The 115,343-nt window shown below is 71.9% G+C and carries 98 protein-coding genes (2 of these 98 running past the window's edge); 36 read left to right on the top strand and 62 right to left on the bottom strand.

Annotation, left to right across the window (positions count from 1 at the left end; all coding sequences use genetic code 11):
* Positions 1–725 carry the 3' portion of an SAM-dependent methyltransferase gene (locus ACQPZZ_RS07710; RefSeq protein WP_432930228.1) on the top strand. The gene continues 82 nt to the left of window position 1, outside the view, so 725 of the gene's 807 nt are visible here — the last part of the coding sequence; its start codon lies beyond the left edge, outside the window; it ends in the stop codon at positions 723–725.
* Between the two features lie 71 nt (positions 726–796).
* Here ACQPZZ_RS07710 and ACQPZZ_RS07705 read toward each other — a convergent pair whose 3' ends face one another.
* The 8 genes from ACQPZZ_RS07705 to ACQPZZ_RS07670 all read right to left on the bottom strand — a co-directional run bounded on the left by ACQPZZ_RS07705 (position 797) and on the right by ACQPZZ_RS07670 (position 10,059).
* Positions 797–1,924: a glycosyltransferase family 4 protein gene (locus tag ACQPZZ_RS07705; RefSeq protein WP_432930226.1), complete on the bottom strand. Its 1,128-nt coding sequence runs from the start codon at positions 1,922–1,924 to the stop codon at positions 797–799.
* 228 nt (positions 1,925–2,152) lie between these two features.
* On the bottom strand, positions 2,153–3,079 hold the full coding sequence (locus ACQPZZ_RS07700) for a lysylphosphatidylglycerol synthase domain-containing protein (protein WP_432930224.1): 927 nt from the start codon (positions 3,077–3,079) through the stop codon (positions 2,153–2,155).
* Positions 3,076–3,930 (bottom strand): methyltransferase domain-containing protein, encoded by an 855-nt coding sequence (locus ACQPZZ_RS07695; protein WP_432930222.1) that lies wholly within the window; start codon positions 3,928–3,930, stop codon positions 3,076–3,078. Before ACQPZZ_RS07695 ends, ACQPZZ_RS07700 begins: the two co-directional genes overlap by 4 nt.
* Positions 3,931–4,015: 85 nt before the next feature.
* Positions 4,016–5,086, bottom strand: a complete 1,071-nt coding sequence (locus ACQPZZ_RS07690) for a glycosyltransferase family 4 protein (protein ID WP_432930220.1) — start codon at positions 5,084–5,086, stop codon at positions 4,016–4,018.
* Positions 5,083–6,015, bottom strand: a complete 933-nt coding sequence (locus tag ACQPZZ_RS07685; protein ID WP_432930218.1) for a glycosyltransferase family 2 protein — start codon at positions 6,013–6,015, stop codon at positions 5,083–5,085. The genes ACQPZZ_RS07690 and ACQPZZ_RS07685 overlap by 4 nt, the downstream gene beginning before the upstream one ends.
* A gap of 57 nt (positions 6,016–6,072) precedes the next feature.
* On the bottom strand, positions 6,073–6,801 hold the full coding sequence (locus tag ACQPZZ_RS07680) for a permease-like cell division protein FtsX (RefSeq protein ID WP_432930216.1): 729 nt from the start codon (positions 6,799–6,801) through the stop codon (positions 6,073–6,075).
* 194 nt (positions 6,802–6,995) lie between these two features.
* Complete coding sequence (locus ACQPZZ_RS07675; RefSeq protein ID WP_357325023.1) at positions 6,996–7,916, bottom strand: permease-like cell division protein FtsX; 921 nt, start codon at positions 7,914–7,916, stop codon at positions 6,996–6,998.
* Positions 7,917–7,935: 19 nt separating this feature from the next.
* Positions 7,936–10,059, bottom strand: coding sequence for an ArnT family glycosyltransferase (locus ACQPZZ_RS07670; RefSeq protein ID WP_432930213.1), 2,124 nt, complete (start codon positions 10,057–10,059; stop codon positions 7,936–7,938).
* A 175-nt stretch (positions 10,060–10,234) separates the two neighbouring features.
* Here ACQPZZ_RS07670 and ACQPZZ_RS07665 point away from each other — a divergent pair, with 175 nt between their 5' ends.
* The 4 genes from ACQPZZ_RS07665 to ACQPZZ_RS07650 all read left to right on the top strand — a co-directional run bounded on the left by ACQPZZ_RS07665 (position 10,235) and on the right by ACQPZZ_RS07650 (position 18,177).
* The gene (locus ACQPZZ_RS07665; RefSeq protein ID WP_432930211.1) at positions 10,235–11,944 is read left to right on the top strand and encodes a hypothetical protein; all 1,710 of its coding nucleotides are present in this window, start codon (positions 10,235–10,237) and stop codon (positions 11,942–11,944) included.
* A 315-nt stretch (positions 11,945–12,259) separates the two neighbouring features.
* Entirely contained in the window at positions 12,260–14,206 is a 1,947-nt protein-coding gene (locus ACQPZZ_RS07660) for an LCP family protein (protein ID WP_432930209.1), read from the top strand.
* A gap of 301 nt (positions 14,207–14,507) precedes the next feature.
* Positions 14,508–16,973: an acyltransferase family protein gene (locus ACQPZZ_RS07655; protein ID WP_432930207.1), complete on the top strand. Its 2,466-nt coding sequence runs from the start codon at positions 14,508–14,510 to the stop codon at positions 16,971–16,973.
* 67 nt (positions 16,974–17,040) lie between these two features.
* Positions 17,041–18,177: a glycosyltransferase family 4 protein gene (locus tag ACQPZZ_RS07650; RefSeq protein WP_363639757.1), complete on the top strand. Its 1,137-nt coding sequence runs from the start codon at positions 17,041–17,043 to the stop codon at positions 18,175–18,177.
* A gap of 7 nt (positions 18,178–18,184) precedes the next feature.
* On the opposite strand, the gene ACQPZZ_RS07645 is transcribed toward ACQPZZ_RS07650, so the two are convergent.
* Together ACQPZZ_RS07645 and ACQPZZ_RS07640 are read right to left on the bottom strand one after the other, a co-directional pair.
* A complete protein-coding gene (locus ACQPZZ_RS07645; protein ID WP_432930205.1) occupies positions 18,185–18,850 on the bottom strand; it encodes a hypothetical protein in 666 nt (221 codons plus the stop codon).
* Positions 18,851–18,874: 24 nt separating this feature from the next.
* Positions 18,875–19,225 (bottom strand): hypothetical protein, encoded by a 351-nt coding sequence (locus ACQPZZ_RS07640; RefSeq protein WP_432930203.1) that lies wholly within the window; start codon positions 19,223–19,225, stop codon positions 18,875–18,877.
* 138 nt (positions 19,226–19,363) lie between these two features.
* Here ACQPZZ_RS07640 and ACQPZZ_RS07635 point away from each other — a divergent pair, with 138 nt between their 5' ends.
* Entirely contained in the window at positions 19,364–21,355 is a 1,992-nt protein-coding gene (locus tag ACQPZZ_RS07635) for a histidine kinase (RefSeq protein WP_432930201.1), read from the top strand.
* On the top strand, positions 21,343–21,987 hold the full coding sequence (locus ACQPZZ_RS07630; RefSeq protein WP_432930199.1) for a response regulator: 645 nt from the start codon (positions 21,343–21,345) through the stop codon (positions 21,985–21,987). The genes ACQPZZ_RS07635 and ACQPZZ_RS07630 overlap by 13 nt, the downstream gene beginning before the upstream one ends.
* On the opposite strand, the gene ACQPZZ_RS07625 is transcribed toward ACQPZZ_RS07630, so the two are convergent.
* Entirely contained in the window at positions 21,966–23,207 is a 1,242-nt protein-coding gene (locus tag ACQPZZ_RS07625; RefSeq protein ID WP_432930197.1) for an RNA polymerase sigma factor, read from the bottom strand. The genes ACQPZZ_RS07630 and ACQPZZ_RS07625 overlap by 22 nt on opposite strands.
* On the bottom strand, positions 23,191–23,559 hold the full coding sequence (locus ACQPZZ_RS07620) for a YciI family protein (protein WP_432930195.1): 369 nt from the start codon (positions 23,557–23,559) through the stop codon (positions 23,191–23,193). The genes ACQPZZ_RS07625 and ACQPZZ_RS07620 overlap by 17 nt, the downstream gene beginning before the upstream one ends.
* Before the next feature lie 149 nt (positions 23,560–23,708).
* Between ACQPZZ_RS07620 and ACQPZZ_RS07615 the strand changes: the two genes are divergently transcribed.
* The 3 genes from ACQPZZ_RS07615 (at position 23,709) to ACQPZZ_RS07605 (ending at position 29,449) form a co-directional block, all read left to right on the top strand.
* Positions 23,709–24,458 carry an acetoacetate decarboxylase family protein gene (locus tag ACQPZZ_RS07615; protein WP_432930193.1) on the top strand — a complete coding sequence of 250 codons (750 nt, stop codon included), beginning with the start codon at positions 23,709–23,711 and terminating at the stop codon, positions 24,456–24,458.
* A gap of 131 nt (positions 24,459–24,589) precedes the next feature.
* Positions 24,590–27,808, top strand: coding sequence for a BTAD domain-containing putative transcriptional regulator (locus ACQPZZ_RS07610; protein WP_432930191.1), 3,219 nt, complete (start codon positions 24,590–24,592; stop codon positions 27,806–27,808).
* A 441-nt stretch (positions 27,809–28,249) separates the two neighbouring features.
* Positions 28,250–29,449 carry a cytochrome P450 gene (locus ACQPZZ_RS07605; RefSeq protein ID WP_432930189.1) on the top strand — a complete coding sequence of 400 codons (1,200 nt, stop codon included), beginning with the start codon at positions 28,250–28,252 and terminating at the stop codon, positions 29,447–29,449.
* Between the two features lie 45 nt (positions 29,450–29,494).
* Here ACQPZZ_RS07605 and ACQPZZ_RS07600 read toward each other — a convergent pair whose 3' ends face one another.
* The 7 genes from ACQPZZ_RS07600 to ACQPZZ_RS07570 form a co-directional block, all read right to left on the bottom strand.
* The gene (locus ACQPZZ_RS07600) at positions 29,495–30,376 is read right to left on the bottom strand and encodes an ion transporter (protein WP_432930187.1); all 882 of its coding nucleotides are present in this window, start codon (positions 30,374–30,376) and stop codon (positions 29,495–29,497) included.
* A 96-nt stretch (positions 30,377–30,472) separates the two neighbouring features.
* Positions 30,473–31,354, bottom strand: a complete 882-nt coding sequence (locus ACQPZZ_RS07595) for a glycosyltransferase family 2 protein (RefSeq protein ID WP_363639731.1) — start codon at positions 31,352–31,354, stop codon at positions 30,473–30,475.
* A gap of 180 nt (positions 31,355–31,534) precedes the next feature.
* Positions 31,535–32,293, bottom strand: a complete 759-nt coding sequence (locus tag ACQPZZ_RS07590) for a CDP-alcohol phosphatidyltransferase family protein (protein ID WP_432930184.1) — start codon at positions 32,291–32,293, stop codon at positions 31,535–31,537.
* Positions 32,271–33,311, bottom strand: a complete 1,041-nt coding sequence (locus ACQPZZ_RS07585) for an iron-containing alcohol dehydrogenase family protein (RefSeq protein ID WP_432934310.1) — start codon at positions 33,309–33,311, stop codon at positions 32,271–32,273. Before ACQPZZ_RS07585 ends, ACQPZZ_RS07590 begins: the two co-directional genes overlap by 23 nt.
* 44 nt (positions 33,312–33,355) lie before the next feature.
* Complete coding sequence (locus ACQPZZ_RS07580) at positions 33,356–34,087, bottom strand: sugar phosphate nucleotidyltransferase (protein WP_142561593.1); 732 nt, start codon at positions 34,085–34,087, stop codon at positions 33,356–33,358.
* Positions 34,088–34,180: 93 nt separating this feature from the next.
* Positions 34,181–34,846, bottom strand: coding sequence for a DUF5941 domain-containing protein (locus ACQPZZ_RS07575; RefSeq protein ID WP_432930181.1), 666 nt, complete (start codon positions 34,844–34,846; stop codon positions 34,181–34,183).
* Between the two features lie 150 nt (positions 34,847–34,996).
* Positions 34,997–36,508: a CDP-alcohol phosphatidyltransferase family protein gene (locus ACQPZZ_RS07570; RefSeq protein WP_432930179.1), complete on the bottom strand. Its 1,512-nt coding sequence runs from the start codon at positions 36,506–36,508 to the stop codon at positions 34,997–34,999.
* Between the two features lie 169 nt (positions 36,509–36,677).
* Between ACQPZZ_RS07570 and ACQPZZ_RS07565 the strand changes: the two genes are divergently transcribed.
* Genes ACQPZZ_RS07565 through ACQPZZ_RS07555 form a run of 3 tightly spaced genes read left to right on the top strand, consistent with a single transcriptional unit; the run spans position 36,678 to position 40,628 of the window.
* Entirely contained in the window at positions 36,678–38,084 is a 1,407-nt protein-coding gene (locus ACQPZZ_RS07565; RefSeq protein WP_432930177.1) for an SDR family NAD(P)-dependent oxidoreductase, read from the top strand.
* A gap of 34 nt (positions 38,085–38,118) precedes the next feature.
* Positions 38,119–39,996: a CDP-glycerol glycerophosphotransferase family protein gene (locus tag ACQPZZ_RS07560; protein WP_432930175.1), complete on the top strand. Its 1,878-nt coding sequence runs from the start codon at positions 38,119–38,121 to the stop codon at positions 39,994–39,996.
* Between the two features lie 20 nt (positions 39,997–40,016).
* Positions 40,017–40,628, top strand: coding sequence for a Uma2 family endonuclease (locus ACQPZZ_RS07555; RefSeq protein WP_432930173.1), 612 nt, complete (start codon positions 40,017–40,019; stop codon positions 40,626–40,628).
* Here the strand turns inward: ACQPZZ_RS07555 and ACQPZZ_RS07550 are convergent.
* A complete protein-coding gene (locus tag ACQPZZ_RS07550; RefSeq protein ID WP_363639843.1) occupies positions 40,605–41,663 on the bottom strand; it encodes a glycosyltransferase family 2 protein in 1,059 nt (352 codons plus the stop codon). The two genes, ACQPZZ_RS07555 and ACQPZZ_RS07550, sit on opposite strands and share 24 nt — an antisense overlap.
* A 195-nt stretch (positions 41,664–41,858) precedes the next feature.
* Between ACQPZZ_RS07550 and ACQPZZ_RS07545 the strand changes: the two genes are divergently transcribed.
* Positions 41,859–43,244, top strand: a complete 1,386-nt coding sequence (locus ACQPZZ_RS07545; protein WP_432930171.1) for an LCP family protein — start codon at positions 41,859–41,861, stop codon at positions 43,242–43,244.
* 53 nt (positions 43,245–43,297) lie between these two features.
* On the opposite strand, the gene ACQPZZ_RS07540 is transcribed toward ACQPZZ_RS07545, so the two are convergent.
* The 4 genes from ACQPZZ_RS07540 to ACQPZZ_RS07525 all read right to left on the bottom strand — a co-directional run bounded on the left by ACQPZZ_RS07540 (position 43,298) and on the right by ACQPZZ_RS07525 (position 46,554).
* The gene (locus ACQPZZ_RS07540) at positions 43,298–43,612 is read right to left on the bottom strand and encodes a hypothetical protein (RefSeq protein WP_432930169.1); all 315 of its coding nucleotides are present in this window, start codon (positions 43,610–43,612) and stop codon (positions 43,298–43,300) included.
* A gap of 93 nt (positions 43,613–43,705) precedes the next feature.
* A complete protein-coding gene (locus ACQPZZ_RS07535) occupies positions 43,706–44,890 on the bottom strand; it encodes a serine hydrolase domain-containing protein (protein WP_432930167.1) in 1,185 nt (394 codons plus the stop codon).
* A gap of 40 nt (positions 44,891–44,930) precedes the next feature.
* Positions 44,931–45,308 (bottom strand): hypothetical protein, encoded by a 378-nt coding sequence (locus ACQPZZ_RS07530; RefSeq protein ID WP_363639708.1) that lies wholly within the window; start codon positions 45,306–45,308, stop codon positions 44,931–44,933.
* A gap of 424 nt (positions 45,309–45,732) precedes the next feature.
* Positions 45,733–46,554 (bottom strand): response regulator, encoded by an 822-nt coding sequence (locus ACQPZZ_RS07525; protein WP_432930165.1) that lies wholly within the window; start codon positions 46,552–46,554, stop codon positions 45,733–45,735.
* A gap of 371 nt (positions 46,555–46,925) precedes the next feature.
* On the opposite strand from ACQPZZ_RS07525, the gene ACQPZZ_RS07520 reads away from it, so the two are divergent.
* A complete protein-coding gene (locus ACQPZZ_RS07520) occupies positions 46,926–48,182 on the top strand; it encodes a hypothetical protein (protein WP_432930163.1) in 1,257 nt (418 codons plus the stop codon).
* A gap of 173 nt (positions 48,183–48,355) precedes the next feature.
* Here the strand turns inward: ACQPZZ_RS07520 and ACQPZZ_RS07515 are convergent, their stop codons facing one another.
* Complete coding sequence (locus ACQPZZ_RS07515) at positions 48,356–49,453, bottom strand: FUSC family protein (protein WP_432930161.1); 1,098 nt, start codon at positions 49,451–49,453, stop codon at positions 48,356–48,358.
* A gap of 731 nt (positions 49,454–50,184) precedes the next feature.
* Here ACQPZZ_RS07515 and ACQPZZ_RS07510 point away from each other — a divergent pair.
* Entirely contained in the window at positions 50,185–51,792 is a 1,608-nt protein-coding gene (locus ACQPZZ_RS07510) for an ABC-F family ATP-binding cassette domain-containing protein (protein ID WP_432930159.1), read from the top strand.
* A 184-nt stretch (positions 51,793–51,976) separates the two neighbouring features.
* Here the strand turns inward: ACQPZZ_RS07510 and ACQPZZ_RS07505 are convergent, their stop codons facing one another.
* A complete protein-coding gene (locus ACQPZZ_RS07505) occupies positions 51,977–53,632 on the bottom strand; it encodes a glycoside hydrolase family 44 protein (RefSeq protein ID WP_432930157.1) in 1,656 nt (551 codons plus the stop codon).
* Between the two features lie 351 nt (positions 53,633–53,983).
* Positions 53,984–55,147 (bottom strand): acyl-CoA dehydrogenase family protein, encoded by a 1,164-nt coding sequence (locus ACQPZZ_RS07500; protein ID WP_363639691.1) that lies wholly within the window; start codon positions 55,145–55,147, stop codon positions 53,984–53,986.
* 225 nt (positions 55,148–55,372) lie between these two features.
* Here ACQPZZ_RS07500 and ACQPZZ_RS07495 point away from each other — a divergent pair, with 225 nt between their 5' ends.
* Positions 55,373–56,686, top strand: a complete 1,314-nt coding sequence (locus ACQPZZ_RS07495) for a UDP-glucose dehydrogenase family protein (protein WP_432930155.1) — start codon at positions 55,373–55,375, stop codon at positions 56,684–56,686.
* Between the two features lie 31 nt (positions 56,687–56,717).
* On the opposite strand, the gene purE is transcribed toward ACQPZZ_RS07495, so the two are convergent.
* Genes purE through ACQPZZ_RS07480 form a run of 3 tightly spaced genes read right to left on the bottom strand, consistent with a single transcriptional unit; the run spans position 56,718 to position 59,451 of the window.
* Complete coding sequence (gene purE, locus ACQPZZ_RS07490) at positions 56,718–57,233, bottom strand: 5-(carboxyamino)imidazole ribonucleotide mutase (protein ID WP_363639687.1); 516 nt, start codon at positions 57,231–57,233, stop codon at positions 56,718–56,720.
* A complete protein-coding gene (locus tag ACQPZZ_RS07485) occupies positions 57,226–58,392 on the bottom strand; it encodes a 5-(carboxyamino)imidazole ribonucleotide synthase (protein ID WP_432930152.1) in 1,167 nt (388 codons plus the stop codon). The genes purE and ACQPZZ_RS07485 overlap by 8 nt, the downstream gene beginning before the upstream one ends.
* 36 nt (positions 58,393–58,428) lie before the next feature.
* Positions 58,429–59,451 (bottom strand): hypothetical protein, encoded by a 1,023-nt coding sequence (locus ACQPZZ_RS07480; RefSeq protein ID WP_432930150.1) that lies wholly within the window; start codon positions 59,449–59,451, stop codon positions 58,429–58,431.
* Positions 59,452–59,693: 242 nt separating this feature from the next.
* Here ACQPZZ_RS07480 and ACQPZZ_RS07475 point away from each other — a divergent pair, with 242 nt between their 5' ends.
* Entirely contained in the window at positions 59,694–60,200 is a 507-nt protein-coding gene (locus ACQPZZ_RS07475) for a GtrA family protein (RefSeq protein ID WP_363639681.1), read from the top strand.
* 11 nt (positions 60,201–60,211) lie between these two features.
* Here ACQPZZ_RS07475 and ACQPZZ_RS07470 read toward each other — a convergent pair whose 3' ends face one another.
* From ACQPZZ_RS07470 to ACQPZZ_RS07435, 8 genes are all read right to left on the bottom strand, one after another.
* Positions 60,212–61,480 carry an ATP-binding protein gene (locus tag ACQPZZ_RS07470; RefSeq protein WP_363639679.1) on the bottom strand — a complete coding sequence of 423 codons (1,269 nt, stop codon included), beginning with the start codon at positions 61,478–61,480 and terminating at the stop codon, positions 60,212–60,214.
* A gap of 35 nt (positions 61,481–61,515) precedes the next feature.
* Entirely contained in the window at positions 61,516–62,184 is a 669-nt protein-coding gene (locus tag ACQPZZ_RS07465; RefSeq protein ID WP_030451323.1) for a response regulator transcription factor, read from the bottom strand.
* Positions 62,185–62,454: 270 nt separating this feature from the next.
* Positions 62,455–62,937, bottom strand: a complete 483-nt coding sequence (bfr, locus tag ACQPZZ_RS07460) for a bacterioferritin (RefSeq protein ID WP_363639677.1) — start codon at positions 62,935–62,937, stop codon at positions 62,455–62,457.
* Positions 62,938–62,950: 13 nt separating this feature from the next.
* Entirely contained in the window at positions 62,951–63,130 is a 180-nt protein-coding gene (locus ACQPZZ_RS07455; protein ID WP_030509437.1) for a (2Fe-2S)-binding protein, read from the bottom strand.
* 143 nt (positions 63,131–63,273) lie between these two features.
* Positions 63,274–64,359, bottom strand: a complete 1,086-nt coding sequence (locus ACQPZZ_RS07450) for an S-(hydroxymethyl)mycothiol dehydrogenase (protein ID WP_432930146.1) — start codon at positions 64,357–64,359, stop codon at positions 63,274–63,276.
* 10 nt (positions 64,360–64,369) lie between these two features.
* Complete coding sequence (locus tag ACQPZZ_RS07445; RefSeq protein WP_432930144.1) at positions 64,370–65,371, bottom strand: adenylate/guanylate cyclase domain-containing protein; 1,002 nt, start codon at positions 65,369–65,371, stop codon at positions 64,370–64,372.
* Between the two features lie 75 nt (positions 65,372–65,446).
* Positions 65,447–65,959 carry a PH domain-containing protein gene (locus tag ACQPZZ_RS07440; RefSeq protein WP_432930142.1) on the bottom strand — a complete coding sequence of 171 codons (513 nt, stop codon included), beginning with the start codon at positions 65,957–65,959 and terminating at the stop codon, positions 65,447–65,449.
* A gap of 139 nt (positions 65,960–66,098) precedes the next feature.
* On the bottom strand, positions 66,099–66,944 hold the full coding sequence (locus tag ACQPZZ_RS07435; RefSeq protein WP_432930139.1) for a biotin--[acetyl-CoA-carboxylase] ligase: 846 nt from the start codon (positions 66,942–66,944) through the stop codon (positions 66,099–66,101).
* Positions 66,945–67,052: 108 nt separating this feature from the next.
* Here ACQPZZ_RS07435 and ACQPZZ_RS07430 point away from each other — a divergent pair, with 108 nt between their 5' ends.
* Together ACQPZZ_RS07430 and ACQPZZ_RS07425 are read left to right on the top strand one after the other, a co-directional pair.
* A complete protein-coding gene (locus ACQPZZ_RS07430) occupies positions 67,053–67,661 on the top strand; it encodes a DUF2975 domain-containing protein (protein ID WP_432930137.1) in 609 nt (202 codons plus the stop codon).
* Positions 67,661–67,870: a helix-turn-helix domain-containing protein gene (locus tag ACQPZZ_RS07425; RefSeq protein WP_432930135.1), complete on the top strand. Its 210-nt coding sequence runs from the start codon at positions 67,661–67,663 to the stop codon at positions 67,868–67,870. The genes ACQPZZ_RS07430 and ACQPZZ_RS07425 overlap by 1 nt, the downstream gene beginning before the upstream one ends.
* 16 nt (positions 67,871–67,886) lie before the next feature.
* On the opposite strand, the gene ACQPZZ_RS07420 is transcribed toward ACQPZZ_RS07425, so the two are convergent.
* Positions 67,887–69,089 carry a glycosyltransferase family 9 protein gene (locus ACQPZZ_RS07420; RefSeq protein ID WP_432930133.1) on the bottom strand — a complete coding sequence of 401 codons (1,203 nt, stop codon included), beginning with the start codon at positions 69,087–69,089 and terminating at the stop codon, positions 67,887–67,889.
* Positions 69,090–69,335: 246 nt separating this feature from the next.
* Here ACQPZZ_RS07420 and ACQPZZ_RS07415 point away from each other — a divergent pair, with 246 nt between their 5' ends.
* The 3 genes from ACQPZZ_RS07415 (at position 69,336) to fdhD (ending at position 72,635) form a co-directional block, all read left to right on the top strand.
* A complete protein-coding gene (locus tag ACQPZZ_RS07415; protein WP_432930131.1) occupies positions 69,336–70,541 on the top strand; it encodes a glycosyltransferase family 4 protein in 1,206 nt (401 codons plus the stop codon).
* Positions 70,534–71,673: a glycosyltransferase family 9 protein gene (locus ACQPZZ_RS07410; protein WP_432930129.1), complete on the top strand. Its 1,140-nt coding sequence runs from the start codon at positions 70,534–70,536 to the stop codon at positions 71,671–71,673. The genes ACQPZZ_RS07415 and ACQPZZ_RS07410 overlap by 8 nt, the downstream gene beginning before the upstream one ends.
* Positions 71,674–71,735: 62 nt before the next feature.
* Positions 71,736–72,635, top strand: coding sequence for a formate dehydrogenase accessory sulfurtransferase FdhD (fdhD, locus tag ACQPZZ_RS07405; RefSeq protein ID WP_432930127.1), 900 nt, complete (start codon positions 71,736–71,738; stop codon positions 72,633–72,635).
* 136 nt (positions 72,636–72,771) lie between these two features.
* Here fdhD and ACQPZZ_RS07400 read toward each other — a convergent pair whose 3' ends face one another.
* The 5 genes from ACQPZZ_RS07400 to ACQPZZ_RS07380 form a co-directional block, all read right to left on the bottom strand.
* On the bottom strand, positions 72,772–75,408 hold the full coding sequence (locus ACQPZZ_RS07400; RefSeq protein ID WP_432930125.1) for a phosphoenolpyruvate carboxylase: 2,637 nt from the start codon (positions 75,406–75,408) through the stop codon (positions 72,772–72,774).
* Positions 75,409–75,522: 114 nt separating this feature from the next.
* Positions 75,523–75,996 (bottom strand): hypothetical protein, encoded by a 474-nt coding sequence (locus ACQPZZ_RS07395; protein ID WP_432930123.1) that lies wholly within the window; start codon positions 75,994–75,996, stop codon positions 75,523–75,525.
* A gap of 97 nt (positions 75,997–76,093) precedes the next feature.
* On the bottom strand, positions 76,094–76,588 hold the full coding sequence (locus ACQPZZ_RS07390; RefSeq protein WP_432930121.1) for a nuclear transport factor 2 family protein: 495 nt from the start codon (positions 76,586–76,588) through the stop codon (positions 76,094–76,096).
* Between the two features lie 70 nt (positions 76,589–76,658).
* Positions 76,659–78,242, bottom strand: coding sequence for a hypothetical protein (locus ACQPZZ_RS07385; protein ID WP_432930120.1), 1,584 nt, complete (start codon positions 78,240–78,242; stop codon positions 76,659–76,661).
* The gene (locus ACQPZZ_RS07380) at positions 78,221–78,982 is read right to left on the bottom strand and encodes an ABC transporter ATP-binding protein (protein ID WP_432930118.1); all 762 of its coding nucleotides are present in this window, start codon (positions 78,980–78,982) and stop codon (positions 78,221–78,223) included. Before ACQPZZ_RS07380 ends, ACQPZZ_RS07385 begins: the two co-directional genes overlap by 22 nt.
* A 252-nt stretch (positions 78,983–79,234) precedes the next feature.
* Here ACQPZZ_RS07380 and ACQPZZ_RS07375 point away from each other — a divergent pair, with 252 nt between their 5' ends.
* From ACQPZZ_RS07375 to ACQPZZ_RS07355, 5 genes are all read left to right on the top strand, one after another.
* Complete coding sequence (locus ACQPZZ_RS07375) at positions 79,235–80,824, top strand: acyl-CoA carboxylase subunit beta (protein WP_363639648.1); 1,590 nt, start codon at positions 79,235–79,237, stop codon at positions 80,822–80,824.
* Complete coding sequence (locus tag ACQPZZ_RS07370; protein ID WP_432930116.1) at positions 80,821–81,045, top strand: acyl-CoA carboxylase subunit epsilon; 225 nt, start codon at positions 80,821–80,823, stop codon at positions 81,043–81,045. Before ACQPZZ_RS07375 ends, ACQPZZ_RS07370 begins: the two co-directional genes overlap by 4 nt.
* 185 nt (positions 81,046–81,230) lie before the next feature.
* Complete coding sequence (locus ACQPZZ_RS07365) at positions 81,231–82,112, top strand: NYN domain-containing protein (RefSeq protein ID WP_363639644.1); 882 nt, start codon at positions 81,231–81,233, stop codon at positions 82,110–82,112.
* A 159-nt stretch (positions 82,113–82,271) separates the two neighbouring features.
* Positions 82,272–83,735 (top strand): Ada metal-binding domain-containing protein, encoded by a 1,464-nt coding sequence (locus tag ACQPZZ_RS07360; RefSeq protein ID WP_432930113.1) that lies wholly within the window; start codon positions 82,272–82,274, stop codon positions 83,733–83,735.
* Between the two features lie 88 nt (positions 83,736–83,823).
* Entirely contained in the window at positions 83,824–84,318 is a 495-nt protein-coding gene (locus tag ACQPZZ_RS07355; protein WP_363639640.1) for a methylated-DNA--[protein]-cysteine S-methyltransferase, read from the top strand.
* Between the two features lie 27 nt (positions 84,319–84,345).
* On the opposite strand, the gene ACQPZZ_RS07350 is transcribed toward ACQPZZ_RS07355, so the two are convergent.
* From ACQPZZ_RS07350 to ACQPZZ_RS07295, 12 genes are all read right to left on the bottom strand, one after another.
* Positions 84,346–85,428 carry a hypothetical protein gene (locus tag ACQPZZ_RS07350; protein ID WP_432930110.1) on the bottom strand — a complete coding sequence of 361 codons (1,083 nt, stop codon included), beginning with the start codon at positions 85,426–85,428 and terminating at the stop codon, positions 84,346–84,348.
* Positions 85,425–86,024: a hypothetical protein gene (locus tag ACQPZZ_RS07345; protein WP_432930108.1), complete on the bottom strand. Its 600-nt coding sequence runs from the start codon at positions 86,022–86,024 to the stop codon at positions 85,425–85,427. Before ACQPZZ_RS07345 ends, ACQPZZ_RS07350 begins: the two co-directional genes overlap by 4 nt.
* A 188-nt stretch (positions 86,025–86,212) precedes the next feature.
* Positions 86,213–89,551 carry a hypothetical protein gene (locus tag ACQPZZ_RS07340; RefSeq protein ID WP_432930106.1) on the bottom strand — a complete coding sequence of 1,113 codons (3,339 nt, stop codon included), beginning with the start codon at positions 89,549–89,551 and terminating at the stop codon, positions 86,213–86,215.
* A gap of 227 nt (positions 89,552–89,778) precedes the next feature.
* A complete protein-coding gene (locus ACQPZZ_RS07335; protein ID WP_432930104.1) occupies positions 89,779–90,180 on the bottom strand; it encodes a pilus assembly protein TadG-related protein in 402 nt (133 codons plus the stop codon).
* A 254-nt stretch (positions 90,181–90,434) separates the two neighbouring features.
* Complete coding sequence (locus ACQPZZ_RS07330) at positions 90,435–90,800, bottom strand: TadE/TadG family type IV pilus assembly protein (RefSeq protein WP_363639630.1); 366 nt, start codon at positions 90,798–90,800, stop codon at positions 90,435–90,437.
* A gap of 35 nt (positions 90,801–90,835) precedes the next feature.
* Positions 90,836–91,558, bottom strand: a complete 723-nt coding sequence (locus ACQPZZ_RS07325) for a TadE/TadG family type IV pilus assembly protein (protein WP_432930102.1) — start codon at positions 91,556–91,558, stop codon at positions 90,836–90,838.
* A complete protein-coding gene (locus ACQPZZ_RS07320; RefSeq protein WP_432930100.1) occupies positions 91,491–91,751 on the bottom strand; it encodes a hypothetical protein in 261 nt (86 codons plus the stop codon). The genes ACQPZZ_RS07325 and ACQPZZ_RS07320 overlap by 68 nt, the downstream gene beginning before the upstream one ends.
* Complete coding sequence (locus ACQPZZ_RS07315; protein ID WP_432930098.1) at positions 91,751–92,806, bottom strand: type II secretion system protein; 1,056 nt, start codon at positions 92,804–92,806, stop codon at positions 91,751–91,753. Before ACQPZZ_RS07315 ends, ACQPZZ_RS07320 begins: the two co-directional genes overlap by 1 nt.
* 129 nt (positions 92,807–92,935) lie before the next feature.
* On the bottom strand, positions 92,936–93,904 hold the full coding sequence (locus tag ACQPZZ_RS07310) for a type II secretion system F family protein (RefSeq protein ID WP_432930096.1): 969 nt from the start codon (positions 93,902–93,904) through the stop codon (positions 92,936–92,938).
* The gene (locus ACQPZZ_RS07305; RefSeq protein ID WP_363639620.1) at positions 93,901–95,220 is read right to left on the bottom strand and encodes a CpaF family protein; all 1,320 of its coding nucleotides are present in this window, start codon (positions 95,218–95,220) and stop codon (positions 93,901–93,903) included. Before ACQPZZ_RS07305 ends, ACQPZZ_RS07310 begins: the two co-directional genes overlap by 4 nt.
* On the bottom strand, positions 95,217–96,005 hold the full coding sequence (locus ACQPZZ_RS07300; protein ID WP_432930094.1) for a MinD/ParA family ATP-binding protein: 789 nt from the start codon (positions 96,003–96,005) through the stop codon (positions 95,217–95,219). Before ACQPZZ_RS07300 ends, ACQPZZ_RS07305 begins: the two co-directional genes overlap by 4 nt.
* 1 nt (position 96,006) lies before the next feature.
* Positions 96,007–96,690: a hypothetical protein gene (locus ACQPZZ_RS07295; protein ID WP_432930092.1), complete on the bottom strand. Its 684-nt coding sequence runs from the start codon at positions 96,688–96,690 to the stop codon at positions 96,007–96,009.
* 507 nt (positions 96,691–97,197) lie between these two features.
* Between ACQPZZ_RS07295 and ACQPZZ_RS07290 the strand changes: the two genes are divergently transcribed.
* The 3 genes from ACQPZZ_RS07290 (at position 97,198) to ACQPZZ_RS07280 (ending at position 104,679) form a co-directional block, all read left to right on the top strand.
* Positions 97,198–98,406: an RNA-guided endonuclease InsQ/TnpB family protein gene (locus ACQPZZ_RS07290; RefSeq protein ID WP_432930089.1), complete on the top strand. Its 1,209-nt coding sequence runs from the start codon at positions 97,198–97,200 to the stop codon at positions 98,404–98,406.
* Positions 98,407–98,583: 177 nt separating this feature from the next.
* Positions 98,584–103,389 carry an FtsK/SpoIIIE domain-containing protein gene (locus tag ACQPZZ_RS07285; protein WP_432930087.1) on the top strand — a complete coding sequence of 1,602 codons (4,806 nt, stop codon included), beginning with the start codon at positions 98,584–98,586 and terminating at the stop codon, positions 103,387–103,389.
* Between the two features lie 36 nt (positions 103,390–103,425).
* Positions 103,426–104,679: a hypothetical protein gene (locus tag ACQPZZ_RS07280; RefSeq protein WP_432930085.1), complete on the top strand. Its 1,254-nt coding sequence runs from the start codon at positions 103,426–103,428 to the stop codon at positions 104,677–104,679.
* Positions 104,680–104,878: 199 nt separating this feature from the next.
* Here the strand turns inward: ACQPZZ_RS07280 and ACQPZZ_RS07275 are convergent, their stop codons facing one another.
* The gene (locus tag ACQPZZ_RS07275; RefSeq protein WP_169986113.1) at positions 104,879–105,151 is read right to left on the bottom strand and encodes a WXG100 family type VII secretion target; all 273 of its coding nucleotides are present in this window, start codon (positions 105,149–105,151) and stop codon (positions 104,879–104,881) included.
* A 155-nt stretch (positions 105,152–105,306) separates the two neighbouring features.
* On the bottom strand, positions 105,307–106,848 hold the full coding sequence (locus tag ACQPZZ_RS07270) for an FAD-dependent oxidoreductase (protein WP_432930082.1): 1,542 nt from the start codon (positions 106,846–106,848) through the stop codon (positions 105,307–105,309).
* Positions 106,849–107,002: 154 nt separating this feature from the next.
* Between ACQPZZ_RS07270 and ACQPZZ_RS07265 the strand changes: the two genes are divergently transcribed.
* From ACQPZZ_RS07265 to ACQPZZ_RS07250, 4 genes are all read left to right on the top strand, one after another.
* A complete protein-coding gene (locus tag ACQPZZ_RS07265) occupies positions 107,003–107,653 on the top strand; it encodes a TetR/AcrR family transcriptional regulator (RefSeq protein ID WP_432930081.1) in 651 nt (216 codons plus the stop codon).
* A gap of 33 nt (positions 107,654–107,686) precedes the next feature.
* Complete coding sequence (locus ACQPZZ_RS07260) at positions 107,687–108,124, top strand: Rrf2 family transcriptional regulator (RefSeq protein WP_363639607.1); 438 nt, start codon at positions 107,687–107,689, stop codon at positions 108,122–108,124.
* A 133-nt stretch (positions 108,125–108,257) separates the two neighbouring features.
* The gene (locus ACQPZZ_RS07255) at positions 108,258–108,848 is read left to right on the top strand and encodes a TetR/AcrR family transcriptional regulator (RefSeq protein ID WP_432930080.1); all 591 of its coding nucleotides are present in this window, start codon (positions 108,258–108,260) and stop codon (positions 108,846–108,848) included.
* 41 nt (positions 108,849–108,889) lie between these two features.
* Positions 108,890–109,840, top strand: a complete 951-nt coding sequence (locus tag ACQPZZ_RS07250; protein WP_432930079.1) for an SDR family NAD(P)-dependent oxidoreductase — start codon at positions 108,890–108,892, stop codon at positions 109,838–109,840.
* A gap of 135 nt (positions 109,841–109,975) precedes the next feature.
* Here the strand turns inward: ACQPZZ_RS07250 and ACQPZZ_RS07245 are convergent, their stop codons facing one another.
* Positions 109,976–110,725: an SDR family oxidoreductase gene (locus tag ACQPZZ_RS07245; protein WP_432930078.1), complete on the bottom strand. Its 750-nt coding sequence runs from the start codon at positions 110,723–110,725 to the stop codon at positions 109,976–109,978.
* Positions 110,726–110,905: 180 nt separating this feature from the next.
* Here ACQPZZ_RS07245 and eccB point away from each other — a divergent pair, with 180 nt between their 5' ends.
* Entirely contained in the window at positions 110,906–112,318 is a 1,413-nt protein-coding gene (gene eccB / locus ACQPZZ_RS07240; protein ID WP_432930076.1) for a type VII secretion protein EccB, read from the top strand.
* A 22-nt stretch (positions 112,319–112,340) separates the two neighbouring features.
* On the opposite strand, the gene ACQPZZ_RS07235 is transcribed toward eccB, so the two are convergent.
* The 3 genes in view from ACQPZZ_RS07235 to ACQPZZ_RS07225 are tightly spaced (at most 10 nt apart) and all read right to left on the bottom strand, a layout consistent with a single transcriptional unit that may run on beyond the window.
* The gene (locus ACQPZZ_RS07235) at positions 112,341–112,874 is read right to left on the bottom strand and encodes a hypothetical protein (RefSeq protein WP_363639601.1); all 534 of its coding nucleotides are present in this window, start codon (positions 112,872–112,874) and stop codon (positions 112,341–112,343) included.
* 10 nt (positions 112,875–112,884) lie between these two features.
* Positions 112,885–113,415, bottom strand: a complete 531-nt coding sequence (locus ACQPZZ_RS07230) for a hypothetical protein (protein WP_432930073.1) — start codon at positions 113,413–113,415, stop codon at positions 112,885–112,887.
* On the bottom strand, positions 113,415–115,343 hold the 3' end of the coding sequence (locus ACQPZZ_RS07225) for a hypothetical protein (RefSeq protein ID WP_432930071.1). 7,851 nt of this gene lie beyond the right edge of the window; 1,929 of the gene's 9,780 nt are visible here — the last part of the coding sequence; its start codon lies off the right edge, out of view; it ends in the stop codon at positions 113,415–113,417. Before ACQPZZ_RS07225 ends, ACQPZZ_RS07230 begins: the two co-directional genes overlap by 1 nt.

Raw genomic sequence — 115,343 nt, 5'->3', positions numbered from 1 at the left:
GGCTGGGCGGCAAGGACAACTTCGCCCCCGACCGCGCGGTAGGGGACGAGATCGTGAAGGTCATGCCGGACCTGCCGGTCAACGCGCGGGCCGAACGGGAGTTCATCGGCCGCGTCGTGCGCCATCTGGCCGGCGAGGCCGGGATCGACCAGTTCCTGGACGTGGGCACCGGCATCCCCACGGCGGAAAACACCCATGAGGTGGCGCAACGCGTCAACCCCAGGGCACGCATCGTCTATGTGGACAACGACCCCATCGTGCTGGTTCACGCTCACGCGCTGCTGCGCAGCACGCCCGAGGGGGCCACCGCCTACCTCGACGCCGACCTGCGCGAACCCGCGCCCATCCTGCGGGAGGCCGCGCGGACGCTGGATTTCTCTCGCCCGATCGCGTTGATGCTCATGGGCGTGCTGGAGTTCGTACCCGACACCGTTCAGGCGCACAGGGCGGTGAGCACGTTGCTGGGAGCGCTGCCCCCGGGCAGCTACCTCGCGATCGCGCACAGCGTCCGCAGCCCCTCGATGGACGAGGCCGCCGCCAGATGGAACGCCAGCAACGCCAGCCCCCTCACTCTGCGCACGCCGAAGGAACTGGAGGAGTTCTTCGACGGGCTGGAGTTTCTGCCGCCGGGTTTGGTGTCACTGCCGAAGTGGCGGCCCGAAGCCACCACGAGCTTCCGTCACCGCGAGGTGTACCAGTACGGCGGCGTGGGCCGCAAACCGTAGGCCGCCCGCGAAGCACACCACCGGCAGGAATGGCGTACGCCTCCTCAGGTCGTGCCTGACGAATCATGGCCCTAGCCTTCGATGGCGCGCTGATAGGCGAGGAGGTGGGCCTCGGCCGAGTGCCGCCAGGTGAACTCGCGCGACCGGGTGACCCCCGCCTGTGCCAGCGACTCGCGCCGCTCCGGCGACTCCAGCAGGGCGCGCAGCGCCCGCGCGACGCTGTCGGCGTCGGGCTCGGTGTAGGCCACCGCGTCGCCGCCCACCTCGGGCAGGGAGGCGCGGTGGGTGGTCAGCACGGGCGCCCCGCAGGCCATCGCCTCCAGCACCGGCAGCCCGAACCCCTCACATCGCGACGGGGAGGCGACCACGAGCGCCCCGCCGAGGAAGCCCGGCAGGTCGGCGAAGGGCAGGAAACCGGGACGCACGACCTTCACCCGGGGCGGCAGCGCGGCGACGGCGGCGTCGACCTCCTCGTCCCACGCCGGGCCGCCCGCCAGCACCAACGCGGGCGGCACGGACAGGTCGGCGACCGCGCGCCCGAACCCGGTCACCAGGTTCGGCACGTTCTTGCGCGGCTCCAGCGCCCCGAGATAGGCGACGTACGGCCGCCCGTGCAGGCCCATGCGCCCGGCCACCCGGCGCACGTCCTCAAGCGTGGGCGGGTGGAACAACGTGGGGTCTACTCCGTGATAGGCGACGTCGATCCGGGTGGGATCGGCGGCCAGCACCCGGACCAGCTCGTCCATGGTGGCCTTCGAGGGCACGATCACCCGGTTCGCGTGGCGTACGGCGGTGCGGGTGGCCGACCGGAAGAACGAGGCCCTGACGGGGTCGTGCTGGTCGGGGTCGGTGAACGAGGTGACGTCGTGGACGGTGGCCACCGTGGGCAGGCCCGAGCCCAGCGGGATCGAATAGTAGGGAGCGTGGATCACCTGGGCGCCGGCGTGCCGGGCCAGGACCGGCAGGCCGGTCTGCTCCCAGGCCAGCCGCTTGTTGCGGTTGGTGATCGCGGGCGGTCCGGAGAGGATCCGCGCCGAGGGGGCCAGCGCCGCGTACCGCTCGGCGTCCGCGCGCTGGCAGACCACCGCGATGTCCGCGCCCGCCTCGTGCAGGGCCGCGACCAGTCCATCGACATACCTGATCAGGGCGCCGCGATCGGCGGGGACCGCGGCGGCGTCGACGAGCACCCGGGGTGTCAAGTGAATCGCTCCCCTCACTGGGCCCGCGCCGAGCCGGGAGGATCACTCCCCGCCCGCGCGGTCCCGCTGGTTCCGGCGGTGTTCCGGCAGGGGCCAGGGGCCCACGCCATGAACTGACGCCTTCCCCCGCATCCCTCCCTGTCACTCTATTTCCGGCGTCCCCCGAAACGTGAGCGATATCACATGAGGGTCGTCCCTGGCTGTGCCACCCGCGCCGATTCCACGGGTTCAGGCCGGGACTACGGGTTCCTTCCGCGTACGGACCGAGCGCCGGGAGGCCAGCCCGGCGGCGCCGGCGCACACGAGGTCGCCGACGGACACGATGAGCCGGGAGCACAGCACCGCGGCGGTGGCCTTGGGCCCGTCGAGCACCGGGGCGAGCGCGGCCACCATCGCGAACTCCCGCACGCCCACGCCGGCCGGGGCGATCACGAACACGAACCCCAGGCACCAGGCGAGCGCGAACGCGCCGAAGCTGAGGATCACGGCCGAGGGCCCGCTCGCCCCGAGGCCGTGCACGATCAGCGCCAGGTGCACGCCGTAGGCCGCCCAGCCCGCCAGGGCCCAGCCGCACGCGACGAGCACGCCGCGCCGGGTGAGCGGCCGTTCGAGCGGCGGGCGGCGCAGCTTGCGCAGCCCGAACGCGATGACGCCGTTGACCACCTTCGGATGCAGGGCGGCGGCGACCACGGGCACGAGCAGCAGCAGCCAGGCATATCGGGCGACCGACTGCCCGGCGAGCACCGGCAGCGTCACGACGGCCACCAGCAGGCCGGTGCCGAGGTAGATCGGATACGTCAGGAAGAAGGCGGCCGCGCTGCGCGGCCGGGGGATGCCGTGGTCGCGGCCCATCTCCATCTGCGCGAGCACCGGCCACACCGACCCGGGGATGTACTTGCCGAGCTGCCCCACGAAGAAGATCTTGGACGCGTCGGTGAACGCCAGCGGGGAACCCAGGTCGGTCAGCAGCGCCCGCCACATGAGCATCCCCGACAGCAGCGCGCCGAGCACCGCCACCAGGGAGCCGGCGAGCTCCGCCCACGACAGCCGGGCGAACCCGTCCGCCACGTCGGTCCACTTGCCCGCCACCGCCCAGACGCCGAATCCCAGCGCCACGAGCAGGAACAGCGCGCGCAGGAGTTTGCGGCGGCTCATCGGGACGTACGGACCGGCTCGGGCGGCTGCGGGAGCGGCGCGCCGAGGGGACGGCGGGGCGTCTTGGTCGCGACCCACAGGTAGGTGGGGACGACCGGCAGCAGCGCCCGCAGGGCCGGGCGCGGGGTCCGCTCCAGCGTGGCCTTGGCGGCGCGGCCGGCCGCGCCGGGGAACAGCTCGCCCCCGGCGAACCGCTCGGGCGCGGCCAGCACCGGGAACGTGTAGTCCCACACGTGGAAGCCCGCCAGCATCCGCCGCAGCCCCGGACGGGTGCGGAAGCGCTCGTAGTAATGGTCGGCGCGGCCGAACGCCCGCACGTACCGGTCGGCCGCGGCGGGCGGCAGGTAGGACAGGAAAGGCAGCTTGTAGTGCGGCTCCATGACGCCGAGCCGGTTGCCCAGGCCCAGGTAGAGCACGCCGTCGTCGGACAGCACCCGGTGCATGTCGGCGATCACGGCGTAGGGGTCCACCACGTGCTCGTAGATGTGGTTGAAGACCAGCACGTCGATCGAGCCGTCCGGGAACGGCAGGCGGGAGCCGTCGGCGCAGACGAAGCCCACTCGTCCGCCGAAGCGGTCGGACGCCTTGCGCAGGCCGGGGACGTCGATGTCGAGCCCGAGCGTGTGCCGCGCGCCCGCGGCGGCGAGCTCGTCGGCGATGAACCCGGCCGAGCACCCCACGTCGCCGACGGTCAGCCCCGACAGCACCTCGCCCGGCTTGGCCGTGTCCCTGCCCAGGAAGTGCGCGAGCACAGCGATGATCTTCGCGGCCTTGCGCCGGCGCTTGTCCTCGTCGAGCATCGCGGCCTGGAGCTCGGAGTATTCCAGCTGGGCCGCGCGTTCCCCGCTCACCCTCGTCTCCCGGTCGCTCTCGTCGTCACGCTGCCCTACAGTACCCGTGCCCGCCCCGCCCACGTCCCGTGATCACGGGGTTCGATCAGGCGAGCAGGGTGTCGAGGTAGGCGGCCCAGTGCGGGTCGGGGTCGACGGGCGCGACGCCCGCCCGCAACCGCTCGGGGGTCCCCGGCTCGTAGAACCGCTTGATCGCCTCCGCCAGCGCGCCGGCCGAGCCCGGCTCCACCAGCAGGCCGTCCACGCCGTCGCGTACGTTGTCGGGCAGCGCCCCGACCCGGGTGGCGATCACCGGCACACCGTGCTCGTGACCGAGCCACACGTTCTGGCTGGCGGTCGCCGACCGGTAGGGCAGCACCAGCGCGTCGGCCGCGGCGAACAGCTCCGGCACGTCCTCGGCCGCCACGTATCCCGGCCGGATCTCGACCCGCTCGGCGAGGCCCAGCCGGGCGATCAGGGCGCGGGTGTCCTCCAGGCCGCCCCAGAACTCGCCCGCGACCGTGAGCCGTACGCCGGGCACCTGCGCGAGCGCCTCGAGCAACAGGTCGAGCCCCTTGTAGGGCCGGACGATGCCGAAGAACAGCAGCCTGTCCCGCGGCTCGCGGCCCGCCGTCCCGCGCGCGCCGCGCGCGGGCAGGTGCGGCGCGAGGGCGGCCACCCGCACCGGCGCGGCGGTGAGCGCGCGGGCGAGGTCCGCCTGCTGCTCCGAGTGGGCGAGCACGCCGTCCACCCTGCGCAGCAGCGCCTTCATCAGCGGCCTGTCGTACGGCTTGGTCTCGTGCGGCAGCACGTTGTGACACAGCGCCACCACGCGGGCCCGGCGGCGCAGGCCGTACAGGATGCCGAGGTAGGCGGGCACCTGCACCGGGCTGAGCACGGCGAGGACGACGAGGTCGGCCCCGCGCAACCGCCGCCCGCAGGCCACCCAGCCGTCCGGCCGCCGCCAGTCGAGGTCGCGGCGCGTGTTCGCGTACGGCTCGCCCTCGGGGCTGTCGATCGTCTGCTGCCCGGGATACAGGAACGACGGGTACTGCGCCCGCCACGACTCGATGACCACGTCGTGGCCCCGCGCCCGCAGCCGGCGGGCCAGCTCGGTGGTGTGCTGCGCCCCGCCGCCCTTGTACGGATACGTCGGGCCGACGATCGCGATCCTCACACATCACCCCGAGATCGCACGATCAGGTCGGCCAGCAGGGCCACCGCACCGATCAGCATGCCGGATATGAAGATCACGATGGCGTTGCTCGTGAGGTAGAAGCCGTAGCGGATCACGTCGTACAGGCCCTTGACGAAACCGATGCCGACCAGCCAGAGCGCGGGCGGCATGAGCACCTTGAGCGGGTTGAAGTACATGACCATCCGCAGCACCTGCAGGATGTAGCGGTAGGCGTCGGAGACGAAGTTGAACTTCGACTTCCCGGCCCGCTTCGCATACTCGATCGGCAGGTAGTAGACGTCGTGCTGGTTCGACATGAACGCCAGCGTGATCGTCGTGACGCAGGAGAAGCCGGGGGGCAGCAGCCGCAGGTACGGCTTGGCGACCGACTTGCGGAAGGCCCGCAGGCCCGAGTTGAGGTCGGGGATCTTCTGCCCGGCCAGCCGCTCGGCCACCTTGCGGATGAACCACTTCGCCGGCACCCGCAGGACCTTGTGCGAGCCCTCCTCGGTGGTGCGCGCGCCCACGACCTGGTCGATCGTCTGGTCCTTCTCCAGGATCTGGACCAGCTCGGGGATGCGCTCGTTCGGGTAGCTCATGTCGGCGTCGGTCCACACGACGATCTCGCCGCGGGCCTCCTGGCTGCCGATCCTGCGTACGGTGCCCGAGCCGCCGTTGCGGTGGAACGCCCTGATCCGCATGTGCGGGAAGCGCGGCGCGGCCTCCTGCAGACGCGCGAGCGTCTCGTCGGTGGAGCAGTCGTCCACGGCCAGCAGTTCGTAGGTGTACCCGCTCGCGTCCATGGCCGCGCAGATGCGCTCGACCTCGTCGATGACGTGGTCCTGCTCGTTGTAACACGGCAGGACGATCGTGACGTACGGGGTTTCTGCGGGAGTCACGGCGCTTCCAGAGGTCTCGGGCGTGGTCACGTCCGGTTAGGGTACTCTGCCCCGCCAAATCGCGGTCTCACTTCGCGGACGCCGCCGTCACAGCCGCTTCTCCTTCGTGGTCGCGTCGACCGGGTCCACCAGGAACACCCCGGCCGCGCCGCGTAGCGCCCGCCTGACTTCGGACAGCACGGGCGGGATCGAGAACTTCACATAGAAGACCTCTGGAAGGTAGGCGGCGAAGTCTTCCTCCGGCACTCTCCGGCGACGCCACATCGGAGCCTGGTGGGAGCGGGCCTGGAAATAGACCTTCTCCAGCCCGGGGAGATCGCCGATGCGGTCCAGAATGGCGTTCTTCTCGGCGAGAGTGGCCAACCCTCGCCCCTCGCAGAGGCCTCCCTGCCCTTCGCTGAGGTCGGCCCGGGGGCACAGCTGGACCATGATGTCAGCCTTGCCCGGCCAGTAGTCGTCGCGGATCACGAAGGCGTTGGACACCCCCGCCGCCTTCGAGAGGCGGCGGACCAGCGCGGGCCAGTCCCCCGGGCCCACCCGGGCGGCGTAGGACGCGGACTCGTCCGCGGGGTCCGCGCCTTCCAGCAGATCGGGTCTGTCCCGCAGTGCCTCTCGCGTTCGCCTGAACTGCTCCGCCTGCGACACGAAACGGACCTTCTCGACCTCCGGCGCGGCCCCGAGCAGCGCCCGCACCTTCCGTATCTCTCCCCGCGTGGCGACTCCCCGGTCGTTACAGGCGTCGAACACGGTGGAGCGCGCGCAGAAGTACACGGCCAGTTGTCCCGTCTCCGGCCACGGGCCGTCCGGCGGCGGCATGGGCGTGAGCGCGCTCGTGCGCGGCCACGGATCATCTGGCGGCGGCCCCTCCATGGCGGTTCCGGAAGGGGACCGCGACGCGACGGGCTGAGGCCGATCCGACGGCCCGGCGCTCCCACAGGACGCCAGGAGAAGCGCCGCCGCCGCGACCGCGAGCGGCCTTCTCCACCGCGTACGCTCCTCGGAGATCGCCGTCATCTGCCGGCACCGGGAGTCACCGCGAACCGCCACTGCGGCGGCGCGGACACCTCGAGTACGGCGGCGACGCCCGGCATCCGTCCGAAGATCTCTCTTATCTCGCTCGACCTGCCCGGCCTGTCGAGCTTGAGCCAGAAGCCCTCGGGCACGACGAGCGGATCGACCTCCGTCTTCTCCCACAGGATGCGCCGCCTGTCCCGCAGCGCGTGGGCGAGATCCTCGAAGTAAACGGCCTCCACCCCGTCGATGTCCTCGATCCGGCCGAGTACGGCCGCCTTCTCCTGTTCGGAAGCCCTCGGAGTCCGCTCGCATCGCTCGTAGGCGCCGTCGCCTCTGTCCGGGCAGAACTCGATCGCGATGTCGGCCCTGCCGCGCCATCCGGTGTCCCCGACGACGATGACCTCCGAGACACCGGGCGAGCCCTCCAATCGGCGCTTGACCCCCTGCCAGTCCCCCGGACCGAGCGCGCCGTGGTAGGCCTCCGGTATGTCGGCGGGCTCGTAGGCGCCCGCGATCCCGGAGCCATCCCCGGGCGTGCCCCATTCCTGGAAGTCCTTCCACCCTTGCTGCTGAGTCCGGAAGCGGAAGATCCGGACCTCCGGCGACGCTTTGAGCGCGGCCTCAAGCCCCCGTTTGTCCTGCTCCGTCGCGGCGCCGTCATGACAGGTCGGAAGATCGGGCGTCCGGTGCAGGCACATGTAGACCGAGAAGAACCCCGCCTGCGGCACTGCCCCCGCCGGCGGGGGCAGCGGCCACCGGGACCGCTCGTGGATCCGCCATCCGGCGATCCCGAGCCCGGCGAGGAGCACGATCACCACTCCGGCGACGACCAGTGGCCTCCGGAGAAGGCCCGTCCTGGGTTCCGGTTCGCGACGATCGTCGCCGAAGGACAATTCCTCCATCTCAGGGGAATCCACACGCCGAACCCTAGATCCATCAGGTGGGTACGGTCATCCAGACGTCGATGGCGAGCGACCAGGTGCCGTTGGGCGGGTCCACCAGGGAGCGCTCGTCCTGCCGGGTGCGCAGGCTCATCACCCGGGTCGCCGGGCCGTACGCCATGAGCTGCTCGGGCTCGGCGGCGAGCAGCACGGGCACGCGGCCGGTGCGCCGGACGCCCTCGACCAGGCGCAGCACGTCGGCCGGACGCGGCACGTCGCGGCCGGGAGCGTGGACCACCCGGGCCGTCGGCACCCCGCACTGGCCACGCACGACCTGCGTCAGCCGGTCGCCCGTGACGCGCTCGGCGACGAGCACGGAGGCGTTCGCCGGGATCGCGCGGCACAGTCCCGCCACCGCGGCGACCTCCCCCCGGTTGACCGGCGTGAACGCGGTGCCGATCGAAGTGATCGCGGGCGGGACCGCCAGCAGCAGCGCCCCCGCCGCGACGGCGGCCCGCGGGCGTCCCGGACCGGCGGCGAACCAGCCCGTGCGCGCGAGCCGCCGCGAGAGCCACCGCAGGCCCCAGACGGCGAGCAGCACCAGCCCGGGGATGACGATCGGCACCAGCCTGCGGGACGCGAAGGGGTGGTCGGGGGTGATCGCGGGACGCCAGAGCGTCGTCACCGTCGTCCACCCGATCACGGCCAGCGGCAGCAGCCAGCCGAACTCCCCTCCCTTCGTCAGGCCGCCCCTGGTCAGGCGGCGCGCGAGCACGGCCGCCGCCACGGCCGCCAGCACGACGGCGGGGATCCCGACGTACCAGAAGAGCCAATTCAGGGAGTGCTCGTAGTACAACCGCGACCCGTCACCGGGCAGGCCGTTGGCGGCCTGCGTCTTCTCGATGAAGTCGGCCGTGAGCCGGTCCTCGGGCGTGACCGCGACACGGCGCACGGTCTGCACCCAGGGCCGTACGGCGAAGCCCGCCAGGACCAGCACGACCAGGGCCGCGGCGGCGTCCGGCAGCCACCGGGCTCCCGTGAGAAGCCGGCGCGCGCGGGCGGCGATCCAGGGCGCGAGAGCCGTGCCGGCGACTGTGAGCACCACGACGACGGCGCAGATCGCGAGCAGGGGCATGAGCGAGCCCGACAGATACTCCAGGTAGGGCCGGGCGAGGACGTAGCCGCCGGTGAACCCCCACAGACCGCCCACGACCAGGCCGGTCAGCAGGGGCACGCCCAGCCGCCCCTCGGGGAAGGACCTCGCGCGGGGTGTCCGCCGGAGCGCGATGAGCACCCCCGCGAAGGCGAGCACGGGGAGCACGTCGCGCAGGCCGTCGATGCGGACCAGCAGCGCCAGCCCGAACGACAGCCCCGCGAGCGCGGCGGAGGCGAAGCCCGCGCCGGGTGGTGCCGCTCCGAGCGCTGCCCGGAGCCGGGCCCGCGCGTCGAGCAGCAGGTTCATCCCGCCGAACAGCAGGATCAGCGAAGGGATCTCGCTGAACGTCGTCCGCGACGTGTAGAGGATCGGCAGGCAGACCGCGAACACGAGGGCGGCAAGAGGCGCCCAGCGCGCGCCCACGAGCCGCGCGGCGGTCCCGGCGACGGTGAGCACCGCGAGCGCGCCCAGCACGGGCGGCACGAGCAGCAGGCCGGGGACGCCGCCCAGCCAGTGGCCGATCGCGTGGATCATCGGCGGCCCGGCCATGAACTGCGGGGCGATCCCGCCGTCGACCGCGTAGAACCCCATGCTGTCGAAGCGCAGTGAGGGGTCGGGGCCGCCGAAGTCCCCCACGGGGACCGGCAGCGACCCGTGCCGGGCGAGCCACACGGCGTACTGCGCGTAGGTCGACGGATCACGCCGGATGATCAGTTGCTCGCCGTGCAGGAGTCCGTTGAACACCCCCGACCCGAGCGCCACGGCGACTGTGGCCGCCGTCGCCCACCGGTGCCGTGCGGCGCTCCCGGGCAGGCCGCGCAGGCCGTACGCGCACAGCAGGAGGGCGGCGGCGCCGCCGAGCAGCGCCATGGGCAACGGCCGGAACCACCCGAGCAGCAGCAGCGGAAGCCCCGCGAGCAGCCACCCGCTCAGCGCGAGCGCGGGCACGACGGAGACGGCCGCGAGCGTCCTGCCCGCCGCCTCCTGCTCCCACGGCAGCCGTGAGTGGCCGGATCTGTGCACTGGAATGCACCCGAGACTAGCGGTCCGTCCCGTGGCCCGGCCTTCACCGGGCGGCCCGCCCGCCGCGCGCGTCGCCCTTGTCCACAGGCATGAGGTTGTCCACAGGCGCGGCCGGGGCGCGCACGGGGCTTCCGGGGAGCCGGTAGCGTACGCCGGAAGGCAGGCAGGGGGGTACATGAGGGTGTCGGACAGCCTGGGCTCGGCGCCCTGGCCGGAGCGAGACGAGCCTCCACACGAGCCTCCGCGCGAGCCTTCATACGAGCCCCCGCACGGCCGCCCCGGGCCCGCCCGGCTCGGGCACCGGCTGCGCGGGCGTCTGGCGCCCCGCGATCCGCTGCACCCGCTGGCCTGGGCCCGTGCGGATCTCCCCGGGTGGGCGCGCCGGCATCGATGGTTCCTCGTGGTCCTCGGTCTGGGGGCGCTCCTGCGGCTGGTGACCGCTCTCGGGTACCGGCCCGCGCTGTGGTTCCCCGACTCCTACACGTACGTCGTGACGGCCATGCGGCCGAGGCCCGACCTCGTCCGCCCGGCGGGCTATTCGATGTTCCTGAGGCTGCTGGAGGCGTTTCACAGCTTCGCCCTGGTCGTGACCGTCCAGCACGTGCTGGGGCTGCTCGTCGGCGTGATGCTCTACGTGACCGTGCTGCGACGCGGCGGCCCCCGATGGGCGGCCGCCCTGGCCTGCGTCCCGGTGCTGCTCGACGCGTACCAGATCGAGCTGGAGCACCTGCTCGTCTCCGACTCGCTGTTCACGTTCCTGGTCGTGGGAGCGGTGTGCCTGGCGATGCGCCGCCCGCTGACGCCGCGCTCGGCCGCCGCGCTCGGTCTCGTGCTGGCCGCCGCCACGCTGACCAGGACCGTCGGGCTGCCGCTGATCGCGGTCTTCGCGCTCTTGCTGCTCGCGTACGGCGTGCGCCGGGCGAGCGGAGCGATGCGCCCGGGCGGGGCGGTGGCCAGGCTCACCGTGCCCTTCCTGGTGGCGGCGCTGCTGCCCGTCGCGGGCTACGCGGGCTGGTTCTACGCGACCTACCAGCGCGTCGGGCTGGTCGGCTCCAACGGTGTCTTCCTCTACGCCCGCACGATGTCGTTCGCCGACTGTTCGGTGATGAAGCCGCCGGCCGACCTCGCCGTGCTGTGCGACTCCCGGCCTCCCGCGTCCCGGCCCGCGTCCCAGGAGTACATCTGGAACGCGCAGTCCCCCCTGGTCCGGCTGCCCGGCATCACGTTCACCGAGGAGACCGACGCCCTGGCCGGGAGGTTCGCCTCTCTCGCGATCCGCAGCCAGCCGCTCGACTATCTGAGCAGCACGCTCGCCGAGCTCGGCAGGTCGTTCACACCGGGCCGGCCGGTCTACCCCGATGCCGAGACGTACGGGTACTACGAGTTTCCGGCGACCGTGCCGCCGCCGCCCGGGCGGCACCCCGCGGTGGTGGGCAAGGAGTTCGCGCAGCGTTACGAGCGTGGCTCCCTCACGGTGCGCATCTCCGAGCCGTTCGCGGGCGCGATGCGGGCCTATCAGGACGTCGCGCGACTGCCGGGCGCGCTGCTGCTGGCGATCCTCCTGGTCCCCCCGGCCGCCTGGGCCGTCAGGGCCCTGTCGGTGCGCGGGTCCCGGAGGGCACGCGCGACCCGCGCGGCGTACGCGGGTCCAGAGCCCGCGAACCGGCCCTCTCAGAACCGGCGCGCTCAGAACCGGCCCTCCTCGGGACGGGCCTCGCCGAGGTACGCCCCCGGGAGTTGGGGCATCGCCTGGGTGACGGCCTGGGCGCTGCTGCTCGTCCCGCCCGCCACGGCCCAGTTCGACTACCGCTACGTCCTGCCCGCGGTGCCGCTCGCCTGCCTGGCCGCCGCCCTGTCCGTTCGGGGGCTCCACCGACGGACCTGACGGCTACGACCTGGCCAAACGGCCCACACAACATCAAATTCAGGTAAAGGCAAACTCATTCTCATACCCAAAATGTCGGCGTTTAGTATGCTCTGCCCCTGGATCAGGGGGGCGTGGCACGGCGTGATCGCGGCCCGGATCCTCCCAATCGCGGCGCCCGCAGATGCTCCCGTGACCTACCCTCGGAGCGCGACGTGTGATCGCCAGGCAAGGAGGACAAGTGTGCGAGCGAACCAGTAATCCTTCCGGCCTCTCGCCCGCTCCTCCGGTCACCACACACCGGCGTCCGGCTGCCGGTTCCCTGGCGGGCGCGCGGTGAGCGAGCGCAGGCGCGTCGCCGCGCGTACCAGTCCTCCGCAGGCTCCGTCCGACCAGAGAGTCTGGGGTCCCCCGGACGCCGGCTCCTACGACGGGGCCTTCGAGCCCCCGCGAGGCCGCGGATCGGCCCCGGCGCCCGCCGGATACGCCGACATGCCGGTGGCCGCCGCCCCCGCCGGCTACGCCGAGATGCCGGGTAGGCGAGGCGGGCAGCGCCCGCCCCGGGACGACCACCCTCCGGAGGTCTACGACGAGGGACGCCGCCGAGGCGGGCGGCGCACCGAGCCGAGCGGTCCGCCCGAGCCCCCGTACGACCCCTCGTACGAGGAGGAGCCGCCGCGGCGTCGCGGCCGCAGGCGCGGCGGCGACGAGGAGACCGGCCGCAACCCGGTCTCCACCGCACCCACCGTCGCGAGCCGTGCGGCCGGGGGCGGCGCTCTCCCTCCGGACGGCAGGCCGCCTCGCCGGCGTGGCGGAGGCGGTGGCGGCGGCGGCCGGTCCCGCCTCGGGATCGGCGGATGGATCAGCGTCGTGCTCACGTGCGTGATGGTGATCGGCACACTGACGGCCTACAAGGTCTACCGGAGCACCATCGGCCTGTTCAACGTGGGCAAGTCCGGCGACGACCTCGACAAGAACCGCCCCGTCAACGAGACCGGCGCGATCAACGTGCTGCTCGTGGGCTCGGACACCCGTGCGGGAGACAACAAGAAGTACGGCCAGCACCTGGTCAACGACGGCGAGCGCACCGACACGATCATGCTGCTGCACGTGTCGCCCAACCGTGACGGGGCGACGCTGCTCAGCTTCCCCCGCGACTCCATGGTGATGATCCCCGCCTGTTACAACAGGAACAGGACGGTCGTCCCCGCGCATCTGGGAATGATCAACTCCGCGTTCTCCGACGGCGGGATGATCTGCACGCGACGGACCATCGAGAGCCTCACCGGGATCCGCGTCCACCACTACGTGAAGGTCGACTTCACCGGCTTCAAGAACATCGTGAACGCGCTCGGCGGCATCGAGATCTGCCTGCCGCAGGCCGTCAACGACAAGAAGTCGAAGCTCACGCTCCCCGCCGGCAAGCAGACCGTGAAGGGCGAGGCGGCGCTCGGCTATGTGCGGCTGCGTTACGGCCTCGGCGACGGCAGCGACATCTCCCGGATCAAGCGCCAGCAGGTCTTCATCTCCCAGGTCGTGAAGAAGGCGACCAGCAGCGCCCTGCTCACCGACCTCGGCAAGCTGCAGAACTTCATCGCCGCCGCGGCGAGGTCCGTCACCATGGACGACGCGCTCAACACCGAGGAGCTCCTCAAGATCGCGCAGAGCGCGCAGAAGCTCTCGGCGAAGGGCTTCAAAGCAACCACCGTGCCGTGGGAGCCGTACGTCGCCGACAAGAACCGCGTCCAGTGGAAGCAGCCGGCCGCGGGCAACCTCTTCAGGGCCATCGCGAACGACACCGAGGTGGCCCCCACCGCCTCCGCGAGCCCGGCCGCGTCCGCCGCGCCCTCGGGGCCGGTGGTCACCAAGCCGCAGCAGGTCAAGGTGCAGGTGTTCAACGGCACCAACACGAACAACCTGGCCAAAGAGGTCGCCGAGGAGCTGACCGGGCTCGGCTTCAACGTCGTCGGCGTCGGTGACGCGAGGAAGCCCGGCGGCATCGACCAGCCGAAGACCATGGTCCGCTACACCGGTCAGGGCTGGAACTACTCGAAGATCCTCGTCGGCAAGCTGGTCAACCCCGTCAGCCCGGAGACCGGCAAGGTGGCGAGCGGCGTAGTCACGCCGTTCACCCCGTCGTCGCCCCCGCCGGACGCGCCCAAGGGCAAGGTGCGCGGGCCGATCATCCAGCTCGTCATCGGCGCCGACTGGAAGGGCGTCCGCTCCCCCATCAACCTGGGCGACAACGTCGTCACCTCCGACACCAACCCCTGCGCGAGCTGACGCGCCCTGCCCACCACCCGGCCGGGGCTCCAGGCCGACCACCTTGGCGGAGGAGCCCTGGCCCGGTCCGTGTCCGGCGGCCTGACAGAGGAACACGACAGGTGTCACGTTGGTTACGTTCGGCCCCAGAGGCGACATCAGCGTTCAAGAACGTTAGGGTGAGCACCTGGCGAACGCGCCCTGTTCGCCCGTTCGGGCTGATGCGCCGGGGCGCCTTCGCTAGTGTCCGAAAGGACGCGGCGACGCACCCCAGGTCGTGGCCGTTCCCCGAGCCTCCAACAGATAGCTGAGCGTTTCTCCCGTGAGTGACCCCCGCCATCAATCCCCGGTTCCCGGTTTCCCCCAGGGCGTCGACCCCGATGCCGAAGAGGCTCCCACCGGAGTGATAGGCCGCATCACCGGAGAGTGGCCCGCCCCGGGCGGCGGCCTGCCGCAGCGGGAGCCGAAGACCGCGGACCGCCCGCAGACACACGAGCCGCATGAGCACGGGCGGCACGAGGGCGGTCTCCCGGCAGCCGGCGACGAGAGCCCGGCCGCGCCGCCGCACGGGCGCCACGAGAGCGGCGAGAGGGCCGAAGAAAGCGCGGCGGGCGCGACAGCCGCGGAAGCGTTGAGCACCGAAGGCCCGGGTGCCCCGTTCACCGGTTCCGCCCCCGCCGAGGCCGCGCCGCACGACAAGGCGTACGAGCAGCCGTACGAGAAGCCGCCCCTGCCCACGCGCAAGCCGCGGAGCGCGGGGGACCGGAGTTCGGCGTCCATCGGTTCGGCGCCTGTCGGTTCGGCGCCCGCCGGCTCCGGGACGCAGGACAAGCCGTACGAGAAGCAGCCCCTGCCCGTACGGAAGCCGCGCAAGCCGGGCGCCTCCCGCCTGGGCATGCCGCCCGCGTCCGCCCCGCAGCCGGAAGGCTTCGACTACTTCTCCGCGGGCCGGGGCCCGGACCGGCGTAACGCGGAACCGCAGGGCACCCCGCCCATGAGCGCCACCGAGGCCCCCGCGTGGCCGCAGGCGTTCCCCGACAACGGTCCCCGCAACCTCTCCGACGCCTTTCCCGGCGTCGGCCGGCGGTCGCCGGGCGGCGCACGAGACGGCTTCGGCTCCCAGGACGGCGCCGACGTTCCCACGCCTCCCTTCGGTGACTCTCCCGCCTTCCCCGCGCCGGCCTTCGGTGCCGGGCCCGAGCCGCTGGGAACCAGGTTCCCCGGCTTCCCAGAACCCCCCGGCTTCCCAGAACCCCCCGGCTTCCCAGAACCGCCCGCTTTCCCAGAACCGCCCGCTTTCCCCGAGCCTCCGGCGTCCGCGGCGTCCAGGACGGCGAACCCCTTCCTGGACACCCCCCCGTCCGGCGCGGGCCCCGCCTTCCCGCCGGACGATCCCTTCGGCGCCGTTCCGTTCCCCGATACCGCCCCCGGCCCGCGCGGCGGGCGCGGCGTGCCGGACGCCTTCCACGCAGCCGCCCCGGCGGCCTTCAGCCCCGCGCCCACGCCGGACGCACCGGCCCACGCGTGGCCCGGCCAGGACGCCGATCCCGCGCAGTGGGATCCCTGGCGACGCTCCTCCCCCGACGGCGCCGACGGCGTGAACGATCCCCGCCAGACCGGTCCGCTCGGCAGGCCGCTGCGCGCTCCGCTGCCCGCCTGGGCCGAGGCACCCGTCCGGCCGGACGACCCGTTCGCGCGAGGCACGGGACAGCGGGACGGGCTGGAGGACGAGCCCGAGCCGGAGCCCGCTCCCCGGGCCAAGAAGCCCCGCGACCCCTACCTGGACAACGTGAAGTTCGTCGGCATCGCCCTGGTGCCGATCGGGCACTCGCTGGTCCCGACGCTGGCGGCCGACTCCTCCCGGGCGGCGTATCTATTCATCTACGTCTTCCACATGCCGCTGTTCGTCATCGTCAGCGGCTACCTGTCCAGGAACTTCTGGAACTCCAACGCCAAGACCAACAAGCTGGTCGACACGTTCCTCGTGCCCTACGTGATCGTCGAGCTGGGGTACGCCCTGCTGCGCACCGCCTTCGGGCACAAGTTCAGCCTCACGATCATGGACCCGGCCTGGTTGAACTGGTATCTGCTCGCGCTGCTGTTCTGGCGGCTGTCCACACCCGTGTGGAAGCGGATGAAGTACCCGTTCGTCATCTCGATCGCCGTGTACCTGTTCGCCGGGTTCTCCGAACTGTCCGGCGACTTCAGCATGGACCGCTTCTTCGGACTGCTGCCGTTCTTCGTCCTCGGCCTCGTGCTCAAGCCGGAGGTCTTCGACTTCCTCAAGCAGCGCTGGGTGATGGTGCTGTCGGTGTTCGTGCTGGTGGGCGCCGCGGGCGTGGCGATCTTCCTGGTGAAGAACTACTCGATCAAGCTCGGCCCGATCTACTACAAGGACAGCTACAAGGACCTCCACCTGGTCTGGTGGAAGGGCATGCTGCTGCGCACCGGCCTGCTGGTGGCCGCGCTGGCCATGTCGGCGGCCGTGATGTCGCTGGTCCCCCGGCGCCAGACCTGGTTCACCGACCTCGGCACCCGCACGCTCTACTGCTACCTGCTGCACGGCGTGCCCGTGATGATCGCCAAGGAGATGGGCTGGCTCAGCTTCTCCTGGCTGTACGGCCCGCTCGGGGTGGCGGCCATCGCGTGCTCCTGCTTCGCCCTGGCCATCGTGCTGTGCCTGCCGGTGACCCGCAAGGCGTTCAAGTGGCTGCTCGAACCACGGCTGGTCTGGCTGTACAGAAGGCCGAGCGGGCAGGTGCCGCGGCCGGCGAACACCGGAAGTTAAGCCTCATTTCGGGAGGCATTCACTTCGCACATCCGGTCACTTCGGATGACGCGGTCAGCCTCCCCATATGAGGGTATGCGTCGGCACGACAGTCCATCACCCGGAGGACGCGCGGATCACCCACCGGCAGATCCGGGCGCTGCTCGACGCGGGGCACGAGGTGACCTTCGTCGCGCCGTTCACGCACTGCAACGTGACGCCGCGGCCGGGCATCCGGGCCGTCGACGTGCCGCGGGCGGTGGGCCTGCGCCGGGGAAGGGCGCTGCGGGCCGCCGCCTCCGCCCTGCGCACTGCGGCGCGGGACGCCGACCTGCTGCTCGTGCACGACATCGAGCTGCTGCTCGCGCTGCCGCGCAGGCGGCCTCCCACGGTCTGGGACGTCCACGAGGACACGATCGGCGCGCTGGGCGCCAAGACGTACCTGCCCGGGCCGTTGCGGAGCGTCCTGCCGCCGCTGATCCGCGCGGTGGAGGGCCGGGCGGAGCAGCGGCTCCACCTCATCCTCGCGGAGGAGTCCTACCGTGAGCGCTTCCCCGGCGCGCATCCCGTGGTGCCCAACCACACGTACGTACCGCCGGCGCCGCCCCCGCCGCCCGGGGACTCCCGCATCGTCTACGTGGGTCACATCTCCCTGGCGCGCGGCGCGGCCGAGATGGTGGAGATCGCCCGGCGGCTCCGGCCGTACGGCGTCCGCCTGGACCTGATCGGACCGGCGGACGCCGCGGTGCGTCCGATGCTGCGCGACGCGCAGCGCGCGGGGCTGCTCGACTGGTTCGGATACGTCCCCAACACCCACGCGCTGCGGATGGCCGAGGGCGCCCTGGCCGGGCTGTCCCTGCTGCACGATGTGCCGAACTACCGCGAGTCGACGCCCACGAAGGTCGTCGAATACATGGCCCGCGGCGTCCCCGTCGTCACGACCCCGCTGCCGAGGGCGGCGTCCCTGGTCGGCCGGGTCGACTGCGGGACGATCGTGCCCTTCGGCGACGTCGGCGCGGTGGCCGACGCGGTCGTGCAGTGCGTGCTCCGCCTGCGCGCGGACGCCGAACGGCGTGCCGCGATGGGCGTCCGGGGCTACGTCGAGGCGCTGAACCATTACCACTGGCCCGCCGTGGCCGGGGAGTTCGTCGCCCTGCTGGAGCGCTGGGCCCAGGCGCCGAACCACGTTCCGGCCCTGAGCCCCGGCCGTACGGTCCCGGCCTGACCGCCGCTCAGGGCCGGCGGGACGCGGACAGCAGGCGCAGCCCGGCGACGGCGAGGCCGGCGGCCTGGGTGAGCGCGCCCGCGACCTCGAACCACTCGGTGCCGGCCACGAGCCCGATCACGTGCAGCGGCGGCCACGCCATGATCGCGGCGGCGGCCCAGAGCGGCACCACACGGGTACGGAGCAGGGCCAGCCCGAGCAGCAGCGTGCCGGCCAGGTTGCCGAGCACGAAGAGCAGGAACACCCAGACGGCCGACGGGTCGCTCTGGGCGCCGTCGAGGACCGCCGCGTAATCCGCGAGAGGACCCCCGCGCTCGACCATGACGGTGGCGGTGATCCCCGATAGGGCGACGGCGAAGTAGCAGATGTATCCGGCCGCCATGAGGGTCGCGCCGAGGAAGCCGAGCCTGCTGCTCCGGTCTCCGATGAGCCGCCTGGCGCCGAGGACCGCCGGGACCATGAGCAGGCTGCCCAGCATCGCGGCGACGGTGGCCAGGCGCATCTCGCCGGGGTGAGCCGCCGTCAGCGCCAGCGCCTGCGCGCCGGTGGCGTCGCTTCCCCCGTGGCGTGTGGCCCAGGCGTACGCCGCGTTGGCGACGACGAAACCCCACGGCGCGGTGAACAGCGCCAACGCGAGCGGCGCATGACGAGTGTGCGGCGGAGCCGTGTCCATGGACTCTCCTTGGGCCGGGACGGGTCAGGCGTGGGAGCGCAGGGCCGGGGCGAGGAACGCGACGCAGGCGAGGGTGAGCGCGATGCCGGCCGCGGCCACCGCGATCGCCGGCGCCGGGACCCCGTCGGCGAAGAACGCCGGCACCGCGGTGAGCGCCGACAGCAGCCTGGTGACGATCACGGCCACCACCCCGGCGCGGCTGCCGCGCCAGGCCGGCACGACGCCCACCACGGTGATCAGGCCGAGTACGCCGTCGGCCAGGGCCACCGCGAACGGCGGGTGCTCGCCGTCGCCGAACGGCACGGAGATCACGTCGATGAGACCGAACAGGCCGGCGATGACCAGGCCGATGACGAGAAGGACGGAGCGTTTCATGGGCTTCTCCTGAGCTGCGGGATACCGATGTCCGCAGTGTGCGCGCGCCGGCCCCGCCGGCGGATCCGGGCCGCCCCCGGTCCGATCTCCGTGCTGGCACGTATTCACCCCGGCCGCCCCGCGGCCTACGGTGTGCTCGTGGCACTCCCCCGTCTGCTCGCCTACGCCGCCGCGATGCTGGTGTGCGCGCTGATGGGCGCCCCGGCGGTGCTCGCCGTCGCCGGCGACGGGACGGTGGCGCCGGACGGCATGGCGCTGGTGATCGGCGTCGCGCTCGCCCTGCCCTCCGTCGTGCTCGGCGTGCTGGTCGCCGCCCGGCGTCCGCGCAGTGTGGTGGGCCTGCTGCTGGTGCTGGCCGGTGCGACGACCGTGTACGTCGCGGTGGGCGAGTCGTACGCGAGCCTGGCCGTGCGGCGGGGGCTGTTCACCGAGGTCTACGCCGCGCTGTCGCAGGGCGACTGGATGTTCCTGTATGTGCCCGCGGCGCTGCTCATGCTCGTCTTTCCCGACGGACGCCTGCCGGGCCGGCGCTGGCGCTGGGCCGTCGCCGGGCTGCTGGTCGTGCCCGTGCTGTTCATGCTGATCGCGGCGTGCGTCCCCGAGGCGTATCAGCCGCCGTTCGAGAACACGCCGCACCTGCTGCGGCCTCCACCGGCGTACCTGCCGGTCCTGGAGATCGTGGGCGTAACGCTGCTGCCGGTCTTCCTCGGACTGCTGATCACGTCGGCGGCGGCGATGGTCATCCGCTACCGGCGGGCGGCCGACGAGGTGAGCCGGGCACGGGTCAAGTGGTTCGCCCTCGGCGCCGGTTTCCTGCCGCTCACGCTGCTGCTGTGCTGGGCCGGTTACCTGTTTTTCGGCGGCCCCGACCTGGCGGTGGTCGGCCTTTCGGCGACGGCCGTGGCGATTCCGGTGTCGACCGCGATCGCGGTGCTGCGTCACGACCTCTACGACGTCGACCGGGCGATCAGCGCGGCGGTCACCTACGGCCTGGTGACCGCGGTCCTGCTGGCCTTCTACATGGCCGCCTCGTTCCTCGTCGGCTTCGGCGCCGGGCGCGGCTCGCCCGTCGCGGCGGCGGCCGCCACCGCCGTCTGCGCCGCCGCGCTCTCTCCCCTGCGCGTACGGCTACAGCGCCGGGTGGACCGGCGGCTCTACCCGGCCCGGCAGGCCGTGCTGACCGCCGTCGCGCGGCTGCGTGACCGCATGCACGCCGGGCAGGCCCGGCCGGAGGAGCTGGAGGCGGCACTGCGTGACGCGCTGCGCGACCCGGAACTGCGCGTCGGCTACCGGCTGCCCGGCGCGACCGGGCTGGTCGACGCGGCCGGAGAGCCGTTCGGCCCCGGTGACGCCGGTGACGCCCAGGTCACGCCGGTGCGGCTCGGCGGCCACGAGATCGGTGCGCTCGTGCGCGGCCGAGCCGGAAGCCGGGAGCTGCTGCGCGAGGCGGCAGACGCGAGCGCGCTGCTCATCGAGGTGGTGCGGCTGCGGATCGAGGTGAGCCGGGCGCTCGACGAGGCCGAGGCCAGCCGGACCCGGCTGCTGCACGCCGGTTACGAGGAGCGGCGGCGGCTCGAACGCGACCTGCACGACGGGGCCCAGCAGCGCCTGGTGTCTCTCGGCATGGCGATCCGGCTCGCGCAGCGCCACCTCGGCGGCGGCACGGCCGGCGTCGACGCCCTGCTGGACGAGTGGGTGGCCGAGCTGGCCGCCGCGGTCACGGAGCTGCGGCAGATCGCGCACGGCCTGCGGCCGAGCAGCCTCGACGACGGTCTCGGCAACGCGCTGGTCATGCTGGCCGGGAAAGTCCCGGTGCCCGTGGCGCTCGACGTGTCGGCCGGCGACCTGCCCGACGACGTGGCGATGACCGCCTACTACGTCGCGAGTGAAGCGATGACGAACGCCGTCAAACACGCCGGTTCCGCCGCGATCGGCGTCCGCGTCAGCCGGACCGCCGACCGGGTCACCGTACGGATCAGCGACGACGGGCGGGGCGGGGCCGAGATGCGGCCGGGGGCCGGGCTGGCCGGCCTGGCCGACCGGGTACGCGCGGCGGGCGGCGCGCTGCGACTGTCCAGCCCGGAGGGCGGCGGGACGACGGTGGAGGCGGTGCTGCCGTGCGCGTCGTGATCGGCGAGGACTCCGCCCTGTTCAGGGAGGGCCTGGCCCGTCTGCTCGCCGACGCCGGGCACGAGATCGTGGCCAAGGCCCATGACGCCCCCGGGCTGGTCGCCGCCGTGGACGCCGCCGCTCCCGACCTGGTCGTCGCGGACATCCGGATGCCGCCCGACCACACCGACGACGGCGCGCGGGCGGCCCGGCGGATCCGCGACGCCCACCCCGGCCTCGGCATCGTCCTGCTCTCCCAGCACGTCGAGACCCGGCACTCCGTCGATCTGGTGTCCCGCGGCGGGTTCGGCTACCTGCTCAAGGACCGGGTCTTCGACGTGGACGACTTCCTCGACACGCTGCGCCGCGTGGCGGCGGGCGGTTCCGCGCTCGACCCCGAGGTCGTCTCGCGTCTCATCGGCGTACGCCGGGCCGCCGATCCCCTCGCGTCGCTCAGCGCGCGCGAGCGAGAGGTGCTGGCGCTCATGGCGGAGGGCCGGACGAACGTCGGCATCGCCCGGCGGCTCTACCTGACCGACCGGACGGTGGAGACCCACGTCAGCTCGATCCTCGCCAAGCTCGGCCTGCCCGGCACGGAGGAGGACCACCGCCGCGTGCTGGCCGTCCTGCTCTACCTCAATTCCCGCACCTGACGCAGGCGGCGGTCGAGGAAGGCCCGCTCGGAGGCGTTCCTGGTGCGGGCGATCGCCGCCTCGTACGCCCGCGCGGCCTCCCCGGCCCGGCCGAGCCGCCGCAGCAGGTCGGCCCTGACGGCATGGAACAGGTGGTAGCCGTCCAGGTCGAGACCGTCCACGAGGGCGAGCGCGGCCTCCGGCCCGTCCACCTCGGCCACCGCGACGGCCCGGTTCAAGGCGACGACAGGGTTCGGGGCGAGGGCGAGCAGGTGGTCGTACAGGCGCAGGATCTGCCTCCAGTCGGTGGCGGCGGCGATCGGCGCGTCGGCGTGGACCGCGTTGATCGCCGCCTGGATCTGGTAGGGCCCCGGCCGGCCGCGCCGCAGGCACGCCCGCACGATGTCCTGGCCCTCGGCGACGAGCGCGCGGTCCCACCGGCCGCGGTCCTGCTCCGGCAGCGGCACGAGGTCGCCGGACGGGGTGGTGCGGGCGTCGCGCCGCGCGTGGACGAGCAGCATGAGCGCGAGCAACCCCATCACCTCCGGCTCGTCGGGCATCAGCGCGGCCAGCAGGCGGCCGAGCCTGATGGCCTCCGCGCACAGGTCGTCGCGGGCCAGCCGGTCGCCCGCGCTCGCCGTGTGCCCCTCGGTGAAGATCAGATAGACGACGGCGAGCACGGCCCTGAGCCGCTCCGGCAGGTCGGCCTCCCGCGGGACGCGGTACGGGATCCCCGCGTCGCGGATCTTGGCTTTGGCCCGGACCAGCCGCTGGGCCATGGTCGGCTCGGGGACCAGGAACGCCCGCGCGATCTCGGCCGTGGTGAGGCCGCCGAGCAGGCGCAGCGTCAGCGCGACCCGGGCGGCCGGGGCGAGCGCGGGATGGCAGCAGGTGAAGATCAGGCGGAGCCGGTCGTCGTGCACGGCACCCTCCTCGGCCGCTTCGTCGTCGGGGTCGTCAGGGGCGTGCAGCAGGGCCGCCCGCGCGTGCCGGTCCGCACGCAGGGACTCACGCCGGTGGCGGTCGATCACCCGGTTGCGGGCGGTCGTGATGATCCAGCCGGCCGGGCTCGACGGCGTCCCGTCGCGCGGCCAGCGCCGCACCGCCTCGGCGAACGCGTCCTGGACCGCCTCCTCGGCGACGTCGATGTCGCCGAAGTGGCGGACCAGGACCGCGACGGCCCTGCCGTACTCCTCGCGGAACACCCGCTCGACGCCGGGGTCCCTACTGCCGGTCGTCATCGCCCTCCACGACCCCGGCGAACGGGCGCACCTCCACGGGGAGCGTGGTGGTGCGGGCGAGCCTGCGGCCCCACTCAAGCGCCGCGTCGAGATCGGGCGCCTTGATGATCGTCAGCCCACCGACGTGCTCCTTGCCCTCGGTGTAGGGACCGTCGGTGACGAGCTCCTCCCCGTCGCGCACCCGCACCACGGTCGCCGTGGCCGGGTCGTGCAGCCCGCCGGAGAAGACCCACGCCCCCGCGGCGCGCAGTTCCTCGTTGAGGACCGCCAGGTCCCGCATGATCGGCTCCAGGACCTCCGGCGGGGGCGTCCCGCCGTCGGGCTGCTGGATGCTGAGCAGATAGTGCCTCATGGTCTCGTCCGCCTCCTCGGCGAGGCCCGCCCGGCGCGGGCCCGTTCACCTTCTACACGAACGGCCGCCCCGGAAATCGACATCAGCACTGGCACAACCTTGCCGCCGTACGGCTGTCGCCCGGCCGCCGGGCTTGCTGTACTGGAACCATGGCAAGCCATGTCGTCCAGGGGCGCAGGGTCGAGACGCCGGTGGAGGTCCGCGACGCGTCGGTCTGCCTCGCCGCCTTCCTGGTGCGGGCCGACGCCGCCCGCGCCGTCCTCGCGTACTCCAGGATGGACGTCACCGAGGTCCTGCCGGGCAAGGCCCTGTGCTCGCTGGTGTTCGTCCGTTACCACGACTCCGACCTGGGCTCCTACAACGAGTTCGGGGTCACCTTCCTCGTACGGCCGGCCGACGCGGGCCCTCCGCCGAGACGCGGTCCGCTGGCCGGGCTGAGGGACCTGCGCGGGGCGGGGTCGGGCGCCTTCGTCCACTGGCTGCCGGTCGACCAGGCGTTCACGCTGGAGGCCGGGCGGGCCGTCTGGGGCTTCCCCAAGGAGCTGGCCGACGTGGACCTGCGGCTCGGCTCGCCGTACAAGCGGTGTCTGCTCCGCAGGGACGGCCGGATGGTCGTCGACCTGCTGATCAGGCCGGGCATCCCGGCGGCGCCCGCGCCGCTGCTCGGCGCGGCCCTTGACGCGCCGGACGCCTACGCCCACCTGGACGGCGTCACCCGCCGCATCCCCTGGACGGCCCGCGCCCGGGGCATCCGCTGGCGGCCGGGCGGCGCGCTCATCCGGCTCGGCAACCACCCGATCGCCAAGGAGCTCAGCGAGCTCGGCCTGCCCCGGCGGGCCCTGATGACGGCCACGGCCGAGCACGTGTCGATGGCGTTCGAGGAGCCGGGACCGGTGTGACGCCGCCACGGGTCCTCCCGGCGGCCCTGGATACGGCGTGGAGGGACTGCGCGGCGCCTATCCCGCACCCTGCGGGCGACGGCGGATGCGGTCCCGGCCGAACACGGGTGGTGTGCGAGACAATCACTGATGTGCGAGTCGGATTGCTCGGGCCGTTCGAGGTCCGGAACGGCGATGGCGCCGTGGTGGAGGTTCCCGGGATCCGGCTGCGCGCGCTGCTCGCCGCACTCGCCCTCGAGCCCGGCCGGATCGTCACACGTGCGAGGCTGGTGGACTGGATCTGGGGGGAACGGCCGCCCGCCGACGAAGTGAACGCCTTGCAGGCGTTGGTGTCCAGGCTGCGCAGGGTGTTGCCCGACGGTGCGATCGAGGCGGATTCCGGCGGCTATCGGCTGGCCGTGGCTCCCGATGCCGTGGACGTGTGCCGCTTCGAGCAGCTGGTCGTTCAGGCCCGTGCCGTCGAGCCCGCGGCGCGGGCCGAACTGCTGCGGTCGGCGTTGGCACTGTGGCGCGGCACGGCCATGGCGGACATCGCACTGCGGGACAGCGACGCGTTCGACGCCGTGGTCGCGCGTCTGGACGAACTCCACGTGGCCGCGCTCGGGGACCGCGTGGATGCGGACATCCGCCTCGGCCGCGGCTCGGAGCTGGTCTCCGAGCTGACCCGGGTGGTCGCCGCGTTTCCGCTACGGGAAGGGTTCGTGGCGGCCCTGATGCGGGCGCTCGCCGAAGCGGGGCGTACGGCCGAGGCGTTGACCGTGTATCAGCGGACGCGCGAGCGGCTCGCCGAGGAGCTGGGCACCGATCCGTCGGCCGAGCTCTCCGCGCTGCACACCGCGTTGCTGCGGGGCGAGCTGGGCGAGCGGGCCGACAGCCACAGGACGAACCTGCGCGCCGAGCTGACGAGTTTCGTCGGCAAGGACGACGACGTCTCCGCGGTCGCCGGTCTGGTCGTCAAGCACCGGCTGGTCACCTTGGCGGGGGCGGGCGGCTCCGGCAAGACGAGGCTGGCCACGGAGACCGCGCGGACGATGCTCGCGGAGCTGCCGGACGGGGCGTGGCTGGTCGAACTGGCCCCGGTGCGGGCGGGCGGTGAGCTGGCGCAGGCCGCCCTCACCGCGATCGGCCTGCGCGACCAGGCGCTGCTCGGCGCCGCCCGGGGTGGGGAACCGGTGGACCAGCTCATCGCCGCGGTCCGGGAGCGCGCGATCCTGCTGATCCTGGACAACTGCGAGCACGTGATCGAGGCGGCCGCGGCTTTCGCGGATCGGCTTCTGGGAGAGTGCCGGAGGCTGCGGATTCTGGCCACGAGCAGGGAACCGCTCGGTATCACCGGGGAGGTGCTGTGGCAGGTCGAGCCGCTCGCGCTGCCCGCGAAGGGAGCGGACCCCTCCGAGATCGGCTCCTCGCCCGCCGTGCGGCTGCTGCGGGACCGCGCGGGTTTGGTGCGCAAGGACATCGGCTCCGACGCGCACACCTTGTCGGCCATCGCACGGATCTGCCGGGCGCTCGACGGGATTCCGCTGGCGATCGAACTGGCCGCGGCGCGGCTGCGCACCATGTCCGTCGATCAGCTGGCACGCCGGCTCGACGACCGGTTCCTCCTGCTGACCGGCGGCAGCCGAACGGCGCTGCCCCGGCACAAGACGCTGCGCGCGGTCGTGGACTGGAGCTGGGATCTGCTGACCGAGGCCGAACGTCGTGTGCTGCGGCGGCTGTCGGTGTTCTCCGGCGGGGCGAGCCTGGAAGCGGCCGAACGGGTCTGCGGGGACGACGCGGGGGATGAGGCGTTCGCCGGCGAGCAGGTGCTCGACGTGCTGACCACGTTGATCGAGAAATCGCTGCTGCTCGCCGACGGTGAGGGCACGCCGCGCTACCGGATGCTCGGCACCATCAGGGAGTACGCGGCGCACCGGCTCGCCGAAGCCGGGGAGACCGAGCGGGCGCGCCGGGCGCACCTCGCCTACTTCGTCGAGCTGGCCGAGACGGCCGATCCGCACCTGCGCCGGGCCGAGCAGCTGGAATGGCTGGCGAGGCTCGAGGCCGAGCACGACAACATCAGCGCGGCCCTGCGCGGGGCGATCGCCGAGGGATGGGCCCAGGAGGCGATGCGGCTGGTCGGGGCCGCGGGCTGGTACTGGTTCCTCACGGGACACAGGGCCGAGGGCACCGAGTTGAGCATCGCGGCGGCTTCGCTGCCCGGTGAGGTGCCCGACGAGGTGCGGGCGATGGCGTACACCATCGTGGTGGTGTTCGTGTCCTCCAGGGTGGGCGGTGATCAGTTTCAGGCGCGGGAGTGGATCGAGGAGGCGCATCGGCTCGCCCAGCGCAGCGGGTATCGCAATCCGCTGCTCGGGTTCGTCACGCCGCTGGAGCGGATGCTGCAGGGCCCGGCGGAGTTCCTGCCCGCGTTCGAGCCGCTCATCGGCGACGACGATCCGTGGGTGCGCGCACAGGCCAGGCTCGCTCGTGGCCGGCTGCGGCTCACGCTCGGCGGCGACGAGACCGATGTGGACCTCGACGCCGAGATCGGCCTCGCCGAGTTCCGTACGCTGGGTGAGCGGATGGGGATCTCGCTGGCGCTGACCTTCCTGGCCGATCGGCTCGCCATGCGCGGTGAGTTCGCACGCGCGTGCGAACACTACGAAGAGGCGGCTGTGGCGCTGACCGAGGTGGGCGCGACCGAGGACGTGGTCGGTCTGCGGGCGCGGCAGGCTCAGCTGTACTGGCTGCTCGGCGACGAGTCGTCCAGCACCTCCGCGATGGCCGAAGCGCAGCGGTGCGCGAGCGGGATCACCTGGCCGGGCGTGCTCGGCGAGCTGGCGTTTTCCGCGGCACACCTGGCGCGCTGGCGCGGTGAGCCGGACCAGGCGCGCCGGCATCTGGCCACGGTGCGCGCGACGCCGGACAACAGGGCGATGGACCGATCCGCCCGTGCCAGGACCATGGACCTGTACGGCTACCTCACCGAGGATCTCGCAGAGGCCCGCGAGTATCGGATCGAGGCGTTCCGCGCGGTTGTGGATGTGATGTACCCGCCGATGATCGCCGAGGTGTTGATCGGGATTGCGGATCTCGCGCTGCGCCAGGGAGACCACGAGCAGGCCGCGCGACTGCTCGCGGCGAGCGACGCCGTGCGCGGCACGCCGGATCGTTCGCAGCCGGACGCTGCCAGGATCGCCGCGGATGCACGGAATCACCTCGGTGAGCCCGTGTTCACCGAGGCGACCCGTGACGGAGGGAGGCGGGATTGGCGCGAGCTGGCCGAGATCGCGCTCGCTTCTCGAACGACGCGCGCGCCCACAGGTAGCCGACCAACGCCAGCCCCGCGCACCAGGCGATCGCCGTGATGGCCGAGCCCGCCGACGGCGCGCCGGTCAGCAACCCGCGCAGGCCGGTTGATGAATCCGGTCGTCATATCGGAGTTCACCGCGATCGCGGTGGCGCCGATGCCGTAGCAGATCGTCGTCAGCATCAACCCCGGTGTCGCGTAGTCGGCGTAGTCGACGCCGACGCTGAACGCGCCGCCGAACACGTAGACCATCAGGAACATCAGAAAGACCGGCATGACGACGCCGTTGAACAGCGCCATCGGATTCCGCATCGTGTGCCGGAAGTTGCGCCGCAGCATGGTCCCGGAATCCGCGATGACGTTCATCGGGCGTTGACCTCCTTGGCTGACACGGCGACGGCCCTGTATCAGCTCGACGACGGCGCGGTGTCAGGGCGGTCGGCGATCGTGGAAACACGCACTCTCGCGAGTGAAACCCCGGCCCACAAGAGGAATGACCATGGTCCACACCGTCACCGCCCTGCCGACGGCACGTCAGCGCGGCTGCCCCTTCGACCCGCCGGCGGAGCTGATCGACGCCCGCCGGCACGGCCCCATCAGTCGCTACCCCTTCCCTGACGGGCACCAGGGCTGGCTGATCACCGGATACGACCTGGTCCGGTCGGTGCTGGCCGACTCGCGGTTCAGCTCGCGCAAGGAACTCATGATCCACCACCCGTCCATCGACTACACCGGCGTGGAGGTCCCTCCGGCGCCGCCCGGCGAGTTCCTCCTCATGGACGAGCCGCAGCACGGGCGCTATCGCAAACCGCTGGTGGGCAAGTTCACCGTACGGCGGATGCGGCAGCTCACCGAGCGCGTCGAGCAGATCACCGCCGACCACCTGGACGCCATGGAGGAGGCCGGGCCGCCGGTGGACCTGGTGACCGCGTTCGCCAAGCCCATCCCCTCCATCGTGATCTGTGAGCTGCTGGGCGTGCCGTACGAGGACCGGGGCCGCTTCCAGGACCAGATCGACACGTTCCTCGGCGGGGAGACCAGCGACGAGGACCTGATAGCGGCCTACACCGCGACCCAGCACTACCTCGCGGAGCTGGTGGCCGCCAAGCGCGCGAACCCCACCGACGACGTGCTCAGCGACCTCACCGGCAGCGATCTCACCGATGAGGAGCTGAGGGGGATGAGCCTGATCCTGCTGGCGGCCGGGTTCGACACCACCGCGAACATGCTGGCGCTGGGCACCTTCGCGCTGCTGCGCAACCCGGAGCAGCTGGCAGCGCTGCGCGCCGATCCCGCGCTCACCGACCGGGCCGTGGAGGAGCTGCTGCGTTATCTGAGCGTCGCCAAGACGTTCATCAGGACCGCGCTGGAGGACGTCGAGCTCGGCGGCCAGACCATCGAGGCCGGCACGACGGTCATCCTGTCGTACAACACCGCCAACCGTGACCCTGAGCGCTTCACCGATCCCCACGTGCTCGACCTCCGCAGGCAGGACGGCGGGCACCTGGCCTTCGGCCACGGCATCCACCAGTGCCTGGGCCAGCAGCTGGCCCGCGTCGAGATGCGGGTGGCGTTCCCCGCGCTGCTCAACCGCTTCCCCACGCTGCGCCTGGCCGTACCGGCTGAAGAGGTCGGCCTGCGTCCGGAGACCGCGGACATCCACGGGGTGAAGAGCCTCCCGGTCACCTGGGACGCGTGACCGAGAGCCACGCGAAGGCGCCCGTAGCAGGAGTGGTGCCCGGCTTCACGGGTCGTGGCGGCAGGAGCAGCGGTCCACGTGCGAGGGGGTGTCAGAGCCCGAGCGACGGGCGTCCGCGGTCACCGGCAGGCCGGCCGCCAGCCGGTCGACCTTCTCGCTCAGCGCCCTGATCTCGTTCATGACCGCGATGTGCTGCTCCAGCTCCAACGCCTGGTCGTCCTTCCACCGCTGGGCGTTGACCTCGGCCTCCATCGCGGAAACGATCACGCCGATGAGCAGGTTGAGCACGAAGAACGCCGTGATCACGATGAATGTGGCAAAGAAGATCCACGCCAGCGGCTCCTTCGCCATCACGTCCTCGGCCACCTGCGGCCAGTTCTCGACCGTGAGCACCGTGAACATGGTGAACAGCGACTTCCCGAGATCCCCGAAGTACTGCGGGGCCGCTTCGCGGAAGAGCTGTTCGCCGATCACGGACGCCGTGTAGAGCGACAGCAGCAGGAGAACCACGGCCGAGGCCAGTCCCGGAATCGCGGCGAACAGCGCCGAGACCACCCGCCGCATGCCCGGCACCACGGAGATCAGCCGCAGCACGCGCAGGAACCGGAAGAGCCGCAGGATCGACAACGACTCGGAGGCCGGCACGAGGGCCACGGCGACGATGATCAGGTCGAACCAGCTCCAGGGGTCGCGGAAGAACGCCTTGCGGTGCACGACGATCCGCAGGATGATCTCGACGACGAAAATGCCGAGGATGACCCGGTCGATCACGAGGAAGGTCGTGGCGTGGCGGTCGGCCAGCTCGGGCGACGTCTCCAGCCCGAGCGCGATCCCGTTCAGCGCGATGACGGCGATGACCGCACGTTGGAAGACCGGAGAGTCGACGAAAACGCGGAGCCGTTCGCGGTGGAAAACGGGCAATCCCACACCCCAGAAGATCAGGCAGATTAAACGCCCGAAATTGTACAGTTTGGGGTTGACCCCGGCTCCGGGGACCGTGACCGCCGACGCCCCGGCCGCGCGCTAGACGATGGGCGGGCGGCCGAGGCGGAGCATGCGCCAGGCGGTGCGCCAGGCCATGGGACGGCGCTCGCCCGCCGGCTCGCGCAGTCCTTCGAAAAAGCCGCGGAACCACGCCTTGATCGCGGGCACCGAGCGCTCGCGTACGAGCGTGAGCACGACCCAGTTGAGCAGGTAGAACAGCGCGAGGGGCCACGGCAGGTTGCGCCGGGCAAGCCACACCCGGTTGCGGGCGTTCAGCCGGTAGAAGTCCGTGTGACGGGACGGCAGCACCAGCGGGTGGTACATCACCGTGTCGGCGTCGTACTCGATGCGGTACCCCTCGCCCAGCAGGCGCCAGGCGAGGTCGGTCTCCTCGTGGGCGTAGAAGAATTTCTCCGGCAACCCACCGACCTGCAAAAACGCCGACTTTCGGATGGCGCAGGCGCCGCCGAGGAAGGTCGTCACCGGGGAGGACCGCTCGGGGTCGCCGGCCCGCAGGCGGGGAACGTGCCGCCGCTGCACCGAGCCGCCCTCGGGGTCCATCACCCGGAAGCTGATCACGGCGAGGTCGGGCTCGTGCGTGAACCGCTCACGGACGTGCGCGGCCACCTTGGGGTTGGCGTACCAGCCGTCGTCGTCGAGGAACAGGACGATGTCGCCCGAGCACTCCTGCACACCGCGGTTGCGGCCCTCGGGAATGCCGGCGTTGTGCTCCAGCCGCACCGTCTTGATAGTGGCGGCGGAGCCGGGGAGCGGCCGGACGGTCAGCTCCGGCACGTCCGCGCCGTTGCCGACGATGACGACCTCGATGTCGCCGTCGGTCTGGGTGAGCGCGGACTCCACCGCCCGGTCGAGCTCAGCGATCCTGTTGCCCATGGTGAGGATGACACAGGAGATTTTCACCGCGTCACTGCCTCGACGTTGGGCGCACTACACACGACTTCATGATCACCGAGTCTGTATGGCCGGGCAATCCGGAATCTGCCTGGTTTACCGTGGCACAAGGGTATCGGAACTGCCACCAAACCCCTACCCAACCGCGAATGTACGGCCGGTCGGCACGCCGCGCGGTAACCGGCGCGCTCATGAGAGCCGCCGGGACGCGAGGATGCTGACCAGGTGCAGCACGAGCTGGACTCCCGCGATGACAACACAGGCGACCACGAGGATCCGCGTGGCGGAGAACCAGTTGTCGAGCACCGCCGCGATCACGACGATCAGCGACAGCTCGACGGCCTGGATCACCCGGTGGAACCGCAGCACGGCCGCGGCCCTGCGGGCGAGCGCGAGCCGCGGTGAGGTGAACTGCTGCGCCGCCGCCTCGGTGGTCGCGACCAGCCCCGACCGGGCGCGGGCGACGTCGACCAGGTCGGTCTCCGACTTGATCAGAATCGCGCCGAGCGCCGCGGCCACGCCGATCACGGTGTACCAGTCGGGCAGCGTCTCCGAGGCCCGGAAACCCAGCCCGATCAGCAGCGCCGCCTCGGCGAAGTAGTGCCCGACCCGGTCGAGGTAGACCCCGGTGATCGAGGTGCGGCCGGTCCACCGGGCCAGCTCCCCGTCGGAGCAGTCGAGCAGCAGGTAGATCTGGATGAGCAGGGCCGCGCCCAGCGCCGCCCAGAAGCCCGGAAGTGCGAGCACGGCGCCCGCCGCCACCCCGCACAGGATCATCAGGCCGGTGACCTGGTTCGGCGAGATGGGGGTCTTGGCCAGCAGCCAGGTGGCGTAGATGGACAGACGCCGCATGTACAGCAGGCCGGCCCAGTGCTCGCCGCTGCGGCGATCCATCGTGGTCTGCGGCTGGGCGACCGCGCGGAGTTCAGCGACCGACGGCGCGGACATAGTCCTCAACTCTCCCCCGGACCTCGCGCTCCGACAGGCGGAGGTGCTCAAGGATGGTGTAGCGGCCGGGCCGGGTGCTGGGGGCCAGCATCACCGCGGCCGTGAACTGATCGGTCGTCAGGCCGACGTCGCCGGGCGCGACGGGCAGGCCGTGCCGTCTGAGACAGGCGGTCACCTGGCCGAGTCGGTGCGTGTCCTCCCGGAGGAAGTAACAGAACGCCGCACCGATGCCGGCCAGCTCACCGTGATTGGAGGTGCCGGGGAAAAGCTGATCCACAGCATGAAGGATCTCATGATCGCCACCACTCGCCGGACGGCTTGACCCCGCGATGACCATCGACATCCCCGACAGGATCAGCGCTTCCGCGAGCACGGTCAAGAACGCGTCCGCCTCGATCGAGTCCGGCCGGCCCAGCACGGCCTCGGCGGCGGTGCGCGACATGGAGATCGCCAGCCCGTCGATGGGCTCGCCCCGCTCGATGTTGCCGAGCTGCCAGTCCTCGATGGCCGACAGGTTACTGAGCACGTCGCCGATTCCCGACCGGACGAGCGAGGGCGGGGCGTCGTGGACGAACTCGAGGTCCACCATGATCGCCAGCGGCATGGGCACGCCGAACGAGCCCTTGCCGCCCTCGTACACCAGCGATGCCACCGGCGAGCAGATGCCGTCGTGCGAGAGGTTGGTGGCGACGGCGACCATGGGGATGCCGGCCAGCGACGCGGCGTACTTGGTGGCGTCGATCGTCTTGCCGCCGCCGACGCCGACCACCGCCTCGTAGTTGCCCTTGCGCAGGTCCGCGCCGAGTGACACGGCCGCGTCCACGCTGCCGTCCGCCACCCGGAGCACCTTGGCCTCACCCAGCGACGGCGCGATGACCTCCGCGATGCGGTCGCCCTGCCCCACGCCGACCGCGACCGCGACCCGGCCGGAGGTGGCCACCCTGCTGTCGGCGAGCAGGGTGCCGAGCTGCGCGATCGCGCCCCGCCGCACCTCCATCGTGAGTGGGGCGGGGAGCATCCTTGCCAGAATCGGCATGCGAACTCCTCAGATGGCCGCGGGGATCAGTAACGGCACGCGATCTCACGGGCCTTCGCGAGGTCGTCGTGGTTGTCCACCTCGACCCACTCGACCTTGCCGATCGGCGCGACGGCGATCTTCTCGCCGCGCTCGACCATCTCCTGGTAGCCGTCCTCGTAGTAGAGCTGGGGGTCGCGTTCGAAGGTCGCCTTCAGCGCGTCGGCGAGGCGCTCGGCCGCCCCCGGCCGGATCAGCGTGGCGCCGATGTACTCGCCGTACGCCTCGGCGGGGTCCATCAGCTTGGTGATCCGCTTCAGGCGGCCGTCCTCCAGCGTGACCTTCATCTCCTCGTCGGCCAGCGACTTCACGTCGTCGACGGCGAGCAGGATGTCGGAGGTGTCCTCGGCGGCCAGCAGGGTCCGCTCCACCGACACGGGGTGGACGGTGTCGCCGTTCACCAGCAACGCGCCCTGCGAGAAGTAGTCACGCGCGCACCACAGCGAGTAGGCGTTGTTCCACTCCTCGGCCTTGTCGTTGTGGACAAGCGTGAGCTTCACCCCGTGGCGCCGCTCCAGGTCGGCCTGCCGCTCCCGTACGGCCTGGGCCTGGTAACCGACGATCACCACGACCTCGCGGAGGTCCACGGCCGCCAGGTTACGCAGGGCGATGTCGAGGATCGTGGTCTCACCGTCGACCGGCACCAGCGCCTTGGGCAGCGTGTCGGTGTACGGCCGCAGGCGACGTCCGGCTCCGGCGGCCAGCACCATTCCGAGCAATTTCCCGCACTCCTTGAGGTCGAGCGTCAGACAGTAACCCCAAAGGTTAGTTGGCTCGGCACCCCGGTTGGGTAATCCACCGTTGGTCTGACGTTAATCGGCGGGTGCCGGTTCCACGGCCTCGTCGGGCGTGCGGGGGGCGGCGAGCCAGCAGGTCAGGCTCTCCCAGCCGAACAGGCACCACAGGTAGAGGGCGAGCAGGACGAACACGACCGGCACCAGGCCCAGCAGGCCGCCCAGGGCGACGACGAGCATCCGGCCGTCCCAGCCCAGCCCGGCCGTCGCGAGCCACGGCGGCGGATACACGTGCTGGCGCAGCCGATAGACCGTGTCGTAGTGGTGGAAGGCCATCGCGCCGAGCAGGGCGACGATGAGCACCGGAGGGACGGAGCGGGCGAACCCGGCCGAGGCGATGAAGCCGTACTCGGTCAGGCGCAGGATCGGGGGCGCCAGCCAGTCGAGCCGGCCGTCGTGGCGGTGCGCGCTGCCCGCCCCGGCCAGCAGTAGGGCCACCGCCGGGGCGAAGACCGCGAAGTCGTCGGCTCCGGCGACGCCGAGCACCAGCAGCACCGCGGTCACGAAAGCCCCCGCGACCGCGGGCGGCAGCGGCGGGAGCTGCCCGGCGACGAGCAGCCCCATCGCCTTCGCCAGCGGGCCGTCGTCGCGGTAGGCCGCCACGACGCCGCGCGGCACCGGGGTCATGTGGACGGAGATCGCGCCGCGGCCCTTCCCTCCGGCCTCGCGAGGGCGGCGGCTCATGCCATTTCCTCGCCTTCGGCTCGGAGCGGCATGCGCCAGGCACTGTGCCCACTGATTCGCTCGCTACGCTCGCTCATGCCATTTCCTCGCCTTCGGCTCGGAGCGGCATGCGCCAGGCACTGTGCCCACTGATTCGCTCGCTACGCTCGCTCACGCGAAGGACCTCGCCATCCGCCCGGCGGCCGTGTAGGCCAGCGCCACCGCGCCCCAGCCCAGCAGCGCGAGGAACGTCACCCGCGCGTCGAACAGCGCGGCCGTGACCGAGATCAGCGCCATCCGTTCTCCGATCGGCAGCACGATCATCTTCTTGGCCCAGTACGCCACGCCCCTCGCGCCGCTCAGCGCGTCGAGCCGCCGCGACAGCGCGAGCACCGATCCGGTGCCCTTCACGGCCGCCGCCGCGGGCGCCTCGTCCCACGGCACGGCCATCGAACGCGGGGCCGCCGCCCGCAGGCCCGCCGCCCTGGCCCGGTCGGTCACGGCTCCCGCGTAGGAGAAGTCGACCATGTGGCGGATCGTCTGGAGGACCATCGCGGCCACGGCCAGGGCCCAGATCTCCCATGCCTTGTCCGGCAGGGTCACGTATCCGGCCGCCAGCCCGACGTACACGAGGTATTCCTTGAGCCGGTCGCAGATCGCGTCGAGCCAGCCCCCGAGCGGGGAGAACCGGCGCGTGTAGCGGGCGAGCTGGCCGTCCAGGCAGTCGAGCACGAACGACAGGTAGAGCGCGACGGCGCCGACCACGAGCCCCGCGCGGTGGCCGTCGGAGAACCAGATCGCGGCGATGGCCGCGAACCCGACCGAGATGCCGGTCACCGTGTTGGGGGTCAGTCCGAGACGGGCGGCCGGGCGGATCAGGTGACGCGACCACGAGCTGACGCAGTAGGTGGTGAAGAAGCCGTCGCCGCTTTTGACGGCGGCGTCGAGCCTGGCCTGTGCCTCGTCGACGTCGGCCAGCTCTCGCACGGCGCGCTCGGCGGCCGGGCGCGTGCCGGCTCTCCCGCAGTGCAGGGTGCCCAGGGCGACGGCGTGCACCTGGACGCCGGCCCGCACCAGCCCGGTGAGCAGCAGTTCGGGCACCTCGCCGTCGCCGACGCGCCCGAGATGGCGGCGCTGGGCCAGATCGGCCAGGTCTTCGGCGATGTCGGCCAGCCCCGCCAGGTGGGCCTCCCCGATCTGGAGGACGCCGCGGAAGGTGCCGTTGGCCCATTCGACCTCGTGGAAGGACGTGCCCGCGGACACGACGCGACCCCACTCGGTCCGTACGGGCGGCCGCAGCGGGGCGGGGTCGCCGCTGGCGACGATCGCGCCGGTAGGGCGCGCGGGATGGTCGAGCAGCAGCGACAGCGCCTCGGTGTGCGCGACCACGTCGGCCGCCAGCACGGCGACCGGGGAGGTCGAGGCGCGGGCCGTCTTGGCGACGATCCGCAGGTCCTCGGCGAGCCCGTCGCTGACGCAGATCTGCCGCCGCGGGCCGCCGGTCTCCGCGCCCTTCTCCCACCCCCCTGCCTGGGCGTCCTGGCCGCGCACCACGATCAGCACCTCGCGGACCGGCAGGGTGAGGAGTTGTGCGGCGAGCCGCTCCAGGAGGCTGCCGTCCGACCGGGCGCCGTCGGACCAGGGCAGCCCGGCGGCCGGCGAGGTCGCGAGGACGACCGCCACCGTCTCTGTGTCCCGTGACGTACCGGGCTTGCTCGGATCCGCCCCCATATGGAAACCCGCTTCACGTCGACCGCACGTGCTCACCTCGCAAAGTAACCGAGTGATCACTAGGTGGCAATCACCTTCTCCGGCTTCCGGCACGGGTATGGTCTCCTCCGGGGAGGACAACATGATCGCCGAATCGCGTCTGCGCAGGGTGGGGGTGGTGCTGGCCGGCGGTGTCGGCCAGCGCGTGGGCCTCAACACCCCGAAACAGCTTTTGAAGATCGCCGGGAAGACGATCCTGGAGCACACCCTCGACGTGTTCGACGGCCATCCGGAGATCGACGAGGTCATCGTCCTGATGGCCCCCGGCTTCGTCTTCGAGGCCGAGGAGCTCGTCAGGAGGAACGGCTACACCAAGGTTCGCGGAGTGCTCGAAGGAGGCGCGAGCCGTACCGAGACGACCTGGCGGGCGTTGAGCGCGCTGGGCGAGCAGGAGTGCGACGTGCTGCTGCACGACGCGGTGCGGCCGCTGATCGAGCCCCGCATCATCAGCGAGTGCGTCGCCGCCCTCGAACGCTACGAGGCGGTCGAGGTGGCGATCCCGTCCTCCGACACCATCGTGGTGGCCGCGCCCGGCCCTCGTGGCGACATCATCCGCGACATCCCCGACCGTTCCCGGCTGCGCCGGGGGCAGACCCCGCAGTGCTTCCGGCTGTCGGTGATCCGGGCGGCGTACGAGCGCGCCCTGGCCGACCCCGAGTTCCCCTCGCTGCCGACGACCGACGACTGCGGCGTCGTGCTGCGTTACCTGCCCGACGTGCCGATCTACATCGTGCCCGGCAGCGAGCACAACATGAAGGTCACCCATCCCGTCGACGTCTTCATCGCCGACAAGCTCTTCCAGCTCGCCGAGAACACCGCGCCCGCGCTGGACGAGGAGGCCTACCGGGCCGGTCTCGAGGGCCGTACGCTCGTGGTCTTCGGCGGCAGCTACGGCATCGGCGCGGACATCGTCGCGCTGGCCAGGGGCTACGGCGCGAGCGTCCACTCCTTCTCGCGCAGCCAGAACGGCGTGCGCGTGGAGGACGTCGCCGCCGTCGAGGACGCGCTCGCCCGCGTGTACGCCGAGACCGGCCGGATCGACTACGTCGTCAACACGGCGGGCGTGCTGCACATGGGCAAGCTCGGCGAGTCCGGGCAGCACACCATCGAGGAGACCATCGGGGTGAACTACCTCGGACCGGTCAACATCGCCCGCGCGTCCGTGAAGTACCTGATAGAGACCCGCGGCCACCTGCTGCTCTACACCTCCTCGTCCTACACCCGCGGCCGGGCCGACTACAGCCTCTACTCCTCCACGAAGGCCGCCGTCGTCAACCTCACTCAGGCGCTCGCCGACGAGTGGGCCTGCCAGGGTGTCCGCGTCAACTGCGTCAACCCCGAGCGCACCGCCACCCCCATGCGGCTGCGCGCGTTCGGCGACGAACCCGCCGGAACGCTTCTCTCCCCCGCCGCCGTCGCCCACACCAGCCTCGATGTGCTGCTGTCCCGCCTCACGGGACAGGTCGTGGACGTACGGCTCAGCCGATGACCGCAACCATGTACGGAGGGACGGGCGCTCGCCCATGGGGGGAAACATCACGGGGCGCAGGGCCCCGAACGCACTGGTCGCGATAGCCCGGAGGCCGGCCCTGAGAAGCCTGGCCGGGGGACGCAGAGGCGCGTTCACCGCGCTCACGCTCGCGTCGTACCCGGCCCTGCTCGCGGCCGCCGTGTGGCCGCTGCCCGTGGCCTTCGCGGTGCTCGTGCCGCTGTCGTACGCCGTGGAGGCCGCGCTGCCCGGCCGGGCCGCGGCGGCGCTGAGCCGGGCCCATCTCGGGGCCACGGTCCGCTTCCTGTCACGGGAGACGGCGGCCGTCGTGCTGCTGGCGCGGCTGGCGCCGGGGCGGCCGTGGTCGTTCGCGGCGCTCGCGGCCGGGCTGTTCCTGTTCCACGGCCTGCGGGCGGTGCAGACGTGGCTCGCCGAGCACGTCGACCGCCGGCACAACCAGATGCCGGTGATGACCCGCAACATCGACCTGCCCGCGCTGCGGATCCCGCCCGCGCCGCCCGGTGTGCTGCTCACCCGGGGCGCCCGGCTGCTCCACCTCGACGCGCTCGCGGTCGTGCCCGCCGCGGTGACGGCGCCCATGAGCCCGGCTTGGACGGGCCGTGGCTGGGTGGGCGCGGGCTGGACCGGCGTCGCGGGCGCCGTCGTGGCCCTGGCCCTGGAGACCGCCGCCGTCGCCGCGCTGCTCGCCCACGCGCGGCGCGCCAGGCACCTGGGCGACCGGCGCCGGGTTCTCGCCGCCGTGGACGACTGGGTCGCGGCCTACCGGCCCGAGGTCGTCATGTACTTCTCCGGGCCGGTCACCGCGGCCTACCAGGCCAGCATGTGGCTCGGCACGCTGGAGCGGATCACGCCGAGGACGCTGGTGGTGCTGCGTGACCGGCCGCTGGCCACGGCCCTCGGCGCGACGACGCTGCCCGTCGTGTGCATCCCCTCGTCGGTCGACCTCATGAACTTCCGCGCGCTCGACGGCGTGCGGGTCGCGCTGTTTCCCGCCAACGTCGGCAACAACATCCACATGCTCCGCGTGCCGGGCGTGCGGAGCGTGTTCATCGGCCACGGCGACAGCGACAAGGAGGCGTCCTTCAACCCGTACACCAAGGTGTACGACGAGGTCTGGGTGGCCGGGCCCGCCGGGCGCGACCGCTACCTGCGCGCCCAGGTGGGTGTGCGGGACGAGGCCGTCGAGGAGGTCGGCCGCCCCCAGCTCGCCGGGGTGCTGCGCACCAGCCCGTACGCCGAGGGGGCGGCGCCGTACCGGACCGTCCTGTACGCGCCGACGTGGGAGGGCTGGAGCGACGACCTGTTCCACAGTTCGCTCGTCGCCATGGGCCCCGCGATCGTGCGCGCCCTGCTCCGCGAGCGGGTGCGGGTGATCTACAAGCCCCACCCGCTGACCGGCCACCGCTCACCGGCGGCCCGGACGGCGCACCGGAAGATCCTGGCCCTGCTGCAGGAGAGCACGGGAATGCCCCACGTCGCGGTCACCGGCCGGGAGCCGTCGCTGTACGAGTGCTTCAACGAGGCCGACGTGCTCATCTCCGACATCTCCAGCGTGGTGTCGGACTTCGTGGCCAGCGGCAAGCCGTACGTCGTCGCCAACGTGGCGGACCTGCCGCCCGACCGGTTCCGCCGGCGCTACCCGGCCGCCGGTGCGGCGTACCTCCTCGGGCCCGGCCTGGCGGAGCTGCCCGGCATCCTGCGCCGTCTCGACGCCCCGGGAGGCGACGACATGGCCGAGGCCCGGCGGGCGCAGCGCGCCTACCTGCTCGGTCCCGATCACCCGGACCCGCTGGCCCGCTTCGACGAGGCCGTACGGCGTGCCGCCGCCCGGGCCGAGGCCCGTGCCCGCTCCCTCGGCCTCGAAGCCCTCACCCCTTCCGCCCGCGACTGAATAAGCCGAGGAGGAGCCATATGGACGCTGTCGAAGCCCCGCCCGCGCCCGCACTGGCGCCGGTGCCCGGCCGGCCTCTGCCCAGGACGCCGCGCGAGCTGTACGACGCGCTGCCTCCGCTGCCCGGCCTGCAGACAGAGGTGATCGACGGTCGGCTCGTCACCCGCCTACGGGACGCTCCCGAATACGCGTCGGCGGCGATGCAGTTGTTCGAGGCGCTCCTGCCGCTCATGGACGACCGCGGTTGGCAGGCGTGGGCGGGAAACGTGGGCGTGTGCCTCGACGGGACCAACGAGCCGGTGGTGCCGGATCTCGTGCTCGCCCCGTGGGGCTGCCCGCGCTGGGGAGAGCGTGAGCTGCTGTCCTCGGGGCTGATGCTGGTGGCCGAGGTGGTCTCGAAGGGCAGCGCGGAGGACGACCGTCTCAAGAAGCCCGCGATCTACGCCGGGGGCGGCGTGCCGGTGATGCTCCTCGTGGACCCGCTGACGAAGCCGGCGTCGGTCACGGTCTACAGCGAACCCAAGGAGGGCCTCTACCAGGTGATCTCGACGGTGCCGTTCGGGCGGGAGATCCACGTCCCCCACCCGATCGGCTTCACGCTGGACACCTCAGTCTTCGAAGAGGTCCTCTAGCCTCGCCCGTTCGGGCTTGGGACGGGGCTTGCTGAGCTTCGGGGGGCTGGTCAGGAAGCCCGTCCCCCACGAGACGTGCATGGTGGCGTACACCAGCGGGAGCCGCACGAGCGCGGCGCCGGGCAGCCCGCGGCCGGTGAGGACCGAGCCCGCGAGGATCGCCGCGAGGTAGCCGCCGGGGATGATCAGGCCGGGCCAGAAGAACGGCGAGACCACCAGGCCCAGCGCCATCGCCGCGACGGCGGCGGGCGGGGCGAGATAGCGCAGGTTGATCGTGCCCTGGTGGGTGCGGGAGACGACCCGCCGCCAGCGGCCGTAGTGGAAGTACTGCTTGGCCAGCGCGCGCACGTTGGGCCGGGGACGGTAGGTGACGCGCATCCTCGGCTGGAACCACACCAGCCCGCCGGTCTCCCGGATGCGGTGGTTCATCTCCCAGTCCTGCGCCCGCAGGAAGTGCTCGTCGTAGCCGCCCACCCGGTCGAGGGCGCTGCGGCGGAAGACCCCCAGATAGACGGTGTCGGCCGGACCGGCCTGCCCGCCCGTGTGGAACCGGGCGTTGCCCACGCCGATCTTCGAGGTCATGGCACAGGCCACCGCCTGCTCGAACGGCGTGATCCCCTCGGCGGCCATGATGCCGCCGACGTTGTCGGCGCCGGTCTGCTCCAGCGTCTCCACGGCCGTACGCAGGTAGTCGCGGGGCAGGATGGCGTGCCCGTCCACCCGGGCGATGATGGGATTGCGGGACGCGGCGATGGCGGCGTTCAGCGCGTTGGGGGTACGGCCCGTGGGGTTCGGCACGACGACGACGCGGCGGTCCGCGGCCGCGATGGCGTCGGCCACCTCCTGGGTGCGGTCATGAGAGGGGCCCACGCTGATGACGACCTCGAGAGGGCCCTCGTAGTCCTGTTCGAGCACCTGCCGTACGGCGTCGCGCAGATGCCGCTCCTCGTTGAGCACCGGCATGATCACCGAGATCGGCGGCCAGCTCCGCGCGGGATTCTGGCTCGACTGTCGCGAGTCGGGAAAGGGCTTCATGGCGGCGCTCACGCTACTGTACGGAGGGGTGGAGACGGCAACCGGAGGACGGGAATGCCCGGCGAGGATCAGGAGGACTCCGGCGTCCGTATAGGGGGCGACGGGAACGGCGGCGTGAGAGTGACGGCGCAACGTGCCCGCCGTCGGAGAACAAGCCTCCGATCCCTGGTCATTTCGGGCTCGCTCTCCGGAGTCGTGCTGCTCGGTTCCGGCGCACTGTGGCTGCTGCCCAACTACGCCGCCGGAAAGATCCAGTCGGTGGACGCGGGCACGAGCGAGGCCGAATCCACGGGCGCGATGAACATCCTGCTGGTGGGCGTGGACAAGCGCGACAACCTGAGCAGGCGCCAGCAGAACCAGCTCCACCTCGGCCGCGACGTCGGCCAGCGCACCGACACCATGATGGTGATCCACCTGTCGGAGGACCACCGCAAGGTCACCGTCGTCAGCCTGCCGAGGGACACCTGGACGACGATCCCCGGCAAGGGAGAGCACAAGATCAACTCTGCGTACCAGTTCGGCGGCGCCAAGCTGGCCGTGAAGACGGTCGAGCAGGCGACGGGACTGCGCGTCAACCACTACGTCGAAGTCAACGTGCTGGGGTTCATCGACGTGGTGGAGTCGCTCGGCGGGGTCACCGTCTGCACTCCGGTGACCATCGACGACCCGAAGACCAAACTGTCCCTGCAGCCCGGGACGTACACGCTGGACGGGGTCAAGGCGCTCGCGTACGCCCGCACGAGGGCCACGGCCCGGTCCGACCTCGACCGGATCGACCGGCAGCAGCAGGTCATCTCCGCGCTGCTCAGCAAGGCGCTCAGCGGCGGCACACTGACCAACCCCGCCAAACTCGCCGGGCTCGTCGATTCCACGCTCAAGACGCTCACCGTGGACACCGCCCTGGCCAAGGACCTGCTCGGCCTGGCCAACCAGCTCAAGGACGTCTCGACCGACGACGTGTCGTTCGCGACCGTGCCGCTGGCCGACGTGAACTACCACGCGCCGACGGGCGAGTCGGCGGTGCTGTGGGACAAGGAGGCCGCCCGCGACCTGTTCCGCCGCATCAACGCGGACCAGCCCCTCGTCGAACCGTCCGCGAGTGCCTCCGCGAAGGCCTCGGTGTCCCCTTCGGGTTCGCCCTCGGCGGCCGGCTCGCCGTCCGCCTCGCCGACGGCGCTCACGATCGCGCCCGGGCGCATCTCGGTCAAGGTGCTCAACGGGACGCTCATCACCGGCCTCGGCGCGACCACGAAGGCCCGCCTCGTCGAAGCGGGGTTCATGGTGCCCTCGCCTCCCGGTGACACGCCCCGCCGCGACTTCGCCACCACGGTGATCCGCTACCCGCCCGGCCGCGAGGACTCGGCGCGTACGGTGGCCGCCGCCATCCCCGGCGCCGAGTTGCGCGAGCAGCCGGACGTCGCCGGCATCGAGGTCGTCGTCGGCCAGAACAACCATGACGTGAAGAAGGTGACGGTGGCCGAGCCGGTGGGCGAGCCGGTTGGCTCCGCCGCATCGGCGACGCCCGCTGCGCAGGCGACTCCCACGGCCCGCACCGCGACGCAGAACATCTGCAAGAAGTAACCGCCCCGGCCGCCACTCGCCTTCGGCTGCGGCAGAACTGCCGCAGCCGGGCCTCAGCCGAAAGCGTCCGGGGCGTAGATGTCGTCCAGGCCGATCAGGCGGATACCGGGGTCCTCGGCTGCCGACGCCCGCAGCTCGGCCGTGAAGCCCGAGCCGCCGTAGCAGGCCAGAATCGTGTCGCGGGTGTCGTAGCCCTTGGCGGCGAGAAGATCGCGGGCCCGGGCCAGCCGCCCCACGTGGTGGTGGCTCATCGTCTCCCCCCACTTCGCCTCCCCCAGAGACAGCAGCCTGCCCGCCCGGCCTCCGTCAGGGGGCGAGAAGACCGCCACATCGATCTCTATCCGCGTACGGTTCTCCGGGTCGTTCACGGTGCCCGCCCCCACTGTGGCCCGCGCACAGCCCAGGCACGGCACGGCACGACCCGGCACGGTGCGCCTGCGGCCGGGGCTGTCGCGGAGGTGCTACCGGGCCTGCGCCGTGATCGCGCCGCGGACCGCGTCGAGGAGCGTGGCGGCTCTCCGGTCCGGTACGCCTTCCTGAATGCGGTTCATGACGTACCCGAAGGCCATGCCGGTTGCCGGGTCGGCGAAGCCGAGCGACCCGCCGTAGCCGGGGAAACCGAAGGCGGTCGGGCTGTACCAGAAGGCGTCGGAGGTCGGTAGGCCGAAACCGGTGGCGATCCGGACGGGCACGCGCAGGACGCGGTCCACGCCGCTGACCTGTTCGGCGGTCGCCGCCGCCAGAGTGGCGGGTGAGAGGACGCGATGCCCGTCGACCTCACCGATGAGCGCGGCGTAGAAGCGGGCCAGCGCGCGTGCGGTGCAGATGCCGTTGGTCGACGGCATCTCCGCGAGCTGCTCGGCGGGGTTGTCGTGGTTCGGCATCGGCGTGACGACGGTCATCGCCCGCATCGTCAGTGACGTGGGATCGGCGTAGGCGCTCATCACCTCGCGCGCGGGCTCGGGCAGGGCGTCGAGGTCGATCCCGGCCAACGCGCCGAGGTCGATCGAGTCGGCGACGATCCGGCTGACCCGATGCTGCTCGGATTCCGGCAGCCCGATCCACAGGTCCAGGCCGAGCGGTGCCGCGATCTCCTCGGCGAGGAACGTGCCGAGACTCCGGCCGGTCACCCGGCGGACGACCTCGCCGACCAGCCAGCCGTACGTGTGGGCGTGATAGCCGTGATCGGTGCCCGGCTCCCAGAACGGCCGCTGGGCGGCCAGTGCGGTCACCATGGGGTCCCAGGCGATCGCCTCCGCCGGAGTGATCGGGTGATCGAGCGCGGGCAGTCCGGCCTGGTGGGTGAGCAGCCAGCGGACCGGGATCCGGTCCTTTCCGCATGCCGCGAACTCCGGCCAGTAGTCGGCGACGGGGGCGTCCAGGTCCAGCTCGCCGCGCTCGGCCAGCAGGTGCGCGCAGGCGGCGGTGACGCCCTTGGTGGTGGAGAACACCACCTGCAGGGTGTCGCGCTCCCAGCGGCGGCCGGTCCCGGGGTCGGCGATCCCGCCCCACAGGTCGACGACCTTCCGGCCGCGCAGGTAGACGGCGACCGCGGCGCCCACTTCCTGTCCGCCGGCCAGGTTGGCCGCGAACGCCTCACGTACCGCTTCGAATCCGGGTGCGGTCTCGCCGCCGATTTCGGGCATGCGTCATCGCCTTCGTGATGGGATTGATCGGGGGAAAGTGCTATCTCCGCCAATGTCCGATGAGCCAGGCGCAGATCTCCTGCTCGGTCATCTCGGGAAACTCTTCGGACAAGGTGACGAGCGCGCGCAGCGCTTCATCCCGGTCCATGCCTCGCGCCGCCGCTTCTTTCAGGTATTCCTGTCGGGCGGCGGTAGGACGTCCGCCGCCGACGCCACGGCCCGGCAGGCCGTTGCGCCACTCGGTGATTTCCGCCAGCCGATCAGGCCGCCAGCCGGGAGTTCCGTCGACCTCGACATCGGGCTCCGGGAACGGGTGCTCCGAATCACCGGGATAGCGGGAGCGCCACTTGTGCACCGCGTGCCGGCTCACGCCCAGCGCCTCGCCGATACCGAGAACGCCGAGGTATCGCTCGGTCATGGTGCACCAACTCTGTCTGTACGGGCCTCCTCCGCGGATCTCATTACTACCACGCCCAGGACGGAGCCCCGCATCACCGATGCGTCTAACCTCGTCCCTCCTAGAGACGAAGTTAGACCAGGAGACGGAACATCGTCAACAGAAGCCGGCGGGGCCGCTCGGGTTTCGGTGCACTGAATCGCTTCGGCCGGTGCTCGACGCGATGACCGACGTTCCCTCGCCGGAGCCGGAATCAACGAGCATGACCGCTCGAAGCGACTGCGGTTTCTGCCCCACTTCGCTCCGCGCCTTGCGGCGGGCGCTTTCGCCTGGCCCCAGGCGCACCCGCCCGTGTCATGGCCGGCGATCGTCGTGTACGCACTGGTGACCCGGCACCGCCGTCACCTTCCGGACGGCACCGCGGCATGCTCGATATCGCCGGGAATCAACCGGCCGAAGACTCGATCAAGCCCCACCTCATCGCAGTGGTGACCGCCGCCGTCCGGCCGGAGACGTCGAGCTTGCCGAAGATGCGATTCAAATGCGTCTTCACGGTGCTTTCACCTATGATCAGTGACCGTCCGATCTCGGCGTTCGACAGCCCCTTCGCCACCAGAGAAAGAACCTCCGCCTCGCGAGGAGTCAGGGGTTGTATGTCCGGCATGCTCATCCTGGACACGAGTTTCGTGGCCACCGGCGGAGCGAGAACCGTGCCTCCCTCGACGACCGTGGAAATCGCCGCGAGCAGTTCGATGGCGCTGGTCTCTTTCAACAGGTAGCCGGACGCTCCTGCCGCGATCGCCCCGAAGATGTCCCGATCATCCGCGGCACCGGTCAAGACCACCACCCGCGTCTCAGGGCGGTCGTCCAGGATGCGTGCGACAGTGTCGGCGCCGCCTCCGGGTGACATCCGCAGATCCATCAATACGACGTCGGGCCGCAACTCCCTCGCCCGGACGACGACCTCCTCCCCCGAGGACGCCTCGCCCGCGATCGCGATATGGGAGTCGGCGGCGAGGACGGCACGCAACCCTTCTCGAAATATCGGCTGACTGTCCGCTATGATCATTTTGATCATGAAAATCCCACTATAGAGCAGCTCCGAGCCGCTGTCGGCACACCTGTCGTCGTCAACTTCACCGAAGCGAGCAGGCGTGAACTGTCCCCATAGCCGCCAGGATGCTTCCCCGCCGAGATGGCCCGTGCCCGTTTCCCCGTGTGACGCTCGGGCGAACATGACTTTCATGGATGCCGGTTCGGCCGCCACGACCTAGAAAGTCGCCGCAGATGGCCATAGGCATCCACAAACCGTCGCGATCCCCGTGATGGCGTCGACCAACCCCACAAGGGTCGGTGATGTCGTTATCACTTTTATCCCACCCGCAACGCGCTCACAAGATCCTCATGCGGGGAAATCTCGCTTGCCGGATCACCCCGGCCGGCGTCCGCGGGCCGATGTCGTCTTTCCGGCCAGTTGTCTGAACTCAGCCGTTCCCGGATCATCTCTCAGAAAGGTGCACCCGAAGGGCAACGATGAAGACAATGCTCGCACTCCTGGGCGCCGCCGCGGCGGGGGCGTTTGTCGCGGTCCTCCTGTTATTGCGGACGGCGCCGGACGGCGGTGCGAATGAGGAGCGCGTGGCGTCAAGTTCCACCGGCGCGGCCTCCGTTTCCTCCGCGGCCTCCGCTTCCCCTGCGGCGGCCCGGAAGAGCGTGTTGCTGGATGTCGACGGCACCGTCATCGAGGAGTTCTCCGGCGACTGCGCGGGCAGCGGACATCCCTATCTCTGCCGTCAGGTCAGGAAGCAACTTCTCGCCGAGGACCCGCAACTGCTCACCCGCGACGGCCTGACGATCCGGACCACGATCGACCCGCGGCTCCAGCGGGCCGCGCAGCGGGCCGTCGACGCCTACGTCCATCGCGACGATCCGCAGCTCACCGCCCAAGTCATGATCGTTCCCGGCGAGGGCGCCGTCAGGGCGATGGCCACCAACCTCGATTCCGCCGACGGGCCGGCCTTCGCGCAGGGCACGACGGCGATGCCCTACGCCCTGACCGCCGCGCTCGCCGCAGGGCTGCGGTACGAGGACGGCTTCGTCGTCGCGGACGAATACCGCGCCCCCCGCCTCTCGGCGTTCAAGGACTGTGCGGGCCGGGCGGTCGGCGATATGAGGGCGGTCGTGCACAACCGGAAGGAGGGCGGGATCCGGTTTGTCACCCTGCGGTCGGGCACCCGGGACGCGGTGAACACCTTCTACATGCGGTTACAGGAGAAGGTCGGCCTGTGCGAGACCGTCAAGACGGCCGAGCGGCTCGGCCTCAGGAGCGCCGGCGAGGAACCGCTCCGGGAATTCGAGACGTTCGCACTGGGCTTCAACGAGGTCGATCCCATCTCGGTGGCCAACTCGTACGCGAGCCTCGCCGCCCGCGGCCGCTTCTGCGAGCCGAGGGTGATCGCCGAAATCCGCGACGGCTCCGGTGCCACCCGCTCCTTCGCACCGCACTGCGCGCAGGTCCTGGACCCGGCGGTCGCCGACGCCGTCACCGGAGTGTTGTCGGACGTCCTGGCGAGGAGCCCGCTCAAGGGCGTCGGCCGCGAGGCGGCGGGCATGCCCGGCATGGGCGACGCCTCCCGCACCGCCTGGTTCGCCGGTTACACCCCCGGCCTGGCCTCGGCCGTCAGCCTCGGCGACTCTCGTGGCCCGCTACGGCACCCGATGGTGGACGTCACCATCGGCGGCCGCCACTACGCGCATGTGGACGGCACGTCGATTCCCGGCCTGATCTGGAAGAAGGCGATGACCGAGGCGCTGCGCGGAACGCAGGAGACCCGGTTCGTCCGGCCGGAGACCGAGCGCTTCGGCGGCTGCCACGACGCCTGCCCGCCCCCTTGACCACATCCCCGATGAGCGGCCAAGCGCCGCTACTCCCGGGACGACGCGGTGAAGTCGCTATGGGAGCCGCCACAGCACCCGGCGCTGCTCGGATCCCGCTGCTCGTGAAGATACTGAGGCACGGGTGAACGCCCTCGCAGAGTAGAGGATGACGGCGGGCAGGGCGTTCGGCCTCAGCCGCGCATGCTCTCGTCGCTCAGCTCGTTCAGTGGGGTCAGCGTCGCCGAGGCCTCGTCGTGATCCATCCCGGTCGCCTCGAGCAGGTCGACGGCGATGGAGCGCAGCTGCGCGATGATGACGTTCGCCGAGAAGCCCAGGGTCTTGGGCCGCTCCCGCGCGGCGACGGCGAGCAGGGCCTGCCTGGCCAACGTCGGTTCGCGCCCGGCCCCCAGTTCGAGCTGGAGCAGCAGCGCCGCCTCCGAGACTTCGCGCAGCAACTCCGCCAGCGCCACCGGCGGCGGGCTCGGCTCCCCCATCGCCGCGAGCGTGCGGCGGACCAGCACGCGTGCGTTGCGCAGCGCCAGGTCCACCGGTAGGGCGGCGGTCTGATATCTGGCCAGCCTGGCCCGGTGGTGCCGGCGCAGCGGCGAGATCCTGATGATCTCCTTGCTGTTCTCCAGCGCCGCCGTGAACTCCTCGACCGCGGTCTGGGTTTTGCGTCCGCACTCCAGCGCCTCGGCCGCCAGGTCCATATCGCCCTTCTCGATGGCCTCCGCCGCCTGTTCCAGCACGGTGGAGAAGGCGTCCAGTACGCCGGACAGATGTTTGCCCGCGATGGTGAGAGGACTGGCGGGCAGCAAGGCGACCGCGACGATGCCGACGATGCCACCGGTGAGCGCGTCGGCCATCCGGTCAAGCCCGCCGCCGTCCTCGCCCGGCACCAGCATGGCGACCAGCACCGCGGACGACCCGACCTGCGACACGAACAGCTCGCTGCTGTTCAACAACCCCGCGACGGCCATCGCCAGCGCGATCACGAGCGCCAGCTGCCAGGGGCCCGAGCCGATCCAGGACACCAGCAGGTCGCCGACGCCCACCCCCAGACTGACGCCGACCACCAGCTCGGCCAGCCTGCGCAGCCGCTGCGCGTGCCCCACACCCACGCAGATCATCACAGAGATGGGTGCGAAGAGGGGGTGGGCGTGGCCGAGCAGATGAACGGCGGCGATCCAGGCCAGCGCGGCGCCCACGGCACACTGCACGATGGAGGGCCCGATCAGGCCGAACGTGCCCAGCCGTTTCCTCACCTGATCACCGAGCCACGTTCGCACCCCTCCACGATGTCGGATCTTTATGACATTGGGATCACATTTGCCCCGAAATCTTCTGATGTGAGCTAATCGGCGAAGGCCAGGGTGACGACAGCCTCCTGTCTGCCGGGCACCGGCAGCATCGCGGGACGCCGCCGGGACAACCAGAGCTCCACGGCCAGAGACGGCGTCGCTGCGCCGACCACGAGGACGGCGCGGGAAGCCGTTCCCCAACAGCGACTTCGTCAGGCCGGCCTCCTGCCGTGGCAGGAAACGGGAGGACCCTCACAACTGATAGGATCCGGGCCATGGAGATTGAGGTCGACAGAATCTAGCCACCGAACTGCCGGTGGCTTTCACCTGCGAGGAGCATCGCTCCCTCATCGGTGACGACTGTTCACTCCCTGCAGGGCCATTGGTCCGCCAGTTCATGGCGTTGACCTTCCTCTGTGAACCTCACCGGCACGTTCGCACCGCACCGACCTCGGTCACGAGTCTGTGCTCGCGAACGCGTGTGATGTCGATCTCGCCGTCTCTCCGGCTTCTCTCCGCTCCGGCAGCGGACCCGCCCGCTGTCGCATGTCGGCGGGCTTCCCCGTTGCCGGGATCGACTCCGTTGCCGCACTGACACCTGGCCAGGGGCCGGTTGCCCCTGTCAGCTCGCATTCCGGCGGCTGATCGCCTCGTCGTGAGCACTGATCCCCATCACATCCGTCCCTCGGTGATGGGCAGAGAGAAGAGAACCACCAATAATGTCCACTAAGTCCGCTATCACCCTCCGCGACCTGACGTTCGAATGGCCCGACGGCAGCGTCGCGCTCTCCGGCGTCAACGGCACGTTCACGACCGGCCGCACAGGCCTGATCGGCCGCAACGGCGCCGGGAAGTCGACCCTGCTGCGACTGATCGCCGGAATCCTGACCCCGACAGCCGGCCAGATCGACACCATCGGCGAGGTCGGCTACCTGCCGCAGACGCTCACCCTCCGCCAGGAGACGACCATCGCCGGGCTCCTCGGCATCGACGGCATCCTCGCAGCGCTGAGAGCGATCGAGGCCGGCGACGTCGACGAGCGGCACTTCGACACCATCGGCGACGACTGGGACATCGAGGCTCGAGCCGACGAGGCGCTGCACCAGATCGGTTTCACCGCCGCGGATCTGGACCGTCGGATCGCCGAAGTCTCCGGCGGAGAAGCGATGCTCATCGCCATCACCGGCCTGCGCATCCGCCGCACTCCGATCACGCTGCTCGACGAGCCGACCAACAACCTTGACCGGCCCACTCGAGCCAAGCTCGCCGAGTTCGTGGACGAATGGCCCGGGACCCTCGTCGTCGTCAGCCACGACCTCGAACTGCTGGAGCACATGGAGAACACCTCCGAGCTCTACGCCGGGAACCTCGACACCTTCGGTGGCCCCTACAGCGCCTGGAAGGAGCACCTGGAACACGAGCAGGCCGCCGCCGTTCAGGCCGCTCGTTCGGCCCAGCAGGCGCTCAAGGTCGAGAAACGCCAGCGGGTCGAGGCCGAGACCAAACTCGCCCGCAGGGAGCGCACCGCCAAGAAGACGCAGAAGGACGGAGGCATCCCGAAGATCCTGGCCGGCAACCGGGCCAGCAAGGCGCAGGCATCCGCCGGATCGCTGCGCTCCACCCTCGACGACAAGGTCCAGGCCGCCCAGGCCGCCGTGAACGCCGCCGACGCACGCGTCCGCGAGGACGAGCACATCAACCTCACGCTTCCCGACCCTGATGTCCCGCGTGGCCGCCGCCTGGCCGAGCTCCACGACGACGACCGCACCGTGGTCATCCAAGGACCCGAGCGAGTCGCCCTCGTCGGGCCGAACGGGGCCGGCAAGTCGACATTGGTCGAACAGCTCGTCCACGGCGGAACGCCGGCTCCCGGCCGAGCACACGGGAGACTCCTGACCGATCTGATCGGCTACCTGCCCCAGCGCCTCGACGGACTCGACGAAGGCGCGAGCGCCATGGCGAACGTGCAGTCGGTCGCTCCCGGCACGACGGCCGGAACGATCCGCAACCAGCTCGCCCGTCTGCTGCTTCGTGGGGACAGCGCCGACCGTCCGGTCAGGACCCTCTCGGGCGGCGAACGCTTCCGTGTCTCGCTCGCGAAGCTCCTTCTGGCTGAGCCGCCCGCCCAGCTGCTGATCCTCGACGAGCCCACCAACAACCTCGACATCGCCAGCGTCGAGCAACTCGCAGAGGCACTCGACGCCTACCGCGGAGCCCTCCTCGTCGTCAGCCACGATTTCACGTTCCTCGAACGGATCGGAATCGACACGGTCCTTGAACTCGGCACGGACGGGCGCATGCGCCAACGTCCCGACCTGAACGTCTAACGCCACAGCGGATACAGCGAACCCCGCCCCCCTTTACGGGAGGTGGGGTTTTCGCTGCTCAAGGGCTACTTGAAGGTGACCAGGTCTTCGCGGAGATCCTGCCGCTGGAAACTCTCGCCGCGAGGTGATCACCGTCCAGGCCGGGAGGGGTCGGCCGGCCAGGGCCGCTCCCTCCCGGGAACCATCAACGCCGATGCCCCGGTACGACCAGCAGGGTGATCGAGTTAGCCGGGTACGTCGCAGTGACCCGGCCCTGGTGCACCAGGAGATCGTCACCGCGCACGATCGAGCTGAGATCGGCCGGGCCGTAGGTGAATCGCTGTGCCTTGGCGTTGCCGTGCAGTCCGGCGATCGACAACGGTGAGGTCAGCTCACCGCCGGTCTTGTTGATGACCATCAGGGTCAGCGCCTTGTCGCGCGAGCGCTGCGCCCCGTACACCGCAAGCTGCCCTTGATCGCTGCTGGCCGCCGACACGCTCACGTCGCCGAACCGGCTCCCCGCGCCGTCATAGTTGCGATACATCCGGAACGCGTAGGCGCCGGGCTGCGTCGGCTGGGGTTCGCCCCAGATGGTCGCGAGGTCGAGACCCTCACGACCGAAGATGCCGAGAACGTCGGCCTGCGCCAGGGCGCCGTTGATGTCGTCCAGCGCGCCCCAGTTGTACTCGGTGATCGCGGTCTTCGTGCCGGGGTAGTACTGCGCGACCCACTCCTTCATCTTGCGGATGAACTGCAGCGGCGGCGCGTTCACGCCCGTGGGGCCGATCCAGGACTCCTCGACGTACGTCGGGTCCCACAGCGAACGCGTGGACCGCAGCCGCCACGCGTTGGACTCAGGGTCCTTGCCGCCGTTGATCTGCGGGTAGTAGTGCTGGTCGAAGTAGTCGAGCATGCGCTTGCGGCCGTGCGCGTCGCTGTAGTCCTTCATGTTCTTCAGGAACCACTGCGACAGGTTGAGCCCGCCGTGCGCGGCCGCGTCGGCGCCCGGCGCACAGCCGTCCACCCCGGACGCGACCCACTCGCAGTATCCCCAGCCGGACGGGCCGAGCACGGCCGCGCTCGGGTCGGCGGCCTTGATGGCCGCGGCGGTCGCGGTGCTCTTGCCGCCCAGCTCGTCGTACGAGACCGCCTCGGGGTGCACGTCGCGATGCGTGGAGTTCCACAACACCGGCTCGTTGTCGAGCTCGTAGATCGACACGCCGCCGCGCGCCGCCCTACCGAACTGGCTCACCAGATGCGACACCATCTCGCCGTCGAATGAGGCGTCCACCGGGATCGAGGTGTCCTCGGGCACCGCCCCGGTGAGGTTCGCGTTGTTGAGCCTGCCGTTGCCGCAGCCGGCGTCCCACTGGTCGAATCCGTCCTGAGCGGGGAACCGGCTGGCAGGGAATCCGCAGGCGAACGGATGCTCGGCGGGCGAGTCCTTGGCCACCCACCCGCTCATCGGCACGGTGACGACCTGTTTGGTGCCGCGGTCCCGGTTGGTCTTGACGAACGCCTCGACCGTGTTGTCGGGCCCGGCGACGATGTTCTCGAAGTACCAGTCGCTTCCCGTGTTGTAGGTGTGGTTCTTGAAGTTGTACCGCGTGCTCGCGTTGCCGCCCCAGCGCGCCACCGGCAGGCCGATCTCGGCGGCGAACGCCGGGTCGGCGCCGTTCATGCCGTAGATGTCCGGGCTGATCGCGTGCCGGGCGGCGGACAGGTCCACCGACAACGTGGGACCCGCTGCCGCCGCAGCCGGGTTCAGGGCCGCCTGGGCGGTCAATGTCCCCGCCACGAAGGACACCGCTACGCCGAACGTCGTGGCCGATCGCAGCTTCCGCCGCCGTTGAACACCCATCGCCGACGCTCCCGTCAATCGATCCACCGGTCGACAATCGAGGAGCCTGACCGGACGCTTCACCCGAGTCAAGGCGCCGCAGTCGCGCGGAGGCGGGCGGCCAGGCGGAACCGAAGAAACCCGGTCCCCCTGACTTGGGGCGTCTCCCGGTCAAGCCTTGGCCGCCCCGCAACGACCCGGCCGCGGTTCGGGAGGACAGCCTGAAAGTTGCACGCAGCCCACGAATCCGGCCTGGGGACCGCACCCTCTCTGACGGAACAGGGACGGAACAGCGATCGTTCAGAAGCCCTGTCAGGACACAGCGAACCCCGCCTCCCATATACGACAGGCGGGGTTTGCGCTGGTCAGGGGCTACTTGAGGAGCTGGCGGGCCATGACCATGCGCTGGATCTGGTTGGTGCCCTCGTAGATCTGGGTGATCTTGGCGTCACGCATCATGCGTTCGACGGGGAAGTCGCGCGTGTAGCCGTACCCCCCGAGGAGCTGCACCGCGTCGGTGGTGATCTCCATGGCGGCGTCGGAGGCGGCGCACTTGGCGGCGCTGGAGAAGAACGTGAGGTCCTTGACCGGGGTGCCGTTCATGGCCAGCTCCGACTTGGCGGCGGCGGCGTAGGTGAGCTGCCGGGCGGCCTCCAGCTTCATCGCCATGTCGGCGAGCATGAACTGCAGGCCCTGGAAGTCGGCGATCGGCCTGCCGAACTGCTTGCGCTCCTTGACGTACCCGACGGCGTAGTCGAGCGCGCCCTGGGCGATGCCGAGCGCCTGCGCGGCGATCGTGACGCGGGTGTGGTCGAGCGTGGCCAGGGCGGTCTTGAACCCGGTGCCCGGCTCGCCGATCATGCGCGACGCCGGGATCCGGACGTTCTCCAGGATGACCTGGCGGGTGGGCGAGCCCTTGATGCCGAGCTTCTTCTCCTTGGGCCCGAACGAGACGCCCTCGTCGTCCTTCTCCACGACGAAGGCGGAGATGCCCCGGGCGCCGGCCGCCGGGTCGGTCACGGCCATGACCGTGTAGTACTCCGACACGCCCGCGTTGGTGATCCACATCTTGGTGCCGTTCAGCACGTAGTGGTCGCCGTCCCGCTCGGCCCTGGTCTTCATCGAGGCGGCGTCCGAGCCCGCCTCCGGCTCGCTCAGGGCGTAGGAGAACATGGCCTCCCCCCGCGCGACCGGCGTCAGGTAGCGCCGCTTGAGCTCCTCGGACGCCGACAGCAGCAGCGGCACGGTGCCCAGCTTGTTGACAGCCGGGATCAGCGAGGACGAGGCGCACGCGCGGGCGACCTCCTCGATCACGATCACGGTCGCGAGCGCGTCGGCACCCGCCCCGCCGTACGGCTCGGGGATGTGGACGGCATGCAGGTCGGCGGCGACGAGGTCCTTGTAGACCTCCCAGGGGAACTCCTCGTTCTCGTCGGCCGCCGCGGCACGCGGGGCGATCTTCTCGTCGGCGAGGGCCCGGACCGTCTCGCGGAGCATCTCGTGCTCCTCAGCTGGGGCGTAGAGAGGGAAGCTCATAGCGCGATACTAGGACGTCCGAATAGAAAGTTACCAGTCAGTACGACGCCTCCCCTGACGCATCACCCTGACAGGGGTGAGGAAGTGATGTCCTGGCGTCGACCGTAGGGCCCCGGACCCGTACCGTGGGGGCCAGGGTGCCGGTTTGCCCAGGTGGTTCACTGGGCAGTTGGTTGGGCCGGTACCATGCCAGATCACAAAGAGTCGGTAAGAGGGGAGCATGCCGTGCCGTACCGCCTCACCGTGCTGGGGACCGGATATCTGGGTGCTACGCACGCGGCGTGCATGGCCGAACTGGGCTTCGAAGTGCTCGGTCTGGACGTGGACCAAGGCAAGATCGAGCAGCTACGGCGCGGCGAGCTGCCGATCCACGAGCCCGGTCTGCAGGAGCTCCTCCGCCGCAACCTCGACTCGGGCAGGCTGCGCTTCACCACCTCCTACGAGGAGGCGGCGAAGTTCGGCGACGTCCACTTCATCTGTGTGGGCACCCCCCAGAAGAAGGGCGGGTACGCCGCCGACGTCTCCTACCTCGACGCGGTCGTCGACTCCCTGGCTCCCCACCTCGACCGCGAGTGCCTGGTCGTGGGCAAGTCCACGGTGCCGGTCGGCACCGCCGAGCGCCTCGCCGACAAGCTCGTACGGCTCTCGCCCGCCGGCATGCAGGTCGAGCTGGCCTGGAACCCCGAGTTCCTGCGTGAGGGCTTCGCGGTGCAGGACACGCTCCGGCCCGACCGGATCGTGCTGGGGGTCGTCTCGGAGCGGGCCGAGAAGGTGCTGCGGGACGTCTACGCGCCCCTGGGCGAGGTCCCGATCGTGGTGACCGACTTTCCCACCGCCGAGCTGGTGAAGTCGGCCGCGAACGCGTTCCTGGCCACGAAGATCTCCTTCATCAACGCCATGGCCGAGGTCTGCGAGGCCGCCGGCGGCGATGTCACCCAGCTGGCACAGGCACTGTCGTACGACGAGAGAATCGGCGGCAGGTACCTCAACCCCGGCCTCGGCTTCGGCGGCGGCTGCCTGCCGAAGGACATCAGGGCGTTCACGGCCAGGGCCGACGAGCTGGGCGCCGACCGGGCGCTCGCCTTCCTGCGCGAGGTCGACGAGATCAACCTGCGGCGCCGCACCCGGACCGCCGACCTCGCCCGCGACCTGCTGGGCGGGGCGTTCGACGGCCGTAGGGTCGCGGTGCTGGGAGCGGCGTTCAAACCCAACTCCGACGACATCCGCGACTCGCCGGCGCTCGACGTGGCGGTGAAGATCGCCGAGCAGGGCGGGCAGGTCACGGTCTACGACCCGGTCGCCCTGCCCAACGCGCGGGCGGCCCACCCCCACCTCGGGTACGCCGAGTCGGCCCTGGAGGCCGCCCGCGAGGCCGACGTGGTGCTGCTGCTCACCGAGTGGCAGGAGTTCGTCCTCCTCGACCCCGAGGAGCTGGGAGCGGCCGTCGCGACGCGCACGATCGTCGACGGCCGCAACGCGCTCGACCCGGAGACCTGGCGGGACGCCGGCTGGGACTACCACGCCCTCGGCCGCCCCTGATCGGGGGCCGAGTCCCTCCTGGCCTGCCGGCCTACTGACCGAGCTGGGCCGCTTCGGCGCGCAGCCGCTCGCCCTTGGCGTGCGCCTGGTCGCGCAGGGCGGCCTGGAACTCCTCCATCCGCCGCCGCAGCCTCTCGTCCGACGCGGCCAGGATCCGTACGGCGAGCAGTCCCGCGTTGCGGGCCCCGCCGACGGCGACGGTCGCCACGGGTACGCCGGCCGGCATCTGGACGATCGACAGCAGCGAGTCCATGCCGTCCAGATACTTGAGCGGCACCGGGACCCCGATCACGGGCAGCGGCGTGACCGAGGCCAGCATGCCCGGCAGGTGGGCGGCGCCGCCGGCCCCTGCGATGATCACCTTCAGGCCGCGCCCGGCGGCGCGGGAGCCGTAGTCGATCATTTCGGCGGGCATGCGGTGCGCCGACACCACGTCGGCCTCGAAGGACACGCCGAACTCCGCGACCGCCTCGGCGGCCTGGCGCATCACCGGCCAGTCCGAGTCGCTCCCCATGACGATTCCGACATCAGGCCCGGCGTCAGGCATCCACAGGTCCTCTCAGGCAGGTGACGGCGTGGTGAGCGCGGGCCCGCACCTCGTCGAGGTCGGTCCCGAGGGCGGTGACGTGCCCGATCTTCCGGCCGGGCCGGACGTCCTTGCCGTAGAAGTGAATCTTGATGCCCGGGTCGTTGGCCATCACGTGCTCATACCGGGAGTACACGTCGGGGTCGGGACCACCCAGCAGGTTGGCCATGACGACGACCGGCGCGGTCATCGACGGCGACCCGAGCGGCAGGTCGAGCACGGCCCGCAGGTGCTGCTCGAACTGCGAGGTGCGGGCGCCCTCGATCGTCCAGTGGCCGCTGTTGTGCGGGCGCATGGCCAGTTCGTTGACCACGAGCCCGGTCTTCGTGACGAACATCTCGACCGCGAGGAGCCCGGTCACGCCGAGGTCGCGCGCGATCGTGAGCGCGACCCGCTGGGCGTGCGCCGTCTCCTCCTCGCTCAGGCCCGGCGCGGGCGCGATGACCTCGACGCAGATGCCGTCCTTCTGCACGGTCTCCACGACCGGGTAGCTGACGCCCTGGCCGTGCGGGGACCGGGCGACCAGCACGGCGACCTCCCGCTCGAACGGGACGAACGCCTCGGCCAGCAGGTCCACGCCGGTGGCGAGAACCTCACGTGCCTCGTCGGGGGACGAGCAGACCCACACGCCCCGGCCGTCGTAGCCGCCGCGCACCGCCTTCAGCACCACCGGCCAGCCGTGCTCCTCGGCGAACGCCTCGACGCCGGCCAGGTCGCCGACCCTGGCCCAGGCCGGGCAGGGCGCGCCGATCGCGGTGAGCCGCTCGCGCATCACCGCCTTGTCCTGCGCGTGGACGAGCGCGTCGGCCCCGGGGTGTACGGCGTATCCGTCCGCGGCCAGAGCCCGGATGTGCTCGGTCGGCACGTGCTCGTGGTCGAAGGTGAGGGCGTCGCACCCCTTGGCGAACTCCCGCAGGGCGGCGAGGTCGCGGTAGTCGCCGAGGTGGGTGTCCACGATGACCTTGGCGGCGCTCTCGTCACGGGCGCCGGCGAGCACGCGAAGGTCGACGCCGAGCGCGATCGCGGCCTGCTGCGTCATCCTCGCGAGCTGGCCCGCGCCGACCATGCCCACAACTGGGGCGGTCACGGGCTTGGAGGGGGGAACGTTCGGGCTGTTCACGGCACGTAAGCCTACCCAGTCGCGCCGCAAACCCCGTCAGCCGGAGCCCCCGTCGGCGCCCTCGCCGATGTCCGCGAGGACCCGCCGCAGACCCACGGTCGTCATCGTGTTGTCCTCGGACACCTCGGTGGCCAGCATCAGGACCTCGCTGCCGGTGACGGTCGCGGATGTGCCGCCGGTGAACGCGCGTACGTCGGCGGCCCGATACCGGGGATGGGCGAGGGAGGAACGGCCCGAGCCCGGCCTCTGGCTGAAGACGACGCGCAGCGCGTGGAACACCAGCGACCCCCCGCGGGGCAGCGCGAGCGCGCGGGCCGGTCCCTCGATACGCACGTCCGTGGACAGGTGATCGGGGCGGGCCCTGCCGGGGGCGCCGACCAGTTCCGTGAGAAGGCCGCGCATGGGGTCGCCGGAGGCGAAGCGCACCCCGCTGACCCCTTTTCCGTTCACCCCCGCGGGATCGGTCAGGAACGCCACGTGCCGGGTGGGCGCGAGCCGCGCCCCGACGGCCGCGCCCGGATCGGCCGCGGCGTCGGTCACCTCGCCCTCCACGCCGTCCATCGCCGGGGGCGCCTTGCCCACGACCGGGATCGGCCCGGCGCCGAGCCGCCACCGGCCGTCCGCCCGTACGAAGACGAAGTAGGCGGGCCTGGGCTTTCCGGCCAGCACAGCGAACCAGGCGCCGTCATCGCCGTCCTGCCGGGCGGGCAGCAGAAACTCCGGATCACCCCATCCGCGAAGGCCCCTCGCGGATTGAAATCTTCCGTGAGATCCGATGGTCCGGGGGCCGGAAGAACCGGGCGCGGCCGCGCACACGCGGCGGCCCACGGTGCTCTCGACCCCCGTCGTGAGCTGCCCGACCTTGGCGCAGTCCTCGTCCTTCCAGGCGTCGGCGAGGTCGCTCAGGCTGTCGAAGGCCGCCTGGGCGTCGGCCATCGTGATCTCGGTCGTCTCCGGGGACGTGGCGCCGGGATCGGCCGGGATCCCGCGTACGCCCTCGGTCCCACACCCCGCGAGCAGGACGAGGCCGAGACCGAGGGTCGTGAGTCTCCGCAACACGTTGAAAGGCCACCCCTCCAGAGCAGGCCCCCCCGAAGCGAAGTGATCCTGGTCGGGCGAGAGCGTAGTGCGAAGAGCGCCCAGCCATCCCGCATAGCAGGATTTTTCTTGAAATGTTCTTTGGTGACCTGCGGCGAAGCGGGTCAGGGTTGCGGCAAGACCCCGATTTGTGCTTGCTACCGGTAGCCTGAGAAGACCTCGCCGCCGACCATGGCCGCTGAACAGGAAGGACCGTGCGGGACGTGCAACTTCTACGAAGCGCCTACGAGCGGTTCGCCGCGCTCATCCACGAGTTGCTCAAGTTCGGCACGATCGGCGCGATCGCGTTCGTCATCGACTACGGCGGCGCCAACCTGCTGACGTTCGGCGTCGGCCTGGGCCCGATCATCTCGAAGGTCATCTCCACCGTCGTCGCCGCGACGTTCGCCTACGCGGGCAACCGCTTCTGGACCTACCGCCACCGTCAGCAGAGCGGCCTGGCACGCGAGTACGTCCTGTTCTTCCTGCTGAACGGCATCGGCCTGCTGCCCTCACTGATCGCCATCGGGTTCAGGACCTACACCCTGGGCCTGCACGACACGCTGAGCTACAACGTCGCCCAGCTCGTCGGCCTGGTGATCGGCACGCTGTTCCGCCTCTGGTCGTACAAGAAGTGGGTGTTCCTGGCGACTCCCGAACTGGCCGAGGAGGCCGGCGCGCGGCCCCACCCCGAGGTGAAGGCACAGGCCGACCCCCTCGCCACCCGCTGAACGGCACCCCGTCAGGCGGGGCCGCTCACCACGCGGTGACGGTCGTTGTCGCGGGTGTGGCGTAAGAAGATCGCGAAGGTCGCCGGGCACCGCTTGACCAGCTCCAGCCGCCCGCCGTCGGCCGCCACCAGGGCGCGGGCGAGGGTGAGCCCCAGGCCCGTGCCGCCCCCTCCGCTGACGCTCCGCTCGAAAACCCGGTGGCCGAGGGCCTCCGGAATGCCCGGCCCCTCGTCGGCCACCTCGATCACCACAGACCTGCCCGTACTCGATGTGTTGATCGTCAGCACGCCGTCGCCGTGCTTGAGGGAGTTCTCCAGCAGGGTGGACAGCACCTGGCTGAGCCCGCCGGTCGTGCCGAAGGCGCGCAGGCCGCGGTCGCCCGCCAGCACCAGCGACCGGTGAGCGCGCCGGAACGCGGGCTCCCACTCGACGATCTGCTGCCCCAGCACGTCGTCCACGTCGATCGGCTCCGCCTGGGCGTGCCGCTGCCTGCGGGCTGCGGCCAGCAGTTCGTCGATCACCGCCGTCAGCCGCTCGACCTGCACGATCGCCGCCTCGCCCTCCTCGCGGACCACCTCGGGCTCGTCGGCCGCCGCGACGATCTCCTCCAGGCGCATGCTCAGCCCGGTCAGCGGCGTACGCAGCTGGTGGGATGCGTCGGTCGCGAACTCTCGCTCCCGGGCGAGCAGGTCGGAGATCCGCAGCGCGCTGCGGTCGAGGACCTCGGCCACGAGATCCAGCTCCGGGATGCCGTAGCGGTGCCTGCTCGGCCTGGCGTCGCCCGAGCCCAGCCGCTCCGCGATCCTGGTGAGATCTTGGAGCGGCAGGCTCAGGCGACGCGAGGTGACGGTGGCCAGTCCGATCGCGGCTCCGAGTGCCACGACCGCGAGCGCGATTATGAGCACCAGCCGCGCCTGGGTGTCCTGGTGGATCTGAGCCGAGTCGCGGCTGACGCGTACGTAACCGTTCTCGGAGCGCGCCTCCTCGGTCAGGTCGCGGCCCGCCGGCGGAGGCGAGCCCACGACGATCGGCGGATTCCCGCGGACGAACACCTGGAGATACCGGTCCGGGTAGTTCCGCGCGAGCTGGTCCGGACTGATCTCCTGGCCCTGGCTGACGGAGTACTCCACTCCGAGCAGCAGGCGGTTCGCGTCCGTCCTGAGCTCCTGGGCGACCTCGTCGTTGATCAAGCGCACGACGACCACGCCCAGGGGCACGCCTAACAGCAGGACCGCGATGACCGCGACGAGCAGCATGGAGGAAAGCAGGCGCCGGCGCACGTGCTAGCCCCTCCCCCGCAACCGCCCCACGACGGTTACTCGCGCTCGAATCGGAAGCCGACTCCTCGGACTGTCGTGATGTAGCGCGGCTTGGCCGCGTCGTCGCCGAGCTTTCGGCGCAGCCACGAGATGTGCATGTCCAGTGTCTTCGTCGACCCCCACCAGTTCGTGTCCCACACCTCGCGCATGATCTGCTCGCGGGTGACGACCTTGCCCGCGTCACGTACGAGCACGCGCAGCAGGTCGAATTCCTTGGTGGTCAGGTGCAGTTCCTTGTCTCCCATCCAGGCCCGGCGGGAGTCGGCGTCGATGCGGACGCCTTGCACCACCGGGGTCTCCGATGTGCCGCGCCTGAGCAGGGCCCGCACGCGGGCGAGCAGTTCTGCCAGGCGGAACGGCTTGGTCACGTAGTCGTCGGCCCCGGCGTCGAGGCCGACGACGGTGTCGACTTCGTCGACGCGGGCGGTGAGGATCAGGACCGGAGTCCCGTGTCCCTCCGCGCGAATGCGGCGAGCGACCTCCAGCCCGTCCATCTCTGGAAGGCCGAGGTCGAGAACAATCAGGTCGACGCCCCCCGACAAGGCCCTCTCCAGGGCCTGCGGGCCATCGGGGCTCACCTCCACCTGATAGCCCTCCCGGCGCAGGGCGCGCGCCAGTGGCTCGGAAATCGAGGTGTCATCCTCGGCGAGAAGTACGCAGGTCATGGTGCGATCGTAGGACCTTGTGCGATCGTTTCCCGGCTACAGCGCGCCTTTTGACTTGTCGTTGACTCATCAATTGACCTGGGCAAACACTGATAAATCCGGGATAGTCAGCACGCAAGCGACGCGATCTTCTACCCTATTTTCGACCATTCAGAACATCGTTACAGGAAAGCGGATGAGGGTATAAAAAACGCCCGCCGAAACGATGACGGCGGGCGTTGTCCATCTGAATTCGCGTGAGCCTTCCCACGAGCGCGGGAAGCGACGGCCTCAGGAGGACGACGGCGGCTCCGCGTACCGCTGGAGGTAGAGCTGCTCGCCCAGGCTGTCCAGAAGGCCCAGCTCGGTCTCCAGGTAGTCGACGTGGTGCTCCTCGTCGGCCAGGATGCGCTCGAAGAGCGTGGCCGAGGTGATGTCTCCCCGCTCCCGCATGAGGGCGATCCCCGGGCGCAGCCGCTTGATCACGCCCAGCTCCAGCTCCAGGTCGGCCTGAAGCTGCTCTTTGACGGTCTGGCCGATGTGCAGGGTGTTGAGCTTCTGATAGTTCGGCAGACCTTCGAGGAACAGAATCCGGTCGGTGAGTTCCTCCGCGTGCCGCATCTCGTCGATCGACTCCGCCCGCGTGATGGCGGCGAGCTTCGTATACCCCCAGTTCTCCTGCAGCTTCGCGTGCAGGAAGTACTGGTTGATGGCGGTCAACTCGGAGGTGAGCTGCTCGTTGAGCAGCGCGATGATCTCTTTGTCGCCCTGCATAAGCTTCCTCGATCTATGCGCTGGTGACCAGGTCCTCTGACCGTTTCAGGATCGCACAGATCTTTCGGACGCAGGACGCGCAGTCCCCCCCTGCACCGGTGACGTCCCGCACCTGGCGAGCCGTCCTCGCCCCGTCGGCGATGCAGTCGTGCACCTCGCTCTCGGTGACGGCGCGGCAGATGCAGACGTACATGGGTCGCCTCTCAGGGATCTTCTGGAAGGTAAGGCATACCTAACATAACCCACTTTGGTAAGGCTTGCCTACGTGACCCGGGACACAAAAGGGGGCGGCGCCGCTCCGCGCGGCACCGCCCCCTCCCCGGGCTTCCCGGCAGGTCAGAGCACGACGACCGACCGCAGCACCTCCCCGCGGTGCATCTTGCCGAACGCCTCCTCGACCTGGTCGAGGCCGATGGTCTCGGAGACGAACCCGTCGAGGTCGAGCCTGCCCTGCAGGTAGAGGTCGATCAGCATGGGGAAGTCACGGCTGGGCAGGCAGTCGCCGTACCAGGAGGACTTGAGCGCGCCGCCGCGGCCGAAGACGTCGAGCAGCGGCAGTTCGAGCTGCATCTCCGGGGTCGGCACGCCGACGAGCACGACGGTCCCGGCCAGGTCGCGGGCGTAGAAGGCCTGCTTGTACGTCTCCGGACGGCCCACCGCCTCGATCACGACGTCCGCGCCGAACCCGCCGGTGAGGTCGCGGATGGCCTCCACGGGGTCGGCCTCGCGCGAGTTGACCGTGTGGGTGGCGCCGAAGCCGCGGGCCCACTCGAGCTTGCGGTCGTCCACGTCGACCGCGACGATCGTCCGGGCTCCGGCGAGGTGCGCGCCCACGATGGCCGCGTTGCCCACGCCGCCGCAGCCGATCACCGCGACCGTGTCGCCCCGGGTCACGCCGCCGGTGTTGATCGCGGCCCCGAGACCGGCCATCACGCCGCAGCCGAGCAGGCCGGCGACGGCCGGCTTGGCCGCGGGGTTGACCTTCGTGCACTGCCCGGCCGCCACGAGGGTCTTCTCCAGGAAGGCCCCGATGCCGAGCGCCGGGCTGAGCGCGGTGCCGTCGGCCAGGGTCATCTTCTGCGCGGCGTTGTGGGTGTTGAAGCAGTACCACGGACGGCCACGCAGGCAGGCGCGGCACTGCCCGCACACCGCGCGCCAGTTGAGGATCACGTAGTCGCCCGGCTCGACCTCGGTCACGCCCTCGCCGACCGCCTCGACGACGCCCGCGGCCTCGTGCCCCAGCAGGAACGGGAAGTCGTCGTTGATGCCGCCCTCCCGATAGTGGAGGTCGGTGTGGCAGACGCCGCAGGCCTGCACGTTGACGACCGCCTCGCCGGGCCCGGGGTCCGGCACGACGACCGTCTCCAGCGTCACCGCCTCTCCCTTGCCGCGCGCCACCACGCCCTGGACTTCGTACGGCATGTCCCGCACCTCACCTTTCTCGGCTGGATCTCCTCAGAACATACGGCTCCACCACGCCGAGCCCCCTGGCGGGGCGGCGGCGGAGTTTGACCAGGTCGACGCCGGGCGCCTCGGCGAGGCCCGCGGCCAGCTCGCTGTCGGCGAGGATCGTGCCCGGCCGGGCGATGGCCGTCAGCCGCGCCGCCAGGTTGACCGTCGTGCCGAACACGTCGCCCATCGCCGGCAGCACCGGCCCGTACGCGAGCCCCACCCGCACGTCGGGCCCCTCGGCGTCCCGCTTGAGCTCGTCGAGCAGGTCGAGCGCGATGAGGGCCGCGGTCCTCGGGTCGGCCGCGGTGAAGAGCACCTCGTCGCCGAGCGTCTTGACCAGCCGCCCGTCATGGGCGGCGATCACGTCGGAGGCCCGCGACTCGAACCCCTCGACCAGGTCGGCCAGCGCCAGTTCGTCCAGCTCCCGGGACACGCGGGTGAAGGCGACGAGGTCGGCGAACCCGACCGCGAGCCTCGGCCGGGTCGGCGCGACGTCCTCGCCGGGCTCGGCGAGGGAGACCAGCCGGCTCGCGGTCGCGGCGAGCTGGGAGCGCCAGACGTGCACGAGCGTCTGCTCGAAGTCCGGCAGCAGGCGGCTGACCGTGTCCATCACCTGCCGCAGCGTGTCCTCTCCCGCCCGCGCCCCGGGCTCGATCAGCGCGTCGACCATGATCTCGGCCTGCCACTGGGCGAGCCGCGCGGTCGTACGGCCGAGGGCCCTCGCCATGCGGATGACGGTCCGCTCGTCGAGCATCTCCGCGTCGAGCAGGTCGCGGATGCGGTGCAGGGCCGCCAGGTCGGCCGCGGTGAACGCCACGGCGTCGTCGGCGAACGTGGCGAAACCGAGGGCCCGCCAGATCCTCGCCGCCAGGTCCTGCGGGATGCCCGCCGCCTCGGCCACCTGCCGTCGCGTGTAGGCCGGTGGCGGCCCCAGGAACAGCTGCCGCATATCGTCGGCGCCGGGGCGCCCGCCTGTGTCCACGTCCCCCTCCCCGTGTCCTGCTTCCTCGTCGTGTCCGGGCCCGCTCGGCCGGACGGCCCAGGGGCCACGTCGCGCTCAGTCTCCGTCGATGTTCCCGTCTGCGGCGTCCTCCACCAGCCGGAACAGCTCGTGCCGTACGCGCTGGATCTGGGGGATGTCCTGGTAGTCGATGTCGCCCTTCTCGGAGGCCGACTCGACCCGCAGCGTGCCGCATCCCAGAACGCGTTCCATGAGCCGCTGGTCGGAGCTCACGCTGCTCACCTTGGCCAGCGGGATGTCGTCCTCCGACTTGTTGAGGACTCCGGTGCTGATGGCGAAGCGGTGCGAGGTCAGCGTGTAGGAGGTCGTCGCCCAGCGCAGGTACGGGATGATCGTCCACAGGACCAGGGCCACGAAGGCGACCACGGCCACCGCGCCGCGGGCGTACCCCGCGTACTCGTAGTCGCCGGGAATGAAGATGAAGGCCGCGACGGCGGCGGCCAGCACGACGATGAGGGCGAGGACCGGCAGGACCAGCCGCTTCCAGTGCGGATGGAACGATAGAACGATCCGCTCGCCGTCAGCCAGATATTGATCGGGGAGACCCATGGCGCAAATCGTGACACGATCGCCGGTCGATTGCATGCGGTGGGAGTGTCCGGCGGATGCCGCCGTCGCGAGCGCCGGTCCAGGTGGCGCCGCCGGGGCCACGCGCGGCAGGGCGTGATCTGCCGGACACGACCGTGGATCAGCGAGGCGGGCCCGGCTCCGGGGACGGCCCCCGGCGGACGTGGACCACGTCGCCCGCACTGAGCGCGTGTTCTCCGTCCCCGGCGCGCACGAGCAGGTGACCGGACGCGTCGACGCCGGTCGCCAGACCGGTCAGCACCCGCTCGCCTGGCAGGTCGATCCTGACCTCCTGGCCGATCGTGGACGACCACGCGAGGTAGGCGGCGCGCAGGCCCGCGGCGTCCGCGTCGCCGCCGGCGGCCGTCCACTCCCGGTAGTGCGACTCGACCTCCCGCAGGATGGCGCGCAGCAGCGGGTCGCGGTCGACGCAGGCGGCGTCCTCGATCACGAGGGATGTGGCCCGTTCCACGGGCAGTTCCTCCGGCCGCAGCGAGACGTTGAGCCCCATGCCGACGACCACCGCGCGGTCCACCCGCTCGGCCAGGATCCCGGCGAGCTTGCGCTCCCCCACCATGAGGTCGTTGGGCCACTTGAGCCGCACGTCGACCTCCGCGATCCGGCGTACGGCCGAAGCGGCGGCGAGGCCGACCAGCAGCGCCAGCCAGCCCTGCCGGGCGAGCGGCACCTCCGGCCGCAGCAGCATCGAGAACGTCAGCCCCGAGCGTGACGGCGCGGTCCAGGGCCGCCCGAGCCGGCCGCGGCCCGCGGACTGCGACTCCGCGACCAGCACGGCGCCCTCGGCCGGGCTCTCGCGCACGGTCCTGGCCAGGTCGGCGTTGGTCGAACCGGTCCGCTCGACGACGCGTACGGACGACCACAGCGAGCCGGGGCGCACCAGAGCCCTGGTCAGCGCGGCCTCGGACAGCGGGGGCCGATCGAGATCGGTGTACGGCGAGTCGGGCACCCACCCAGGCTATCGGCCCCGGGGCCGCCCCCGCCGCGCAGGATCGGGCAGCACCGTGGACGAAGCGAGCAGTGGACATAACGAGAATCGTTAACTACGATTATCGTTATGTCGATTCGGTGGCTCACCCGCTTAGAAGTCCTACTGACCATCGGTCTCGTGCTGGGCCTCCTGGCCGCCGTGACGGCGTTCGCCTCCACCGTCGTGATGGCTGTCGGCTTCACACCGAACGGGATGGGCATTCCCCTGCGCGCGTTCGGCGCGCCCGCGCCTTCCGTCGACCTGGCGGCCGACGCGACGATCAGCAGCGCGACGGTCGAGGTGGTGGTGCGCCCCGACGCCCCCAGCCCCCTCGCCGCGGGTCTCTACCTGCTGCTCTGGGCCCCCGCGACCGTCACCGGCCTGCTCGCGCTCCTGACCCTCGTCCGCGCGATCCGCCGTGCCAGATCTGGCGACAGGGCGCTGTTCTCCGGCATCACCGTCACCCTGCTCCGCAGGCTCGGCTGGATTCTCATCCTGGGCTCGCTCGCCTCGGCGCTGCTGAGCATGTTCGCGGAAGCGATGCTCGCCTCGATCCTGCTGGGGGCGAATGCCCAGCTCCACCTTCCGTCGAGTGCTCTGCTCGGGACGGTCGTGGCGGGTGTCGTGGCCCTGAGCGTCTCGGAGATCGTGAGACGGGGCCTGGTCCTGCTGGAAGAAGTCGAGGCGACGGTCTGATGGCCGAACCGGCTATCCGTGTGCGTCTCGACGAACTGCTCAACGAGCGGGGCATGACCCTGACAGAGCTGTCCCAGCGGGTCGAGATCGCGGTCGTGAATCTGTCGATCCTGAAGAACGGACACGCCAAAGCCATCCGCTTCTCCACACTGACGCGTCTGTGCGACGCCCTCGGCTGTCAGCCCGGGGACATCCTGCGTTACGAGTGAAGGCCACCGAAGGCGCTCACCCGTCTCGGTGCGCGTCCCGCGTGCCCGCAGGGGTCCGCCACCAGGGGCCGCCGCGCTCGTCGGCCAGGCGCAGCGCCTCGGCGGCGACCTGCTCCGGCGGGATGTCGAGGCAGCCGAGGGCGAAGGGGCAGGCGAACTGACGGCAGGGCGAGCACGCGGTCGGCACGGTGAGGATCGACGCCGGGCCGAACCGCGGCCGATACTGCTCCACCTGCTCGGTGCCGGAGAACAGCACGACCACGGGCGTGCCGGCCGCGCTGGCCAGGTGTGCCCCGCCGCTGTTGTTGCACACGACCACGTCGACGGCGGCGATGAGCGCCGCCAGGACCGGCACGTCGAACCGGCCCGGCAGCATCACCGCTCCGGGCACGCCGTCGCCGGTGGCCTCGACGAGCGGCGTCTCCCTGGCCGTGCCCGCCACGACGACCCGCAGCCCGGCGGCCGTGAGCAGCCCGGCCACCCGGGCGAACCGGTCGGCCGGATACCGCCGCGCGGAGCAGGAGGCCCCTGGGAGGAGCAACACGCACTGCCGCCTGCGGCCGTCCCCACGACCGTCTCCGTGGCCGTCCCCATGGCCGTCCCCATGGCCGCCCGCTGCGGGCCGGCCGCCCGCGACGACGCCGAGCAGGCGGCGGGCCGTACGGGCCGCCTCGGCGGGCACGCGCACGCGCAGCCTGCCCTCGACCGGAGGGACGCCCGCCCGTTCGAGCATGTACAGCGCGCGGTCCACCTGGTGGGTCTCGTCCGGCGGCGAGGGCACCCAGTGGGTCAGCCCCGCCCCGCCGAACTCCTTGGACATGCCGACCCGTACGGGCACCCCGGCGAGCCGGCAGAGGTACGCGGCCGGCCAGGGCGCCTGGGAGAACGAGGTCAGGATCACCGCCGCCTCGTAACCGCCCCACCGGATCCGCTCGACGAGGTCCAGGTCGTCGGTGACCGGGACGTCCTCCCCGCCCGTCTTCTGCCACGAGACCGAGGCGGTGAGCACGCCGTCCACCTCGGGGAGCAGCGCGGCCGCGGCGGCGCCCGCGGGGGCGGCCAGCAGGTCCAGCCGGGCGCGGGGGGCGGCCCGCCGCAGCGCCCGCAGCGCCGGCCCCGCCATCACGACGTCGCCGAGGTTGTCCGGGCGGATCACGAGCACGCGGGCGAGGCTCCGCCACGGGACCGGCGTGCCTGCGAGCGCCGCGGGATGTTCCATCTCCTGCGCGTACCCCTCGAAAACGGGACACAAAGCCTCATAAACGCATGGTTTGCCCCGTAAGTCCCTCGGGCACCCTCCCCGCGCGACGGCGCGGCCGGTCCCGCTGCGAACACCTCTTCTGCGGCACCGGGGAGGGGGCCAGAGCACGGCGGGTGCCGTGGACGCCGGAGGCGTGCCGGCACCGGCCCGGCAGGCCGGTCGCCGTAACCGTTAGCCGGGGGAAGCCGGGGTGGGGAGGCGGACGTGACGGAGAGGGGCCGGATTCGCGTGGCCATGGTCCACGGTCCCGGGCCCGCCGACCGCGACGGCGTCGGCGACTACGTCGAACGGCTCGTCGGCGCGCTCGGCGACGCCGGAGTCGAGGCGGTGCGCGTGCCCGTGGGATCGCCGGGATCCCGCTCCCCCTGGCACTGGCTGCCGGCCACACTCGACGCGGCCCGGCGGGTGCGGCGGCTGCGCCCGGACGTCGTTCACGTGCAGTTCGCCCCTTCGGCCTACCGGTTCTCCGGGATGCCAGGACTGCTGCCGTCTCTGCTGCCGCCCGGGGCGCCGCTGGTGACGACCCTGCACGAGTACGGCTGGTGGGCGGCCCCCGGATGGGTCCCCGACCCCGTCTGGCGCCCCCTCGAACGCGCACGCCTGTGGGACCGGGAGACCGGGCGGCTGGTGCCCGCGAGCGCCCTCGTGGTCGTGACCAACGCCTCCCACGCCCGGCAGGTGAGGCGGCGCGTGGGGACCGCCGCCGTGGAGGTGCCGCTGGCACCGAACGTCGTCGATCACGGCGGCGCGGGGCAGGCGCGCGTGCGGGTGCGGGACCGGCTCGGCATGCGCCGGGACGACCCGCTGCTCGCCTTCTTCGGATTCGTGCACCCCGTGAAAGGAGTGCGGCAGCTCATCGAGGCCCTGCCCACGCTGTGCGCGGCCCGCCCCGGCCTGCGCCTGCTGGTCGTGGGCGGCTTCACCTCCCAGGCGCTGCCGGAGGCCGAGGCCCTGGCCTTCCGCGCCGAACTGGAGGCGCTGGCCGCGCGACACGGCGTCGCGGACGCGGTGACCTTCACCGGGCACCTGCCCGCCGCGCGGGTGTCGGAGCTCCTGCACGCGGCGGACGCGGGCGTCCTGCCCTTCACCGCCGGGGTGACGACCAAGAGCGGCGCGCTGCTCACGATGCTGGCGCACGGACTGCCGACCGCGGTCACCGTGCCGGACGAACCCGACCCCGCCCTCCCGCTCGGGGAGACCGTCGCCGTGATCCGGGCCCGCCGCGACGCCGCCGCCATCGTGGACGCCGTCGGGCCGCTGCTCGACGACCCCGGGGCGCGGCGGCGCATGCGCCGCACGGCCCGGCGGCTCGCCGCCCGCCACTCCTGGTCGCGGGTCGCCGCCGCCCACCGGGCGCTGTACGAGACCCTGGCCGGCCCGCGCCGCCCGCTCGGCGGCCGGAATGCGTGAGCCGTACCGGGAGATCCTGGTCGTCGACCTGCTCGGCGGAATCGGCGACCTGGTGATGCTGCTGCCCGTCGTGCACGGCCTGGCACTGCGCAATCCGGGCGCGTCACTGCGCGTGCTCACGCACGAGCCCGGCGCCGCCCTCCTGCGCGGCGACCCCGCCGTCACGCGCGTGCTCACCCCCCGTCACGACGGCGCGGGCGCGGAGCGGGAGGCCGTGGCCGACGCCCTGGCCGCCCGGCGCCCGGACCTCGCGGTCACCACCACCCGCTACGACGGCATCCCGGATCTCCTCGCCGCCTCGGGCGCCCGATGCGTCACCGACCTGTGGCGCCGCCCGCCGCCCGACGAGCCGGTCGGCGAACGCTACCTGCGGATACTGCTCGCCGAGGGGCTGCTGCGGCCCGAGGACGTCCGTGCCCGTCCGGCCGTGCGCCTGACGTCCGCAGAGATCGCGGAGGGCGAGACGACACTCGCACGCCACCTCCCGGCAGGCACTCCGCCACTCATCCCGGCAGGCACGGCGCGGCCCCCGATCGTGCTGATCACGGATGCGGGCATGGACGTGAAGCGGTGGCCCTCCGAGCGCTGGTGCCGACTCGCCGCGCTGCTGGCCCGGCGCGGCCATCCCCTGCTCACACCCGACGCGCCGCCCAAGCGCGGCGCGGTGCGGGCGATATTCGGCCCGGAAGTGGCCGTGCTGCCGCGGTGCGGGCTGCGCGGGCTCGCCGCGTGCTTCGCCGCGGTGGCGCGTCGCGGCGGCGTGGTCGTGGGCGGCGACACCGGGCCGCTGCGGCTGGCCGCAGCGGCCGGGGCGGCCACCGTGGGGCTGTTCGGGCCCACCTGGGCCGCCCGGTACGGCATCGCGGACTCCCCCGGCCCCCGGGATGACCTCCCGGACGGCATGGAGGCCGTCGACCTCCAGGGGCTGGCGTCCTGCCCGCACCGGCGGCCCACGGCCATCACCGAGCAGCCGTGCTGGTGGACGGCCGGCTGCCCGCTGTCCCCGGACGGCCCCGCCTGCATGGCCGACATTTCGGTGGCGTCCGTCGCCCGCGCCGTGACACGTCTGTGCGCCGTCTCCCCCTCACACCCCCCGGCTCCTGCCTCACCCCACCCGGCGCGCGACGGCTGAGACGCGGCGTGGCAGGCTGCGTACCGGAAAGAACGGCAGCCACGCCCTGGAGGAGACGGCACATGGAACGGGACGGCGCGGCGCGGCCCTCGGCTCGGCTGGGGCCCGTCACGCGCGCACGCGTCCGGAGGGTGTCCGGATCGTCCGTACGCGACCGGCGTGACGACCTCGCCACGGAGGAGCCGCTGGAGATCCGGCTCCTGGCAGGGGGCGAGAGCCGTACGGTGGCGATCACGATGCGGACCCCGGGCGCGGACTTTGAGCTCGCGGCGGGCTTCCTGCACGGCGAGGGCATCGCGGGCCCCGGCGACATCGCCGCCATCGGCTACTGCACCGACGAGGATCTGGACCCCGAGGCGCGCTACAACACCGTGACCGTGCGGCTCACCGCCCCCCGGCTGCCCGACCTCGGCGCGCTGGCGCGCAACTTCCTTACGTCGAGCGCGTGCGGCGTCTGCGGCACGGCGAGCCTCGACGCCCTGCGCGACCGCTGCGCCGTGCCGGCCGTGCGCCCGCCGGTCGGCGTGTCCGCCACGACCCTGTACAGCCTGCCGGACCGGCTGCGGGAGGCCCAGGGCGTGTTCGGCAGGACGGGCGGGCTGCACGCCGCCGGGCTGTTCACCCCCGACGGCACGCCCGTGGCCGTGCGGGAGGACGTGGGACGGCACAACGCCGTGGACAAGCTGGTGGGCTGGGCGCTGCTCGGCGGCCGGACCCCTCTCGACCGGCATGTCCTGCTGGTCAGCGGCCGGGTCAGCTACGAGATCATGCAGAAGGCCGCGAGCGCCGGGATCCAGATCGTCTGCGCCGTGTCGGCGCCCTCCTCGCTCGCCGTCGATCTGGCGCGGGAGTTCGGCGTCACGCTCGTGGGATTCCTGCGCGAGGAGCGCTTCAACATCTACGCCTGCCCGGAGCGGATTGAGGTCGGGCGGATCGACGTCGGGCAGGCCGGCACCGCCTGACCGCACCGCCTGACCCGGCGGTGCGGCGCCCGCTCTCGCACCGCGACGGCAGGGCCCCGGCCGGCCGGACCGGCGGGACCCTCCCGAAGCGATCGCCGGGGCCTCGGCGAGCAGGCTCGCGCCCCCGGCCGAGGCGTCAGCCGGTGTTCTGCAGACCTGCCGCCACACCGTTCACGCTGAGCAGCAGCAGCGTGGACAGGCGCTCGCGCTCCTCCTCCGAGAGGTCGCCCGGCCCCCGCAGCACCGACAGCGCCCGCAGCTGCAGGTGGCTGAGCGCGTCCACGTAGGGGTCGCGCAGCTGGACGGCGCGCGACAGCACCCGCCGGTTCTCCAGCAGGCGGGCGTGGCCGGTCACCTCCAGCACGAGCCGCCTCGTCAGGTCGTACTCCTCCAGAACCTGCTCGGCGAAGTCGGTCCGGCCGCCCAGCGCGAGGTAGCGGGACGCGATGGACCGGTCGGTCTTGGCCAGCGACATCTCCGCGTTGTCCAGCATCGCGGCGAACAGCGGCCACTCCTGATACGCCGAGCGCAGTTCGGCCATGCCGCCGTCGGTGACCACGGCCGCCAGGCCGCTGCCCAGGCCGTACCAGCCGGGGAGGTTGACCCGCGTCTGGGCCCACGAGAACACCCACGGGATGGCCCGCAGGTCGTCCAGGGAACGGGGCGCGCCGAGGCCGCGCCGCGCGGGCCGGGAGCCGAGCCGCAGGGAGCCGAGCTCCTCCAGCGGGCTGACCAGCGCGAACCACTCGGGGAAGCCCGGGGCCTCGGTCAGCCCCCGGTAGGCGCGCTCGGAGGCGGATGCCACGGTGTCGGCCAGCCGGCGGAACTTCGCCGCCGCCTCGGCCGTGCTCGACTCCACCGCCGAGGTGGACGCGAGCAGCACGGCGTTGGTGACCTGCTCGATGTGCCGCTTGGCGATGGCCGAGTGGCCGTACCGCGCGAAGATGACCTCGCCCTGCTCGGTGACCTTGAACCGGCCGGAGACCGAGCCGGGGGCCTGGGCGAGCACGGCGCGGTTGGCCGGTCCGCCGCCCCGGCCGAGCGCACCGCCGCGGCCGTGGAAGAGCGTGAGTGTGATGTCGTTGGCCGCGGCCCACGCGGTCAGCGCCGCCTGCGCGTCGTACAGGCGCAAAGTGGCCGCCGCCGGGCCGAGCTCCTTGGCCGAGTCGGAGTAGCCGAGCATGACCTCCATGCGCCGCCCGTTCTCGGCGAGCCGCCGGCGCACGGGCTCCAGGGCGGCCATGCCCTCCAGCACGACGGTGGAGTTGTCGAGGTCCTCGCCCGACTCGAACAGGGGGACCACGTCGAGCACCGGGGCGCGCTCGCCCATGGCGTGCCTGGCCAGCTCGTACACCGCGGCGATGTCGTCGGCGGAGCGGGTGAACGAGACGACGTAGCGGGAGCAGGCGGTCACGCCGAAGCGCTCCTGGATCCAGCCGATCACCCGGATCGTGGCCAGGACCTCCTCGGTGCGCTCCGACAGCGTGCCCGAGGCGATCTCCTTCAGCGCCGCGGCGTGCACCGCCGAATGCTGGCGCACCTCCAGCTCCGCCAGGTGGAACCCGAAGGTCTCGACCTGCCAGATCAGGTGCTGCACCTCGCCGTAGGCCTGCCGTACGGCGCCGGCGCCGCGCAGGGAGTCCTGCGCGAGCCGCAGGTCGGCCAGCAGCTCCGACGGCGCGCGGTAGGCGAGGTCGAGGTCGCGGCGGCGGGTCGCGGCGATCCTGGCCGCCACGAACATGAGCCACTGGCGGTGCGGTTCCTGCGGCGAGCGGGTGGCCATCTCCGACACCAGGTCGGGGTGGTCGTCCTCGGCCTGCGCGAGCGCCGCGCGCAGCTCGGCGGACGGCGGCGTGAAGGCTCCGGCCAGCGTCAGCGACCTGCCGATCCGGGTGGCCGCGTTCTCCAGCGCGATCAGCACGTGCTCGGCCTGGATCTGGATGGCCTCCCTGGTCACCTTGGCGGTGACGTTGGGGTTGCCGTCGCGGTCGCCGCCGATCCAGCTGCCGTAGCGGATGTACGCCCTTGCCAGCGGCTCCCGCGTCCCGGTGCCGGGCGCGAGCGCCGCGTCGAGCGAGCGGTAGATCTGCGGCACCGTGCGGAACAGCGTCTCGTCGAACGCCGCCATCGCCGTACGGACCTCGTCCAGCGGGTCGAGCTTGGTGTGCCGCAGCTGGGCGGACCGCCACAGGATGTCGATCTCCTCCAGCAGCCGCCGGTGAGCCTCCTCCCGCTCGGCGGCGCCCCGGCCGGGAGTGTTGTAGGCGTCGAGCTGGGCGCTGATCCGCTGGATGGCGGTGACGATCGCCCGCCGCCGCGCCTCCGTGGGATGGGCGGTCAGCACGGGCCGGAACTCCAGCCCGTCGATCAGGTCCTGGAGCCGGTCGTCCCCGCGCAACCGCTGGACGGCCTCGGCGAGGGACTCGCGCAGCGGCACGTCGTCCTTGTCACGCTGCCGCAGGATTCGGATCCGATAGTGCTCTTCGGCGAGGTTGGCGAGGTGGAAGTAGCAGGTGAAGGCCCGGGCGATCTGTACGGCGCGGTCGACGGGCCACTCGGCCACCAGGGCCGCGACCTCGTCGGCCGTCGTCTCCTGACGCCGGGCGGCGATCACCGCCTTGCGGAGGCGTTCCACGTCGGCGAGGAGGTCGGGACCGCCGTGTTCGGCGATCACCTGACCCAGGAGTCCACCCAAGAGGCGCACGTCAGCGCGGAGTTCGTCCGGCATCTCCGCTACGGCGTTGTGTCGTTCGGCAGGAGCGATGGCGGCCATGCTTGGAAGGCTAGCGAATCGCGCTCGGTCTCCCGAGGGCGGTCTCACCAATTGGACTAGACCACTAAATCCGGGCAGGTCAGACCGGGCGTGCGGCCGGTGTGGGAAGCACCGTCAGACCGGTCGCGCGTCCGGAGTGGGGAGCACCTCGGCCGGGGATTCCGGGAGCGTCCTGAGGCGGCGGGTGAGATATTGGGCGAGCCGCCCGTGCAACACCACGATCGCGGCGAACGCGACGATCAGCACCGTGATCGGCGTCAACTGGCCGTCGTCCGCCAGGACGATGATCTTCGCGTCGCTGACCCCCGTCCTCGCGGCCATCAGCCCGGTGAGCGCGGCGGTCACCCACCGGCCGGCATGCATGATCACCGGACGCGCGGTCGCGGTCACCGCGGCCGGCAGGGCCAGCACGACGAAGACGACGAGGATCCCGACCGTGCCCGCCAGGGACATGCCGGTCAATCCGCCGACGGCCAGCGCGATGCCCCGCATCAGGAGGCGTGCCGCCGCCCCGATGACCAGCCCGCTCAGCACCGCCGCGCCCACCGGCGCCCAAATCACACGGCCCAGCCGCTTGCCTTCGCGCATTATTTCTCCCCTAGAACGGTCCAAACGGTTATAGGGGCGGGCCGAATCCCCCGCAATCACCGCAATAACTTCGGGACCGCTCTGTTATCGAGAAAGGTCACCGATCCGTGTCACACGGCCGGCAGGCGTCGGCGACGGCTTCGGGGTCCCAATAGAACGGGCGGCATTCGAGCATGCGCCCGTTCCTGACGGTGATCAGCTGCACGATCAGGGTGTCGACTTCCCGGCCCGTGGCACGGGCGCGAAAGCGCACCCGATTGCGCACGACCACGGTGTCCTCGTCTCCCCAGTGCTCCTGCTCCAGGAACTCCATCGACTCCCAGACCTCGCTGAAGCGGGCCAGGAACCGCTCCATGCCGTCATGGCCGCGCCATGTTCCCGTGCCGGTGAAGGGCAGGCCGGGAGCCTGGTGCAGGGTCACCTCGGGGTCCAGGTAAGCGGCGACCCGGTCATAGCTCGCCTTGCCGAACCCGCCCGAGGCCACGTACGCGGCCTCGGCCGCGTAGAACCTCTCCATCACCGTCCAGGCGTCGACCGGCGGCTGCTCGTCCGCTCCCGGTCCGCCGGTCGTCGCCGCAGTCGTTGTGCTCATGGCGCCAGCATCCCGGGCCGGGAGAGGTCTCGACCGGCGGTTATCAGACCTCTCAAGCGCGGACGACCGGTCAGGTGGGGCGGGAGACGGCGGCGAGGAGTTCGGGGAGGCGGGCGAAGCCGACGCCCGCGGCGATCCGGCGGCCCGCCCAGGCGGCCGCCACGCCGTACGGCACGGCGAGCACGGCCCACCAGGTCAGGCCGAACAGGACCGGCAGCACGACCGGCAGCGCGACCACGCCGGTGACGAGCATCGTGGCGAAGGTGGCCGCGAACGCCTGCCCTCCCTGCCCGGGAGCGGCGCCGCTGAAGGCGTTCAGGCGGTCGGGGTAGGTGTACGGCGCGGTCACACTGGTCAGCGCGCCGACGCCCATGGCGACGCCGAGCACACCCCAGGCGATCGGGACCGCGGCGAGGGCCCAGACGGCGTCGCCCGCCAGCAGGGCGGCGATCACCGACACCAGGGCCAGCAGCGGCACCCCGATGACCGCCATGGACAGGTGCCGCCCGGCCAGGTCGGTACGCACGTCGCGCGGGGTGGAGAACGCCACCGCGTTCATCCACAGCGACCTGCCGTCGATGCCGAAGGAGTTGGCCGCCTGCAGTCCGATCATGACGGCCGCCAGGCAGGCGGGCCAGATCACCGATCCCGGCCCGGCCCCGCCGTCCCGTCCCTGCATGGACAGCGTGATGATCAGGGTGACCACGAGCGCGGTGATCCAGTTCACCCGGCCCCGCGGCTCTCTCGCGGCGTACTTCAGCTCCTTGGCGACGACGGCGCCGAGCATGCCGTCAGGCAGGAACCGGCCGAGCGGGACCCGTCCTGACCGCCGGACGGAGCCGCCCCCCTGGCTGGAGGAGTCGGGCCGCACCAGTGCGTACCGCAGCGCGGCGATCCACAGCCACCCCAGCACGACGACCGCCACCGCGACGACGATCAGTTCGGCGACGCCGGCGAGACCGCCGTCGGCGATCGCGTGCGCGGCCAGCCCCGGCGGCGTCCACCGCAGGACCTCCCCCACGGACGCCAGAATTCGCGTGGGGTCGCCCGACAGCCCCCGGTTGATCAACAGGTTGGGCACCTGGACGAGCAGCACCACGAAGATGGCGGCGACCGCGAGCAGGTCCCGCCCTCTGCGGGTGCGCAGCACACCCGACAGCGCGGTGGTCACCAGGCGGGAGACCGTGAGGCAGAAGGCGAACTGCAGGACCACCGCGGGCACCCCGAGCAGCACCCCGCCCGGCCCGTGGGCGAGCGCGACCACGCCGCCGGACAGCGCGGCCAGCGAGGCGATCGGCCACGGCCCGGCCGCCGACGCGGCCAGCATGCCGGTCGCGAGCTGCCGGGTGGTCAGCGGGAACAGGGCCAGCCGGGCCGGGTCGAGCGTCTCGTCCAGGCCGAAGGCCGTCAGCGGCACGACGATCCACCCGACGGCGAACACCGCGAACGCCGCCGACACGAGGTCGAGAGCGACGTCGGACGGCGCGAACCGGATAAGGGACAGCAGCCCGAACCCCGCGACGGCGGCGAGGAATGCGATGCCGAGCGAGAAGATGAACCCGACCTGCTTGCCGGTCTCACCGCGCAGGCCGCCGCGCACCAGGCTGAGCTTGAGCCGGACGAACAACCAGGTCATGCCGGCGACCCGAGCCACGACAGGCCCTCCTCCCCGTTGCCGCGCACGCCGACGATGTCGAGGAACGCCTCGTTGAGCGTGCGGCCCCGCCGTACGTCGTCGAGCGGGCCCTGCGCGACGACGAGCCCCTTGTTCATCACCGACACCCAGTCGCACAGCCGCTCGACCAGGTCCATCACATGGCTGGAGAAGACGACGGTGGAGCCCGAGGCGGTGTATCTGCGCAGCACCTCGGTCAGCGTGTTGGCGGACACCGGATCGACGCCCTCGAACGGCTCGTCGAGGAACAGCACGCCCGGGTTGTGCAGCAGCGCCGCCGCGAGGCCGATCTTCTTGCGCATGCCGGTGGAGTAGTCGACCACCAGCTTGTCCTGCGCCTCGACCAGGTCCATGACCTTGAGCAGCTCGCCCGTGCGCCTGCCGACCTCGTCCAGGGGGATGCCGCGCAACCGGCCGCAGTACATCAGCAGCTCGCGGCCGGACAGCCGTTCGAACAGCCGCAGACCCTCGGGCAGCACACCGATGTGCGCCTTGACGCTGACGGGGTCGGCCCACACGTCGTGGCCGTCGATCTCGATCCGCCCGCCGTCCGGGCGCAACAGCCCGGTGATCATGCTCAGCGTCGTCGTCTTGCCCGCGCCGTTGGGACCGACCAGGCCGGCGAAGCTGCCCCTCGGCACGACCAGGTCGACCCCGCCGACCGCCACCTGCTGCCCGAAGCGCTTGTACAACCCCTGCGTGTGTACGGCGTCCGTCATGGAGCCCCCATTTGTGTAAAGCCGTCATAAAGGCGAACGAACGAGGCGATGGCCTCGTTCCTGGGGCGTTCCCCCTCCGGACAATTGCGATCCCGGTGAGCGTGCCCCGGCGCGACCGCGAAGCCCCGGCCTGGTTACCCTGTCGGCCATGAATTCGACGCGACCCGGAGCGGCGTTCGGGACTCGGGGGCCGCTGAGCACAGGAGAGACGTCGGGCACACGAGAAAGCACACGAGGAACGGTGAGCCTGCGATGAGCGCCGGACGCGCCCACGAGGTCGACATCCACACCACCGCCGGCAAGATCGCCGACCTGGAGCGCCGCCGGAGCGAGGCGGCTCACGCCGGCTCCCAGCGGGCGGTGGAGAAGCAGCACGCCAAGGGCAAGATGACGGCCCGTGAGCGGCTGGCGGCATTCCTGGACGAGGGCTCCTTCGTGGAGTTCGACGAGCTGGCCAGGCACCGGGCGACCGCCTTCGGCCTCGACCGCGAGCGCCCGTACGGCGACGGGGTCGTGACCGGGTACGGCACGGTCGACGGCCGGCCGGTCGCGGTGTTCGCGCAGGACTTCACCGTGTTCGGCGGCTCGCTGGGCGAGGTCTTCGGCGAGAAGATCGTCAAGGTCATGGACCACGCGGTCAAGACCGGCTGCCCGGTGATCGGCATCAACGACTCGGGCGGTGCGCGCATCCAGGAGGGCGTGGTCTCCCTCGGCCTGTACGCCGAGATCTTCAAGCGCAACGTGCACGCCTCCGGCGTGGTCCCGCAGATCTCACTGATCATGGGCCCGTGCGCGGGCGGCGCCGTGTACTCCCCCGCCCTGACCGACTTCGTCCTGATGGTGCAGGAGAAGTCGCACATGTTCATCACCGGGCCCGACGTCATCAAGACCGTGACCGGCGAGGAGGTGACGTTCGAGGAGCTGGGCGGCGCGCACACGCACAACTCGAAGAGCGGCGTCGCCCACTACGAGGCGTCCGACGAGCAGGACTGCCTCGACTTCGCCAGGGCGCTGCTGTCCTACCTGCCGTCCAACAACATGGACGATCCGCCGGCCTTCGATGTGGAGGCGGACCTGGAGACGACCGACGAGGACCGCGAGCTCGACACGCTGATCCCCGACTCGGCCAACCAGCCGTACGACATGCACACGGTCATCGAGCACGTCCTCGACGACGGCGAGTTCCTGGAGATCCACGCGGGCTTCGCGCCGAACATCGTCGTCGGCTTCGGCCGGGTCGAGGGGCGGTCCGTGGGCGTCGTCGCCAACCAGCCGATGAACTTCGCCGGCACGCTCGACATCGCCGCCTCCGAGAAGGCCGCCCGGTTCGTACGCACCTGCGACGCCTTCAACATCCCGGTGCTGACCTTCGTCGACGTGCCCGGCTTCCTCCCGGGCACCGACCAGGAGTGGAACGGCATCATCCGGCGCGGCGCCAAGCTCCTCTACGCCTACGCCGAGGCGACCGTGCCGCTGGTCACGGTCATCACCCGCAAGGCCTACGGCGGGGCGTACGACGTCATGGGGTCCAAGCACCTCGGCGCGGACGTCAATCTGGCCTGGCCGACCGCCCAGATCGCCGTCATGGGAGCGCAGGGCGCGGTCAACATCCTCTACCGGCGCGAGCTGGCCGCCTCCGACGACCCGGACGCCGCGCGGGCCCGGTTCGTCAGCGAGTACGAGGACACGCTGGCCAACCCTTATCTGGCGGCCGAGCGCGGCTACGTGGACGCGGTCATCCGGCCCTCGGACACCCGGGTCCAGATCGTCCGCGCGCTGCGCGCCCTCCGCAACAAGCGGGCCACGCTGCCCCCGAAGAAGCACGGGAACATTCCGCTGTGACCAGCCAGGAGCCGTACCTCAGCATCGTCCGGGGAGACGCCACCCCCGAGGAGACCGCCGCCCTCGTCATCGCCCTGACGGCGCGGGCGGCCACGCGCGGCGCCCCGCCTGCGGCGCCGGGAACGAGCACGGGAAACTGGAGGAATCCGGCACATCGGCTGCGTCTGGGACTCCCGCACGGCCCGGGGGCCTGGCGCAGAGCCTTCTTCCCGGGCGGGTGACGGCGTCTGCCGATACCACGGACCGATTACATCGGCCGAACCGGGTGTCAACTGGCTCAAGAGTTGGGACTATCTAGAAAGCGGGGGGATATAGTCAGCCGATCATCTAGTGACGAGTCCTGGAGGACACCATGGCCATCCCGGACTTCAGCGCACATGGCATTGCCGCAAAGTATGCCGTTCTCGTGGACGTCGGTTATCTTTACGCGGCCGCCGGTGAAGTTCTCTTAGGCGCCAAGGAGCGTAAGGAGTACCGCGTCGCCGCGGACGAACTGATTCAGGCCCTGCAGAAACACGCGCTCGAACGCATCCCGGGTGAGCTGCTGCGCGTCTACTGGTACGACGCCGCCCGCGACCGCGTGCCCACGGTGGACCAGCGTGTGATCGCGCAGTTGCCCTGGGTCAAGGTGCGGCTGGGCAACCTGAACGCCCGCGGCCAGCAGAAGGGCGTCGACGCGCAGATCCGCAGCGACCTCGAGGCCCTCGCCCGTCACCACGCCGTGAGCGACACCGTGCTGATCGCCGGAGATGAGGACATGGTGCCCGCCGTGGAGGCCGCGCAGGCGTACGGCGTGCGCATCCACCTGTGGGGCGTCGAACCGCCGTTCGGGACCAACCAGGCCGAGCGGCTCGTCTGGGAGTCGGACACCGTCGAGATCCTGAGCGCCGACTTCCTGCGTCCGTTCTTCACCCGCGCTCCGGTGCCGGTCGCCGTGCCCGTGCCGCCCACGCCGTCGCCCGCCCAGGTCTTCGCGGGCCGTACGGTCAAGCCGAAGACGCCCGTCGGCCAGGTCGCCAAGCTGGGCCCGGGCCGGCCGCGCGTCGAGGAGGTCGGCGAGCACGTCGCGCAGAAGTGGATACTGACCCGCGGCCGGGACAACATCCGCGACCTGCTGCCGGGCCCGCTGCTGCCCACGGTGATCGACACCGAACTGCTCATCGAGGCCGAGAAGGAGCTCGGCCACTCTCTTCGGCCCTACCCGGAGGCACGCGTGTGGCTGCGTGACGGCTTCTGGGCCCGGGTCTACCGCGAGTTCGACCTCGGGGTCGGCATCTCCAGCAAGTAGACGGCGGCGTCATCGTTGTCCGAGCTCGCGCGGGAGCACTCCCGGCACGTCTCTGCCCGGTCTCGCGCGAGGCCGCCCCGCGGTTCCGGCGCGGCACTCTGACGGCCGCGTCCGATTTCCGCCAGCCCGCACCGTTGGCCAGCGCATAACGTCGTGTGCGTGACCACACGACAGCTCGATTTCGACGCGTGCTACCTCGCCGTATCGGCCCGGGATTCCCGCTTCGACGGGCGTTTCTACACGGCTGTCACCACCACCGGCATCTACTGCCGCCCGATCTGTCCTGCCCGCACTCCCTCGCGGTCCAACGTCCGCTTCTACCGCCACGCCGCCGCGGCCGAGGCCGCCGGGTTCCGTCCCTGCCGCCGCTGCCGCCCTGAGCTGAGCCCCGGCGACCCCGGCTGGGACGTGCGCGCCGACCTGGTCGGACGCGCGCTGCGGCTGATCGACGACGGGGTCGCCGACGAGAGCGGCGTCGCCGGGCTGGCCCGGCGCCTGCACGTGACCGAGCGGCACCTGCACCGCCTGTTCGCCGCCGAACTCGGCACCGGACCGCTCGCCGTCGCCCGCACCCGGCGGCTGCTGCTCGCCAAGCAACTGCTCACCGAGACGGCCCTGCCGATCACCGACGTCGCGTTCGCCGCCGGGTTCGGCAGCGTACGGCAGTTCAACGCCGCCATGAAGGAGTCGTACGGCTTCGCGCCGGGTGAGCTGCGCAGGGCCAGCGGGCCGGTGCAGGGCACGCAGGGTCCGGTCGCTCTCACGACCGGTCTGACCCTGCGGCTCGGCCATCGGGAGCCGTACGACGCGCAGGCGGTGCTGCGTTTTCTCGCCGCCCGGGCGATCCCCTCGGTGGAGGCGGTCTGCCGGTCGGGGCCCGACGTGACGGCGTACACGCGGGCCGTGCCCGGCGGCTCGATCACGCTGCGCCCCGCGGCCGGCCATGTCCGGCTCACCGTGCGGACGACCGAGGCGCATCTGCTCTCCCGGCTGGTCGCACGCTGCCGCCGGCTGCTCGATCTCGACGCCGACCCCGGGGCGGTGCGGGAGATCCTCGGCGCGACGTCGCTCGCGCCGCTGGTCGCGGCCCGTCCCGGGCTGCGCGTTCCGGGAGCGTACGACGGGTTCGAACTGGCGGTCCGGGCCGTCGTCGGGCAGCAGATCTCGGTGGCCGGCGCCCGCACCCTGCTCGGCCGCATCGCCGCCCGGGCCGCGCTGCCCGCCGACACCGGGGCGGTGGAGCCCAGCCAGGTTCCGTTGCTGTTCCCCACGGCGGACGGGCTCGCCGCCGCCGACCTCGACGGCCTCGGGCTCACCACCCGCAGGGTCGCCACGATCAGGGCGCTGGCCGAGGCGGTCGCCTCCGGCGCGATCGACCTCGACGGCGCGGGCGACCCCGGCGACACCGTCGCCAGGCTGCTGGAGATCCCGGGCATCGGCCCGTGGACGGCCGGCTACATCGCGCTGCGCGCGCTGCGCGACCCGGACGCGTGGCCCGACGGCGACCTCGTGCTGCGCAGGACGATGGAACGGCTCGGCATCGCCGCGGACGAGACCGAGCGGTGGCGGCCCTGGCGCGCGTACGCCGCACTCCACCTGTGGAGCCACGCCGCCACCACCTGAACCGTCAGCCTGCCGGGCCCCCGCCGTCGGCGTGAGCGCTCGGACCTTGCACAGCGACCACAGACACCACACCACAAGGACGCGACAGATGATCCTCACCCAGACCGTGCCCACCCCGGTGGGTCCCCTCGCTCTGCTCGCCCGCGACGGCGTGCTCGTCGCCGCCGGTTTCACCGCCGACCCGCGCGAGATGTTCGCCCGGCTCTCGCCGTCCCTGCGGGCGCTCGCGCTGCGGGAGGGCGATCTCGGCGACGCGGCGGAGGCCGTACGGGAGTACCTCGAGGGGAAGGTCGACGCGCTCGACCGGATCCCGGCCGAGCAGCCCGGCACCCCCACGAGGCAACGCCTGTACGAGGCGCTGCGCGCCGTGCCCGCCGGGACCACCGTGTCGTACGCGCAGCTCGCGGAGAAGGCGGGGCTGCCCAGGACGGCCGCGCGGGCCGCGGGATCGGCCTGTGCGCAGAACCTGATCGCGCCGTTCGTGCCGTGCCACCGCGTGCTGCCCTCGACCGGTGGCTACGGCGGCTACTACTACGGCACCCCGGTCAAGGAGTGGCTCCTCGCCCACGAGTCGCGCGCCTGAGCGGAGGATCCGGCCGGGGCCGGGGGATCAGTTCTTGACGATGCTCTGGACCTCGCCGACGGGCACGTCCCTGGTCGCCGAGACCCGGATCGGGTCGTAATTGAGCTGGCCGCCCTGGCTGTCGTTGCCGACGACGGTCCAGACGCTCGTCACGGTGAGCGTGTAGGCCTTGCGCGGCTGGTCGATGGACGAACGGAGATACCGGACGCCGCACGGGGGACTGTCGTCGCCCTTGTCGGCGCCCGTGCCGGCGCCCTTGTCTGCACCCTTGGTGTAGGGCTTGCCGGTGGTGCCGCAGTCCTTGTACACCCTGGCCCGGTTCTCGTCCTCGGTGCCGGGGTGGATGTCGAGGCCCTGCGGCGTCGCCGTGACGGTGGCGGACATGACCCCGGGCAGCGTGGCGGTGACGGACCGGGGCGCCGCCTCGGCTCCGTCCAGCCACACCCAGGTCGGCAGGTTGACGTAGCTCTTGACGTCAGGGCTCAGCTTGATCTTCGGCTCCGGCACGGTCAGCGCGGCCCGGGCGATCTGCATGAGCTGCTGCGCGGTGATGCCTCCGACGGGTGTGGTCCCCTCGGGCACCCACACGGTCGACTCGCGCCCGGCGGCGCAGGCCGCTCCCGCCGGGTCGTTGGCGTCATAGGAGATGCCCCACCACTTGCCCTTCTCGCCAACCTTGTCCGCGTAGTCCCTGATGTTCTCCGAGTAGTTGTTTCCCGACTCCACCGCGTCCTTCCTCTCCCGCACCTGGAGGTGGAGCATGTCCTCGGCCGACAAGTTCGGCTCGTACCAGCAGGGCTGCGGTATCCGATAACCGTCGCTCTTGCCGCCCAGCCCGTTGCCGGACAGACCGATCTTGGAGTTGGTCAGCCTGACGCCGGCGGTGTTGCCCTTCTGGAACGCCTCGCCGCGCGGCCCCTCTGCCGGATCGTCGGCGGCGGCGGGAGGGGCGCCCACCGCGAGAACCGCTCCCGCCAGCAGGAACGCCACCGCGACGACCGTACTCGCGCCTGCTCTGGTGCCTGCTCTGGTGCCTGCTCTGGCGCCCGATTCGGCGCCCGATTCGGCGCCCGGTCTGGCGCCCGGTTTGGCGCTCGTCCGCGTGCTCATCGCAGGCACTCCTTCGCACGTTCGTCCGAATGGTCCGCGTAGCGGTAAAGCCGGATGCGCCAGCCGCCGTCGGCGTCGTGCACCAGGCCGGCGGTCTGCAGGAAGACCGCGCGCGGGCGTTTCAGCCAGGTGGGCTGACGGGCCAGCGGCGTGCCCTCCTGGTCGGTCAGCCGCACGCCGGTCAGGTCGACGCAGCCGTCGACCTCCGCTCCGCGTCCCACCACGGCGGGCACCCTCAGGGCGTAGAGCTTGGCCACGCCCCGGGCCGACTCCTTGTCGTCGAGGAAATTGCGCACCCAGGCGATCGCGTCCCGGATGGCGGGTGACTTGACGTCGATCCCCTTGATGTACGACGTGTCCTTGCCGAGAGTGCCGACGGCCCGCCACTGGGCGGTGAAGTCGTCGGCGAACGCCTTGATCGCCGACGATCGGTCCGGATCGGGCTCGTCCGGCCATTCGACCTCAATTGTCAGCCCGGGCGCCGCCGTGATCGTTTCGGTGCCGGGCGTGTGTCCGGCCGTCGCGGTCGTCGCCGCCGTCGCCGCGGCCGGTTCCGCACCGCCGCCCGGCGTGAAGCCGCGGTCCGCATCCCGCACGGCGCACCCCGCGAGAAGCAGCATGCACGCCGGGAGGAGCAACGTACGGGCCGGGGCGAGTGCCGGACGCGGCGACGGGCTCCTGCGCACCGCCGCGGTCGATCCGGAAACGGCGGCCCGCGACGAGCCGGCGCTGTGCGCGGACCGGCATGATTCGGGGGGTGACGTCCCTGGCATTGGGGCTCCGGTCAGGCGAGACGTGAGGTTCTGAGGTCCGGGGTTGCGAGGCCGGGGTTTCTGAGGTCGGGGGAGACCGTCCGGCGCCAGTCGGGCAGCAGCTCGTCGATGAGCGCCTCCGTCTCGGGCGCCATCCCGCCGCCGTACGGATGGGAGGCCGCGCGGCGCAGCAGGCCGTCGACGACCGCCCGCAACCTGACGGGCTCCCCGGTGGCGTGCGCCGCCCGCAGCAGGTCGCGCCACAGCCCCTCGTCGTCGGCGGCGAGCAGCAGCCCGGACCGGACCGCCGCCACCGCGCCGTGAGGATCGTGGCGGGCCAGCCTCATCTCGCACAGCGCGTGGGCGGCGTCCGCCACCCAGGCCGTGACGTCGAATTCCAGGGGGTCGGCCGCCAGCCAGGCGTACCGGTCGGACGGCCTGCCGTTCAGCAGCGGGCCGCGCACCAGCGTCAGCGCGCGCTCCAGCAGCTCGGCCTCCATGTCGCCGGGGCCGGCGGCGTCGGGGCCGGCGGCGTCGGGGCCGGCGGCGGACCATTCGCCTGCCTGCCGTACGAGGTCCTGGAACAGCCGCCAGTCCGTACGGATCTCCGGCCCGAGCCGCAACCGGCCGGACCGGTCGACGAACAGGTGGGGGCGTCCCTCGGAGTCGCGCCCGAGCCACTCGGCGACCCTGGCGATCGTGGCGTCGCGCACCGCGAGCTGCACGCCGCGCGGCCACAGCACCCCGGCCAGCACGGCCGGATGAACCCCCTCGGGATGGGTGGCCAGATAGACGACGAGTTCGTGGGCGAGGGCCGCACGGCCCTCTTCCAGCGGTTTCGCCGGGCTGATCTCGATCGGGCCGAGGATGCGCACCTCGATCGAGGGCGGCTCCTCGCTGAGCCGCTCCATCACCGGCGTGAGCGGCTCGCCCTCCTGCTGCCGTGCCGTACGGAACAGGTTGATCACGGCGTCGTAGTGCCGGCGCGGCAGCAGGTGGGCCTCGATGTCCAGGCCCAGGGCGTCCACACGGGTGCGGCCGTCGTCGCCGACCTCCCACGTCCAGGTGGCGTGCGGCACCTCGCCCGCGATCACGAAGCCGCTGGCCGTACGCGTGCCCTTGCCGAGCAGCGCCAGGCGGCGCGCCTCGTCCTCGTCGGGGCGGATGGCCGACAGGAGGTAGTGCGGGGTGTAGGCGGGATCGGCCACACGGCTGTGGACGCGGCCGGTCAGCACGTCGCCGTCGTATCGGGCGCGTTCCTCGAACTCGGGCAGCACCTCGGCCAGGCTGCCTGCCGTCCTGATCCGCTCGGGCGCGAGCAGGGTCAGCTCCTCGCCGAAGCCGACGAGCGTGATGCGCATCCGGTCGGACCACCTGTTGGTCGCCAGTTCGACGGCGAGCGCGGACAGGGCGGCGACGGTGTGCGCCCCGGTGATGGCGATCACGCCGTGGGCGGCCTCCAGGTCGACCAGGACCCGGCCGCCCTGCCCGGTGCCGAGCGAGACCAGCCCGGGGTAGGGTGCGGGCGCCCCGGCCAGCGTGTGTTCGTCGATGCGGCGTCCCTCGTGGGCCGGGAGGCGCCAGACCTGCCCGTCGTCACAGGACTCCCACGGCTCCGGCGCGTCCTGTTCGGCCGGGTGGATCCACAGGTCGAGCCCCCGGTTGGACAGGTGGACGGCGTAGATCGTCGGAGGGCGCCGATTGGAGTCGGCCAGCAGGCGGCCTAGCAGGCGCAGGCCGATGTCGAGCATGCGGCTGCCCGGGGCATCGGCGCCGAGGCGGATCGCGACCTCGGCCTCGGCGGCGTCTCCGCGCGGCCGGGCGATGCGCCGGCCGAAGGCCCGGCGCCACAACTGCTCGCGCCGCCTGCGGCCGAGCAGGGCCAGCAGCCCTGCCGCCGCCAGTGTCGAGGCCGCCAGGTAGTCGGCGAGGACCGGCCCGCCGTGCCGCTCCCCGGTCTCCTCGTTGTGGTGTCCGCCCGCTCCCGTGGACGGCGTGGCCTCGGTGGTGTCCTCCCCCTTGGCCTCCGTCGTGGGCCGCCCCTGCGCCGGGGGCCTCGCGGTGCGCTGGGTCTCCCGCGCGGTCTCCTGGTCGCCGGCGGGCTGGGCGGTGGTCGTGGTGACCGGACGCGGGGTCCGCGTCGCGTGACCGGCGGCGGGCGTGTCCGTCGCGTCGCCGGTGTGGCCCGCCGAAGGGGTGTCCTGCGGCATCGCGGGCGGCGGCAGCACGACCCCGGGCTTTCCCGGCACGGGTGTCACCGTGCCCCTCTCACGGCCCGCGTCGCCCGGCCTGGCGGTCTCGCCCGGTTTGGCGGTCTCGCCCGGCCGGTCGGTGGGGTCGGCCGTCCCCTGGTCGGGCCGGGTGGTGTCCCCCTCGCTTCCCGTCGTGCTCTCCGTATGGGGATGAGCCGTGCGGGGATGGGCCGTGCGGGAATCGGCGGTGCGGGAATCGGCGGTGGGACGCGGATCCGGCGTCGCGCGCCGGTCCTCGGTCGTGTGCCGGTCGGTGTGGGTTTCGCCGCCGGTCGCTCCTCCTCCGGCATACCGGGTGCCGCCGTCGAGTTCGGCGGGCGCGTGCCGGTGCTCCTTGAGAATCTCCGGCCGGTCCTCGTCGACCGGCACGACGTGAACGTTCCTGGCGTCGTCCGGCATGTCGAGCACCCAGCCGGGACGGATGAGGTCGGCCATGTGCAGCCGGCTGCCGTCGGGCTGTTCCTTGTGCTGGTTGAGCCGGTAGATCTCCGGATAGCGGCGCCCGTCGCCCAGGCACTTCTCCGCGATCTCCCACAGGCTCTCGTGATGGCGCCCGTGCGGAGGCTGGACCACGTAGACCTTCTTGACCTCCCTGGCGTGCAGGGCCGGTCGCTCCACGTCGGCCTGCGGCACCGGCGCCGACAGCGCCGCTACCTGCGGGCGTATCGGGGCCGGGGCGCCGGCGCGGGCGAGGGGCACCGCCACCGCGGTCGCGGTGAACAGCAACAGCACGGCGGAGACCAGGCGGTTCGCGATCGCCTGGGTGCCACCCGACAGCGGCACCCGGGCCGGCATGCCGACCCGCCGCAACCCCGCGTAGACCTCGACGATCACGCACAGGAACAGCTGCAGCCAGGCCAGCCACACCAGGAGGATCAAAATCGCGACGATCGTCTCGGGGCCGACGTGGCTGGTGAACAGGTCCGCGTTCAGCAGATCACCGCTGATGGGCGGCCCCGCGAGCCGGAGCAGCGCGTACGGCACACCGCCCACCAGGCCCGCCAGTGCGACCAGGGCCCCGAAACCTGCGAGGACGTCCCTGGCCGTGCGCCGGGTCCTCAGCCGTACCGGCCGCCGGTCGTCGTGCCAGTGCTCCGGCGCCCGCTGCGGCCCCAGCACCGACGGCAGACCCTCGGCACGCGGTCGCGGGCCCCGCCCGTACGTCCCGCCGGCCGGGGTCTCGCCTCCGACATCCCGCTGCGCGCCACGCCCGGAACTCCGCTGGGTCTCCCACCCGGACCCACGCTGAGTTTCCCGCCCGGACCCACGCTGAGTTTCCCGCCCGGACCCACGCTGAGCCTCGCGGGGGAACTCCTCCCGCCGCCCGCCGGGCGGCCGCGTCCCCGTCACGCGTCCCCCGCATCGGGAGCGGCCGTGGCCTCGGCCCCCATGTCGGAACCGGCGAAGCCCAGCGCGGACAGGAAGAAGGCGTTCCAGTGAACCGACACCGCCACGGTGACGTCGGCCTCGCCGCCGCCCACGGTGCACTCGGTCATGCGTACGCCGTCGGCCCCCTGGTCCGCCGTGATCTTCTCGGCCTCGCCGCACACCGCACCCTCGTCGGCGAGCAGCCGCACCTGGCCGGTGGCCCGCAGCGTCTCGACGTCGATCTGGTCGGCCGCGGCGCGAGCGGCCTGCTCGGCGATGTCGGCGGCCTTCAGGTGGGCGTTCATCGCCGCCCCGCCGTCCACCAGCAGCCCGGCCAGCAGGAACACCACCCCCGAGAAGAGGACCACGAACACCGACATGGAGCCACGCTCCCCCGGTCCCCGGCGTACGGCCGAGTGGGCCGCGCGCCTCACCGGGGACGGCGCCCTCACGTGGACGCGCGGCACCGGCGCTCTTCCCCGGGTGAGACGCGGAGCCGGCCCGCGGACAGGGACACGGTCACGGGCACGGTCACGGTCACGGTCACGGGGACCACGCCACCCACGGCCGGACGTCGCGGAGCCCGAAGCCGTACGGCCCGAAGCCGCAGGACCGGGGCACCGACGCGGGGCGATCACTGCACCCTCCGATACCGTTCGAGCGGCACGACCGAGGTGCCCGACATCTGCTTCGTGGCGCCGAACCCGAGGAAGTCGAGGTTCAGCTCACAGGTCACGGTCGTCCGGACCGTGCCGTCCATGTCCCACTCGGTTCCGGACATGCTGACCTGTGGTGAGCAGTCGCCGGAGAGCGCCGCCTCGGCGGCCTCCTTGGCGGCCGACTCGGCCTCGGCCTCGGTGCGCTGCACGGAGGCGGCCCGGGCGGCGTCCCGCGCGGCCCCGTTGACCTCTCCCTGCGCCTCCACGACACGGCCCGCGCCGACGAGGAACAGCAGGAAGAGCAGGAAGATCGGGGCCAGCATGACCGTCTCGGCCGTCATCGATCCGCGCTCCCGGGGGCGCGGCGGGGTCCGGGTCATTCGCAACCGTCCGAGCCGTCGTCGGGGCGGAAGCACTCGATGGGCCCGCCGAAGCGTGACGTGATCGTGAAGGTCGTCTCGGGCAGGAGCGGCACGACCTGAACGGCGCTGCCGGTGATCTCCACACCGCGCTGGTCACCCTGCTCCCATGCCTGTGCCTGGGCGTTCTTCAACAACTGCGGTCCGATCGCCTGCACGATCTGCCGCGCCTTGCCCTCGGCCGCCTCCTGCCAGCCGTCGGAGCCGCCCGCGCGGGCGACTCGCGCGCCCTCTCGTGCGGCGGCGTCGGCGACCTGGCGGCCGTGGAACCAGAGCGTGACCTGGACGATCAGCAGCACGACGGCGAGCACGATCGGCATGAGCATGGCCAGCTCGATCACCGTGGCGCCCCGCTCGCGTCGCACGTCCCGCTCGCCATCTCCGGCCCGCTCGGCCCGCTTGCTCCATCCGGCCTGCTCGCGTCGCACGCCCCGCTCGCCGCCTCCGGCCCGCTCGGCCCGCTTGCTCCATCCGGCCCGCTCGCCGCGGCCCGCTCGCCGCGGCCGGGGACCGTACGGCACGCTCGCGTGCCGCACGACGGCCGGGGCGTGCGCGCTCGTCAGGCCGCGCATGGCCGCCATGCCCGTACGGTCGCCACGTCCCCGGTCCTCGTCACTCCCCGCCGCCGCCACCGCCGCCGCCACCGCCGCCACCGCCACCGCCACCGCTACCGCCGCCACTGAAGCTGTTCTGGATGTCGGCCTGCCGCTCCTCGACCAGTTGCCTGATCAGCGTGGCCAGGCCGAGCGCGACCCCGGCGATGATGGCGGTGATGATCACCCATTCGACCGCCGAGGCTCCCCTGGACGGGGCTTTCCTGGCGCGGTCCAGCCGTACGTGGAGCACGGCGATCAAATAGTGGAACCAGAGCATCAGGCCCCCAACATCTTCATGGCTGCGGGAAAACTGAGGAAAATCACGAAGCCCGCGCACAGCAGGAGCTGGGCGACGAGCATCGACTGGGACCGCTCGCCCGCCTTGCCCTCGACCTCCGCGAGTTCGCGGCGGCGCAGCGTGGCGGCGCGGGCGGTGAGGGAGGAACGGACCTTGGCGCCGTCGTCGGCCACGAGCCCGAGCGCGGCCGACAGGTCCCGCAGCTCGTCCACGTTGATCTCGTCGCCGAGCTGGCCGAGGGCCTGCCAGGGAGTGATGCCGACGATCCTGGCGTTCGCCAGCGCCTCGCGGATGCGGTCCATCGCCCAATTGGAGCCGGGGACGTGCCCGGCTCCGTTCGCGGCTGCGGAGCCGGCGGTGGTGGCTGCGGCGGCGGCGCCGTGCACCCCACCATGCACCCCACCGTGCACCCCACCGTGTGCGGCGCCGTTCAGCGCCCCGGGCGTGGTGACGGGACTGCCCACGGCGACCGCCATCATCAGCGCCTCGGGGACGCCCCGGCCACCCGCCAGGTTCATCGAGACGAGGTCGAGGAAGGCGCCCACGGCGTGCCGGAAGTCCCGGCGCCGTACGGCGGCGTCCCGCCGGATCTGCGCGTCGGGCAGAAGGAAGAAGATCACGCAGACGACGAGGGCCGACCAGAGCGGCACCTGCACCGAGACGCCCCACCCCATCAGCGCGAGCCAGCCGACGAGGATCGGGAACGCCAGCAGGCCCGAGACCCCGAGCAGCAGCTTGGTCGCGAGGAACCCCTCGAACGACTTGCCGAGCAGCGCCAGGTCGGCCTTGACCGACCGCGCCTCCCATCCCCTGGCCGCGTAGAACCGGGCCAGCCGCAGGCCGAGCGTACGGCGGAGCTCGCTGACGTCCTCCTCCGGCGCGATCAGCGGCGCCCGCGGCACACCCTGGCCGTCGCGGGCCTGGTCGAGGGCGGCGAGCCGCGCGGTCAGGCCGGGCCGGGGCGGGAACAGCGCCCGCACCAGCAGGAAGAGCCCGAGGCCGAGCACCGCTCCGCAGACCACTGTTTCGATCACGTCGACCTCCGCTCGCCTGCGAGATCACGTACGACGACGCGCCCGGCAGGCGGCTCGTGCGCGTTTTCGCGCATGAACACGAAGGGTGAGGCCGCAGGTCGCGGGCCGTCGCTGCGACGAACTGCGAGATCACGGCTGGTCATGGAGCAGCTCACCGCCCCTTCCTGCGATTTTCTGCACGATCACCCCAGTGGAGGTGGGGGGTGCGGCGCGGTGGTGTGGGGCGAGGATCCGGGCGGGCTTGTCGAAGCGGGCGAGCCGCCGCATCCAGGCGAACCCCGCGCCGAACAGGCCCGCCACCACGACCAGCACGGCCTGGCCGAGGTAGGAGTTGTACTCCTCGACGTACGAGCGGTTGAAGACGACCAGCGCGGCGGCGAAGGCGAGGGCGGTGCCGACCACGATCTGCACGCTCTTGCGGGTTGACCTGCGCTCGGCCTCCACGCGCCGGCGCATGTCCAGCTCCTCGCGGGCCGAGACCGCCAGGGCGGACAGCACGTCGCGCAGACCCGGCCCGCGCAGCCGCGAGTTGAGGATCAGGGCCGCCACCACGAGGTCGGCCGAGGGGTCGTCCAGCTCGTCGGCGAACATCCGCAGCGCGTCGGCGAGCGGCATCCGCGTGTGCAGCCGGTCGACCAGGGCACGCAGGTGCGGTTGCAGCATGGGGGCCGCGGCCCGGATCGAGGAGGGGATGGCCTGTTCGAGGCCGGCCGCACCGGCGATCGTGTCGCGCAGCGACTCCGTCCACGCGGCCAGGCCCTCCAGGCGCCGCATGGCGGCCCGTTCCTCCGCCGCGCCGCCGGTGAAGCCCCGCCAGGCCAGGACCAGCAGTACGGCTCCCGCCGCGATGACCGGCCAGCCGGTCACCACGAGCACCACGACACCCGTCACCGCCGCGATCGCCGAGCGCGTGGACAGGGTGCGCAGCAGGCGCAGCCGCCGGGCCCTGCCGTCGGGTGCGGCCGGGCGGGGGCGCACGCCGTACAGGGCCAGGGCGAGCAGGAAGAGCCCGCCGCCCGCCGCGGCCCCGGCCAGCAGCGCCAGGGGATCGAGGACGTCGGCGGGCAGCGCGGGCAGCGCGGCCGCCGGGCCGTTCATCGCCACGCTCCCCGCGCCGGGTCGTACCCGTGGGCGGCCAGCTCGTCCGCGCAGGAGATCGGGGCGTGCGGCACCAGATAGTCGCCCGCCATGGCGAACACCTCCGAGGACAGCACGCGCCCGTCGCAGCCCGTGACCTCCCGCACGCTGGACACGTAGCGGCGCAGGGTGCCTCCCCGGTGATAGTCGTTGCGCTTCTCGATGAACACCACGAAGTCGATGGCCCCGGCGATCAGCATGTGGGTGGCCTCGATCGGCAGCCGCTCCTCGGCCTGCAACGCGTACGTCGCGATGCGGTTGAACACCTCCATGCTGGAGTTGGCGTGGATCGTCGACAGCGACCCGTCGTTGCCCTGGGTCATCGCGTTGAGCATCGTGACGATCTCGTCGCCCAGCACCTCGCCGACGATCACGCGCGAGGGGTTCATGCGCAGCGACCGCCGCACCAGCTCGGCCATCGTGATCTCGCCCTGCCCCTCGGCGTTGGGCAGGCGGTGCTCGAAGGCCACGGCGTTCGGGTGCAGCTCGGGGAACTGGTCCAGCCCCAGCTCCAGCGCGCGCTCGACGGTGATCAGCCGCTCGTGCGGCGGGATCTCGTTGGCCAGCGCCCGCAGCAGGGTCGTCTTCCCCGCGTTCGTCGACCCCGCGATCATGATGTTCTTGCGCGCGGCCACGGCGGCCGTGAGGAACCGGCCCACCTCGGGCGTGAGCGTGCCGTTCCCGACGAGGTCGCTGAGGAACACCTTGCCGAGGCGGGCGCGGCGGATCGACAGCGCCGGCCGCACGGTGACGTCCATGACGGCCGACAGGCGGGAGCCGTCCGGCAGACGCAGGTCGAGCTGCGGGTTGGCGGTGTCGAAGGGCCGCGACGACAGGCCCGAGTACGCCGCGAGGATCTGGATCAGCTCGACGAGCTCCTCGTCGGAGTCCGCGACGGGATCCTGCATGAGCTCCTGGCCGTCGGCGTAGCCGACGAAGACCCGGTCGCAGCCGTTGATGTCGATGTTCTCGACCTCGGGATCGTCGAGCAGCGGCTGGAGACGGCCGACGCCGAACAGCGCGGCGTGGATGCCCGCCGCCAGCGCCTCCTCCTCCTCGGCCGTGGGTGGGGTGCGCCCGACGCCGATCTCACTGCGCGCGTGCTCCTCCAGCACCTGCGCGATCAGCGCGCGGGCGAACTGCCGCTCGTCCTCCCCCGACATCGGCGGCAGGCCGCTCGCCTGGTCGAGCCGCCGCTGGTGCGCCAGCCGGTCGCCGACCTCCTGCCGGAACCGCTTCACCAGACCGTGGTCGATCGGCCGCCGCTGGGAGTTCACGAGCGCACCTCCGGCTTTCCCCTCGCCGCGGCGGCGGACCGCGCCGCCGTCTCATCGCCCGCGGCCAGCTGTGCGGCCAGGCGCGTCGCCAGTTCCCTGGCCGTACGGATCAGGAGGCTGCGGTCGAGCCGCCCGCCCCACTGGCCGCGCAGCAGTTCGGCGCCCTTCGGGTCGTACGCGAGACCGCCGACGAAGGCGACGTCCCAGCCCGAGACGATGCGCCGGATCTCCTCCAGCGACGACCGGTACGACCGGGGGTCGGCGATCACCACGATCCCGACCTTCCGCCCGATGAGCGCCAGCCGTTCACGCAGGTGGGCGACGTGGTCGAGGCTGGCCCGGGTGAACAGCACCACCTGGTCGGCCTCGGCCACCAGGTCGCCGGTCTGGGGGTGCAGCCCGAGCCTGCCGCAGTCGGCGAGCACGTCGGCCTGCGGCAGGGCGGCAAACGCCCGGCCGAGCGGGCCCCACAGCCAGGTGAGGCCGGCCGCCTGCTCGCCGTTGGTCAGGCCGGTCAGCACGTCGAGGCCGCCGACGAGCCGCTGCGTGTGCTCGTAGATCAGCTCGGCGTGGAGCCCGCGTCGTGCCACCGCGCCGAGGCTGAGCAGGCCGCGCCCGGGGTTCAGCACGCTCCCGTCCTCGCCGGGCAGGCGGTAGGCGAGGTCGCCGCCGGAGGGGTCGCACTCGGCCAGCAGCACCGGGCGGGGCCACACGGCGCCGAGGGCGGTCGCCGCGGTGGTCACGCCGGGCGCCCCCTTGTCGGCGGCGAGCACGATCAGCGCCACGTCACTTGACCCCCGGAAGCGTGACGAGGGCGATCTCGCCGCTGGACGCGTACTGGGCGATGGCGGGCGCGATCGACGTGTCGACGACGACCGTGACCAGCCCGCCGCCGGACCGCCCGGGAGAGGCGCTCACCACGCGGGCGGCGGTCGCCAGCACCTTCTGCTGGGCGGTGGCGGACCCCCGGCCGGCCGCGGGCACGTAGATCACCTGGACGACGTCGCTCCATTTGAGGTCGGTGGGCATCTGGCCGGCCTTGAGCGAGAGGCCGACCTTGGCCTTGCCCGGCCCGACCTGGTCGGATCCCGTGGCGGTCATCCGCTGGGTGAGCAGCGTGCCCGGCAGCAGCGTCACCGCGGCGTAGGTTCTGGCCACCTGATCCCTGAACCGGTAGGGGACGTAGTCGACGCCGGTGTCGGCGATCTGCACCTCCTGCATCGCGGACACCGGGATGAGCTGCCCGGCACCCACCTGCTGGGTGATCTGCACGGCCGAGACGCGGTCGCCGCTGCGCATGACCAGCAGCGTGGTGGCCAGCGCGCCGCCCAGGATGAGGAGGACGGCGAGCGCGGCGAGCGCGGGTTTGCGCTCCCTCGGCGGGACGGGCAGCTTCCGTGAGGACGGCCCGGACAGGCCCGGCCGTACGTCTGCCCGGCCGTCCTGCGACGTCTTCTCGCTGATCCTCATGGGTGGGGGACTCCCAGGGATGAGGGCGCCCATCTGTTTTCGGGCCGCTCGAATCTATTTATGGTCGTGCCGATTGTTGCGAATTCACTCCATTATGGCCAGCTCTCGCCGCCATAAGTGCCGTGAAGCGGCGACCCATGCTTATCCGTTAGGAATACGCCTGTCAACGGGAGTGGATCTATCGCCATATCAACACAAGGCTTTACTCTTACGACATTTCGTGATAGTACGTTTACACTTCTTTCCCGGTTGTCACAGCATTCACACCGTTCGTGCCATGGCGGACGGAAGTCATACGCGGAAGGCATGTCACGACGGCGTCGTACGAAGCGCGCGATTACCGGCACCCTTACCGGATCCTCGGGAGGAAGCCCGGTCCTTCAGGGTCGGAAGAAATCCGGACCCACAGGGGATGGCCCGGCGAAGCCGGGACAGCCCAGAGCACCAAGCGCTCACGACTTTGCCGCTTCCGCTGACGGTTAGGCAAAGCCATCGTAAAATGCGAACATGCGTACGGCCTACAAGGTGCGGGTCTACCCCACCCCCGAACAAGCCGCGGTGCTGAACCGCACGTTCGGCTGCGTACGCCTGGTCTGGAACACGGTCCTCGCGTGGCGGCACGCCCGCTACCGCGCCGACGGCGTGACGACCTCCTACGCGCAGACCGACCGGTATCTGACCGAGCTGAAACGCGACGGCGGCCACGACTTCCTGTACGAGGTCTCCAGCGTCCCCCTGCAGCAGACGTTGCGGCACCAGCACACGGCGTTCGCGAACTTCTTCGCCGGACGCGCTCGCTACCCGCGGTTCAAGTCCCGGCACGGTCGCCAGTGCGCGACCTACACCCGGTCGGCGTTCCGCCGGCGGGACGGGCGGCTGCACCTGGCGAAGATGGACGGCCCGATCGCGTTGGTGTGGTCCTGGCCCGAGGTCGACCCTGCCACGATCGAGCCGACGACGGTGACCGTCTCCCGCGATCCTGACGGCCGCTGGTACGCCTCCCTGGCGGTGGAGGCCGAGACCGCTACCGGACCTGAGCCGCTGCCCGCCACCGGCGATGAAGCAGGGATCGACCTCGGCGTGAGCGACTTCGTCGTCCTGTCCATCGGTGAGAAGATCCCCAACCCGCGCCATCTGGAGCGTAAGGCGCGCAATCTGGCCCGCTACCAGCGCAGGATGGCCCGCAAGCAGCGCGGGTCGAACAACCGGGCCAAGGCCAGGGCGAAGGTCGCCCGCGCCCACACCAGAGTCGCCGACGCCCGCGCCGACTTCCTGCACCGCACCAGCACGCGGCTGGTCCGCGATCACGACCTGATCGTGATCGAAGACCTCAACGTGCGCGGCATGGTCCGCAACCGCTGCCTGGCGCGGGTCATCTCCGACTGCGGGTGGGGGGAGTTCCGCCGCCAACTGGAGTACAAGACCGCCAAGTACGGCCGGACCCTGGTCGTGATCGAACGCTGGTATCCCAGCTCGAAGACGTGCAGCGTGTGCGGGCACCTGCTCACCGCACTCTCCCTGTCCACCCGGCACTGGTCGTGCCCGAGCTGCGGCACCCGGCACGACCGGGACGTCAACGCCGCCAAGAACATCCTGGCCGCTGGTCGAGCGGTGTCCGCCTGTGGAGCTGACGTGAGTCCGCAAGGGTCCTCCCTTCGGCGGTCGGCGGTGAAGCAGGAAGCCCAGCCCGCGAGGGCGGGAAGCCCGGTTCTCTAGCTTGAGGGCCGGGAGGAAGTCAACCATTCCGGGAAACGCCCGGATGAGCGCGGGAGTCGCGGCTAGCGTGTCCCCTCGGGTCGCGCGGCCCGCATACCCGGAGATCTTCACGGGAACGTCCCGGGATGAAACGCTTTCCGCGAGGCCGTCGCACAACCGCCTTCTGGGAGTTCGCGCATGCGGATAACGCTCACCGTGGTCAGCGAGGACGGCCGCCGCGACGTACTGGTCGAGGGCGACGAGAGCACCACGGCCGCCGTCCTCGCCGCCACCCTCGACGGCGCCTCCGCCCGGCCCGCCAACGTCGTACGGCTCCCGCACGCCCGCGCGCCGTACGACCTGGACCGGGGGGATCGGCAGGCCCGGCCGTCCGGTGAGGTGAAGCTGTGGGTCGACGGCCGGCCGATCGACCCGGACGCTCCCGTGTTCGGCCTGCTCAGGGATGGCGACCTGGTGGCCCTGGACGGATACGCCGCGGCGGCCACGGTGACCGAGGAGCCGGCGGGCCCGGCGGAGCTGCGGGTGGTGGGCGGGCCTGGCGCGGGGACCGTCCACCGGATCGGGCTCGGCGCCCACGCGATCGGCGCCGACCCCGCCTGCGCGGTCTCCGTGCCCGATCCTCGGATGCCGCCGGTCGCGGTCGTGGTCCGGATCGGCCCCGGCACGGCCACCGTGGAACCCGCGGTCTCCGGGGGCGACCCGGTGGCCCGGCTGGAGGGCGAGCCGCTCACGAAGGCGGCGCCGTGGCCCGCCGGGGGCATGCTCGCCTGCGGCGGCTCCGTGTTCGCTCTGGGGCCGGTCCTGCCGCCGGACGCCCACCTCGACGCGCTGCCCGACGGCGGGCTCGCCTACAACCGCCCGCCGCGCCTGCAGCGGCCGGAGCGGCAGCGGCGGTTCACCGTCCCCGCCGAGCCGAAGCGGGGCGAGGGCATGCGGCTGCAACTGCTGGCCGCGATGCTGCCCGCCGTCCTCGGCGTGGTCATGGCCGTCGTCACCCGCACCTGGTACTACCTGCTGGTCGCGTTCATGACGCCGCTCATCATGATCGGCCAGTGGGTGAGCGACCGCAGGCACGGCAAGAAGAAGCACCGCCGGGCGGTCAAGGCGTACCGCGAGCGGATGGCCGCCTTCGAGGAGGAGGTGGCCCGCGCGGTGCGGCAGGACGAGGAGGCCAGGCGCGGCGGCGCGCCCGACCCGGCCGAGGTGCTGCTGACCGCGACCGGCCCGCGCCGCCGCCTGTGGGAGCGCCGCGTGCACGACCGCGACGCGCTGCGGCTGCGCATCGGGCTGGCCGACCTGCCCGCCGACCTGGAGTTCGAGCCCGAGAGCGGCACGCCCCAGGACGTGCCGCGCCGGGAGCCGCCCACCTGCCACGACGTCCCGGTCGCGCTCGTCATGCGGCGTCTCGGCGTGGCCGGGCTCACCGGCCCCAGAGACGCGGCGCTCGGCTGCGCGCGCTGGCTCGTCGGCCAGGCCGCCGCCCTGCACAGCCCGCGCGACCTGGCCATCGTGGTGCTGTCCGCCAACGCCGACGGCGCCCGTCAGTGGGGCTGGGTGCGCTGGCTGCCGCACTGCGCGCCGGACGCCGCCCGCGGCGGCGCCCTGTCGTCCGACTGCGCCGCGCTCGTCGGCGCCGATCCCGAGGCCGCCGCCCGCCGGGTCGCCGAGCTCGCCGCCCTGGTGACCGAACGGCTCGACGCCGAGAACGGCTCGGGGCCCTACCCGGGGGTGCCGCGCGGCGCCCGCCTGTCCGGCGGCCCCGCGGGCTGGGACGACCTGGGAAGCCCGAGCGGCAACCGGCCCGCCGAGCCGGCCTTCGCGACCTACGACGAGCGGCCGTTCGACGTGCTCGTGGTGCTCGACGGCGCTCAGGTGCTGCGCGGCCTTCCCGGCATGCCGCAGGTGCTGCGGCAGGGCCCGCGTGCCGGGGTCTACACGATCGCCCTCGACGACGACGAGCGGCTGCTGCCCGAGGAGTGCGCGACGGTCGTGTCCTGCGATCGCGACGGCGGGGTCCGCCTGCACGGCGGCGGGCTCGACCCGATCACCGGCATCCGCGCCGACCAGGTCTCGCCGTCCTGGGCCGAGCGCCTGGCCCGCGCGCTGGCCCCGCTGCGCGACGTGAGCCGCGACGACCCCTCGGCCGCCCTGCCCGACGCGGTCCGCCTGCTCGACCTGCTGGAGGTGCCCCTCGACCCCGCAGCGCTGACCGAGCGGCAGGGCCGTACGACCAGGGCCCTGATCGGCGTGGGACCGGACGGGCCGTTCGAGGTGGACCTGAGCAGGGACGGGCCGCACGCCCTGGTCGCCGGCACGACCGGCGCGGGCAAGTCCGAGCTGCTCCAGACGCTGATCTGCTCGCTCGCCGTGGCCAACCGGCCCGACGAGATGACGTTCGTGCTCATCGACTACAAGGGCGGCGCCGCCTTCAAGGAGTGCGTACGGCTCCCGCACACGGTCGGCATGGTGAGCGACCTCGACGGCCACCTGACCCAGCGCGCCCTGTCGTCCCTGGCCGCCGAGATCCGGCGCAGGGAGCGCCTGCTGCTGGACGCGGGGGCCAAGGACATCGAGGACTACCAGCGGGCGCGCGGCGCCACCTGGGTGCTCGGCGCGGGCGGCGTCCGGCGGGCGCGCGGCGGCGGCATCTTCGCCGCGCCGGTGCCGGAGAGCGCGGGGAGCAAGGACCTGCCGCCGCTGCCCCGGCTCGTGCTGATCATCGACGAGTTCGCCGCCCTGGTCACGGAGCTGCCCGACTTCGTCGAGGGGCTGGTCGACATCGCGCGCAGGGGCCGCTCGCTCGGCATCCACCTGATCCTCGCCACCCAGCGGCCCGGCGGCGTGGTGACCGCCGACATCCAGGCCAACACCTCGCTCAGGATCGCGCTGCGGGTCACCGACGCCACCGAGTCCTCCGACGTCATCGACGTGCCGGACGCCGCGCACATCTCGCGGACGACGCCCGGCCGCTGCTACGTCCGGGCGGGCTCCGGGGCGCCGGTCGCCGTGCAGACGGCCAGGATCGGCGGGCGCACTCCTCAGCCGCGCACTCCCGGCACAGGCACCCCCAGCACAGGCACCCCCGGCACAGGCACCCCCGGCGCGCGGGCGGCCGACGCCGGGGAGGACGTCCGCGTCCTCGACCTGCCCTGGCAGGCGCTCGGCCACCCGCTGCCCGCCCCGCCCGCCCAGGCGGGGGACGGCACCGACCTGGCCCTGCTCGTGGACGCGCTGCGGGAGGCCGGCAGCGACCTGCCCCGGCAGCCGAGCCCGTGGCTGCCGCCACTGCCCGAGCAGGTCGTCCTCGACGTCGGGGCCGCGGACTCCCCCGGTGACGTGCTCGCGGGCGCCGCGCCGTACCGGCCGGGGTTCGAGGAGGTGCCGCCGCTGCCGTTCGGCGTGACGGACCTGCCGTGGGAGCAGGGCAGGCGCCCGCTCGCGCTGGACATGCGGCACGGCGGCCACCTGCTGATCGCGGGCGGCGCGCGCAGCGGCCGCTCCAGCGCGCTGCGGACGATCGCGGGCTCGATCGCGGCCGGCGCCTCTCCGGAGGACGTGCACGTCCACGCCGTCGACTGCGGGTCGGGCGCGCTGCTGCCGCTCGTCGCGCTGCCGCACTGCGGCGCGGTGGTCACCCGCGACCAGCTCGACCGGATGGAGCGGCTGCTGACCCGCCTGCGCGCGGAGGTCGGGCGCCGCCAGCACCTGCTGGCCGAGGCCGGGTACGCCTCGCTGGCCGAGGCGCGCGCCGCCGCCAGGTCGCGGGCCGCCCGCGATCGCACGGGCGTGGGCGCGCTGCCCTGGATGGTGCTGCTCGTCGACCGCTGGGAGGGGTACGTCGCCGCGTTCGAGAACTACGACTACGGGCGGCTGGTCGACGCCATGCTCCAGCTGCTGCGGGAGGGACCGGCCGTGGGGCTGCGGGCCGTGGTCACCGCCGACCGGTCGGGCCTGCTCGGGCAGATCTCGACCGTCTTCGAGGACCGGCTCGTGCTACGCCTCGCCGACCCCGCCGACTACGGGCTGGCCGGGCTGCCGATGCGCGACCTGCCGAGCTCGATGCCCCCGGGCAGGGCCCTGGCCGTCGGCGAGCACGGCCTGGCGGAGAGCCAGATCGCGCTGCTGTGCGACGACCCCTCCGGCCCCGCGCAGGTGGCCGTCCTGCAGGAGCTCGCCCGTACGGCGGCCGCGCGCTTCGGCGGCTCGGACACCCCCGGGAAGTGGGCCTGGCCGTCGGAGCCGCCGCTGCGGGTGGACGCGCTGCCGATGCGGATCACGGCCGGCCAGGCGCTCGACCTGGCCCCCTCGCACCAGCCGCCGTCGGCTCTGTGGGCGCTGCTCGGGGCGGGCGGCGACGCCCTCGCCCCGATGGGCGTGGACCTGCAGGGCCAGGGCCCGGCCGCGGTGATCGCCGGGCCGCCGCGTTCCGGACGGTCGTCCGCGCTCGTCACCGCGGCGCGATCGCTCCTCGACCGGGGCACGCCCGTGCTCATGGTGACCCCGCGCCGCAGCCCGCTGCGCGACCTCGCGGGGACGCCCGGGGTGCTCGCGGTGCTGGACGGCAACGCCAGAAGCGTGAGCGGGGGCGGCACCGACGACTTCGGCGGCCTGCCGGGCGCGCTCGACCCGCTGGCGCTGGTCGCCGGGCACGAGCGCTACGTGGTGGCCGTGGACGACGCGGAACTCATCTCGCCGGACTCCGCCCTCGGCCTGGCCCTGGACGAGATCCTGCGCACCGGCAGGGACGGTGAGCACGGCCTGCTCGTCGCGGGGGCCACGGGCGACCTGGCGACGGCCTACCGGGGGTTCGCGGCCGAGGCGCGCAAGGGCAGGACCGGTCTGCTGCTCAACGTGCAGAGCCCCGCCGACGGGGACCTGTTCGCCGTACGGCTGCCGCGCGGCGCGGTCGGCGGGCCTCCCGGGCGGGGTCTGCTGGTCGTCTCGGGCACCGCGACCCCGATTCAGGCCGCGGTGCCGGACTGACATCCCCACCTGCCTGCCCACACCTAAGGAGCCATGATGGATGACGAGATTCAGCTGATCAGTGACGGCGACGGACTGGCGGTCATCGGAGATCCGACGGCTGTCGAACGCTTCCTGGTCTCCGAGGGACTGCCGTCGAAGGACCTCGGACTGCAACGGCTCGGATCTGTTCTCAAGACCGGGGCCGGAGCCGCACAGGCGGGTTCCAAGATTGCCGCCAACTCAGGTCGCTGGGTGCAGCTGACCAAGGAGTCCGCGCAGCTTGTCGACAAGTACGGGCTGAGGAAAGGCGCGAAGTCGGGTCTCAGTTCCGGCGTGCTGAAGGGGAACAAGGGCCAGATAAAGGGATTCGTCGAATTCGCGAAGGGGCCCGGATCGCTTCTGGCCAACCCGGCGCTTCTGGCCGGCGCCGCGGGGATCATGGCGCAGCTCGCCATGCGGCAGACCATGGACGAGATCACCGACTATCTCGCCGCGATCGACGAGAAGGTCGAAGACGTGCTCCGCGCCCAGAAGGACGCGGTGCTGGCGGACATGATCGGAGTGGACCTCGTGGTCGAGGAGGCCATGACCATCCGCGAGCAGGTGGGCCGGGTCTCCGAGGTGACGTGGTCGAAGGTGCAGGCCACGTCGGTGACGATCGCACGGACCCAGGCGTACGTGTTGCGGCAACTCGACGCGCTCGCGGGGAAGATGGAGGACAAGACCAAGATCGGTGATCTCGCCAGGGCGTCCGGGGAAGCCGAGTCCAAGGTGCAGGAGTGGCTCGCCGTCCTGGCTCGATGCTTCCAACTGCAGGACGCGATCGCCGTGCTCGAACTCGACCGGGTGCTGGACGCGGCTCCGGAGGAGCTGGACCGGCATCGCCTCGGGCTTCGGGCCGCCCGGCAGAACCGGCTGGAACTCATCGCGCGGAGCACCGAGCGTCTGATGGCCCGCATGGAAGCGGCCGCCGGCACGGCCAACGCGAAGGTGCTGCTGCACCCGGCCGCGTCCCGGGCCGTGGTGCGTTCGAGCGACCGTGTCGCGATCGCCGTCGTCGATTTCCACGGGCGGCTCGGCATCGAGCGCGGCCGCCAGTCACTGGAAGCGCGACGGTGGGTGGACGCGGCCGCGGAGGTGAGGGACAAGGTGCTCGAGACAGGAGCAGAGGGCGTCGACGCCGCCAGGAACCTCGGCAACGAGACCCTCGGGCGGGCCCGATCGGTCACGGGCAAGCTCTCCAGCGGGATCGCCGAGCGGGCGCTCCGCCTGCGCGGGAACGACGAGGAACGCGACGAGGAAGGCTGAGCGAGCGCCGGCCGCCGGTCATGCGGGCTTTCCGGTTGGACTGAACCAAGTGTGCACCGGCACCCGCGGAGCGCGCGGCGCCGGTTCTGGCGAAAGCACCGGTTTTCGCTTCAGCGCCGGTAGCACCGGTTCTCACCAAAAGGCCGCCGGACGCCATGACGCGCATGACGATCCGGCGGCCCGAGGCCACGGGTGGCTATCAGCGGGTGGCGGACTCGATGTTGCCGCGGTAGGTCGTGATGACTCGGGATGCCTCGTTGAGCTCTTCTGCCATGCGCTGGAACGCCGCCCGATAGCTCTGCCAGGCGTCGTGGAAGCGCTGCGCGCCGGGGCCGGTCCAGGCGGTGCCGACCTTGGCCGCCTCACGATCGAGGTTGGCCATCGTGGCGCGAACCTGGTCCGCCTGCTGGCTGAACTGCGCGGCCATGCCCTGCATCTCCGCGGGGTCGCCGCCGAGCAAGCTGTTACTCATCCAGTCACTCCTTCATCGACAAAGGGGCCGCCCTCACCGTAAATCCTTCGTCAATCATGTGAACCCCTTATGCCGAGCGGCTATATCAAAGCCGGGGAGATTCTGGCTTTTCCACCGCTCCATTCCGCTTTTTCCTAACGTCCGGAAAGCCTGCGTCACCCGAACCATCGCCGCAGGGCCGCCCGAAGCGCTTCGACCTCCGTGGGATCCGGTTCGGGTGACGCGGATGCCCAGGCCACGTAGCAGTCCGGGCGAAGGAGCAGTGCGGTGGGCGCCGGACCCTGGGGGCGCGCGGTGACGATATCGACGTGGTCGTGCCGCAGGCCGAGCGTCTGCGCCAGCGACGCTCGGCCGGTCAGGTCGAGCAGCAGGGGGCGTGCGGTTCTGGTCAGCTCGGCCAGCCGGACCGGCCCGGCCGAAGTGTGCAGTTCCAGGTCCGGCGCGAACCGGCCGACCAGCGGATGCGCCTCGGATTCGCCCATCTCGTAGCGGACGTCGGCGCCGGCGACGAGTTCGGCGAGGCGCCGCACGGTGCTTCGGTCGCGGAGCAGCTCGGTGAACAGCTCGCGCAGTCCGGTGACGTCATCGCCGGGGGCTATCAGGGCCGCCTGCGCCTGCGCGTTGAGGATCATGCGGTGGGCGGCGGGCCGTCGCTCGGCCTCGTAGCTGTTCAGCAGTCCCCGAGGAGCGCCGCCGCTGATCACGGCGGCGAGTTTCCAGCCGAGGTTGACCGCGTCCTGCAGGCCGAGGTTGAGCCCGGGTCCTCCCCCGGTCGCGGCGTACACGTGGGCGGCGTCGCCGATCAGGAATACCCGGCCGTCGGCGAACCGGTCGGCGACCCGGGTGTTGCCGCCGGTCAGCCGGCGCAGCACGTGCGGCCCCGGGCCGTCGGGCGCGCCCAGCGGCACGTCGACGCCGAGCACGCGGCGGATGCTCGTCCGCAACACGTCGAGGCTCATCGGGGCGTCGTCCTCGGGCAGGTCCCACTCCGTGGTGCTGACCAGCGGCGGGAGACCGGGCATCGGCGCGTAGGAGAACCCGCCGTGCTCCGTGCGGTGGGGCAGGAACGGCAGAACAGCGCCGTAGCCGGGCACGTTCAGCGCGCCGGTCGCGGGATCGACCCAGTCCGCCGGAAGGTTCACGTGCGCCGAGTAGACGGTCATCCGGTCGTAGGTGACGCCGGGAAACCCGATGCCGGACAGCTTGCGGGTGGCGCTGTGTGCTCCGTCCGCTCCGACGAGGTACCGGGCCCGCAGCTGGTACGTCCCGTCCGGGGTCGCGACATCGACGGTGACCGCGTCGTCGTCCTGGGACACGCCGACGACCTCGTGTTCCCGCCGGATTTCCACGCCCAGTTCGACGGCGCGCTCCTGGAGGACCTGCACGATGCGCCGCTGCGGCACCGGCAGGGCGTAAACGGGGCTGTCCTCCAGCAGGCTCAGGTCCAGGCCCAGTGCGCCGAACATGAAGTACGCGGTGTTCGGCTGCGGCGGCGCCGGGCTGCCGCTGAGACGTTCGTGCAGCCCCCGGTGGTCGAGCATCCTCACGACCTGGCCGAGCAGCCCGTTCGCCTTCGGTTCCTCGCTCATCTCCGGCAGCCGCTCCAGCACGACCGGCCGAACCCCTGCCAGGCTCAGCTCGCAGGCCAGCATCAGCCCGTTCGGGCCGCCGCCGGCGATGACGACATCGGTGATCACGTGTTCTCCCTTGCTCGCCCTGACGAGAGCAGGACGGATGGAGCGACGAAACGCCTCGGCCGCTGGGCCATCCCCCTGACGGGAGGCAGACTATGGAGAAAAGTTGCGTGCACGCAAGTTTGCGCACACGCATCGATTCGGGAATGCTGGGACGGTGGAGACACGACCGACCGGGTTGCGCGAGCAGAAGAAGCAGGCCACACGAGAGGCGTTGCGCACGGCGGCACTGCGGCTGGCTCTCGAGCGCGGGCCGGACAACGTGCGCGTGGACGACATCGCCGAGGCGGCCGGCGTCTCCCCCCGGACCTACAACAACTACTTCTCCAGCCGTGAACAGGCGATCGTCGCCGCCATCACCGGCGAACGGGAAGCCCGGGTCGCGGCGGCCGTGGCCGAGCGGCCCGCCGACGTCGGCCTCGCCGAGGCCGTCATCGAGGCGGTCGTCGACCAGTACACCGACCCCGGCGAACCCGGCCGCGACGCGCTACTGCTGATCACCGCCCGACCCGCACTGCGCGACGAGTTCGTCGACGCCGCCGCCTCGATCGAACACCCTCTCGGCGACGCGATCGCCCAACGCCTCGGCGACACCGACCGGAACACCGCCCGCGTGCTCGCGGCGAGCGTGGCCGCCGCGGTCCGCCTCGCTCTCGGGCAATGGCTGCAGACGACCGTCGCGTCCTCCACGCCCAGCGGACTCGTCCTGCCGTCCGGCTCCCTGCCGGACCTGCTGCGCACCATGCTCGCACCGCTCGCGCCCGCACTCGACGCCGCCGAGAGACAAGCGGGCCGCACGGCGTCGTAACCTTATGAGTTACAAGAAGAAGAGGGCGGGCGGATGAGTGCGAACAGCAGGCTGACGGTCGCGGTGCACGTGCTGACGTGGATGGTGCTCGACCACAGGGAAGGCCGCGAAGTGGCCACCTCGGAACGCATCGCGGGCAGCGTCAACACGAACCCGGTCGTGATCCGGCGATGCCTGGGCGACCTGCGGAAGGCGGGCCTGGTGGAGGCCAGACGAGGCACCGGAGCGGGCTGGGTCGTCACCCGGGACCCCGAGTCGATCACGCTGCTGGACGTGTACGAGGCTCTGGACGAGGGCGCCCTCTTCGGCATGCACAACGCGCAGCCGAACCAGTCGTGTCCGGTCGGCTCCGGGATCCAGCCGACGCTGCGGCAGGTGTACGACGGCCTGGAGGACGCCATGAGGAAGCAACTGGCCGCCACCACCATCGCCGACGTGCTGCGGGACGTACTGGCGCGGCAGAGGGGATAGGCGGCGAGCCCGCCCGGGGTGAGGGCGGATGGAACGGGTCCAGCCCAGGTAAGCCCAGTCAGATATTCAGATGATCGTAAACAGGTGCGGCTCAATTTTTGACTGACTAGACACTCTCTTATATCGTCGAGTCATGCCCAGACCACGGAGTGAGGAACGGCGTAACGCGATCCTGCAGGCGGCGACCCGCGTCATCGCGTCCCAGGGGCTCGGGGCGGCCACAGCGGCGATCGCGAAGGAGGCAGACGTCTCCAATGGTTCGTTGTTCACCTACTTCGACACGAAAGCGGAGCTGTTGAACGAGCTCTACGTCGCTCTGAAGACGGAGATGGGCGCCGCGGCAACCGCCGATCTCCGCGCCGGGGACGGACCCCGCGAGCAGGTCTGCCACATGTGGACGCAGTGGTGGCGCTGGGCGACGGCCAACCCGGACAAGCGGCGGGCGCTCGCACAGCTCCAAGTGGCGGATGACATCACCGCCGACAGCCACCGGGCGGCGAGCCTGGCGTTCAGCCGCATCGCCGACCTGCTGGAACGAAGCCGGGCCAACGGGCCGATGCAGGACGTGCCGCTTGGCTTCGTCCTGACCCTGGTGAACGCGATCGCCGAGGCGACGATCGACGAGATGATCCGCGAGCCTGCCGAGGCCGAGGCCTGCGGCAGTGTCGCGTTCGAAGCCATTTGGCGGGTGCTGGCGGGCTCCTCCGCCGCCCCCACCGCCTGATCTCCATCGATCCCCATAATCTCCACCGCGAGGGAACTCACGTGCCGAACTCCAGCCGCAGCACATCGCCCCCCAGGACGTGGATCATCACCGGGCCGACGTCCGGAATCGGCCGGCGCACCGCGCTCAAGCTCGCCGAGCACGGCTCCGTCGTGCTGGTGGGCCGCGACCCGGACAAGCTCGCGGAGGTCGAAGCCGAGATCAACGCGCGGCCCCAGGCTCACGCGGTATCGGTGGTCTGCGACTTCTCCGACATCCCGAGCGTGCGGCGCGCGGCCGCACGGATCGTCGCGCTCGGTCTTCCGATCGCCGGCCTGCTCAACAACGCGGGCATCATGCCGACGCACGCCGATCAGACCGCACAGGGGTGGGACCTCGCCTTCACGACCAATCACCTCGGACCATTCGCACTGACGGATGCGCTCATTCCGCACCTTCCCGACGGTGCGAACGTCGTGTTCGTCTGCTCCGGCGTCGAGGATCCGGAGCGGAAGCCCGCGGTCGCCGCCGGCTTCCGCGGCGGGCGCTACATCTCGGCAGAAGCCGGCTTGCGCGGCGAATGGCAGCCCGGCGGCTCGTCCAAAGCCGGCTTCGACGCCTACGCCACCTCGAAGCAGTGCAACCTCGCGACCGTGCTCGCGTTCGCGCGTGAGATTCCGCGGCTGCGCTTCAACGCGGTCGAACCGGGCTTCAATCCGGGCACCGGCCTCGGCCGCGACGCGAACGCCGTTGCCCGGCTTCTGGCGAAGTACGTCGCCGCGCCGCTCGCGCCTCTCATCAAATACTGGAGCACCCCGAAGCGTGCCGCCCGGGTGATCACCGAGGTACTGACCGACGGGTCGGATCGGACAGGGGTGTACTACGACGAGACCGGCAAGCCGATGGTTGGCTCCGCTCAAGTCCAGGACCCTGCTTTCGCTGACCGCGTCGTCGCCGAGACCCGCGCGCTGCTCGCCACCATTCCCGTGGACGCGGCACCCGCCGGTCGGTAATCGCCGACCACGACCTGGTCGTGGACCCCGGCGCCGGCAGGTGATCACCCCGTGCGCTCCCGCGCTCGTTTGGGCTTACTTGGGTCGGCCCCTTGTAGGAGCCCGACCGGCTTGTGCCGGGAGCGGGAGGCCGGCTCAGACCTGGTTCATGCCGCCGTCGGCGTAAAGCTCGGCGCCGGTGGTGAAGCTGCTCTGGTCCGAGGCCAGGAAGAGCACCGCGCTCGCGATCTCCTCCGGCCGCCCCATGCGGCCCAGCGGCACCCGGCTCGTCCATACGCCCTTGAGCTGACCGGCCTGCTCCTCGTCCGAAGCCAGGCCGGCGACTCCGGGGGTGTCGATCGGCCCGGGGACGATGACGTTGACCCGGATGCCGCGGCCCTTGAGCTCGTTGGCCCACGTGCGGGCGAAGGACCGGATGGCGGCCTTGGTCGCGGCATACACGCCGAACGCCTCGGTTCCGGTCGTCGCGGCCGTGGAACCCGGCAGGATCACCGAGGCGCCCTCGTTGAGCAGCGGCAGCGCCTTCTGGACGGTGAAGAGCAGGCCGCGGACGTTGACGCCGAAAGTCCGATCGAAGTGCTCCTCGGTGACCTCCTCCAGCCGGGCGAACTCGCCGCCGCCCGCGTTGGTGAACAGCACGTCGATCCGGTGGCCGCGCTGGGCGACGGCCGCGTAGAGCCGGTCGAGGTCGGCGAGGTCGGCCACGTCCCCCTGGATCCCGATGACGTTCGAGCCGATCTCCTCGACGGCGCTGTCGAGTTCCGGCTTGCGGCGGCCGGTGATGTACACCTGTGCGCCCTCGGCCGCGAAGCGCTTGGCGGTGGCGAGGCCGATGCCCGTGGTGCCGCCGGTGACGATCGCGACCTTGCCCGAGAGCTGACCCATGACGATCCTCCATCGATTTTCGGACCGATGTAACCATTTGCGTTACATCGACGGCTGTAACCGTACAAGTTTCAACGACTCACGTCAACGCGGGGCCGCCGGGACACCGTGGAGATCACAGGGACGCCGCCGGATCAATATGCTGGCCACCGTTCCCTCTGGCGCGGCGGGAGAGGTGGCGTGCAGACCCGGAAGGACCTCTACCAGGCACACCGGCTGATGCAGCAGCGCCTTGGCCAGGCCCTGCTGCAGGGAGAGCCGGACGTCGCGGAGTCGCCGATGCGGCGGCACACCCTGGCCACGTTCTGCGGAGTCCTGCTGTCGGTGCTCCTGCTCGCCGTCTTCGGCATCTGGGGCGTGATCAGGCCGGGCGGCGCGACCAAGCTCACCGAGCCCGGTCAGCTTCTCGTCGAGCAGGACACCGGCGCGACCTATGTCTACAGCCAGCAGGAGCGCGTGCTGCTGCCCGTGGCCAACTACGTCTCCGCCCGGCTGCTGCTCGACACCGCCGACGTGACGGTGCGCGACGTCTCCGCCGCCTCGCTGGCCGAGCTGCCGCGCGGGCCGCTCGTCGGCATCCCCGGCGCGCCCGACTCGCTGCCGGCCAAAGCCAAGCTGGTGCACGGGCCGTGGTCGGTGTGCGTGGTGGACGGTCCCGACGCCACCGGCGCGCCCCGCCCGTACGTCACTCTGGTGGGGGGCGTGGACGTCGGCGGCAGGCCGCTCGGCGGCGGCACCATGGTCGTGGACGACGGCCGGCAGAAGTGGGTCGTCTGGGGCGACCGGCGGATGCGGGCGAGCTCCAGCGCGGTGAGCGCCCTGAACGCCCAGCCCAGAAAGGTGCCCGCGACCTGGCTCAACGCCGTTCCCGAAGGTCCCGACTTCAGCGGGCCCACGGTGCGGAACCTGGGCAGGAAGGTCCGGGGTCCCGACGGCAGGGTCAGTGCGGCGATCGGGCAGGTCTTCACGGTGCCCGGCCTCGGAGGCGCCCCGGCCCGCTGGTACGTCCTGCTGTCCGACGGCCTCGCGCCGATCACCGTCACCCAGGCGACGCTCCTGCTGGCCGACCCGGGCATCAAGGCGGCGTACGGCAAGCGTCCCCCGCGGGCCGTCCCGATCGACGCGGCCACCGCCAACGCCTCGCCCTCCGAGCAGAGCGTGCTGGGCGGCGGGCTGCCCGAGACGATGCCCACGGTGGTCTCCCCCGCCTCCACGGCACCGCTGTGCGCGGTCTACGCCGGAACCCGCGACGGCTCGACACGGGCGACGCTGACCACCGGCGCCTCGATCGCGATCCCCACGCCCAGGACCCCGGGCGGCCAGGAGACCTTCGACCAGGTGTTGCTGCCGCCGGGATCCGCGGCGGTCGCCGGCCTGCTGCCGGGCGAGGGGCAGCTCGGGTCGATCACCAACTACTCCCTGGTGACCGACCAGGGCCGCAGGTTCGCCGTCGCCTCGGCCGACCTGCTGCCGAAGCTCGGCTACGACGTCTCCGACGCCACGCCGGTGCCCGCGCACCTGCTGCACCTCATCCCGGAGGGCCCGGCGCTCGACCCGGCCGCCGCCCGCGTGCCCGTGCCTCTCGGCAGGTAGATCGTGCCGCTCGGCAGGTAGGTCAGCCGTGCAGGCGGCGGAAGTCGTCCAGATTCTGCTGGTAGAACGCGATGTCGCCGGCCAGCCGGTCGCGCAGGAAGGATTCGGGCTCCGCCGCGCGGGCGGCCAGCCCCGCCTCGGTCCAGAACGCCTCGGCGGGCACCTCGTCCTCACCGGGCGGGATGAACTTGAGCGCCTCCCCGAGCGCGTCCCCGGCCGTCTCCCAGCCGCGCACCACCCGCTGGAAGAGCCTCTCGTCCCCCGGCTCCTCGGCGTACTCGAGGTCGTCGGCGAGCGCGCGGCGCGCGTACCCCGCTCCGGCGAGCCGCCACTGGCCGGGGTCGATCAGCTCGGACAGGCCGACGCCGAACCGCTCCCCCTCGTCCCTGGCCTCCGCCTCGCTCGCGTACGGCACGAGCACCTCGACCCCGCCCGACCGGACCGTCCACGCCTCGGGCCCCTCGACCGGCGGCGCCTCCTCGCCGGTCCCGTCCACGGTCAGCGCGAGATACAGCCGGGCCTCCGCGAGCGTCCGTGCGTGCGCTGGTGCAGTCATTCCCGTCACTCTAGGAGGCCTCGGCCAGCTCCCGGTAGGTGTCGCGTACGACGAGCAGCCTGTCGAGGCGGAACCGCCCCGGCTCGGCGGCGCGCACGGCGCGTCCCCGCTGCGACCAGAACGCGTCCTCGGGCACCTCGTCCTGCCCGGGCGGGACGAATTTGATCACTTCCTCGACCGCGGCCCGCGCGATGGACAGCGCCTGCCGCCGTTCTCCACCCTCCGGGACGTTGCCCGCCGTCAGGTCGGCCACCCACAGCCACTCGCCGGGGTCCAGCAGCTCGGACGGCTCCGTGCCGCCGAACGCCGGGCCGCCGAACGCCGGGAAGCCGGAGGGCGTCACCTCTCGTTCCGGAAGACCGAACAGGTGCTCCCGCTCGGCGCCGCACGCCGCGCACCGCCCCTCGTAACAGGTGACCGGCTCCCCCTCGACGCTCACCAGGCCGCTGTCCCAGTCGGTGTCCGCCGAGCCGCACGCGCACGGGTTCAGGTCGAGATAGAGGTGGGCCTCGTCCCTGCTCCTGGCGATCGAGTAGGGCATCAGACCTTCCTCACCTGTCGCTGTCCGGTGTCCTCCGATGCGGGGACGGCCTCGTCCTCGTCATCGGGCGGCTCCCCGCCTGAGGGGTTGCTGAGCCCGCGCATCCGCTCCCACACGTCGGGGACCGGCGCCTGGGGCGGCACGGTGACCCACGGCGGCGGGGGCGCCGCCTGGCCCCGCGCGCCGAGGTCGCGGGCGACCGCCTCGATCTCGTGCCGCAGCCGCGCCCGCTCCTCGGCCGAGGTCGCCGCCAGCCACTTGCGGGACAGGAAGGCGTGCTCGTTGCGGCGGGCGACGGCGCAGGCGTCGTGGCCCGGATCGAGGGCGTTCAGGAAGGCGCGCACCACCCCCTGCCCCGTCGCCGCCCGCTTCTGCAGGGTGTCGCCGACCTCGTGCAGCAGCACCCGGGCCACCACGTCCGGGGCCAGCCGCGGCGCCAGCCGGATCACGTGCGGGTCCGTGCCCGTGTGGACCTCCGTACGGCCCGGGCGCCCGCCGCCGGGGTCCTCGACCAGTACGGCGAAACGCTGCGTGCCGAACCGGGCGGTCTCGACGGTGACGACCGTGCCGTCCGGCGTCACGGTCACCGCGTGGACGCCCCGGCCGAAGTCCGCGGGGCGTAGATCGGCGACGGCCGGGGGAATCTCGTCGTTCGACAGGTCGGGCAGGTGCGGGGCCCTGCCGCCGGCCACGAACGCGGTCCCGGGGATGGGCTCGGCCGTCACGCCGCCGGCGGACGGGGCGGTGACGAGGGAGGCGCCGCCCCAGGTGGCGTCCGCGGCCGTCTCCGGCACCGGCCAGCCCGGGCCGGCCGGTGCGGGCCGGGCGACGCCGAGGGCGTCGAGCCGTTCGCCGATCCGGCCGGCGAACCCGTCGGACCGCCCGCCGTTCCGGAGGTCACCGTTCTGGAGATCACCGTTCTGGAGATCACCGTTCTGGAGATCACCGTTCTGGAGATCACCGTTCTGGAGATCACCGTGCAGGTCACGCAGGTCGAGGCCGTGCTCATCGGCCAGCGCCACCAGGTCGGGCGGCACCGTGCCGAGCGCCTCGGCGAAGGAGTCGCCGGACAGCTCGCCCGCGGGCGTGGCGTGGTAGCGCTCGACGCCGCCATCGGGCCGTCTGAGATGGAGGTGGACGTCGGCGCCGAGGTCGCGGGCGAGCAGCCTGGCCTCCTCCACGAGATGCATCGACCCGGTCTGCGTCTGATTCGTCTGGCCGACGTCGGCGACGATGCCCACCGGCAGCGTCCCCGTCCGGCCCCTGAGCGCGTCGGCCATCGCCCTGCCGGGCGCGGCCGGGTCGTACGACGGCTGCCTCGCGGCCAGCGCGCGCACGGTCTCGAGGGAGAAGAAGACGCCGGGGCCGGCCGCCCGCTGCCGATGGAAGTCCCACCGCGGCCGGGCGGCGCCGGCGTCGCGGCGTGCCAGCATCTCCTCCAGCTCGTGGTGGAACATGATCAGGTGGGCCGTGCCGGTCGCGCCGTGCGGGATGTCCACGGTCCGCAGCACCGTCTCCGCGCCGTCGCGCGCCACCTGGCGCACCTCGAACCGGAGGCCGAAGTCGACCCGGAACCGCACCTTGGCCCCGGCGCCCTTCTCGAAGACGCTGGTCTCGTCGCGGTTGCCGCCGCCGCCCGAGCTCGACTGCGCGGTCTGGGCGCCGGCGCCGAGGTCGGTGCCGGCGCCCACGGCGTGCCCCGCGCTGTACGTGCGGCCGAGCGGCAGCATCTGCCCGCGGTCGGTGGACGTGCCCGCCGTGTTCTGCTCGCGGTCGACCTGCCCCAGCTCGGTGTCGTTCAGGCCGAGGGCCACCGGGTCGGGCTCGGAGAGGCCGGCGTGTATCCGCACGTCCACCACCTGACCCGGTCTGCCCGGCATGGGCAGCCGGATGAGCCGGTGCCCGTCGGGGCCGGTCATCCGCTCCAG

This window comes from Microbispora sp. CA-135349 (assembly GCF_050947365.1).
Classification (GTDB): domain Bacteria; phylum Actinomycetota; class Actinomycetes; order Streptosporangiales; family Streptosporangiaceae; genus Microbispora.
This window is presented reverse-complemented; position numbering and strand designations above follow the sequence as displayed.

Excerpts from the sequence above, each read along its gene's own strand:
- ACQPZZ_RS07410 (WP_432930129.1), top strand. The coding sequence starts at position 70,534 with ATGCGTGAGCCGTACCGGGAGATCCTGGTCGTCGACCTGCTCGGCGGA.
- ACQPZZ_RS07355 (WP_363639640.1), top strand. The coding sequence starts at position 83,824 with ATGATCCTCACCCAGACCGTGCCCACCCCGGTGGGTCCCCTCGCTCTG.
- ACQPZZ_RS07310 (WP_432930096.1), bottom strand. The coding sequence starts at position 93,904 with ATGAACGGCCCGGCGGCCGCGCTGCCCGCGCTGCCCGCCGACGTCCTC.
- ACQPZZ_RS07295 (WP_432930092.1), bottom strand. The coding sequence starts at position 96,690 with ATGAGGATCAGCGAGAAGACGTCGCAGGACGGCCGGGCAGACGTACGG.
- ACQPZZ_RS07585 (WP_432934310.1), bottom strand. The coding sequence starts at position 33,311 with ATGCTCCCCGCCCCACTCACGATGGAGGTGCGGCGGGGCGCGATCGCG.
- ACQPZZ_RS07505 (WP_432930157.1), bottom strand. The coding sequence starts at position 53,632 with ATGGGTGTTCAACGGCGGCGGAAGCTGCGATCGGCCACGACGTTCGGC.
- ACQPZZ_RS07245 (WP_432930078.1), bottom strand. The coding sequence starts at position 110,725 with ATGGGTCAGCTCTCGGGCAAGGTCGCGATCGTCACCGGCGGCACCACG.
- ACQPZZ_RS07640 (WP_432930203.1), bottom strand. The coding sequence starts at position 19,225 with ATGAAACGCTCCGTCCTTCTCGTCATCGGCCTGGTCATCGCCGGCCTG.
- ACQPZZ_RS07510 (WP_432930159.1), top strand. The coding sequence starts at position 50,185 with ATGTCCACTAAGTCCGCTATCACCCTCCGCGACCTGACGTTCGAATGG.
- ACQPZZ_RS07375 (WP_363639648.1), top strand. The coding sequence starts at position 79,235 with ATGAGCGCCGGACGCGCCCACGAGGTCGACATCCACACCACCGCCGGC.
- ACQPZZ_RS07575 (WP_432930181.1), bottom strand. The coding sequence starts at position 34,846 with ATGAGCCGCCGCCCTCGCGAGGCCGGAGGGAAGGGCCGCGGCGCGATC.
- ACQPZZ_RS07450 (WP_432930146.1), bottom strand. The coding sequence starts at position 64,359 with ATGCCGTACGAAGTCCAGGGCGTGGTGGCGCGCGGCAAGGGAGAGGCG.
- ACQPZZ_RS07615 (WP_432930193.1), top strand. The coding sequence starts at position 23,709 with ATGGCAAGCCATGTCGTCCAGGGGCGCAGGGTCGAGACGCCGGTGGAG.
- ACQPZZ_RS07235 (WP_363639601.1), bottom strand. The coding sequence starts at position 112,874 with ATGACTGCACCAGCGCACGCACGGACGCTCGCGGAGGCCCGGCTGTAT.
- ACQPZZ_RS07290 (WP_432930089.1), top strand. The coding sequence starts at position 97,198 with ATGCGTACGGCCTACAAGGTGCGGGTCTACCCCACCCCCGAACAAGCC.
- ACQPZZ_RS07420 (WP_432930133.1), bottom strand. The coding sequence starts at position 69,089 with ATGGAACATCCCGCGGCGCTCGCAGGCACGCCGGTCCCGTGGCGGAGC.
- ACQPZZ_RS07650 (WP_363639757.1), top strand. The coding sequence starts at position 17,041 with ATGAGGGTATGCGTCGGCACGACAGTCCATCACCCGGAGGACGCGCGG.
- ACQPZZ_RS07330 (WP_363639630.1), bottom strand. The coding sequence starts at position 90,800 with ATGACGGCCGAGACGGTCATGCTGGCCCCGATCTTCCTGCTCTTCCTG.
- ACQPZZ_RS07380 (WP_432930118.1), bottom strand. The coding sequence starts at position 78,982 with ATGACGGACGCCGTACACACGCAGGGGTTGTACAAGCGCTTCGGGCAG.
- ACQPZZ_RS07255 (WP_432930080.1), top strand. The coding sequence starts at position 108,258 with ATGCCCAGACCACGGAGTGAGGAACGGCGTAACGCGATCCTGCAGGCG.
- ACQPZZ_RS07275 (WP_169986113.1), bottom strand. The coding sequence starts at position 105,151 with ATGAGTAACAGCTTGCTCGGCGGCGACCCCGCGGAGATGCAGGGCATG.
- ACQPZZ_RS07400 (WP_432930125.1), bottom strand. The coding sequence starts at position 75,408 with ATGGCCGCCATCGCTCCTGCCGAACGACACAACGCCGTAGCGGAGATG.
- purE (WP_363639687.1), bottom strand. The coding sequence starts at position 57,233 with ATGCCTGACGCCGGGCCTGATGTCGGAATCGTCATGGGGAGCGACTCG.
- ACQPZZ_RS07390 (WP_432930121.1), bottom strand. The coding sequence starts at position 76,588 with ATGAGCACAACGACTGCGGCGACGACCGGCGGACCGGGAGCGGACGAG.
- ACQPZZ_RS07465 (WP_030451323.1), bottom strand. The coding sequence starts at position 62,184 with ATGACCTGCGTACTTCTCGCCGAGGATGACACCTCGATTTCCGAGCCA.
- ACQPZZ_RS07395 (WP_432930123.1), bottom strand. The coding sequence starts at position 75,996 with ATGCGCGAAGGCAAGCGGCTGGGCCGTGTGATTTGGGCGCCGGTGGGC.
- ACQPZZ_RS07285 (WP_432930087.1), top strand. The coding sequence starts at position 98,584 with ATGCGGATAACGCTCACCGTGGTCAGCGAGGACGGCCGCCGCGACGTA.
- ACQPZZ_RS07625 (WP_432930197.1), bottom strand. The coding sequence starts at position 23,207 with ATGACGACCGGCAGTAGGGACCCCGGCGTCGAGCGGGTGTTCCGCGAG.
- ACQPZZ_RS07430 (WP_432930137.1), top strand. The coding sequence starts at position 67,053 with ATGTCGATTCGGTGGCTCACCCGCTTAGAAGTCCTACTGACCATCGGT.
- ACQPZZ_RS07590 (WP_432930184.1), bottom strand. The coding sequence starts at position 32,293 with ATGTCCGCGCCGTCGGTCGCTGAACTCCGCGCGGTCGCCCAGCCGCAG.
- fdhD (WP_432930127.1), top strand. The coding sequence starts at position 71,736 with ATGGAACGGGACGGCGCGGCGCGGCCCTCGGCTCGGCTGGGGCCCGTC.
- ACQPZZ_RS07440 (WP_432930142.1), bottom strand. The coding sequence starts at position 65,959 with ATGGGTCTCCCCGATCAATATCTGGCTGACGGCGAGCGGATCGTTCTA.
- ACQPZZ_RS07350 (WP_432930110.1), bottom strand. The coding sequence starts at position 85,428 with ATGAGCACGCGGACGAGCGCCAAACCGGGCGCCAGACCGGGCGCCGAA.
- ACQPZZ_RS07665 (WP_432930211.1), top strand. The coding sequence starts at position 10,235 with ATGAGGGTGTCGGACAGCCTGGGCTCGGCGCCCTGGCCGGAGCGAGAC.
- ACQPZZ_RS07530 (WP_363639708.1), bottom strand. The coding sequence starts at position 45,308 with ATGACCGAGCGATACCTCGGCGTTCTCGGTATCGGCGAGGCGCTGGGC.
- ACQPZZ_RS07560 (WP_432930175.1), top strand. The coding sequence starts at position 38,119 with ATGGGGGGAAACATCACGGGGCGCAGGGCCCCGAACGCACTGGTCGCG.
- ACQPZZ_RS07605 (WP_432930189.1), top strand. The coding sequence starts at position 28,250 with ATGGTCCACACCGTCACCGCCCTGCCGACGGCACGTCAGCGCGGCTGC.
- ACQPZZ_RS07280 (WP_432930085.1), top strand. The coding sequence starts at position 103,426 with ATGGATGACGAGATTCAGCTGATCAGTGACGGCGACGGACTGGCGGTC.
- ACQPZZ_RS07230 (WP_432930073.1), bottom strand. The coding sequence starts at position 113,415 with ATGCCCTACTCGATCGCCAGGAGCAGGGACGAGGCCCACCTCTATCTC.
- ACQPZZ_RS07620 (WP_432930195.1), bottom strand. The coding sequence starts at position 23,559 with ATGAGGCACTATCTGCTCAGCATCCAGCAGCCCGACGGCGGGACGCCC.
- ACQPZZ_RS07455 (WP_030509437.1), bottom strand. The coding sequence starts at position 63,130 with ATGTACGTCTGCATCTGCCGCGCCGTCACCGAGAGCGAGGTGCACGAC.
- ACQPZZ_RS07680 (WP_432930216.1), bottom strand. The coding sequence starts at position 6,801 with ATGCCGCCGCCGGACGGCCCGTGGCCGGAGACGGGACAACTGGCCGTG.
- ACQPZZ_RS07260 (WP_363639607.1), top strand. The coding sequence starts at position 107,687 with ATGAGTGCGAACAGCAGGCTGACGGTCGCGGTGCACGTGCTGACGTGG.
- ACQPZZ_RS07320 (WP_432930100.1), bottom strand. The coding sequence starts at position 91,751 with ATGCTCTGGTTCCACTATTTGATCGCCGTGCTCCACGTACGGCTGGAC.
- ACQPZZ_RS07425 (WP_432930135.1), top strand. The coding sequence starts at position 67,661 with ATGGCCGAACCGGCTATCCGTGTGCGTCTCGACGAACTGCTCAACGAG.
- ACQPZZ_RS07550 (WP_363639843.1), bottom strand. The coding sequence starts at position 41,663 with ATGAAGCCCTTTCCCGACTCGCGACAGTCGAGCCAGAATCCCGCGCGG.
- ACQPZZ_RS07535 (WP_432930167.1), bottom strand. The coding sequence starts at position 44,890 with ATGCCCGAAATCGGCGGCGAGACCGCACCCGGATTCGAAGCGGTACGT.
- ACQPZZ_RS07565 (WP_432930177.1), top strand. The coding sequence starts at position 36,678 with ATGATCGCCGAATCGCGTCTGCGCAGGGTGGGGGTGGTGCTGGCCGGC.
- ACQPZZ_RS07555 (WP_432930173.1), top strand. The coding sequence starts at position 40,017 with ATGGACGCTGTCGAAGCCCCGCCCGCGCCCGCACTGGCGCCGGTGCCC.
- ACQPZZ_RS07335 (WP_432930104.1), bottom strand. The coding sequence starts at position 90,180 with ATGTCGGTGTTCGTGGTCCTCTTCTCGGGGGTGGTGTTCCTGCTGGCC.
- ACQPZZ_RS07645 (WP_432930205.1), bottom strand. The coding sequence starts at position 18,850 with ATGGACACGGCTCCGCCGCACACTCGTCATGCGCCGCTCGCGTTGGCG.
- ACQPZZ_RS07500 (WP_363639691.1), bottom strand. The coding sequence starts at position 55,147 with ATGAGCTTCCCTCTCTACGCCCCAGCTGAGGAGCACGAGATGCTCCGC.
- bfr (WP_363639677.1), bottom strand. The coding sequence starts at position 62,937 with ATGCAGGGCGACAAAGAGATCATCGCGCTGCTCAACGAGCAGCTCACC.
- ACQPZZ_RS07700 (WP_432930224.1), bottom strand. The coding sequence starts at position 3,079 with ATGAGCCGCCGCAAACTCCTGCGCGCGCTGTTCCTGCTCGTGGCGCTG.